The sequence below is a fragment of the Nocardia brasiliensis genome (assembly GCF_011801125.1).
GTDB lineage: Bacteria > Actinomycetota > Actinomycetes > Mycobacteriales > Mycobacteriaceae > Nocardia > Nocardia brasiliensis_C.
In genome coordinates, this window is sequence record NZ_CP046171.1 from 6,757,821 (window position 1) to 6,873,163 (window position 115,343).

Here is a 115,343-nt window from a genome sequence, read left to right on the forward strand (position 1 = left end):
GCCGCTGGATTCGCTCGGCCGCCTGCTCGCTGGACGGAAAGGCGAAGTCGTAGCCGGTCAGGTCCACCGAGGTCGCGATCTGGCGCGAGCCCGCCGAATCAACCTGCGCCCGCAGGCCGTGGCGCGCGAGCACATCGATCACCCGCTGGTCCTGGAACAGCGACATCTTCTCCGAACCGACCACACCGCGCACCACGGCGAGCGGGGCCGCCGGTGCGGCGACCCTCGACGGTGCGCTCGGTTGCCGCACCGCCAGCGCCACCGCGACGACGGTCACCACGACCAGCGCGGCCACCGCCGCCGATACCACCGCGGGCACGAAACGCCTACTCGCCGACCAGGGTTCGCGTACCTCGTCGGTATCGACGGCGGCGCGATACGCGGCGACACCCTTGCGGGTCTTGGCCTGCTCCTGCTCCTGCGGGACGGGCGTCAACTGTCTGCGCGCGAAGCGCTCGACCAGGATGGGCACGAACTGGCGCACCGGATGTCCTTCGAACCGCTTGCGACCCGCGGCGACCACGGCCTCGATGTGCTCGGGCGAGTGTGTGTCACCGAAGTTTTCGATCAACCGCCGCGTCATCTGACGGATCGCCTGTTCCTCCCGAACAGCGTCGGCAACCACCACGTATCTCCTCGGCACGTCCATCGGATCACCTCGCGCGACGGCCCGCCCGACCGATCGCGCCGGCCCACAGTAGCCCTCGGCGAGGTGCGAATACCGCGTCATGACGGCCCGCCCACAGAAGTTCAGGACAACCTCGCCGGGCCGCCATCCGCTGTTGTGCTGGTGTTCGCCGAATCGGCCCGAGCGCGCGGGTGGGGCGAGCGGCTATCGTCGGCAACAGTCGCCGAGCAAGGAGAGAGTCATGGGTCGGACCGCAGTGGTCACCGGCGCTTCGTCCGGAATCGGGAAGGCGACGGCCGCCGCGCTGGTCGCGCGGGGCTATCGGGTGATCGGCACCAGCCGCAAACCGGAGGGGATCGAGGCCGACGCACGGGTGCCCGGCGTCGAGTATCGCGCGCTCGACCTGACCGACAGCGCCTCCATCGAGACGTTCGTCGCGGAGCTCGGTGAGATCGACGTGCTCGTCAACAACGCGGGCGAGAGCCAGGCGGGCCCGCTGGCCGAGCTGCCGTCCGACGCCATCGAGCGGCTGTTCCGGCTGAACGTGCTGGGGCCGGTCGCGCTCACCCAGGCCGTGCTGCCCGGCATGCGCGCGCGCCGCTACGGCCGGGTGGTGATGGTCGGTTCGATGATCGCCAGCTTCCCGATGCCCTACCGCTCCTCATACGGCGCGACCAAAGCGGCGTTGAAGGGTTTCGCGGTGGCGGCGCGGTTCGAGGAGTCCCCGTTCGGCGTGTGGATCACCACCGTCGAGCCGGGACAGATCAACACCGGGCTGCGCGAGCGCCGCACCAAATACCTCGACGAGGGCTCGCCGCACACCGCCGACTTCACCAGCTTCATCGCGAAACTCGATGCGGCGCAGGGGAAAGGGATCACTGCGGCGAAGGTGGCCGACACCATCGTGCTGGCGATCGAGGCCGACCGCCCGCGACCGCTCTATGCCGTGGGCAGCAACGCGCCCGTCATGTTCGCGGTGCGACGGCTGCTGCCGCGCACCGTGCTGGAGCGACTGATCGCCCGCGCGCACGGCCTGTCCCGCTAGGCCGCCGCGCTCAGACCGCCAGCTGCGCCTGCCACATCCAATGCAGCTGCTCGAGCCGGGCGGCGAAGCCGATGAACAGGTCCTGGGTCACCGGGTCGGCCTTCTCGGTCGCCTCGATCCGCTCCCGCAGCCGGGTGATCACCGCCGCGAGATTGGCGACGACCTGGTTGATGACCTCGGTGTCCTGTTGCCAGCCGTCCGGGAAGCCCGCGGCGCCCGACTCCTTGGCGACAGTCTCGGCCCGACCGTCCGGGCTGACGCCGATCGCGGTGGCCCGCTCGGCCGCCGCGTCGGTGAACTCCCGCGCCGCCGTCACCAATTCGTCCAGCGCCAGGTGCACCGACCGGAAGTTCCGCCCGACCACGTTCCAGTGCGCCTGCTTCGCGATCAGGGACAGGTCGATCAGGTCGACCACCGTGGCGCGCAGCGTCTCCCCCGTGATCTTCTGCTGTTCCGGGTCGAGGGTGCTGGTGATGGGCTGAGTCATCGTTCACGCCTTTCTTGTCGGAGCCATGTCACCGACTGCCTACCCGGTTCGACGGCGCTGAATCGCCCGCTCACCAGTGACGCGCGCCATGCGCCTCCAGGCGCGCGGCGTGCTCGGCCAGGATCCCGGCCGCGCCCGCCGGTGGCGTCTGCTTGCGCCAGATCGCCCGGAACTTCCTGCTCAGCACCACCGGCCCGGCCAGGCACACCTCTACCAGCGCCCCGCTGGCCAGATCGCCCGCCGCGATCAACCGGCTCAGCACCGCGGGCGCGACGGCCGAGCGCGCGGCGGCGCAGATCGCGACCGCCGACCCGAGTTCGGCCGCGGGCCGCGCGGGCTGGCACTCGGCCCCGAGAATCTCCCACACCGTGTCCCTGGTCCCTGAGCCCTGCTCGCGCCACAGCAGCGGCGTCGTCGCCAGCTCGCGCAGCGTGACCGGCTTGCGGCGGCGTGCCCACGGGTGCGACTGCCCGACGACCACCACCAGCTCGTCCGCGCCGAGCACCCGGCTGCCGAGGCCCGGCGGCGGGTGCGGCCCCTCCACGAAGCCGATGTCGGCCACTCCGTCGCGGACCAGCGCCTCGACGTGGCGGGTGTTGTCCACCTCCAGCGACACCGCCACATCCGGACAACTGACACGCAAAGCGTTGAGCCACTGCGGAATCCGATGATCCGCGATAGTCTTCGACGCGGCGACGCGCAGCCGGGGCACCTCCGCCGCGTGCAGCGCCGCCACCCCGGCGTTGAACGACCGCGCCGCCTCCAGCACCAGCCGGGCGTGCGCCACCACCGAACGCCCGGCCTCGGTCAGTTCCGACCCGGTAGGTCCCCGATCGAGCAGTTGCAACCGCAACCGCCGCTCGAGGGCGCTCACCCGCATGCTCGCCGCGGGCTGACTGATGCCGTGCTGACGAGCAGCGGCACCGAGACTGCCCAATTCGGCCACGGACACCAGCAGATCGAGCACGTCCAATTCAGGTGTCCCCGGCGGTAGCCTCATAACCATCGATTATGTGTGACCACGGACACGCCGACATCCCCAGAACGACCCACACCCCCATCAGCCGCACTTATCAGTTCCGGTTATGAGGTGCTGCCGGATCGGTGGGTAGTGCCGCCACGCGGCCGACTCGAATGTTGTACGCGTGACTCGCTTTCGACATTTCGGGCCGGGTTTGCTGCTGGCGGCGCTGATCGCGACGGTGGCCACCGTGCTCGGCCGAATGGTGCCCGTGATCGGAGCGCCGGTGCTCGCGCTGGCCATCGGCGCGGTGGTCAGCGCCGTTGGGCGAGGGACGGTTTCGGACACCGGACGATTCGGGCCCGGCTTGGTCGCGACCAGGAAGCGCCTGCTCGGCGCGGCCATCGTGCTGCTCGGCCTCGGGCTGCCGGTCGGATCGGTACTGACGGTCGGGCGCGAGACCGCCGTGGTCCTGCTCGGCACGCTGGTGCTCGGCGCGGCGGCGGCCGTCGTCATCGGCAGAATGCTCGCACTCGAGCGGGAGTCGGCGACCCTGGTTGCGGTCGGCACGACGATCTGCGGCGCCTCGGCGATCGCGGCGGCGACCGCGGTGCTGAAGCCGAACCGGGATCGGGTGGCGTACGCGCTCGGTACCATCTTCGTCTTCAATGTCGTTGCCGTACTGGCCTATCCGCCGCTCGGACACCTGCTCGGCCTGTCCCAGGAAGCCTTCGGACTATGGGCGGGCACCGCGATCAACGACACGTCGTCGGTGCTGGCCGCCGGGGTGATGTTCGGCCCGGCCGCCGCGCATTTCGCGGTGATCGTAAAACTGGTCCGCAGCCTGATGATCGTCCCGATGTGTCTCGGCCTGTATTTCACCAAGCGCCGCGCCGACTCCGAGACGACCGCCAAAAACACCGTTCTGCAGTCCTTTCCACTGTTCGTTGTGCTGTTCCTCGTCGCGTCGGTGATCGCCGGGCTCGACATACTGCCCACCGCGGCGGCGCCCGCGCTCGCCCACCTCAGCGCCTGGCTGATCGCCGCGGTACTCGCCGCGATCGGCACCTCGCTCACCTGGCGGCAACTGCGCAGCGCCGGAGCACGCCCGCTGCTGTTCGGCGGACTGCTCGCGGTGGTCCTCGGCGTCTCCAGCCTCGCACTACAACTGGCCACCGGCTGGTGGTGAACACATAAACCCTGCAAGACTGCCACCTTGAACACCGTTCAAGAAAATACTTGAACGGTGTTCAAGTTCGTTGGTAGGTTGATCGACATGACTGCTGTATTGCTGGATCAACTGGTGGACAAGGCATTCCGACGCGAGGCACCGACGACGGACGAAGCGCTGGCGGTGTTGTCCGAATCCACCGAACTGCTCGACGTGGTGGCGGCCGGCTCCCGCGTGCGGCGCGCGTTCTTCGGACGGCGCGTCAAGCTGAACACCATCGTGAACATGAAAAGCGGCCTGTGCCCGGAGGATTGCGGCTACTGCTCACAGCGCCTCGGTTCAGCGTCCGAGGTGCTGAAGTACTCCTGGATCACGCCGGGCAAGGCCGCCGAGGTCGCGGATCAGGCCGTGCGCGCCGGGGCCAAACGGGTGTGCCTGGTGGCCAGCGGCCGCGGGCCGGGCGAGCGCGATATCCGGCGCATCGAGGACACCATCGCCGCGATCAAGGTGGACAACCCGCAGGTCGAAGTCTGCGTCTGCCTCGGCCTGCTGAGCGAGGGCCAGGCCGAGCGACTCGCCGCCGCCGGTGCGCACGCTTACAGTCACAACCTGAACACCAGCGAGGCGCGCTACGCCGAGATCTGCTCGACGCACACGTTCGACGATCGAGTGGACACCCTGGTCAAGGCGAGCGCCGCCGGTCTGTCGCCCTGCTCCGGAGCCATCTTCGGGATGGGCGAAAACGACACCGACATCATCGATCTCGCCGTCGCCCTGCGCGCGCTGGACCCGGACTCGGTGCCGGTGAACTTTTTGATCCCGTTCGCGGGCACCCCGCTCGGCGATCGCTGGGAGCTCACGCCGCAGCGCTGTCTGCGCATCCTCGCGCTGTTCCGCTTCTACTTCCCCGACGTGGAGGTCCGCCTGGCCGGCGGTCGTGAGATCCACCTGCGCGCACTGCAACCGCTCGCGCTGCACCTGGCCAACTCGATGTTCCTCGGCGACTACCTCACCAGCGAGGGACAACCCGGCACCGACGACCGTCAGATGATCGCCGACGCGGGTTTCACCGTGGAGGGCGCCGAGGAGCAGACGCTGCCCACCGCACGCCACGATCTGGTCGCGATCCGCCGCCGCGGCGCGGGCACCGACCTGCCCGCCAACGCCTAGTCGGCCTTCCGATCACCCGGTGCGGCAATACCTCCGGCCAAGCGGTCGGCGGCGTCGAGGTGATCGCGCAGCCCGAGATACTCCCAACGCTGCAGGGCCAGCGGCACATTCCCTTCGCGCCACAGTCGGTCGTGGAAGGCCTTCATGTCGAAATCGTCGCCGAGCACGCGCACCGCGGTGCTGAGCAGATCGTGGATCTGCAACTTCCCGATCTGGTAGCTGAGCGCCTGGCCGGGGAACCCGGCGAAGAAAACCGCCTCGTCCCATGCCGTCTCGTCATCCAGCGGCACATCGGCCGCCAAACGGGCTGCCGTCTCCTCGATGGACAGTTCGCCCAGCGCGAGGGCGATATCCACCTCGACCCGTAAAGCCCGCAGCCGCATGGCGTTCGCCACGAAGATCGCGCCGGCGGGCGCGCCGTCGAACAGACCGGCCTGCCACATCAGTTCTTCGTAGTAGAACGCGATGCCCTCGTTGGGCACCGAGTCGTAGAACCAGCGCCGCGCGGGATTGTCGTGCCGCCAGCCGAACGCGACCTGCTGCGCGTGCACGCCCTCGTGCACGATCGCGGTGCGACTGTCGAAGGCGGCGGCCTGTTCGAAATACGGCAGGTCCGGCGCCGGGTCGGGGACGTAGCGCAGCGCGTCCTCGTCCCGGCGCGACGGCCCGGTGAGGTCGTCGCAGACGCCGAGCCAGGCGAGCGGGGCCAGATACGGCGGGCACGGCGCGAATCGGTAATGCCGCAACCACTCCGGCTGACCGAGCAGCCCACGCCCGTCGGCGAACTCGCGCACCGCCAGTTCGTCGCGGTGCTGCCGCTCGACGTGCGCACGCGCGTCGGCGGGCAGCGACGGACTCGGCACATCCCGGAACCGGGTGCGCAACACCGTCTCGGCGGCGACCGCACGGTGCCACTCCTGGCGGCCCATCTCGCGCAACTGCCGCGCCGAATACGGCAGCAGCGCGACCTTGTGCAGATAGAAGGCCAGCGCATCCGGGCCGACAGGCTCGGCATCGCCCAGCGACGGCAGCCGCTCGGACAGCCAATCACGGTATGCCGCAACGGCATCGGCGGCGACGCGGGTCGCCGCGGGCAGTTCGGCGGCGTACTCGGCGGGCAGGAACGGGAGCAACGCCGTCATCGCGGCTTCGAGCGATCCCGCCGTCTCGTCCAGCTGTCGCACCGCACTGCGGGCGAAGGGCGCGCTCGCGTGCTCGGCGAGATTCGCCATGGCCTGCTCGAGCACCAGCGGCACATGACGCAGCAGCGCGCTGATCGATGCCGCCCGCACCTCGTCGAAAGGCGGTGGTGCCAGCAGAGTTACATAGACCGCGCCGAGACTCTGCTGCACATAGAAGCCGGGATCGCGTTGCCAGCCCCGGATGAGCTCCAGCTCCCAATGCACCTTCGCCAGCGCCGAACCCAGCAGCCTGCCGTCGACCTGCACCGTGACCGGCTCGTCGGACAGCTCGAGCGCCGCGTGCCTGCCGGTGAGCTCGGCGAGCACGGTCCGGCGTTCCGCGATCGCGGCGGCCGACCAGTCGGGCAGCCAGCCCGCGGGACGTTCGACGCGGGGCAGATCGTCACTCGAATCGGGTGCGGTGGCGAGCCGCCAGTTCCAGAACTCCTCGGCAAGCTTCGCTAGACCCATATCCGCACAATACAATTCGCCCCCGACACGGGATGCCGGATCGAATTCCGCTACTGCGAGCCCTCTTCCGTGTAGCGCCGCCAGCATGCCTCGAGCTCGCCGACCATGTCGATCGACGGGTCGATCAACCAGCGCGCCTGCAGTCCGTCGGCGAGGGCGAAGAACATGGTGGCCGCGGCCTCGGTGTCGATCCGCGCGGACAGCGCGCCTTCCTGCTGCATCGCGCGCAGCGCCGCCGCGAACCCCGCGGTGCCGACACGGTAGCGCTCGAGCATGTAATCGTGCGCCGGATGGCGCGGGTCCGCGGCGGCCGCCTGCATATGCGTGAACAGCTCGATCAGTCCCGGCACCTGGGTATTGCGCCGGATCACCGCGACGAAGGCCTCCGGTGCCGAGCCGCTTATCCGCGCGAGATCGAGCTCGTCGCGTTTGCGCAGCACCGCGACGAAAAGCTCCTCCTTGGAGCCGAAATAGTGCAGCAACCCACCCTGGCTCAGCCCCGCGGCGTCGGCCAGCTCGGCCACCGAGGTGGCCAGGTAGCCGCGCTCGGCGATGGTGCGCAGCGCGGCGTCGAGGATCTGCTCCCGCCGTTCGATGCCTTTGCCGTAGGGGCCCCGTTTCGCCACCGAGCCAGTGTAGTCAGGCCGTGGCGGACCTTGTCATCCAAAACCGAGCACTGTACGGTTTTTGTCACGGATCGTCCGCGACCACCGAAAAGGCCGACGGTCACCTAACGAACGGGAGCACACCGCCGATGCGACTCCGTCTCCGCGACCTCGGCTCGGCCGCCGTCGCCGCCGCAACGCTCGTCCTGGGACTGCCCGCCACGGCCGCCGCGCGACCTGAGCCGCCCGCCCAGGTCGAACCGCTCGGCGCGGACTTCCTGTGGGGCGTGGCCGCCTCCGGCTATCAGTCCGAAGGGCATGCGCCGGACAGCAATTGGCGCCGCTACGTCGAGGCGGGCAAAACCGAGGACCCCTACGGGGATTCGGTCGACTTCTACCACCGCTATGCCTCCGACATCGACCTGGCCGCAGGCCTCGGTGCCCGAGTGTTCCGGATCAGCGTCGAATGGGCACGGGTGCAGCCGGAGCCCGGCGTGTGGTCGGCCGAGGGATTCGGCTTCTACGACGACGTGATCGCGAAGATCAAGGCGGCCGGGATGCGACCGATGATCACCCTCGACCACTGGGTGTTCCCCGGCTGGGCGGTGGACCGGGGCGGCTGGCACAACCCGGGCATGGTCGAGGACTGGCTGGCCAACGCGCGCACGGTGGTCGATCGCTATGCCGCCGCCGACCCGCTCTGGGTCACCTTCAACGAGCCGACCTTCTATGGATTAAACGAATTACGCCATGGCGGGCTCTCCGCCGCCGAGGTGCCCGTCATGCAGAACCGGCTCGCCCAGGCGCACAACACCGTCTACGACTACATCCATCAGGTGCAGCCGGGCGCGCTGGTCACCAGCAACGTCGCGTATATCCCCGGTGGCGAGGACGCGGTCAACAAGCCGTTCGTCGACCAGATCGCCGCGCGACTCGACTACATCGGCATCGACTACTACTACGGCAGTTCTCCCGACACGGTGACATCGATGGTGCAGAACCTCACCAGGCTGTGGCAGAACCCCTTGCAGCCCGAGGGCATCTACTATGCCCTGCAGCATTATTCGCGTGCCTTCCCGGGCAAGCCGCTCTACATCGTGGAGAACGGCATGCCGACCGAGAACGGGCTGCCCCGCCCCGACGGCTACGCCCGCGGCGACGACCTGCGCGACACGATCTACTGGATACAGCGAGCGCGGGCCGACGGCATGAACATCATGGGGTACAACTACTGGAGCCTCACCGACAACTATGAATGGGGCAGCTACACACCGCGGTTCGGCCTCTACACCGTAGACGTGCTGACCGACCCGAGCCTCACCCGTAAACCCACCGACGCCGTCGCCGCCTACACCGCCATCACGCGTGACGGCGGCGTCCCCGCCGACTACCGGCCGACCCGCGCCCCGCAGCCATGTTCACTGGTCGACCCGCCCGCCAGCTGCACCGATCCGGTCACCGTGCCGCGCTGAGCGACCGTACGATTCGCCGACGACGCGGGAAATCCCGCCGCACAGAGGAGCTTTCGATGAACGGCAGATGGCGGCGATTGCTGCTGACGGGCCTCGCGTGCGGCCTCTGCGTGGCAGGCGCGCAGGCGGTTCCGGCCGCGGCCGATCCGGGCGGCACCGGCAGTGCGCTGCCGGGCAAGGACCCGGACGGCAGCATCCCGCCCACCGGTTCGGACGACTGGTCCTGCCGACCCGCGCGGGCCCACCCGCGCCCGGTCGTCCTGGTGCACGGCACCTGGGGTAACCAGAACGATTGGGACGTACTCGCGCCGAGCCTGAAAGTCGAAGGCTACTGCGTCTTTTCGCTCAACTATGGCCGCGATACGTCGAGCGTGCTCGGCGCGCTGCCGGGAATGTACGCCACCGGCGACATTCCCACCTCGGCCGCGGAGCTGGCGGCCTTCGTCGACCAGGTCCTGGCCGCCACCGGTGCGGCGCGAGTCGACCTCGTCGGGCATTCGCAAGGCGCACTGGTGGCTCGCCAGTACCTCCGCTTCGGCGGTGGCGCAGACCATGTCGCGCAGCTGATCTCGCTCGCAGGCACCAATCACGGTTCGTCGATGCGCGGGATCGCGCCGCGGCTGCCACCCGGCGTCGTGGCCGCGTTGCCCACCGTACTGACGCCGGTCGCCGGAATCGCCGCGGCACAGCAGCTCGTCGGCAGCGAGTTCCTGCGCACCTTGAACGCGGACGGCGACACCGTGCCCGGCATCGCCTACACGGTCATCGCCAGCGCCCGCGACGATGCCTCCACCCCACCGGAAGCCACCTTCCTGCAGGCCGGTCCGGGTGCGACGGTCGACAACGTCTGGGTCCAGGAGCTCTGCCCCGCCGACGCGTTCGACCACGCCACGCTGCCGCAGTCGCCGACCGTCGACTTCATCGTCAAGCGGGCACTCGACCCCGGCTACACCGGCGTCGTCGCCTGCGAATAGCCCGGGCGCGACAAAGACGGGCGGTAAGGCCGTGGCCCTACCACCCGTCTTTCGCGATAACGCTAAGCGCGATCGTGCACCAGCCGAGGATCCGGATCCTCGTCCGAGGCGGCCGCCGCCTGCTCGCTCGACACCGTCTCCTCCAGCACCGCCTCGCCGCGGGCGACCATGCCCGCCTCGTCGGAGAGCTTCAACTGCGGAATGAACAGGGCAAGCAGGAGAATCACCACCGCGCCCGGGATGAGGTACCAGAAGCCCGGCACCAGCGCGTTCACGTAAGCGCCGACGATCGCGTCGTGCAGTTCGGCGGGCAGATTCTTCACCACCGAGGGCACCAGCGCGCTCGGGTCGAGTTTCGCCGCCAGCACCTCCGGACCGTGCGACATGAACGCGTCGGTGAGCCCGTCGGTCAGTCGGCTGGTGAAGATCGACCCGAAGATGGCGACACCGATCGCGCCACCCATCTCCCGGAAGTAGTTGTTGGCACTGGTCGCGGTCCCGATCTGGTCGGGCGCCACCGCGTTCTGCACGACGAGCACGATGATCTGCATGATCAGGCCGAGCCCCGCGCCGATCACGAACAGCATCGCCGAGACGAGCCACATCGCGGTGTTCGCGTCCAGCCTGGTCAGCCACAGCAGGCCGAGCAGCATGGTCAGCGCGCCCAGCGGCGGATACGCCCGGTAGTTGCCGGTTTTGGTGATCGCGGTCATCGACCCCATGAGGGTGATCATCATGCCCGCCATCATCGGGATCAGCAGCAGACCCGAGACCGAGGCCGAGGCGCCGGTGGCCATCTGCAGGTAGGTCGGGATGAAGCCGATCGCGGCGAACATGACCAGGCCGACCAGCATGCCGATCGCGGAGGTCAGCACGAAGGTGCGGTTGCGGAACAACCACAGCGGCAGCATGGGTTCCTCGGCCCGTGCCTCCACCATGACGAACGCCGACACCACGATCACCAGCGCGGCGATCATCGATACGATCGTCGTCGAGCCCCACGCGTACTGCTTGCCGCCCCAGTCGGTGATCAGGATCAGCAAGGTGGTCGCCGCCGACATCAGCAGCACACCGAGGTAGTCCGGCTTGGTCTTGGGCCGATGGCTGGGCACGCTGAGGTAGCGGAAGGCGATGACCAGCGCCGCGATACCGATCGGCACGTTGATCCAGAAGCACCAGCGCCAGCCGAGGGTATCGGCGAAGAAGCCGCCGAGCAGCGGACCGGCCACCGAGGTGATGCCGAAGACCGCACCCATCGGCGCCATGTACTTGCCGCGATCCTTCGCGGGCACCACGTCGGCGATGATGGCCTGCGCCAGGATCATCAGACCGCCACCGCCGACACCCTGCAGGCCGCGGAAGACGATGAACTCCCAGAAGCTGGTCGATGCGGCGGCGCCGACGGACGCGGCGGTGAAGGCGGTCACCGCGAACAGGAAAAGCCAACGCCTGCCGAACATGTCGCCGAACTTTCCGTAGATCGGCATCACGATGGTGGTGGCGAGCAGATACGAGGTGGCGGTCCAGGCCATGTGCGAGACACCGCCGAGCTCGCCAACGATGGTCGGCATCGCGGTGCCGACGATCATCTGATCGAGGCTGGCCAGGAACATGCCCGCGATGAGCGCGGAGAAGATGAGCCAGATTCTCTTCTGGGTCAGGACAATCGGGGTTGGCGGCGAATCGGCCGTCGAGGTCATCGGTCGCGTCTCCTTGTTTTCTCATCAGGCAGGTCGAACAGCCAGGCGGCCATCGCACAGTGCTCTGCCACGGCCGCTTTGAACGACCGGGAGGTATCGGCGGCAGCGGACAACACCGCCCTGGTGGTGATGGTGGTCATGACTCCCGCTGCGAGCGCGGCGAATTCGGGCGCGACCGGCGCGCCGGATCGGGCGGTCAGCAGCTCGGCGACCATGGCCTCCTGCTGCACGCCCGCGGCCATGAAGGACGCGACCACCCGCGGCTCGGCCTTGATGATCGCGATGACCAGCGAGATCGCTTCGCGCACTTCCTCTTCCGGCTCGATCGCGGAGGCGAACAGCCAGGTCAGGTCGGCCATGAGCACGCCGGTCGGGCCGCCAGCGACGAATTCGGCGCGCGCGGCGGGCGTGCCGATCTCCTCCACGGGACCGACGATCGCGTCGAGCTTGGTGTCGTAGTAGTTGAAGAACGTGCGCGGCGAGACCCCGACGGCCCTCGCGATGTCCTCCACGGTCGTCGCGTCCACCCCGCGCTCGACGGCAAGGCGCCGGGCGGCCATGCAGAGATCGAGCCTGGTCTTGCGCTTCTTCTGGGCGCGCAGACCGATCGGCGGTTCCGTGCTCGCGGGGGACGACATGGCCGAAAATTTAACACAAACTGCAAAATTTCAGAAAGTGCAATATTAAGTGACCTCGCTCACCTCCGCCCGCGATGCGTCGCCCGAATCCATGCGATCTACGGCCAAGATGCGTATCTGATCACAGTGTTCCTCCCCACAGGCGCAATCGCCCTGGCCATAAGCTTGTTCTCAGCTTCTTTACCTACTGTTTAACTTAGTAGATCAGCAGAGAGGCAACGACGCCATGCAGCGACTCCCCCAGCGGTCGACCAGTTCCGGGCACCCCCGCCGACGTGCCACCGCACTCGCCCTGATCGTCGGATTCTTCGGCGCCGCAACGGTGCTCACGTCCGGCAGCGCCGCGGCCGCCTTAGACGACAGGCCGGGCCGCGACACTTCAGGCGCGCACCACGTCGACCCCGAAGGCATCCACCACACCGACAACAACCCGTTGCGCCAGAACGAGCACCAGCAGGCGCAGCGCGAGTACTGGGCCAAGCAGCAGTCCGCACCGACGCCGGGCAGGGGCGGCGGGGGCGAATCGACGACCTGGACCGCGGTGCCGCGTCCGGACGGCGAAGGCTGGGTCGTCTGCAAACCCACCGCCGCCCGGTGCTGACATCCGAGCCCGAAAAGCACTGTCACGCTTGCTTTATCGACCGAATTTCGCGGATCTCGCGACCGGTCGGCGAGGGAGAGAGAAGCCGATGAACACCACCGCACGCACCAGTACCGCCGCCGCACTCGGCCGCGGGGCGCTCGCACTGCTCGCGACAGTCGCCCTCGCGGGCGGGCTCACCGCGGGCGCAGGCACCGCCGCGGCGAGCACGGCCGGTGCCGGGACGCACTGCCTCTGGGCGGGCACCAGCCATCCGCAGGGTGCGACCGTGGTCGCCGGCGGCCAGAGCTTCCGGTGCGAGACCGACCGCGGCGCGCCGTCGTGGTCCCGAGGTCCCGCCGACAACAGGCCGAGCACGGTCCCCAACCCGGGCGCGTACACCCGGCCCGCGGGCCTCTTCAGCGCGGGCGCGCGCCAGCCGGGCACCGAGTACACCGACTACTGCGTCGGCAGCCAGCTCATCGAGGGCAACGAGGACGTCTACCAGGTCGTCGCCGCCCGCGACGGCTCGCTGCGCTGGCAGGCCGTCGCCCCGGTCGCGCAGTGGAAGTTCGACCCGGACACCCCGCGTCCCGGACCGTCGACCCGGTCGGCGAGCCTCTGTATCGACGGCAATCTGACCTGATCCGGCGCACGCGCCGTCACAGACTGGTCGCCGCGTCGCCGATCGCCTCGTCGAGGATGGATAGACCGAGGCTCAGCTCCTCCTCGGTGGCGGTCAGCGGCGGGGCGATCCGGAAGACGCCGCCCATGCCGGGCAGCTGCACGATGTTCATGTGCAGGCCGAGTTCGAGGCAGCGCCGGGTGACCAGCGCGCCGAGCTCGTCCGAGCCCTGCTTGGTCTCGCGATCGACGACGAGCTCCAGCCCGGCGAGCAGTCCCCGGCCGCGGATATCGCCGACCACGCTGTGCCGCTCGGCAATTCGCGCCAGGCCGCGGCGCAGGAACCCGCCGAGTTCGGCGGCGCGTTCGTCGAGCCGGTCCCGGATGAGCACGTCGAGCACGGTGTTGCCGACCGCAGCCACCAGCGGGTCGCCGACATGGGTGGTGAAGAACAGGAACCCGCGCTCGTGCGCGGCCTGTTCGATCTCGGCTCCGGTGAGCACCGCGGCCAGCGGCAGCCCGGCACCGAGCGTCTTGGACAACGTGAGGATGTCGGGCACCACCCCGTCCCGCTCGAACGCGTACCAGTTGCCCGTGCGGCACAGACCGGTCTGCGCCTCGTCGAGGATCAGCAGCATGCCGCGTTCCCGGCACAGCTCGCGCAGTCGCGCGAAGTAGCCCGGCGGCGGCTCGATCACCCCGCCCGAGCTGAGAATCGGCTCGACGAGGCAGGCGGCCAGGCTGCCCACCGATTGCGCGTCGATCAGGTCGAAGGCGAAGTCGAGTTGCCTGCGCCAGTCGAGTTCGCCTTCGGCCGTGGTGAAGTCGGGCCGGTAGGCGTGCGGCACGGGGATGGCGAAGTTGCCCGGTGCGGCCGGACCATAACCTTTGCGCCCGGCGCTGTAGGTCGCGCCCGCCGCGGCCTGGGTCATGCCGTGCCAGGAACGGGCGAACGAGACGATCTCATGTTTTCCGGTGACCAGCTTGGCCATTCGGATCGCCGCCTCGTTGGCTTCGGCGCCCGTGGTGAGCAGCAACGCCTTGCTGAGCGAATCGGGCAGCGTCGCCGCCAGCCTGCGCGCCAGCTCGACCACCGGACGACTGAGCATGCCGCTGAACAGATGGTCGAGTTCACCCACCTGCCGCCGGACCGTCGCGACGATCTCCGGATGCGCGTGCCCCAGAATCGCACTCATCTGACCGGACGTGAAATCCAGTATCTCCCTGCCGCTTTCGGTGTAGACGAAGCTGCCCGCGGCGCGGGCGATGATCTCCGGACAGAACGTGCCCGCGCCCGAATAGCGCACGAGATGGCGATCGGCATCGCGCCAGAATTCGGTGGCCGACAGCGGTGCGACGGTAGAAGAAGCCATGCACCGACGGTAAGTCGGCCGCGAGCGACGCGTCCAGCTCACAATTCCGGCCGTGCTGTACGGCAGAACCGAACAATAATGCAGGCATGCTCAACCCGTGGCGCCTGCGCCTGCTCAGCCAGTTGGACACCCTCGGCACCGTCCGCGCGGTCGCCCAGGCCGCGAGTATGAGCCCGTCCAGCGTCTCCCAGCAGCTCGCGGTGCTCGAGTCCGAGACGCGCACCCGGTTGCTGGAACGCACCGGCCGGCGCGTCCGGCTCACCCCGGCGGGACTGCTGCTCGCCCGCCGCGCCCGCGCGCTGCTAGACCACATGGACACCGTCGAGGCCGAACTGCGCGGCCTCGGCGACGAGCCGGTCGGGTTGATCCGGCTCGGCGCCTTTCAGAGCGCGATCCATTCCGTGTGCGTGCCCGCGGTGCGGCAGCTCGCGGTCTCGCACCCGCACATCGACGTGGAGCTGCACGAGCTGGAGCCGCACGAGAGCATGCGCGCGCTGCGCGTCGGCGACGCCGACATCATCATCACGACAACGGATTTCGTCGAGCAGCCGCTCGGTCCGGACATCGATATCGTGCCGCTGGCCGCCGATCCGATCGTGCTCGTGCTGCCGCCAGGCCGATCCGCGCGCGGGCCCGCCGATCTGGCCGCCTACGCCGACGAGCCGTGGGCATTCGATATGCCGAAGTCGTACATGGCGAATCTGGCGACCCGGCTCTGCCGCGAATCCGGCTTCGAACCACGCATTGTGTGCCGCTTCAGCAACTATCTGATGACGCTGCAACATGTCGAAGCCGGGTTATCGATCACGCTGCTGCCCGGTCTCGCGATCGACCCGCGTTTCCAGGTCACCACCAGGGAATTGAGCACCCCGGTCACCCGCACGATCACCGCCGTCGTCCGGCGTGGCGCGCCGCCGCGCGCCGCGGTGCACACCGTGCTCGCGGCCCTGCGCCGAACCGGAGAACTGCCGGTCAGCGGCACTATTACCAAGTAAAAGACCATTAGTTTGTCGAATATCTAATACTTAGTTATCGTTTCGTTATTGTTTATATGTGTGTTCCGATTTGCTTCAGCGGATTTATGCCGAATGATGACAACTCGGATCCGCTTGGACATAGATCACCGTGATGTTCTCGAATGTATTCGAAGACTGTGGTGTGGTCCGATTTCGCCATCAGACGCGGCGTCGCGTGACCCGCCGGAGCCTTCGAGACGACCATCGGAGGACCTGATCATGGCATCGAAGACCGACGACGTCCGAACTACCCGCTTCCTGCGCCGAGTGCTCTGGTGGGCACTCGCCGCAGGCGTGACCCTCGCAGGCGCGCTCGCCGCCCTGCTGGTCACCTCCGGCAGCGCGGCGGCGCAGCCGATCACCGTGCCCGGCATCGGCACCGTCCAGATTCCGGACGAATCCGCCCTCCCCCCAGGCCTTTCCGGAACGGCGGCACCGCAGCCGGAGAGCGCGCCGATCGCGGCTCCCCTGCCGACCGAGTTCTCCGCGTTCGGCCATACCTTCACGCTTCCGACCATCCCCGGCTTCGAATTCCCCGGCCGCACCGGAACTCCCGGCAGCAGCACGCCGAATCAACCGCTGCTGCACGAGGCTCCGTCGCAGTCGCCCGGCGAGGTCGCGGTCGAGGCCGCGCGCACCAAGCTCGGCGCGAGCTACGGCCCGGCCGCAGGGCCGGACTCGTTCGACTGCTCAGGGCTGGTCCAATGGTCCTACGGCCAGGCCGGCGTCGACCTGCCGCGCACCAGCCACGACCAGCTCGCCGCCGGAACCCCGGTCACCCGTGCGGATTTGCGCCCCGGCGATCTGGTGTCGTTCTACGGCGGCGGCCACTCCACCCTGTACGCGGGCGACGGCAAGGTCATCCACGCCTCGACCTACGGCGCCAGCGTCACCGAATCCTCGATCGACGCAATGCCGTTCGCCGGCGCATGCCGCTTCCGCGACTGACCGGCGACCCGCTCAGGCGTCCTCGGCCGCGTCAGCCACGGGGCGCGCGGGCGGTCCGGACAACCGGACCACGCCTGCCTCGAGATCCACGTCGAGGCGCGGGCGGTGGCCTTGACCGGAGCTGTCCTCGCTGCCCTCGTCAGCCAGTTTCTGGCCCGAAAACAGTTCTCCCATGACACCCACGAATCCACGATAGCGCGGTCTCGCGAAACCACGGGCCGATGCTCGCCGGTCCGGTCGATTACGGAGCGACCCGGGTGTCAACCGCGACCGGGGCGGTCTGGGCCGGTGCTGTCGCGGTCGCACTACGACGCAGCGCCAAGGCGATCGCCGCGAACAGCGCGACGGTGAGCCAGATGTAGGCGTTGCGATAGAACAGCACCGGATGTCCGCGCGTGGCGTAGTCGAACACGCTCACCAGCGTCGGATCGAGAAAGGCAAGCACCCCGCCGGAGACGAGCAGCGCGGTCGCCACGAAGGCGAGCGGGATGACCAGCCCGCCGCGGCGCAACGCGAGATCACCCAGGTAGATGAGCAACGGCGCGAGCCAAACCCAGTGGTGCACCCAGCTGAACGGCGAGACCGCCGTCATCGTGACGCCGACGCACACCACCGCGGGCAGTTCGCGCCCGGACAGCGACAACCGCCGCGCCAGATACAGACAGATTCCCGCCATCACCGCCGCGCCTGCCAGCCACAGCAGCTGATGCGCGCCCGCCACACCGGCCGAACGCGCGATCATGCCGCGCAAGGACTCGTTCGACAGATTCCCCGGCTCACCGACGCGCGCCGGATCGATGAACGCGCCGCCCCAGAAAGTCATCGAATCCTTCGGCAGCACAACGAAACCCAGCGCAACCGTGGCGGCGAACGCGCCGCCCGCCGCCGCGGCCGCCCGGTAGCGCCGGGTGAGCAGCAGGTACAGCACGAAGAAGGCGGGTGTCAGCTTGATGCCTGCCGCGATGCCGGTCAGCACACCCTTGCACCGCGACGAATCGGGCAGTGCCAGATCGGCGATGACGAGCAACAGCAGCACGATGTTGATCTGTCCGAAGGCCATGGATTGCCGAATCGGCTCGCACCACAGCAGCAGGCCGCCGATAGAGCAGGCCGCGACGACGAGGCGCGGGTCGCGACGGTAGCCGAGCAACGACAACGCCGCCAGGCACGAGCCGACCAGCATCGCGAAGTTCCCGAAACCACCGGCGAGGGTGTACAAGTCGCCGTGCAGCCAGCGCAGCGGAACGAACAGCAGCGCGGCGAACGGCGTATAGACGAATTCCCAGACACCGCGGGTATTGCCGAGCAATGGACTGTCGTAGACCGAAACACCGCGGCCCACCCGGTCACCGGCGATCTGATAGACGCTCAGATCCATCAGATGCAGCATCACCTGCCGGTGCTCGAGCACCTCCACCAGGTAGTAGCCACCGGCGGTGGTCCCGGCGAGCAAGAGCGCCCACCACACCACCGGTGCGATCGTGCGCTGCTCCGGCCCGGACGACGTCTCGATGTTCTCGATCGTCGAAGACGACAAACCCACTCCCAGCAATCGGACTCCGTTTGCGCCACCCCACGGTAGCGGCATCGCCGCGCGTGTTCCACCGCGGCCGTGCCGAACTTATGGCCGTGGCACCGGATATCTCCGTATTCGCTCTCGTTGCCGTCGCCGCCGACCGGCGACGGCAGGTCAGACGCCCGCGGCGCCACCCTGCATGGCGATGACGAAGCCGCCCTCGCCGTTGGCGTCGGTGCCCGTGTCGAGGACCTTGTCGTCCAGGAAGGCCGCGGCCTGCTGGTCGAGGAAGATTCGGGAGCCGTCGGCGTCGAGGACCTGATCCTGCGCGCTCGGCGCCGCGGCGACCTCGAGTTGCAAGGTCTCGGCGCCGTCGGTGGTGGAGATGCGCAGGCCCGCCTCCTGCGGCGTGCCGTCGGCGGAGGTGATGGTGCGGACAACCTCGATGGCGGTGGGGGTGAGCATCAACATATGTCTGGTTCCTTCCCGCTGTCGTGCGAGTCAGCCAGTGGCGGCGGACTCCGGAAACGCAGGCCGACCGTCGACATGCCACAGCGGCGGCCGGCACCGGCGTTCTCTGAGGGGTAGCCACGAGCCGTGCCGCGAAACTCCCCATCCCGAACCGATTGGCATTCCCCCTGCTCGGTGCGGCACTGTGACCCTCGCCGCACACCACCGGCCAGCGGTCAGCGACCCGATGCGGCCGACGCTCAGTTGACCCGCGGCTGGCTGATCGCGCACAGCCAGGTGCCGTCGGGCTGCTTACGCAGCACGTCCACGGTGATCTCGCCGGTGGGCCATTCGTGCGCGCTCAATGCGATATCGCCCGCCACGAGCGGATCCTGCCGCTTGCCGATCTCGAAAGCCGGTGCGGTAGAGAGGAATTGCGCGTACGCCTCGCGGATCGCCCGCAGCCCGTTGACGACGGGACCGCCGGGCACGGCGAGCACCGCGTCCGGTTCGTACAGCGCGGCCAGCCCGTCCGCGTCGCGGGCCGCGACCAACTCGACGAACACATCGATCACGTCCTCCGGTCGCGAGATCCCCGCCCGGCGCTTGCTCTCGTTCATGCTCGCCAGCGTCGCAGACCCATGCCATTCCGCGCGAAAATCCGCGCAGCCCTTGTCAACTCGAAATCCGAGCGCATTGCGCGCGAGCCGTGGCACGAACGGTTCATATTCTGAATCTGATGAGTTTTCGTATTTGATAGCATTCGGGGATGACCGCGCCGCCCGGACGTCGTGAGCGGAAAAAGGCCGCGACTCGTCAGAAAATCGCCGATACCGCGTTGCGCCTGTTTCTGGAGCGCGGATACGACGCGGTGGGCATCCGGGAGGTGGCCGACGCCGCCGATGTGGCCGTCACGACGCTCTTCGCCCACTTCCCCACGAAGGAAGCCCTGGTATTCGAGCGGGGCGACGACTTCGAGCAGCGGCTCATCCAGGCGGCCACCGGCCGAGCCGCCGACGAGCCGCTCATCCCCGCGCTGCGTCGCGAGATCCGCGCCCAGGTGCGGCATTGCACGAGGGCCGACGTCGCACCGCTGTGGCAGATGATCGACGCCTCGCCCGACCTGCGGGACTACGACCAGACGATGCGGCTGCGGCACGCGCAGTCGCTGGCCACCGCCATCGCCGGCGATCTGGGCCTGTCCTCGACGCCGACAGCCTGCCGGGCCCTCGCGCGTTTCGCGATCGACGCCTACTTCCTCGCGCGCGAGGCTCCCGATCCGGACGTCGCGGTGGACGAGGTCTTCACGATGATCGAGACCGCCTGGGCCGCTACCGAATTCAACTGACCCGGCGCCAGTCCGCCAGGTCGGCGTGTAGCTCGCGCAGGGCCGCGTGCACCGAGCGGTAGCCCTCGTACAGACCGCGCAGCCGCCCGACCGGCGCGGCCGGGACGAACGACCGGTCCACCACGACCGCCGCGCGTGCCGCCGTGGCCACGTCCGGGTAGAGACCCGCGCCGACGGCGCCGAGCAGGGCCGCGCCCAATGCCGCACTGTCGAACACCCGCAATCCCTCGACCGGGCGTTCCAGCACGTCGGCGTGGATCTGTCCCCACAGCGTGCTACGTGCCCCGCCACCGGAGAACGTCACGCTCGCCAACGCGAATCCGCAAGCCGTCTCGACCGATTCGAGAACATGCCGCCCCGACATGGCCACCCCCTGCAGTACCGCGAGCGACATGTCCGCCGTCGTTGTCGCCGAACTCAATCCGAGGAAGCTCGCGCGAACGTCGGCGTCCCACAACGGTGCTCGTTCACCCGACAGATACGGCGTGAAGAGCACACCGGGTGCGCCCGCCGCGGCCGACTCGAAGACCTCCGCCAGACTCAGGCCGGACACCTGGCTCCACCAGCGCACCGCGTCCCCACCCGCCTGGGTCGGTCCGGCATGCACATACAGCCCGCCGCGCGGCGGGAAGGTGACGATCCCGCCCGCCGGGTGCGCCTGTTCGGCGGCGCCCGCGACCACCAAAGATGTTCCGCACGAGATCATTCCGCGGCCCGCCTCGGTGGTGCCGGTACCGAATACCGCGCTGTAGGCATCCATCGTGCCCACCACCACCTCGGCGCCGTCGACCCGGCCGACCAGCGCCTCCGGTGCCAGGATCTCCGGCAGCCGCGCGTCGAGGCCGTCGACCAGCGCCACCGCCTCCGGCAGATACCCGTCCGGCCCGGCCACCCGCACCGCGGCCAGCAGATCCGTCGCCACCCTGCCCGTCAGCTTGGCGGCCACGAAGTCCTTGGGCCCCAGCACCCATCGCGTCTTCGCCCACAGCGCCGGGTCGGTGCGGGCGAACCAGGCCGCGCGCGCCCCGACGAAGGAGGCGTCGAGCGTGATCTGCGACCCCCAGATCCGCACCTTCTCCGCGGGGTCGAACCGGCTGTCGAATTCCCTGGCGATCTCGACGCAGCGCTGGTCCTGCCAGATGATCGCGGGCGCCAGCGGCTCCAGCCGATCGTCCACGCACACATGGGTATTGACCTGACTGGTCAGCCCGATCGCCCGCACCGCCCCCGCGGGCACCGCGGCCAGCACCGCGCGCATCCCGGCGACACACCCGTGCCACCAGTCCATCGGATCCTGCTCGGCCCATCCGGGTTTCGGCCGACTGATCGGGTACGGCGTCACATGCGCCGCCACCTGCGCCCCCGTCGCGCTGAACGCGACCACCTTCACGGCGGTGGTGCCGATGTCGATGCCGAGCAGGAGTTCACCCGAATTGCCACCAGACGCAGTGCTCATGCGGGCAGTTTTCCAGAGGGGCGAGCAGCGTCCGCGCCGGCCGTGGTGACCTCGGCCGGTCCAGGTCGGAGCTGCTGAACGCCGAACGCCGGATCGACACCGCGGGAATGCGGAGTCGACCCGGCGTCCGGGTGGGGCTGACTACGGGCTCGCCCTCTCGGCGATCACCGCGAATTGCCGAGCGTCAGGGCAGGACCTGCGGGATGACCGCCGGGGCGACCGCACCCAGGATCGCGCCGATCACCGCGGCGAACAGCACGTAGCTGATGCCGCTCGCCACGAGGCAGGCGAAGTAGCCGACGACGAAGACCAGGATGGCCGGGATGCACAGGATCGCGGCGACGCCGAGACCGACGGCGGCACCGGCCGCGAGGCCGTTGGCCACCGGATCGTGGTTCTGCGCGTCCGGATTGGTCGCGATGGGCTTCAGCTCGCCCGCGGCGACCGTGTTCAGCTCACCCTCGACCTCCTTGGTCACCTGCGGGGTGACGACCAGGGTCTTCCCGTCCTGGGAAATCTGCGGCGCCAGCGCGATCGTATTGCCCGCCGCCGTCTTCATCGACATCGGGAACTCGGTGACCTTCGCGCCCGACGCCGATTCCACCTGCACCGCGGTGGCATCCGCGGTCAGGGTGAACTTGCCGTTGTGCAGCTCGGTGGAGATGGACTTCAGGTCGGGCGCGGTGGTCGTCTTGAATTCGACGCCCTGCTCGTTACCCGTCGCCGTCAGGCTCTCGGCCCAACGCTGCTGCTGCGTGGTGTAATCGGTCGCCGACGCGGTGCCCGCGCTGGCGAGCGTCGCCACCACCGCGAACGGCAAGATCACCGTGCTCAGGACCTGACGTCCCGCGCGCGTGACATTCTTATGGAACATTTCGTTTCTCTCCCGCCCCTGAATCCCCATGGAACGCCTTGTCCCCCAGTCGAATCGAAGCGTTGATATCGGTCGAACGAAATATTCATATCCGACGATCCACGTAAAACCGAAAAATGTGACGAGCGCCACTCTCACCCTTCGTGTGATCCCCCGAATTCTTGGGGCAGCAGGCGTGAACCACTGAGCGCCACCCGCTATCGCCGCCAAAAGAAATGGTGCACAACCCCGCTCGGGCTGGGCACCCGTTCCAGGTGGAACCGGTCGGTCAGCTCGTCCGGGGTCTGCCACAGGCGCAGGCCGGTGCCGAGTTCATATGGGGCGACGGCGATGTGCATCTCGTCGATCAGATCGGCGGCGAGGAACTCGCGGACAGTGGTGACCCCGCCGCCGATGCGGACATCACGGCCATCGGCGGCGGCCTTCGCCTGCCGCAGCGCCTCCTCCGGGGTGGCGTCGAGGAAGTGAAAGGTGGTCTCGCCCCGCGTGAACGACGGCCGAGCATGATGGGTGAGCACGAACACCGGCGTATGGAACGGCGGCTCGTCGCCCCACCAGCCGCGCCAGTCCTCGTTGGGCCAGGGACCACGGATCGGACCGAACTTGTTGCGACCCATGATCTCCGCGCCGATGCCGCGGGCGAAGTCGCGCACGATGTAGTCGTCGAGGCCGCGACCGCCGCCCGGGTCGGTGCGGTTGACCCAACTGGCGCAGGCGCCGGCCCAGGCGAACAGGGCACCCGGGTCCGCGTGACCGAACGGATGCTCGAGGCTCTGCTGCTCCCCTGCCGCGATGCCGTCCCGGGTGACGGTGAAGCAGTGGACTCGTACACGCTGCGTCATGGCTGAACCTTTCTCTGATGCTCTGTGGACTGACCCGTGGTCGTCACCGATGCGCGTGATACGACAGCGGCGGCGAAAAAACTTCTCGGAAATTCCCGGCCGCCTAGTGTCGTGTCTGCCAGTTCGGTGACGACCTCTGATGAACCCCCACTCCGGATGGTTCACCCCGACGAGGAGGAACAGTGAAGTACTTGATCCTGATGCAGGTCGATCCGGCCGTACTCGAGCAGCTCACCGAGGAGCAGCAACGGCAGATCCAAGAAGGTCACGCCGCGTTCATGGCGACCACCAAGGAGCGCGGAGAGTTCATCGCGACCCAGGCGCTCGCCGACCCCAGCCGGTCGAAGGTCGTGCGCAGTGTCGCCGGGCAGCCGGAGGTGACCGACGGTCCGTTCGTGGAGAGCAAGGAGTTCATGGGCGGGTTCTACCTCCTCGATGTCGAGGACGAGGCCCGCGCGGTAGAGCTGGCCAAGCAGATCCCCGACGCGCGCATTCCCGGTCTCGCGCTCGAGCTGCGGCCGGTGATGTTCGCCGACATGGGAGACCAGTGAGCACTGCGGCTCCGACGGGCGAGGGTTCTTGGCGCGAGCTCGCGCGCCAGGCCCTCGCCCGGCTGCTGCGTACGTACGGCAGCGCCCAATTCGACCTGTGCGAGGACGCGGTGCAGGAAGCGCTGCTGCAGGCGCACCGGCAGTGGCCGACACAGTTCCCGGACGACCCGCTCGGCTGGCTCACCGCGACCGCCCGTCGCCGCTACACCGACCGGGTGCGCAGCGAGGCCCGCCGCCGCGAGCGCGAGACCCGCGCGGCGCTGTTGCATCCGCCGGTAACGCCGGAGGCCGTCCAGCAGGACGACTCGCTGCTGGTGCTGCAGCTGTGCTGCCATCCCGACCTGCCGCGGTCCGGGCAGATCGCGCTGACGCTACGCGCGGTCGCCGGACTGAGCACCGCGCAGATCGCCAATGTCTATCAGATACCGGAAACTACTGTCGCGCAACGGATCACGCGCGCCAAGCGGCGCGTCGCCGAGCTCAGTCAACCGCTGCCACCACCCGGGCACGCCGACGAGCGGATCACCGCCGTGCTCGGGGTGCTCTACGTGATGTTCACCGAGGCGCACCACACCACCACCGGCGCGCCGACCCGGGACGCGGATCTCGCCGCCGAGGCGATCCACCTGACCCGGCTCCTGCGCCGGAGCACGCCCGGGTCCACCGAGGTCACCGGCCTGCTCGCGCTGATGCTGCTCACCGAGGCCAGGCATCCGGCCCGCGTCGGTCAGGACGGACAGCTCACCCCGCTCGACGAGCAGGACCGCACGTTGTGGGATCGAGAGCTCATCGCGGAAGGACTGGAGCTGGTCGCGCGGGCCGCGCCGGGCGCCCAGCCGGGCCCCTATCTGCTGCAGGCCTGCATCGCCGCCCTGCACGCCGAGGCCACCGACACCGAGGCGACGGACTGGGCCGAGATCCTCGCGCTCTACCGATTGCTCGAGATCGTGACCGAGCATCGCAATCCCACGATCGCACTGAATCGCGTTGTCGCCCAAGCCATGGTCGATGGCACCGCCGTCGCACTCACCGAACTCGACGCACTCGCCGCCGCCCACCCCGATCTCCCGCGCCTGCACACCGTGCGGGCGCACCTGCTGGAACGAGCCGACCGCATCGACGACGCGACCCACGCCTACCGCCGCGCCATCGCCGCCACCGTCAATCTCGCGGAGCAACAACACCTCCGGCACCGCCTACGCCGCCTCGTCGAGAGGCAGACCCGCTAGGCCGTATCCAGATCGACTTTCAGGCCGGGATCCTTTCGCGCCTGGATCGGGTCTGCCCGCAAGACAGGGACCAGCGGTCGGCGGTTCGGCACGGTCGGATGTGTACACATTGGTGTACGTTTTCGGGGTGCTTATGGAGACGATGTCGGTCCGTGAGGCGCGTGCGCAGCTGACGAAGATTCTTGCGCGATTTCGGGGCGGCGATCGCACGCCGGTGCGGTTGGGGTCGCATCGCAAGACCGAGGCCGTCCTGGTTCCGGTCGGCGTCTTCGAGGAATTGGCCTCCGGGCATGCCGGGAATCTCGCCGAACCCGTTCCGGCGGAGGAGCCCGCGGCCGACGCGGCGAGTGCGCCCGCTCCCCGTAGCTACGCGGGTCGAGGGGTGGACGCGCGGCGGGCGGAGCGGCGGGCGCGCTTCATCGATGCCGCGCTGACCGTCTACGCGGACAAAGGCTTCGCGAACACCGCGCTGACCGATGTGTGCGCGGCGGCGAAGTTGTCCCGCAGGCAGTTCTACGAATTGTTCGACAGCACAGAGGAACTGCTGGTCGCCGCGTATGACGACTGTCAGCAGTTCTTTCGCACGGCCGCCCTCCAGGCGCTGGCCGGCGCGTCGACCGCGGATCCGGCGTCGATGATGCGCACCGCGATCGACGCGCTCTTCGCCGCGGCGGAGGCGGATCGGCGCCGCATGCGGGTGACCTACGTCGAGATCGTGGGTGCGAGCCGCCAGGTAGAACATCACCGCGAGCAGGTGCGCGAACAGTGGGCAGTGTTCCTCAACGGATTACGCACCCAAATGCTCGGGGTCGCCCCGCTCCCCGAAGACGCGGTGATGTTCGCGACCTCCGCTCTGGTGGGTGCGATGAACGGCCTGATGGCCCGCTGGTGTCTGCACGAACCGGATTATCCGAGAACGGAATTGGTCGACATCACCACCGCGATCATGACGACGCTCCTGTCCGGCGACCCGCCGCGCTGGCGCGCGGGTGCGCCCTCGGCGTGACGCCGACGGTCAACGGGGAGTGTTACCGAGCGCCAGTACCGCTCCCGCGACCTGCCCGCCGACATCGATGATCAATCGGAACACATCGAGCGGAACGGGTTTGCCGTTGCACCACAGGATGTTGCACGCGGTGGAGGCGTAGGGTCCGACGCCGAGCAGGATGCTTGCGGCGTTGACCGGGTCGACCACCTTGGCGAGGTCGTCGAGGCTCTTGATCGGCAGTGGCGGGTGGCCGAGGCCGTAGGGGTCGACATAAGGTTCGGCGGGCACATCCGCGACCGCCGCGGCGATGCGCTGGTAGAGCTCCTTGTTGTCGGGATTGCCGCTGCCGGTGAGCATTCCGACCGGGTTGCTCAGGTCGATGCGCAACGGGATGCCCATGCGGATGACGACCATGTCGCGGCTGGGGATGACGGTGACGAACTGGCCGAGCGCGCCCTCGAAAGAATACATATCGCGCGGCGCGCCGGGAAACTGCGGACGATCGTAGGCAATCGCGGTGGGAACCTCGGTGCCCTTGTAGGTGTCACCGGAGTTGAGCCAGGTGAGGAACCCGTAGCCGGGATTGGCGGCGGTGCCCGTGGTGGCCTGGGCAATGTAGTCAGCGTCGATCAGCTGGTGCGCTGCCCACCGTCCCTGCTGCAGCATGAGCCGGCCAAGTCGCGCCAGATCGTCGGGGCGCATGGCGAGTCCGCCGTTGACCGCCGTATTGCCGCTGCGGTCGCGCAGCCAGATCCAATTACCGCGCTCGATACCCAAGGGCTGGAACAGCTCTCGTTGCGCGTAGTCCTGAAAGTCACTGCCCGTCGTGCGCTTGATGATCTCGGACAGCAGCGCGATGACATTCTGCGCGTATTGAAACGTCGAGTCCGGCGCGTGCTCGGCCGGTGCGGCGAGCGTCTGCAACACCGAATCGGTCTGCAGCCCAGCGAGATCCGCGGGCCAGCTGAAGTGCAGGCCCGTGGTCTGCGTCAGCACCTGTCGCACGGTGAGATCCGCGTGCGCGGCGTCGGCTTGGGGGAAGAACCTCGACAGTGGGTCGTCCACGCCGAAATAGCCCTGCGTGACCGCGCGGCCGACGATCATCGCGGTGACGCCCTTGGTGGCACTGGCCAGCGGCAGCGGCACATTGCCGGTCGGGGTACGGTCGCCGATCAGGCAACCGTGCCGGTAGACCTGCACCGCGACGCCACCCGCGCGAGTGCCGAAGTCGATGGCATCGGTCAGCTTGACCGGATCCATCCGCACGTCTTCCGGGGTCGCCCGCGGAATCGTTTGTCCCGGAGCCGGTTCAGCGCACGTGCTCGCACCGGGCGACTCGGCGTAGGCCGCCGGCGTGCCGAGTGACGCCGCGGCGAGTATGACCGCGGCACACCAGGCCGCGCGGCGCGGCACGGTGAGTCCCCGTGCCGCTGTGCGGGCTTCGGTCATCGGGCGAGTCCGTCCGCGAGGGCGTTGCGTTCGACGCTGAAGAAACTCTTGTCGTCCTTCAACTTCCAGTCGGGGCCGACGAAGAACTGCTTGGCGGTGTCGTCGCCGAAGGCCAGATACTTCAGCCAGGCCAGTGCCACACCGGAGGCCCGGAATCCCTCGGGTCCGTCGACCGGACCGAAGTGCGTCACGCCGCGAGCATTCGCGATCCAGGCCGGCGCGGTGAACTGGGTGTTGTACTCCCACCAGCGAACCCACGCGAAGTCGGGCACGACGAAGTCGTTGTAGCCGGTCAGGTAGAAGGTGGGGACGTGCACCAGCGCACCGATGCTCAGCGGCCCCGGCTGTAGCGCGAGGACGCCGGCGACCCGCAGCTTCGGATCGATCAGCCCCGCGATCGGCGGAAACACCGTCGCGGCCTGTAACGAGGCCTGGCCGCCGCCGGAGTGCCCAGCGAAGACGGTCCGTGACAGATCGACCTTGCCGAACAGCGGGGAATTCGCGTCCCGATTCTGGGCGATTGCCGCCGCCAACCCCAGAGTCGGCATTTCGGGCAGCGAATTGTAGAAGTCGTAGGGCAGCGTCACGACGAAGCCGTGGCTGGCGAAGTACCGCGCCATCGCGTCGTAATTGCCCGGGTTGGACAGGGTTCCGCCGGTGAGCACGATCAGTGGTGCCGTATCCATGGTCGCGATATCGGCCGGGAAGTAGGAGTGCACACCGACCGGCATATCCAGCCCATACGGGAAGGCCGCCGTGCATTGCAGCGTGTCCCTGTTTCCGGCGAGCAGCACGACCATGTGCGCGATCAGCCCCGCCACCGACTGCTGACAGGGGCCGACCCTGGCGCCCGTGACGACCTCGTGCGGCCCCATCGATTCGAAAACACTCTGCACCGTGGTGCCGGGAGCGATCTCCTCCGCGGTCCCGGGCGCGGCCGCCAGCACCGAACCCACCGCTACCGCGATCGCCACCGCGACGGATGCGGCCACGCGCCGCCAAGTATGTACCCCGGCCACGAGTTCCCCTTTCGGGCCGACAAGTCCCACTCAGGCATACCGAACCAGGGGCGACGTCGACCGTTTCAACAGACACGAGTGTGAGACCAGTCCGTCTCACTAATGGGATTACTATTACACACTGTGATGCCGGTCGCAATAGGCGAAGGAGTCGCCGATCACATCGATCAGTGAGAATGACTTGCCGAGCTGCGCATAACCGGCTGCATCCCCTTCTACCAAGCGGCAAAAACAGACCACCCGGCGAATCAGCAACCCGCTATGTGTACACATTCGGGTACACGTCGGCGGCGAGCACCGCCCGGCCGCTGTTTTCGTCGCCGCGACGGACGCACCGACTCCGACATCGAGATTCACTATGTTCTCGGACACCGCGTTTACCACGGCGCACTCAACGACCGGCTACGTGGTTCCTGCCGCAGCGCGCGGTCGGCTACGTCCTGAGCTGGCACGGGCTCGGCTTCTCGGCAACCAGGTCCGCCGCCTGGCGTTCCCCGAAGTGCTCGGCCCACGCCACCACGGCCCCGAACAGGAATCTGGGCCATCGAATTCCACGTACGCGCCGACGGATTCGGCGCCAAGTTCGAAGAACTACTCGTGGTCGACCACGACAAGGCGTACTGGCTCGACGACATCAGCCAAGAACACATCACGATAGACCCCGAGAGCCCCTGAACAATTCACCCGATCGGCACCGAACCAACCCGCCGCGCACCCGCGGCTTCAGACCCGAAGGACTACACAGTGGCCGAAACCAGCAATGCCCACGAGGAAGAGCCCGACCGGCTCGCCGATCTCGAAGAGCCCGACATCGACGGCCCTATACCGCACTCCGCCAAAGATTTCGTCGAAGACTCCAAACCAGGCCAGGGCACGGGCCCCGAGGAACTCACCCCCTTAGGACCCGCCGTAACGCAACAGGACGGGGGATGGAGCGCGACCGCATCCGAGACGTAGCCGTGCGGTGCTGCTCTAGTCAGTCCCAGCCGGCCCGTCTTCATCACTGGAAAAGATCGATATCAGTAGCCAGATGGCGCCGATCGGCCCGGCAATGCACAGTATCCAGTCGTACCACCGCGGACCACCGGTGATGACCACCCAACACGATGGCAAACTCAGAACAAGGTACAAGGTCGGCAAGATGAACTGCTGCCAGACCGGCCACGCCCGCGGTCTGTACATACAGCTCCTTCCGTCGCCGCCCGGAACCAGACCGAGTAGCCAGTTCCAGCTACCAAGCAAGGTGCATATTTACTCTGCGATTTCCAATCCCCTCTATAAGTTTGGCAATAGTACAGCTATCGATCCCGTATTCCAGCTTGACGTTCAAGACAGGCACCGCTGCTATCGAGGCCATTCCGAACGCCCAGACGGCCGCACAGCCACCCCTGCGTGAGCAATCCCTGCGTCGGCCGCCGCGGAACGCAGGGCTCGCCGAACTTGTGGGCAACCGGCGGCGCTATCGAGTTGCCGGTGGTGCGGCAGCGCGATGAAGGATTCGACACGGCCCCACACGGGCCAATGCGCTGCCGTCGCCGCTTCGCCCGGCTTCGGCCAGTGCGATGCTGCCCATTCGCTGAGGCTCGTGCGCTGACCATTCGTCCGGACCACGTCGGTTGCGACCAGTAGGTACGGACTCGGATGGCTGGCTGGATGCTGGGCGCTGTGGTGCGCCACGCGGACAGCTCGACCGAGGTAGCTCACCGAAGCGCATCGCATCGCAAGTCGCCTTCGAGCATTCGGAAGTGTTGAACAGAACCGAGAATTGTTCTGCTGCAGTCATTTTGCATGAGAGTCGATATGGTCGAGGAGTTCGACAAGTCGGATCGGGATACCTGAATCCACCTGCGCCGTAATCGATCTCGACCATTACGGGAAGGACCGCGGCACGTGATCGACATACCGACGCGAGACAGAGCCCAAGACCGCAGACGAGTTGCATGGGGTTTGCTCACGCCAGCGGCACGACCGTGATCTGCACGAACAGAAATAGGTGGCTTTAACTGTGAACGACGCTCGGGCCGTTGACGGTTCGGAAATGGCCAGGGCGGGCCGAGGTCACGGCTAAAGTAGGATGTTGATGGACAACAGGCCTCAACGATTCAGCTCGCTTATCGCCATACGCCAAGGAGCCCGGTGCGGACGATCGGAGAAGTCGGAGCCGCGACCGGCTTGCCGAGAGGCGCGAGGAAATCGTTGCCCGACACGCTGATCCAGGAGTTGGCTATGTCCGACCCGTTCGGAAAGATCGCTTCTCGTAGCTGGGGCGTCCAGGGGTATCGACCGGTGTCGCGCCACCGACAGGCGGTGATGCATGGCGACGGTCGCGATGTGGTGGTAACGGAGACCGTCGCCGTGATAGAACAAGCAGGAGTACATGGTTTGCCGGTACGAGCGCTGTTGCTCCGGTGCCCGCCGGCGAGGTCTTGAACAACTCGGGTACATGCCCTCGACCGTGGCGGGATCGCCGCGGTCGAGGTGGTGATCCGACCACCCGAAGTCTCTGGCCTCGAACGTGCCGATAGAAAGGCAACACGCAGTGGATCTTCATGACGTCCCGCGCGGGCCCGGGCGTTTGCCGGTACTCGGCCACAGTTGGAAAATGTCGCGTGATCCAGTTCAGTTCATGGTCGATCTGGCCGACATCGGAAAAATCGTACGTGTCGATATCGGCAGTCTCGCTGTCTATGTCATCACCGATTTCGAATTGCTCCACCGAATGCTGGTGGAGAACCCCGATGCCTATGAGCGAGGGCTCCTCTTCGAGCGGATCCGGCTCATCTTCGGAGAATCGCTGATCGTCGCGGACGGTCAGCAGCACAGGGATCTTCGCCGCATGCTGCAACCGGCGTTCCACCGGCCGAAGCTGGAAAACTACGCGCCTATCATCAAGCGTAATGCGGACGCACTGGCGAATTCGTGGCAGCCGGGCCAGATTGTCGAGGCCCGTGCCGCACTGCTGGAATTGGTGATCACCAATCTGCTCGAGTCCATGTTCTCGCACAAACCCGATGCCGCGGAGCTACAACTCATCTCGAGCCTGATCTCGGACATAGGCGCGGGCGCCATAGTAGGCAGCATACTGCCCAAGAAACTGGCGAGTCTGCCCTTGCGGGTGAACCGCAAATTCCTGTCGGCCGGAACGCAACTACGCGGCTACTGTCAGGAACTGATCGTCGCGCGCCGGGCCAGCGGTGACCGCCGGGACGACCTAATCGATACCCTGCTGTATTCGCCCGAGAACGAACACCACAGCGACAAGTTCTTGGCGGAACAGGCCGTGACCATTCTCTTCGGCGGAATCGACGCCACGACGGCCACGCTGACCTGGGTTCTGTACGAGGTGTCGCAGCGTCCTGCGGTGGCTTCGACGCTGCGGCAAGAGATCTTCGCCGCAGGCGAACTCGGCCCGCAGAGCCTCGATCAACTCGATTTCCTGAACCGATTCCTCAACGAGGTCACCCGAATCCATTCGCCGCTGTTGCAGACGAGACGAAGCACCACCGCGGTCGAACTCGGCGGTTTCACATTCCCCGAGGGGACCAATATCGGCTACAGCATCGCGGCTATTCACCGCAACCCGCACCTCTTCACCGAGCCGGACACCTTCGACCCTGATCGGTGGTCGCCGACCGGCTCCGCGGCGAAATGCAAGAGCTTCGCCCCGTTCAGCATCGGCAATCAGAAGTGCATCGGTCACAATTATGCCTGGATAGCGTTGCAAACGACGGTGCACAGTCTGCTGTCGAAGTGGGAGTTCCAACCGGTCGCCACCGAGAAGCTGCGGCGGGTCATGGGCCCGATCCCCGCGATGGGGAGGCTTCCGCTCGAGGTTCGACCGGTCTCGGTGTTATCCCCCCGACAAAAACTCTGACGGCCCCTGCTCGGTCAGGGTGCGCCTGATTTGGTGAGCGTTGTTCTGCGGAGTCCGGACACCCGGCGGATGAGGATCGGCAGCACGGCTGTCGCGACGAAAACGGCGACTGCCACGAGGACGAAGTACAGCAGCGAACCGTTGCGGCCGAAGCGCGGGAGGAAGGCGACTTCCTGCCCGGTCGCGGCGACGGCGTTGAGGAACGGCGCGTAGGCCTGCAGCGCGGATCCATGGGGTAGCAGATTGATGGAGTTCTCGACTACATACACCCAGAACAGCAGCACGGCGACGGCGGCGGATGGGGTGCGAATCAGCGACCCGACCGCGACACCGACGCCGCACGCGGCGAACGCATAGCACGGGACGGTCCAGAGGAACCGGATACCGGCGGAGTCGGTGATGTCGACATTCCCATAGATCTGGGGGAACTGGTGCGGCAGCGTGACCATGACGACGACGAGCAGCACCACCGTCGATATCGCCGTGATGGCGCCGTAGTAGATCCACCGGGCCAGCGCGACCGTCCAGGACCGGGGAAACAGAAAGGCGTTGAGATCGCTTGTCTGACCGCGCCATTGGGTGGCGTGGGCGTAGGCGGTGGTGACCATCATGACCGACACGGACATGGTGATCACCCAGTACACCGAGTTGGTGGTGGAGACCGTGGCCAGATAGCTCTGTCCGGGGAGGGTCGCGAGCCTTTCCGCGACGGCGGCGATGCCGAACGTGACGATCAGCGGCAGCGCGAAGGTGAGGGGGACGGCGACTGCCCACAGGAAGCTGCGTCCGGCGGTGCGGGTCCATTCGGCGGCGACGCCGCGGCGAATCAGGGCGGCTGCACCGGGTTTTCTCATGAGGCAACGCCGAACGCGACGTCGGTGGTCAGGCCTGCGATGCGCAGATAGGCGTCCTCCAGGCTGGTCTCGCCCGGCCCCAGGGTGTTCATGAGGTGGGTGAACGGCTGGTCAGCCAGAATGCGCTGACTCCCGATGACGACGATGTGGTCGGCGTTGCGTTCGACCTCATCGAGCAGGTGGGTGGCGACCAGGACACAGGTCCCGGCATCGGCCAGGCGGCGCAGCAGTCCGCGTATCCAGCGGATGCCCGCGATGTCCAGACCATTGAGCGGCTCGTCGAGCAACAGGGTGCGCGGCTCGGAGAGCAGTGCGGCGGCGATGCCGACGCGCTGGAGCATGCCGAGCGAATAGTGCCCCAGCCGACGATCGGCCACCCGGACGAGGTCGACGAGTTCGAGGACCTCGCCGACCCGATCGGTGGAAAGTCCACGGGCACGGGCGATCCAGCGCAGGTGCCGACGCGCGGTGTGGCGGGGGTCGAAGGCTCGGTAGTTGAGATGCATGCCGAGCGTCTCCGGTGTGGCCTGGTGAGCCCGGACGAGAGCACCGTCGACCTCGACGGTGCCGGCGGTAGGCGAGATGACGCCGCAGATACACCGCAGCAGCGTGGTCTTGCCGGTGCCGTTGAGACCGATCAGGTAGGTCAGCGCCCCGTCCGCCACGGTCAGTTCGGGGACTTCGAGGACGGTGACGCCTGGATAGCTCAGGGTGAGGTCACGGATATCGATCACGGTGCTCGGCGGCCGGTCAGAAGTCGCAGCCCATAGCCAGCCCCACGGCCTTGACGCCCTCGCACACGGAGCTGTTGGACAGCTTCCAGACGCCGTCGAGACGCTTCCAGACCACGCGCGCAACCAGATCCGGCTGTCCCGCCGACTTGCTGCGCAGCATGGCGGTGTGCACGTTGCCGTCGTGGGTCTCCGGACCGGAGACCTCATTCGACCCGCGCGGCGCGCGGTACCAGCCGATGTTGTAAAGGGTGCGCGCGACCACAACCGCACGCATGCCGCCTTCCATATGGGCGGCCTTGGCCTCGTCGGAGCCGGGCAATTCAATCAGAAAAGCGAGTTGGTCATCGAGTTCCTGGAGGGTGGGGACATCCGAGGTAATGAGATCTCCGGGAGCGGCGGCCGCGATAGGGGCATTGACAATAGATACGCCGGACGTGACTACGGTAACCGAAACAATAGTTGACACGATACCAGCGACAGTTTTGAGGGTCTTCATCAATTCATCCTCTGATCGACTGGGACAGCAATCTGATGCACGCTCGAATGTGTGGGCGTCCAACAACAATTGGCATGTCAGAGATTACTCCGATCCGTCCCGGATACTCAGGGTTTGCGCCCGATTCCACCGAGCATGACCATTCGGGTATCCGGCAAGTCCGGACGCAACCACTGCTGCACCGGCACCACACCGGGTTCGAACAACTCGAAGCCGGCGAGGAATGCCTCGGTCTGCGCGGTGGAGCGGAAGGCGACCTGCGCGGAAGTCTCCTTGTTGGCGGCGAGCACCTCGAGTATCTCCGGGGCGGAATCGAGCGAGCCGTGGGTGAGCGCCACGTAGCTGCCCGGCGCCATGTGATCACGGAAGGTGGCCATGATATCGGCGGGACGCTCGTCGTCCATGACGTAATGCAGGACGCTGATGAGCGTGATGGCCACCGGCTCGTCGAAGTCGATCAGACTCTCGCTCTTCAGCTTATCGAGGATGTCGTGGGGATGGCGAACATCGCCCAGCAGAGCCGAGACGCCCTGCGGGCCCGCCAGCAGCGCGTCGCAATGGACCTGCACGACCGGGTCGTAGTCGACGTACACCACCCGTGCCGACGGCTCGATCTCCCGCGCCACCTCGTGCACGTTGGGCGAATTCGGGATACCGGAGCCCAGATCGACGAACTGACGGATACCGGCCCGCGCGGCCATCTCGACCGCTTTGAGCATGAAGCTCCGGGTGAACCAGGCCAAGGTCTTGAGTTCGGGTGCGCGAGAGAGCATTTGGTTGGCTACATCGCGGTCGGTGTCTTGATTGTCCTTCCCGCCCAACAGGTAGTCGTATACCCGGGCAGAATTCGGCTGCCCGACGTCGAACGGGTGTGGGGTTCGGCTGCTCTCCAACGTAGGCCCTTCAGTTCCATCGACCACAGGCATAACCGTAGCCGATCGGCACCTCAGACGGGTGCTCCTCTAGAGATCTGTCGTCCGGATGTGGTGGAAATACGCATTACTCGCACGAGGCGCAGGCCCTGCCTGGCCGATCCGGCCGCCCGATCCAAGCCATCACGAACCATGCTCCGACACAACACAATCCAATACTCTACGCCGAAGCGACCAGCATCTACTCCCCAGTTCTGGCGCCGGCCAGGCTCGCCGTGCGCCCGGCGCGACGAAGAGTTCGCCGCTACCGGCGTTCGTGTGCCACTGTCGACAGCCCTGTTGACGACGCTTACCACGCGATGATCGAGCGGGAGTGCCGCTGCCGGGTACGGTGCCGACCGCAGTTTCGCGCGTTCGCCTCGGTTGCGCCGCTCACGAGTCCGTTTCGGCCAGGGCGACCGCGTGCGCTACCGCGGACCGCGCGGCTTCGATGGTTGTATAGCGGCCTAGACCGCAGGGGGCCGCGACGTCCAACGTACCGCCGTAGGCCGCCTCCGCCGCCGCCAGACTCTGTCGCGCTTGCGCGAGCGGCTGCGTCGGATGTGCGAGCCCGGCGATAACACGCGTGGTGGCAGGCAATTCGAGGCGCGCCATGGGTGCGTAGTACCGCGACCGAACCGGCGCCTGCTTGCCGTCGCCGATGGGCATGTGGATGAAATCGAGATGCCTGCCCGCGGGCCAGTATCGCGCTATCGCGTTGGCCAGCGCGACGACCGCGGCCGCGGACCTCGGCGCCACGACCGGCTTGCCCTCGAGGCTCCCGAAGCACAGGTGCACACCGAAATGGGAATCATGCGGTGCCCGTGCGACGAGACGTCCGATCGCCCGTCCCACCGCGTTGGCCAAGCGGCGCCGCAGAAAGGGGGGCGCCCCCGCACAGAGGAGCGTCTCCGCCGCCAGTTCCAATTGGAATACGACGTTGTCCCGCAACGCCGCATCGATGCGGACGATCTCCCGGACAGTGGCGTCGAAGATCGGGCGATAATAGGGGAAGGCTCGGTCCCCACGGCTGCCGGAGCGGCGGCGCGGCGTGAGCATCCGCGCCTCGAAGGCGATGAAGCCGATGACAAAGGGCGTCGGAATGCCTACTTGCAACCGAAGTCCGGGATCGGTTCGACGCATGTCGGCCAACGCTTCCCCGGCACGCACCGCCTCCTGCGCGTATCCGAGCGCGGCGTCGAGATCAGCCTCGGCAAGCGCCCGGCCCTCCCGCAGCCGGAACGTGTCCCTGGACCGCAGCGTCGACCAATCACCGCGACGCACGGGTGCCAGCGCCGGGAACTTGCCGAGCCGATCGATGATGGGTCTGACATACCATTGGGCGCGATATGGATCCGCTTCACCGCCCGGGACCATGCCGTCCAGGAATTCGCCTGCGGTATCGACAGCGAACGCCATCGCCTTCTCTGGACTGTCCAACTGAGTGGGCAAGCTGCCCACGAAGTGAATCCTACGCTTAGGCTGCACAGCGCCAGTGTCGCATATCACCCGCCCCGGTATGTAAACGTTCGCCGTGTCACCGGCTCGCGCCCGCGAACCGAGTCCGCGGTCGATCGCGCCCGACTAACCCGTTCGCCACAGTACGCTCCGCGGATTCCATGTAATACAAAGCGACGGAACACTTTTACCCGCTCCCGGCCGGATCGGCGCGTTCATCGGAGGCTTGCGCGTTTCGCGAAATCGAGCAACAAGAATCGGTGTCACGACACAACTGATGGGTTACTTTTCCTCGCTGAGGCAGCGACGAATCCGCCCACCGCACGCGGCCGGATTCGGCACGCCCAGACGATCAGCGCCAACTCGGCCGCCGATTCCTGTTCTCTTGCCGGGGATTTGGCCAGGCCGCAGTTGTGCGAACCCCCACTCTTCAGCAACGCGAAACTCCGGCGCTAAGGTATCGCCGCGTACCCCACGGCGACCCGACCCGTTGCCATGAACCAGCACACGGTCGCGTCCGGCAACTCCGGCGAATAGGAACGGCCGCCTTCCGCGACGGACTGCCGAGCTGAGCTGAATTCGAAGGGCACGGTCGCATAGTCATTGTGCGGGTGCGCCGATTTCCGCGCCCCCTGGGCCACGATGAATATCCCACTGTCGGCCCGACCACGGCCTCGGTTCGGACCTGTACCACGGCAGCGGTCCGGCACCTCGACGAGCAGGACTACCGACAGCTCATTCATACTCCTATGGGCCCACCACAGACGCTGGCACCAGAATCAGCCTGTCGCGGACTCAGTGCGAACCCGATAACCGCGCTGACCAGGCCGACGACGCAGAAGAAGGCTCTTCACCTGCGGGTTCGTGGTGCCCCCAGTCGGACTCGAACCGACACTTGGCGGATTTTAAGTCCGCTGCCTCTGCCAATTGGGCTATGGGGGCCGTCCGGGACAGACTACCGAGTCGTACGGTTGTACCGGAATTCTGAGGGTTGAAGATGGGCAATGTGTCGTATATGGGAGTGGGGAAGTCGGGCAGTTGACCAATGTCGTGCCGACCGGTTGCTCTGAAATCGCATGGTCGCGAACCGGTTTGGGCGGGGTGGCGGCCGAGCGGCGAGTGGGGACGGCGGCGGGGGCGCTGTCCAGTGGGCTTATCGCCGCGGGGGTAAGGGGATGCGGGTGAGATCGGTGGCGATGTGGATCGGGCCGGTGAAGTGGGCGCGGGCTTCAGCGAGATGGACCGACAGGTCGCGGTAGCGCTGGGAAAAGTGGGTGAGCACGAGAGTGTGCGTGCCTGCCGCGGCGGCGACGCGCGCGGCTTGGCCCGCGGTGAGGTGACCGTATTCGGCGGCGAGCCGCGCCTCGGCGTCGAGGAAGGTGGCCTCGATGACGAGCAGGTCGGTGTCGGCCGCGAGTTCGTGGACGCCGTCGCAGAGCCCGGTGTCCATCACGAAGGCGAAGCGCTGACCGCGCCGCGGCTCGCTGACCTCGTCGAGAGTGATGGTGCGGTCGGACAATTCGATGCTGCCCCGCTGCTGCAACTGAGCGATGACCGGACCGCGCAGGCCGAAGTGGAGCAGCCGATCGGGCAGGATGCGACGGCCGTCCGGTTCGGTGAGCCGGTAGCCGAAGGTGTCGACGGGGTGGGCGAGCGGCACGGCCGAGACGGTGAACGGCGCGTCGGGAAAGTCCACGGCGCCGGCGCGCTCGATCGGACGCGGGCGCAGTTCGGCCCGGTGAAAGTAGGAGGTGGCGTTGACCAGGCGGTCGTAATAGTCGAGGCCGGAGGCCGGGAAGCACACGTCCACCGGGTGCGGCACCTTGTCGAGATTGATCCGCTGCACCACCCCGGCCAGCCCGAGGCTGTGGTCCCCGTGGAAATGGGTGATCGCGATCCTGGTGATGTCGGTGGCCGAGACGCCGGCGTAGGTCATCTGCCGCTGCGTGCCCTCGCCCGGATCGAACAGCACGCCTTCGTCGTCCCAGCGCAGCAGATATCCGTTGTGGTTGCGCTGCTTCGTCGGTACCTGGCTGGCGGTACCGAGCACTACGAGCTCCCGCTGCGACACCCGTGCCACGCTACTGGTTTCGAGTCGTGCGGGTGGCACGGGCGCGAGGCGTCCGTGCCACCACACGAACTACTCGACCGGTTCCTTGCCGAGCAGGGAGTGCCTGCGGCTGTAGGCGAAGTAGATGACGAAGCCCAATGCCATCCAGATGACGAACCGCAACCAGGTCTCCACGGACAGGTTCAGCATCAGCCAGAAGCAGGCCAGCACGGCGAGCACCGGGATCACCGGAACCAGCGGAACGCGGAAACCACGCGGCAGGTCGGGCCGGGTGCGACGCAGCACGAGCACGCCGATGGAGACCAGCACGAAGGCGAACAGCGTGCCGATGTTGACCATTTCCTCCAGCGTGCCGAAGTCGACGAACCCGGCGAGCACCGCGCAGACAACGCCGACGATCGCGGTGATCCGCACCGGCGTGCCCTTGCCGCCGGTGTGCGCCAGCTTGCGCGGCATCAGCCCGTCGCGCGACATCGCGAACAGCACTCGGGTCTGGCCGAGGAACATCACCATCACCACGGTGGTGAGGCCGGCCAGCGCGCCGATCGAGATGATGTTCTTCACCCAGGTATCGCCGTGGATCGCGAAAGCCGTTGCCAGCGTGGCGTTGTCACCGGCGAGCTCGGTGTAGGGCACCATGCCGGTGAGCACAAGCGAGACCGCGACGTAGAGGATGGTGACGATCAGCAGCGAGCCGAGGATGCCGCGCGGCACCGCCTTCTGCGGGTTCTTGGTCTCTTCCGCGGTCGTGGCGACCACGTCGAAGCCGATGAACGCGAAGAACACCAGGCTGGCCGCGGCGAGCAGGCCGTACCAGCCGAACGTGCTGTGCCCGGCGCCGGTCAGGTAGGAGAACAGCGACTGGCGCAGGCCCTCGCCCTCCGCACCCGGCTGCGACGGCGGCACGTACGGCGTCAGGTTCTCCGACTTGAAGTAGGTGATACCGACGATCAGCACCAGCGCGATCACGCTCAGCTTGATCGCCACCGCCACCGCCGAGACCCGCGAGGACACCTTGGTCCCGGTGGCGAGCAGCACGCCGAGCACCGCGATCAGCAGCACCGCGCCCCAGTCGAACGACACCGAGCCGATGTGCAGGATCGGCGTCGTGCCCATCACCTCGCCGAGGTACTGCGACCAGCCCTTGGCCACCACGGAGGTGGCGAGCGCGAACTCCAGGATCAGGTCCCAGCCGATGATCCAGGCGACGAGCTCACCAAAAGTGGCGTAGGAGAACGTGTACGCGCTGCCCGCCACCGGAACCGTCGAGGCGAACTCCGCGTAGCAGAGCGCGGTGAGCCCGCAGGCGATCGCCGCGAAGACGAACGCCAGCGACACCGACGGCCCGGCGACATTGCCCGCGGTGCGCGCGGTGAGCGTGAAGATGCCCGCGCCGATCACCACCGCGACGCCGAAGACCGTCAGGTCCCATGCGGTCAGGTCCTTGCGGAGCTTGGAGTCGGGCTCGTCGGTGTCCCTGATCGACTGTTCGACGGATTTCGTCCGGAACAGACCGCCCCATCTGGTCTGCTGTCCGATTGCGTCGTCCGGCTCGCGGATCGCCACACGTTCTCCTCACTCTGGTCTTACGGTCTAGCTGGTTCTATGGCCGGTCGGGGTTAGTGCACGCCTGCCATGTGCTTGCTGATCCTCGGTGCGATCGCGGCCACGACCACTCCGGCGCACACCGCTACGGCGCCGATGATGCCGAAGTAGGCGATTTCGTGGTCTTGGTCATAGAACCGAGCCAAAGTACCCGACATCGAGGTACCGATGCCAACCGAGAAAAAGTACAGCGCCATCATCTGTGCCCGGAAAGCTTCCGGCGCAAGCTGGGTGGTGACTGCAAGACCGATCGGCGAGAGCAGCAGCTCCGAGACGGCGAAACCGCCCATCACGACGAGCACGAGCAGCGCGGGCACCGTCGCGCCGCTGAAGCCGGCCAGCGGCACGAACAACAGGAACGCCAGGCCCATGCCGATCACGCCGAACGCGAACTTGCGCGGCGTGCTCGGGGCGCGCGAACCGAGCTTGGTCCACAGGATGGCGAACAGCGGCGACAGGGTGATGACCCAGACCGGCTCGACCGAACCGATCCAGTTGGACGGGGCGGTCCAGCCGAAGATGTTCCAGTTCATCCGTTCGTCGGAGTACACCGCGAGCACCGTGAAGATCTGCTGGAACAGCGACCAGAACACCGCGTTGGCGATGAACAGCGGGATGAACGCGCGCACCCGGCTGCGTTCGATCGGCGTCACCTTGGCGTTGGTCAGCATGACCACGAAGTAGATGACCGAGGCAACGGCGATCACGATGGTGGTCGCGTCCGGCAGGTTGTCCAGGGTCACCAGGCCGATCGCCCACGCGACGGCGACGAGCGCCCCGGCCGCCGCGACCAGGCCGAGCACCGGACCGATCGCGGTGCGCGGCAACGGGTTCGGCACCTCGCGCCCGTGCGTGCCGAGATTGCGCCGGAAGACCACGTACTGGGCCAGGCCAAGGGTCATGCCGATCGCGGCGGCACCGAATCCGTAGTGGAAGCCCAGCCGCGTCTGCAGCAGGCCGGTGAGCAGCGGGCCGATGAACGCACCGAGATTGATGCCGAGGTAGAACAGCGTGAATCCACCGTCGGCCCGCGCGTCGCCCTTCGGATACAGGGTGCCGAGCAGGGACGAGGCGTTGGCTTTCAGCGCGCCGCTACCCAGCGCGACCAGTACCAGGCCGACCCCGACGCCGGTCAGTCCCGGCAGCACCGCCAGGGCGAGGTGCCCCGCCACCACCACGACGCCGCCGTAGAAGACCGTGCGCTCCATACCGAGGACCCGGTCTGCGATCCAGCCACCGAGCACCGTGGACAGGTAGACGAGGCCGCCGTAGGCGCCGACGATGCCTACTCCGGTGCTTTTCTCGAGTCCGAGTCCGCCCTCTGTCGTGGAGTAGTACAGGTAATAGCCGAGGATGGTGACCATCCCGTAGTAGGAGAATCGCTCCCAGAGCTCCACGCCGAACAAGTTCGTCAAGCCGATCGGGTGACCGAAGACTGTTCGTCCCGGGGTCACCTGTTCGGCGGTTGTTGCTTCCGACATCCTCCGACCATCCCATGTTTGCGGCGAATTGTGGGCATCCACACACGAAATTAACCTTCCCCAGTCGAACATCGAGGTGTCGTCGCCGTGTTATGCCGAATTTGTATCGCCGAATCCTGCAATGATCAGAATCGCAGCACATTCTGATAGTAGATCCCCTGAAGTCGCGGGCCCGGCCCGCCGCCGTTTTCGGCCTCAGACACTGGGCATGCCGGAACCAGCGGGGCACGATGGCGAGCAGCGCCCGGCCCGCCCGACGACGAAAGTGACGTTGCGATGGATCCTGTCGAGATCACGGTGTCCGCCTCTGCCGAGGACACGTTCGCGGTACTGGCCGACGGTTGGCTGTACCCACTCTGGGTGGTCGGCGCCTCGCATATTCGCGATGTCGATCCGGGCTGGCCGAAGGTCGGCACCCGGATCCATCACAGCGTCGGTCCGTGGCCGCTGAACCTGTCCGACACCACAAAGGTTCGCGAGGTCGATCCGCCGCGGATGATCGAGCTGGAGGCCAGGCTGTGGCCGGCCGGCTCGGCCTGGATCCGGTTGGAGCTCACCGAGATCGGTGCGCGGCGCACCCGGATCACCATGGCCGAACGAGCGATCAGCGGCCCGGCCGCGTTGATCCCCGCCACGGTGCAGGAACTGGCACTGGCCATGCGCAACAAGGAGTCACTGTCGCGCCTCGCCGATCTGGTGGCCGGCCGGGCGCGCGAGAGCGACCGAAAGACCTAGGCGCATTCGCGATCGGAACGGTCAGGCGATCGAGAGGGCGATCCCGTCGAGGATGTCGTGCTCGCTGACCACGAGCTCGGAAATGCCCGCGCGGCGGGACAGTTCGTCGGCGAGCACCTCGGCGATGACGGCGCCGCCGCCGATCACGTCGACCCGGCCCGGGTGCATGGGGCCGAGGGCGGCGCGCTCGTCGTGCGTCATGGCGATCAGCCGATCGCACACCGCGCGCAGGTCGCTCGCACCGAGGCGGGTGAGATGCACTCGCTCCGAGTCGTATTCGGGCAGATCGAGCGCGACGGCGGCAATGGTGGTCATGGTGCCCGCGACCCCGACCCAGGTGTGCGCGCCATCGACCGGCACCCGCGCGAAGGCCTCGGTCAGCCGTTCGGTGGCGAATTCCCTTGCCGCGGCGACCTGTTCGGCGGTGGGCGGGTTGCCGGGCAGGCAGCGTTCGGTGATCCGCACGCAGCCGATATCAGCCGAGAACGCCGCCCGCACGCCCGTGCTGTCGCCGAACACCAGCTCGGTCGAACCGCCGCCGAGATCGACAACCACGAAAGGCCCTGCGGCGCTGTCGAGTTCACCGATGGCGCCGCGGAACGACAACCGCGCCTCCTCGTCGCCGGTGATCACCTCGGCCTGCGCACCCGGCACCACGGTGCCGAGTTCGGCCCGCGCCATCGCGAAGAAGTCTTCCCGGTTCGCCGCGTCCCTGGTCGCGGAGGTGGCCACCATGCGAACCCGGCCGACACCCGCCTCGCGCATCAGCGTCGCATAGTCGGCCAGCGCGACCCTGGTGCGTTCGATCGCCTCCGGCGCGAGCGAACCGGTCGCGTCGACGCCCTGCCCGAGCCGCACGATGCGCATCTCGCGATGCACGTCGGCCAGCCGTCCGTCGCCGAGCACATCGGCGATCAACAGCCGGATGGAGTTGGTGCCGCAATCGACAGCGGCTACCCGATCGCTCATGCTCGCGCCCCGTCTTCCTGGCTGCCGGCACGCTCGTACTTCGGCCAGTCGGCCGGAATCGCGGTGCCGCGCAATCCATTGTCGGCGGCCAGCGCCACCGCCTCGTCGCCGAACGGGTTCACGCCCGGCCCCTTGGCCAGCGCGTGCGCGATCAGCACGTGCAGGCATTTCACTCGCTCCGGCATGCCGCCGCCGGTGAAATCGGTGCCGAGCGACTCGATCTCGTCGCGCTCGGCCAGATAGCTTTCGTGCGCGGCGCGGTAGGCGGCGGCCAAAGCCGGGTCGCTGCCGAGGCGTTCGGTCATCTCGCGCATCACGCCCGCCGACTCCTGCCTGCTCGCCTCTGCGGTGAGCCGCGGATCGGTCAGGTAGTACAGGGTGGGAAAGGGCGTGCCGTCGGGCAGCCGCGGCGCGGTTTTCACGACGGCCGGGATCCCGTCCGGGGTGCGATAGGCCACCGCGAGCACGCCGCGCGGTTCGCGGCCCAACTGCTTGGCGATGATCGCGAGATCCTGGTCGTTCGGTGTCACCTGGGTCCTTCCGGTCCTGGCGGGGGCGCGGCGGGTGGTTCCGGCACGGGCGTGGTGGTCGCGTCGGGAGTGGGTTGTGGTTCGGAAATGCTGTGCCACAGTTCGGTGTACCAGGGATCGGGTTCCCTGGACTTGGTCACCGCGGTCGGCGGTGCGGCGGCCTCCATGCCGGGCACCTGCACGATGTAGGGGGTCTCGCCGGGCATCACCAGGCGCAGCCGGTCGCGGGCCTCGGACCGGATATAGGCCGGATCCTGCTGCTGGGCCCGGCGATCGCGCAGCCGCGCCAGGTCGGCCTCCAATTCCCTGCGCTGCTGCGCCAATTGGGCGGCCTCGGCCCGCTGGGTGAAGTACGTGCGCATCGGCACGGCCAGGGTCAGCGCCAGCGCGCACACCACGATGGCCAGCACCACCGCCTTGCCGGTGGACAGGCCGAGTATGGTGCGCTCGTGTTTGTCCGAGCCGTGCTCGGCGCCGCGGGCGGCCACCTTTTTCGGCGTGGCCTTCTTGTCCTCGGACCGCCTGCGGGCAGCCCGCTTGGCCGCGGCGGGCCGGGCCGCCGTCTCGGTGTCGGACCCGGCCTTGGGCCGCGAGCGGGCGGCACGCGACGTGCGGCGGTCCCCACGCCCGGCTGGACTGGTTCCACGCGCACGTCGCTCCGTCATAGCGAACCCCTGTGTGACTAACCCTCGAAGGCGAAACGCGGGAACGCGGCGTCCCCGGCGTAGCGGGCCGAATCGCCCAGCGCATCCTCGATACGCAACAGCTGGTTGTACTTGGCGACCCGCTCGCTGCGCGCGGGCGCACCGGTCTTGATCTGACCGCTGCCGACCGCGACGGCGAGATCGGCGATCGTGGTGTCCTCGGTCTCGCCGGAACGGTGGCTCATCATGGTCTTGTAGTTGTTGCGGTGCGCGAGCTCCACCGCGTCCAACGTCTCGGTGAGCGTGCCGATCTGGTTCACCTTGACCAGCAGCGCGTTCGCGGCGCCGCGGGCGATGCCCTCCTCGAGGCGCTCGGGGTTGGTGACGAACAGGTCGTCGCCGACGATCTGGATCTTGTCGCCGATCTCGTCGGTGAGCGCGACCCAGCCGTCCCAATCGTCTTCCGAGAGCGGGTCTTCGATGGAGACCAGCGGGTAGGCGCCGAGCAGTTCCGCGTAGAAGGCGGTCATCTCGGCGGCGGTGCGCACGCCGCCCTCGAACTTGTAACCGCTACCCGCGGTGTAGAACTCGGTGGCGGCGACGTCGAGCGCCAGCGCCACGTCGGTGCCGAGCTTGAGGCCGGTCTTGCCGATCGCGGAGCTGATCAGGTCGAGCGCCTCCCTGGTGCCCGCCACGTCGGGGGCGAAACCGCCCTCGTCGCCGAGACCGGTGGACAGGCCCTTCGCCTTCAGCTCGGCCTTGAGCGCGTGGTACACCTCGGCACCCCAGCGCAGCGCCTCCTTGAAGGTGGGCGCGCCGATCGGGGCGACCATGAATTCCTGCACATCGACACTGGTGTCGGCGTGCGCGCCACCGTTGAGGATGTTCATCATCGGCACCGGGAGCACATGCGCGTTCGGGCCACCGAGGTAGCGGAACAGCTCCAGCCCCGAGGACTCGGCGGCGGCACGGGCCACCGCGAGCGAGACCCCGAGCAGCGCGTTCGCGCCGAGGCGGGACTTGTCCGGGGTGCCGTCCAGGTCCAGCAGGACCTGATCCACGGTGCGCTGCTCGACCGCGTCCAAGCCGATCACCGCGGGCGCGATCTCGTCGAGCACACCCTCGACGGCCTTGCGCACGCCCTTGCCGCCGTAGCGATCGCCGCCGTCACGCAGCTCTACGGCCTCGTGCTCGCCGGTGGACGCGCCGGAGGGGACCGCCGCCCTGGTCAAGGTGCCGTCGTCGAGGGCGATCTCGACCTCGACAGTGGGGTTTCCGCGAGAATCGAGGATCTCACGAGCTCCGACCTGTTCGATGATGGCCACGAAAACGACACTCCTTCGGCTGCAGGCACGGTAGGTCTCACGGGAATTGCCGTGCGCTGCGAGCCTAGCGCCCAGCGCGCGGGGCGGGTAACCGGCACTCCGATGGGCGAGGTCACACCCGTCGGCCGACGCTGTAGGCCGCGGCCCGGTCGCGCACGGTGTGCAGATAGCTGGTGGACTGGTTGTAGGTGAGCAGCGCCTGCTGCCAGCCGTGCTCGGAGGTGAGATCGCCGCCGCTGACGCAGAGATAGCGGGCAGCGGTGAGCGCCGCGTCGTCGATGTTCTGCGGGTCGGCCACCCCGTCGCCGTTGGCGTCGACACCCCAGCGCTGCCAGGTCTCCGGGATGAACTGCAGCGGGCCGATCGCGCGATCGAACTCCGGATCACCGTCCATCTTGCCGCCGTCGGTGTCCTTGACCAGGGCGACACCGGGTTTGCCGTCCAGCGGGATGCCGATGATCGGCGGCCGCACCACGCCATCGGCGTCGATGTGCGAACCGCGATAGGTGCCGTGCTTGCTCTCCACGCTCGCGATGCCTGCCAGTGTGGTCCAGGCGATGCCGCACTCCGGCTTCGACCGCGCGAGCACCGCCGCCGCGTAACCGTAGGCCTCCAGCGCGACCGGCGGAATCGACATCCGGTCGGCCTGGTCCTCGGCCCACCCGCGCAATTGCAGTGCGGTGCGGCCGGGACCGTCGAGATCGATCACGGGTAGCGGGGTGCCGGGGCCGGGCGGGATGCCCTCGGGGATCGGGGGGAGATCACGATCGATCCCACAACCGGCGAGCACGAGGGTCACCATGGCGGCGACCACAGCGCCGGTTTTCTTCAGGAGCACCCCATCCATCATCCAGATCCGGCCGCGCAAGTCGAGGAATTGCCTGGTCGTCACGCTTCGGCACGGATACCTCCGTGCGTTGCGCACGCAAGCCGCTCAGCGCAGCAGGTCTCGTGTCGCGGGATGGTCCGGCGCGGCCAGGACGATGTCCGTCGCGCCGGACTCGACGATTCGCCCGTGGTCGAGCACCACCAGGCGCGGGCAGTGCGCGGCGACCAAGGCCATGTCGTGGCTGATGACCAGGAGCCCCATGGCGCGCTCGGCACGGAGGCGATCCAGCAGCGCCATGAGCGAGGCCGCGGTCGCGTGATCCAGCGCCGAGGTGACCTCGTCACAGATCAGCACCGCGGGCTCGGCCGCAAGGGCGCGGGCGACCGCGACACGTTGGCGCTGGCCACCGGAGAGCTGATGGGGGTAGCGACTCGCCAGTTCCGGCGCCAATTCCACCGCGGCCAGCAATACCGTGACATGCTGTGCCACCTGACGTCTCGGCACACCGCCGATGCGGCGCAGCGGCCTGCCCAGGGTCTGCGCGACCGTGCGCCGCGGATTCAGCGCCGAGCGCGGATTCTGGGTCACGAGCTGAATACCCTTGCTACCAAGTGATTTGCGCGCGCCCTGCGCGAGCGGCAGCGCCGCACCGCGCAGCTCGAGCGTCCCCGTCGCGCTACGGTGCAGCCCCGCGATCACCCGCGCCAGCGTGGTCTTCCCGGCGCCCGAGGCCCCCACCACGGCGAGCGCCGACCCGGCCGCCAACTCCACCTCGATCCCCGCCAGCACCTCCCGCCCCGCTATCGAGGCCGCGATCCCGTTGCCACGCAGCAACAACGGTGTGCCCTCCGGCTGCTCGTGTTCCGGCAGAGCGCCCGCGCGGACCTCGACCAGAGCACCCGCACCCGGCGAATGATCCTCGGCGACAACATGTTCGGGGCCATCGCTGATCACGTCGACCGGCGCTTGCTTCGGCCCCGCGTACCCGATCTGTTCCGCAGCGCCGCCGGCGCGCTGCTCGGCACTACGTCCCGGCGGTTCGGCCTCGGTGTCCGCGGCCGCGGCGTCGCCACCGCCCAAAGCGCGCCGGGCAAAGGCGTCCTCGAGGTCGGTGACCGCCGACGCATTCGCGAGATCGCCATCGGCAAGGTCGTCCGCGGCCTGGCCGACGGTTGTTCGGGCAGGGAGCAGGGGTGCGACGGTGAAGGTGCCGAGTTCGATCGATTGGTCGGCTATCGCGTGAATGGTGGCGGTGTCGTGGCCGGAGAGGAGGATGGCGGTGCGATGGGTGGTGGCGACCTCGGTCAGTAGGCGGGCGATGTCGGTGCGCAGGGCTCCGTGCAGGCCGGCGAGCGGTTCGTCGAGGACGAGCACGCCGGTGCGGCGGATCAGGGCGCGGGCCAGTGCGATTCGGCGCTGTTGGCCGCCGGAGAGCTCGGCGGGCCTGCGGCGCAGGTGGGCCGCCGACAGGCCGACCAGTTCCAGCGTTTGGACAAGGGTGTCCCTGGTGGCGTGCGCGGCCACCTCGCGCAGCAGGGCGTGCACGCGCATCAGCGGATTGAGCGCGGAGCCCGGATCCTGGCCGACGTAGGCCACGTGCGTCCGCCGGAACCGTTGCAGCGCGGCGTTGTCCAACGCGAACACGTCATGATCGGCGACGACCACCGAGCCCGACCGGGTGGCGCCGCGCGGCAGATCGCCGAGCAGCGCCCGCATCAAGGTGGTCTTTCCGGCACCGGACGGCCCGGTCAGCGCCGTGACGGTGCCCGCAGCGATACGAAAATCAAGCGGCCCGAACAACTCCTGCCCGTTCGAACCCCGCACCGCAAGGGCGTCGACCACCACCGGCGGACGCCGCACCGCGGTCGGTTCCGCCGACACCACCACCGCGTTACCGTGCCGCGCTTCGACGTTCATGCGTCCTGCCCCTTACCGAAGGCCGACACGGCCAGGTTGACGCTCACCGCGACGATCGCGATCGCGAGGCTCGGCGCGAGCACGGACCAGGGATTCAGCAGCATGCCGCCGGCGTTCTCGCGCACCATCACCGACCAGTTGCTCGCGCCGAGGGTGGTGGGCAGCTGCAGGAACGAGGCGGTGCTGACGAGGTAGACGGCCTCGACGAAGCGCAGCCCGAGCTGCGCGGCGAGCACCTCGCGCAGGTTCGGCACGACCTCACGGAACACCAAGTGCCACAGCGTCTCCCCGCTGGCCCGCGCGGCCTCGACATAGCCGGACGCGGCGACACCGGCGGCCGCGGCGGCGAAAACCCGTGCGCAGTAGGGGGTGCCGAACAGCAGCGCGACGACGAGCAGCCCGTAGGCGCCCGCGTCCGGCCACGAGGTCAATACGAGCAGGATGCCGAGCACAGCGGGCAGCAGCATGACGAAATCGGTGGCGCGTTCGATCAGCGTGCCGATCCGGGGGCGCAGGGCGGCCACCGTGCCGAGCACGCACGACAATCCGGTCACGGCGACCGCGATCACGGTGGCGAGCAGCAGCAGACCCCAACCGCCGTACAGCAATTGGCTCAGCACATCGCGGCCGATCCGATCGGTGCCGAGCCAGGCGTCGGCGCTCGGATCGCCGAACGGGATGCCCACGGGAGCCTGCGCGGCGTGCGGCGCGAAGCTCGGTCCCAGCACCGCGAGCACCGACACCAGCACCGCGGGCAGCACGGCGAGCAACCGCGGCAGGTTCACCCGGCGCGGGCGCGTGGCGACCGGTTCGGCGGCTCGGTCGCCGGAAATGTTCGCCGCGATCGTCCTTTTCATCGACTCCCCCGCAACGACCAGGCGCGGATCGCGTCGGCGACCGCGAGCACGCACATGATGACCACCCCGGACAACGCGACCACCGCGGCCACCACCGACACATCGCGGTCGGCGACCGAGCCGGCCAGCACGGCGCCGAGGCCCGGATAGTTGAAAATGGTCTCGACCACGAGCGCACCGCCGAGCACCATGCCGACGGTGGTCGCGAAGCTCGCCACGATCGTCGGCAGGGCGAACGGCAGTACATGCCGCAGCAGCACCGCTCTGGTGCCGATCCCGTCCAGCACAGCACTTTCCACGTGCGGTGCGCGCGCCGCGTCGACCAGCGCGGCCCGCACCACCCTGGTGTTCCAGCCGATCTGGGGAATGGCCAGCGCGAGCACCGGCAGCACCAGCATGTCGGCCCGCACCGGAAACCCGGAGCGCCCGGTGACGGTCACCGCGGGCAGCCAGCCGAGGGCCAGCGCGAAGAGCAGGATCAACAGTGTCGCCAGGACGAATTCCGGTATCGCGGCGGCGATGGTTGTCGCCGGTTGCAGTGACCGCGCACCGGCGCGGCGCAACAGCGCTGCACCGCGCCGCGACACGCCCGGCCCGTGCTTCGACCCGGCCGCCCTCGACCGCAACGGATTGCGCGCCGCCTCCTGCCGCACCGCCCACCACGCGCCGAGCAGCAGCGACACCACCACCGTCACCGCCAGCGCGAGTCCGCCGAGCAGCAGCGTCGGCGGGAACTTGTCGGCGAGTAACTCGTTGATCGAGCGCCCGCGCGCGGTGTGCCCGAAGTCGCCGGTCGCCACGCCCGCGATCCAGTCCCAGAAGCGTTGCGGCAGCGGCCGATCCAGGCCGAGCTCGTGTTCCTTCGCCGCGATCCGCTCCGGTGTCGCTTCCCGCCCGAGCACCGCGCGCGCCGTGTTGCCCGGCAGTAGGTCGACGACCACGAAAACCGTTGCGAGCAGCGCGATCAGCAGCACGACCCGGCGCGCGAACAGGCGGGCGAACAGGCTGGCGAACGCCATCACCCGGCCAACCAGGCCCGTTCCAGCTGCACCCGGGCGAAGCCGCCGAGCGTCGGCAGACCGTTGACCCGGGCGGCGGCGATATCGATGCCGTCGGCCATACCCCAGACCAGGTAGCCGCCACGATCGTGCTCGATCTGCTGGAGTTCCCGGCAGGCCTGGGTGTATTCCGAGTCACTCGGCGCGGAAAGGGCTTTCGCGGTGGCGGCGTCGAACGCGGCGTCCTTGAAGTCGGTCTCGTTGCGATTGGAACCGCTGGACATCAACTGCTTGGCGAAGAACAACGCCGAGTCGTTGGTGCCCCAGGAAACGGTGTACAGCGGCGCCTTCAGCCAGGTCTGGTCGTAGAAGGCGTTGGACTCCTGCGTGACCACGTCGAGGCGCACGCCGATCTCGGCCAGCTGGGTCGCGATGACCTTCGCCGACTCGACCTCGCCGGGCGCCTCCGCCTTGGTCACCAGCGGATAGGTGCGCCCGGTGTCGAACGCGGCCTCCCGCAGCAGGGTCTTCGCCCGTTCGAGGTCGCGCCCGCGCTGCGCGATGGACCTGTCGTAGACCGGGTCGGCGGTGCCGAGAATGTCGTTGGCCACCGTGCCGTACCCCGAGTGCACCTGCGACACCAGAGCGTCGCGGTCCACCCCGAGCCGCAGTGCGGTGCGCACCCGAGGATCGGCGAAGGGACCGTCCGAGCAGCGCATCGCCACACCGAGCATGGTGTCGTTCGCGCGCCGCACCACCTTCAGGTCGCCGCGCCCCTCGGCGGTCCGGCCCGCGATGGCACCGACATTGGACGCGAGGTCGATCTGGCCGCCGAGCACCGCGTTGCCCAGCGCCGTCACGCTCTCGAACATGCTGACCTCGATAGCGTCGAGCAGCGGCGCGGGGCCGTGCCAGCGCTCGTTGCGCACCAGCCTGGCATTGCCGTTGTCGTAGGACTCGAGCCGGAACGGCCCGGTACCAATGCCTTTGGTGAAGTCGGTGGTGTCCTTTTTGACCGTGAAGGTCATCAACCGGACCAGCAGCGGCAACTGAGTGTTCGGCTCGGGTACGGCCAGCACCACCCGATTCGGGCCGTCGGACACGATATCGGCCACGTCGGCAGGCATTTTCGAGGCGCCGCCGACTGTGCGCAGCCGTTGCAGCGACCACACCACGTCCTCGGCGGTGACCGGTGTGCCGTCGTGGAAGGTGGCGCCGTCGGCCAGGGTGAACGTCCAGCGACGGCGCTGCGCGTCCGGCTCCCACGCGGTGGCCAACCGCGGCAACACATTCGGATCGCCGCCGGGAACGGTCAGCGCGTCGTACACCAGGGAGGTGATGAGGAAATCGCTGTCGTTGCTGAGGTTGGCGTGCGGGTCGCGTTCGATCCGCGCCGCGGTACCGAGGGCGCCGACCCGCAGGGTGCCGCCACGCTGCGCCGATCCGGTGCCGTCGCGATCGTCGGAGCACGCGGCGACGAAGAGTACCGCGCCTACGCCGAGCCCGGACCTGATCAGCTGCCTACGGTTCAATCCCATTGCGCTGCCTTCTTCCTCGTGATCCCCGCGCCCTAGCACAAAATGCGGACACGGGCGAGGACAGGCTAGCCTAAACCTTGCCACCCCTCATCGATACCCGGCCGCAGTGGCAGTGAATCGGCCGATCGATCCCCAGTTCCGAACCAGCAACCGAAGTTCACCCCGGCGGCCATAGACTTCTGCTATCTTTCGACAACTCGCTTAGGTAAGCCTTGCTTAACGGAGTGCGAGCGGCTAGCTTCGCAGGGCGACGTCAATTCTGCTCTTTTCAACGATGCGAAGAAGGGATTCCCTCGGTGAAAGGCGTTCTCTCCGAACGTAAAACGCTTCACCCGCAGGATATCGAACGCCGCGAGTTCCCCGCCGCCGCCGGACGCGCGGTGCGTGAGCTTGCGCGAGAGATATCTACCACACTCGACGCGACACTCCCCAACCCTGCCGAGACGGCGCGAACGCTGACCGATCCGGTGCTCATCGCGCAGATCGACGCACGAGTCGGCGCGTTGCCCGCCGAGGTCCGACAGGTCATGCGCCCACCCGCGACCGCGGCGGGCGCGACCATCGTGAGCAAGCTGCCGCTGACCGACGACGAACTCGGCCCCACCCCGCCCAGCTGGCGCGAGGCCGCGCAGTGGAGCGGCTCGCCCGCGCGCCGCGCGCGTTCGTTCGAACTCGATCTCGTCATGCTGTTGCTGGCCCGCGCGGCGGGCGAGCCGTTCGGCTGGCAAGGTCAGCAGGGCGGTCGACTGGTCAACAACATCCTGCCCTCCCCCGGCCACGAGCACGAGCAGTCGGGCGCGAGCAGCAAGACCCTGCTCAGCCCGCACTCCGAGGATGCCTTCCATCCCGCGCGGGCCAACCTGCTGATGCTCGGCTGCCTGCGCAATCCGGACCTGGTCGGCACCACGGTGTCCTCGGTGCGCCGGGTCGAGCTGAACGCCGAGCAGCGGCGCGTGCTCAGCACGCCGGTGCTGCCGATCCTGCCGGATGTCTCCTACGGCACCGGGCACGAACGGTATTCGGCGCCGCCGCTGCCGACGCTGTGGAGTTCGGCGGGTCCGGACGAGACCACGCTGCGCTACGACCCTGCCTACACCCCGCTCGACGACGCCGACGCGACGTTCCGCGCGGCCTACGCCAGGCTCACCGCGGAACTGGAACGGGTCTGCGTCACCGCCGCGCTCTGCCCGGGTGAGCTGCTGCTGGTCGACAACGACGTCGCGGTGCACGGCCGAGTGCCGTTCACCGCGCGCTACGACGGCACCGACCGGTGGCTCAAGCGGGTGAACGTCCGCCTGCCGGAACGACCGCGCCGGGCCGAAGAGACCGACGAGAATGGTTACGGGCAACGGATCGTCGCCCCGTTCCGAGCAGCAGGCAGTTCCGCGTTCGTGTCCGGTGGCCGCGGACCGTCCCGAACGGACGGAAGCCGGGCGGACCGCCCGGCGGGCACAGAGCGGGATGAAGCACATGATCGAGGATCCGTTGAACACACGTGACCGCAGCACGCCCTTACGGGTGCTGAGCCGCAGCGACCTGGCCGGCGTGCCGATCACGCCCGGCGAGGTGGTGCGCGCGGTGGAGGACGCGTATCTCGCGTTCGCCGCGGGAGATTCGGACAATCCACGCAAGCTGAGCGTGGCGAACCCCGACGGCTGGTCGGTGTCCTACGCGATGCTCGGGCGCGACGGACGCCGCCGGGTGGTCGCGATGAAGACGTCGTACAAGTTCGATCCTGGACACGACCGCAGCACCAAGCGCTACTACACCACCATCACGCTCTACGACGACAGCACCGGCGCGCCGATCGCGCTGATGGACTGCGCCAGGGTCGGCGCGCTGCGCACCCCGGCGGTCTCGGCGCTGCTGGTGCGCGAGACCGTGCGCCGCGGCGCGGAGAGCGTATTGCTGATCGGCACCGGAACCCAGGGGCGCAACGCCCTGCCGCACCTGCTCGCCGCGAACCCGCAGCTGCGCAAGCTGATGCTCTACGGAACGCATCCGGAAGGCCTCGACGCGGTGCGTCGGCACCTCGCCGAGTACTACCCGCACGCCCTGCTGGAAACGGTCGAGGACCCGCAGGCCGCCGCGGCCACCGCCGACGTCGTGCTGGCCACCGCGGGCCCCGGCACCGAGGTCGCGCTCGAATCCGCCGACCTCGCACCGGGTTCGACGGTGGTCCTGGTCGGCTACGGGCTGGCGCCCTCGGCCCTGGTCGACGCCGATCGGGTGGTCGCCACCAGCGCCGAGCAGATGGCACTGACCGGCACCGACATGGCCGGGCCGGACGGCAAGCTGCGCGCGGTGGACGCCGAACTGCCGCAGATCCTCAGCCGCCGCGCGGTCGGACGCCGCACCGACGAGGAGCGCATCTTCGTCTACAACAGCGGCCTCGTGCTCACCGATATCGCGGTCGCGCACGCCCTCGCCGAGCGCGCCATCGAGGAAGGGCGGGGCACGGAGGTTCCGCTGTGGGACTGACGGCCCAGCCGACGCACAGCGCGACGCCGCTGCCAGCGCACGCCGACACTTGGGAGCGGCGAGCGTTCGACGATGCGAACCTGCTCGGCGATATCGCCTTTGCCGTCGGCGGTCCGTTCCACCTCATGTATCCGCCGCGGGTCGCCCGCAATATCGCGAGCTTCTACGCGGCCTTCGCCGAGGCCGGAGTCGACGGTGTCGTCTTCTACGGCAAGAAGGCGAACAAGTCCGCCGCGGTGGTCCGCGCCTGCGCCGAACACGGCGCGGGCGTGGACGTGGCGAGCGTCGGTGAGCTGACCGCCGCACTGGCACAGGGCGTTCGCGGCGACGAGCTGATGGTGACCGGTCCCGCGAAGTCCGACGAGCTGCTCTGGCTGGCCGCCCGGCACGGCGCGCTGATCGCCGTCGACGATCTCGACGAGCTCGAACGACTTGTCGCACTCGGCACTTCGGCACGCCGGGCCCGGATCCTGCTGCGGGTGCTGCCGCCCGCGTCGACCAGCCGCTTCGGCATGACCGATGCCGAGATCACCGCCGCGCTTGCCGTTCTCGACGGCGGCGACTCGGTTCGACTGGAGGGCTTCAGCTTTCACCTGTCCGGCTACGACGCGACCGCGCGGGCGGAGCTGGCGGCGACGACGATCGAGCGCTGTCTGCACGCGCGCACGCTCGGCCATCCCGCCACGACGCTGTCGATCGGCGGCGGATTCGGCGTCGACTACGTGCCCGCTGCGGCATGGTCCGCGTTCACCGACCAGGTCGATCGCTCGTGGTTCCACGCGGGTAAGTCGTTCGACTCGTACTACCCCTATCACTTCCCCGTGCCCGGCGCCGCGATGCTCACCGCGATCCTGGCGCACGACGGGCTCGCACAACGACTGCGCGACAACGCCGTTCGCCTCGCGATCGAACCGGGCCGGGCACTGCTCGCCCAGGCAGGCTGCACCGTCTTTCGAGTGCAGGGCAGCAAGATCCGCTACGCCGACGACGCGCCGTATCGGCTGCTCACCGTCGACGGCACCAGCCTCAGCCTGTCCGAGCAGTGGTTCGACAGCGAATACCTGCCCGACCCGCTGCTGTGGCCGCCTCGGCCCGGCACGCCGACCCCGACCAGCGTCGGCGCCGCCACCTGCCTCGACTCGGACATGCTCAGCTGGCGGCGGATTCCGCTGCCGCGGGCCGCCGACGTCGGCGATCTGCTGATCTACCCGAACACCGCCGGTTACCAAATGGATTCGAACGAGTCCGCCTTCCACGATCTGCCGATACCGCCCAAGATCGTGTTGCACGACGCGACGGGCGATCGGTTCCGCTGGACGCTCGACGGCTGAACCCCACCCACCACCCCGACCCGAACGAGGAGATCTCCCATGCCGCTCGTCACGCGTGTGACGGACCTGATCGGCCGCACGCCGCTGTTCGAACTGGCGGCGACCTCGACCGGCACCCGGCTGCTGCTCAAACTCGAACAGTTCAATCCGACCGGCGCGGCGAAGATCAGGATGGCGCGCGAGATGGTGCTCGATGCCGAGCGTCGCGGGTTGCTGGCCAGTGGCGGGCATATCATCGAGTCGACATCCGGGAATACCGGGCTCGGTCTCGCGGTAGTTGCTGCCGAACGTGGGTATCGCTTCACCGCGGTGGTCGATCATCACGCATGTAAGGACAAGCTGCGCGCTATGCGAGCAATGGGTGCGGAACTGGTATATGTCGCCGACGACGGCGACGACAATCTGGCCACTTCGGCGCGAGAGGACCTCGCCGAGGCGATGGCGGCCGAGCGGCCGGACGCGTACTTCACCGAGCAGCACAACAACGATGCCAACGCGGTCGGCTACTACGCGGTCGCCGAGGAGTTGCTGGAGGACGTGGAGCGGGTCGACATCCTGCTGTCCTCGGTGGGCACCGGCGGGTCGCTGTTCGGCACGGCGACGCGGCTGCGCCAACTCGGCAGGCCCGCCCGCGTGATCGGCGTCGAGCCGGTCGGCTCGATCGCCTTCGGCGGCGAGGGCGGCCCGTACTGGCAGTCCGGCACCGGAACCCCGCCCGGTGCCACCATCGGTACCGCCGTGGACTATTCGCAGTTGGACGAGGGCGTCAAGGTCACCGACGTGGCGGCCTTCGCGACCGCCCGCGCCGTCGCGGCCGAGCTGGGCCTGATGATCGGCGGCTCGGCGGGCGGCTCGGTGCACGCCGCGCTCACGCGCCTCGAGGAGTTCCCCGCGGGCTCGACCGTGGTCACCATCGTGTGCGACGGCGGCGAGAAGTACCTGGACACCGTGTTCGACGACGGCTGGATGGCCGAGCGCGAGCTGCTCGACCCCGCCGCCGAGGCACAGGTGCGCGAACTGCTGCACCGCTACACCCCCGCCGCCCGGCGCACCGAACTGGTCGAGGCGCGATGAACCGGCCGCCCGAGCATCGAACCCAGGCCGACGGCCGCACGTGCGCAGCGGAGGCGGTGCGGTGATAGCACTGTCGGGCTACCGGGCCGACAGCCGTCGGCTCACCGCGCTCGCCACGCCGATCGCGATGACGCAGTTGGCGCAGATCGCGGTGTCCACCACCAATATCGCGCTGATGGGCACGCTCGGCGTGCAGGCCGTCGCCGCGGGCGGGCTGGCGTTCGCGCTGTTCAACCAGATCCGCACCATGTGCGTCGGGCTGATCACCGCCAGCGGCAACCAGATCGCGACCGCGGTCAGCGCGGCGGGCAAGCGTGGCGAATCACCGGATGACGAGATCAAGGACGTGCTGCGATCGAGCTTCCTGATCGCCACCGTCGCTGGCATCGTCGGCGGCGCGGTGCTGATCGGGCTCGGCTGGGCGCTGCAGTGGCTCGGGCAGGACGCGGGCGTGCTCGCCGACGCCCGGCCGCTGATGGTGGCGCTGGCGCCGGGTCTGTTGCCGTGTCTGTGGTTCCAGGTGCTGCGGCAATACACCGTCGGCATGCAGCGCCCGCAGGCGCTGCTGCTGGTGACCCTCGGGTCGGTGGTGTTGAACCTGATCCTCGCGCTCGGCTTCATCCACGGCCGCGCCGGGCTGCCGCGGCTGGGCATCACCGGCATCGGCGTGGCCACCTCGCTGGTCTTCCTGATCACCTTCGGGGTGTTCTGGGTGATGGTGCGCCGCGACGCCAAACTCGGTGCCACGCTGCCACTTCGGCCCTGGCCGGTGCGGCGCTCGACCGTGCTGGCCGAGCTGCGGCTCGGTGCGCCGATCGCGCTCACCTACGGCTCGGAAGCGGGCATGTTCTCCGTGCTCGCCCTGGTGATGGGCAGCATCGGACCGGCGGCGTTGGCCGCGCACAACGTGGTGTACCAGATCATCTACATCGTGTTCCAGGTCGCCATCGGTGTGTCACACGGCGCGTCGATCCTGGTCAGCCACGCCGTGACCCGGGACGAGTTCCCGCACGCGCGCGCACTGGCCTGGCTCGCGCTGCGCCACGTCGCGGTCGTCGCGATGCTCACCGGAGCGGTCTACGTGATCGCGCCGAACCTGGTGTTGCGGCCCTTCCTGAGTTCGCAGGACACCGCCACCGTGCAGATCGCGCACACGCTGCTGCTGATCGGCATCGTGCTGCAATTCTTCGACGCCGCGCAGAACATCGGCACCGGGCTGTTGCGCGGGCTCAAGGAGACCAACGCGGGCTTCCGGCTCTCGCTGATCGGCTACTGGGGCGTCGGGCTTCCGGTCGCTCTGCTGCTGGCCTACCCGGCCGGCCTCGGCGCCGCCGGCGTCTGGTGGGGACTCACCGCAGGCCTGGCCACGACCGCGGTCCTGATGCTGCGGCGCTACTTCGCACTGCTGGACGAACGCGAGCGGGACCGCCGCCGGGTGGTGCCGGAAGTCTCCGAACACCTCGCCAGCCCGAGCTGATCCCTCGTGCGGGCCCTCGGTGATCGCGGCGGATCGCGGCGCGATCACCGGGCCCGAGCGTCGATCATCGGCTCAGATGTTGACGCCGTAGTCGCGGGCGATACCCGCCAGGCCCGAGGCGTACCCCTGGCCGATGGCACGGAACTTCCACTCGTTGCTGTGCCGGTACAGCTCGCCGAACACCATCGCGGTCTCGGTCGAGGCGTCCTCGGTCAGGTCGTAACGCGCGAGTTCGATGCCGGTCGCCGCGTCCACCACCCGGATGAACGCATTGCGGATCTGGCCGAACGACTGTCCCCGCGCGTCCGCGTCGTGGATCGACACGGGGAAGAAGATGTTCGTGATCGACGGTGGAGTCGCGCTCAGGTCGACGTTGATCACCTCGTCATCGCCCTCGCCCTCACCGGTGAGGTTGTCGCCGGTGTGCTCGATCGAGCCGTCGGGCGAGCGCAGGTTGTTGTAGAACACGAAGTGCTGATCCGACAGCACTTTCAGATTGGGACCGGTGGCCAGCGCACTCGCGTCCAGGTCGTAGTCCGCACCGGTGGTGGTGCGCACGTCCCAACCCAGACCCACCGCGACCTTACTGAGGTTGGCTGCCTGCTTGGACAGTGAAACATTGCCGCCCTTGGCGAGTGTGACGCTCATGATCTCCTTCCATGCGGCCGGTTCAACCGCCGTGGTTCTCGATGGTGCTATCCCGAAACCGGTTGAGCCGGTTCAGTTCTGGTTGTCCGCCCAGGAGCGCAACGTGGCCACCCTGCCCTCCAGGGCCTGCAATTCGGCCGAGTCGAGCACGGTGCGCTGGATGCCCTTGTCGACCTCGAAGGCCGACTGCCGGTGGTCGTCGATCGTGTCGACGTCGATTTGCACCGCCGCATAGTCCGCGGCATCGGGCATCTGCTCCGCGATCACCTTCGCGGCGCCCCTGGCACACAGCGCGACATTGCCGCCGCCGAGGATCAGCAGCGCCACCTGCGGGCGTTCCCGCAAACGGGCCAGTGATCCGCGATCGAACTTGAGGCTGAGCAGAATGCGCCGATCGCCCGCCCGGACCGGCCAGGACACCGGGATCGCGTGCGGTGCGGGATCGGTGGTCACCAGCACCGCGATGGTCTCTCTCGGCCACTGGGGTAGCACGTCCAGCACGGGATGATCAGCGTGATCTGTCGAGTGGTCTTGACGTTGCGCAGGGCTCGCTCCGGCCGCCATCTTGGTCACCTCATGGATCGTCACGCGCGACGGGCTGTGCCGCGCTTGCCTAACCAGTCTAAAGTGCTGGGCCACTTGCCCGCTGGCGCTGCCCCCGATGTCCCGCGGATCTCAGCGGACTATCAGGCCGAGGTGAGGGTAGGTATCGCTAACCGGGACGCCCAGGCACGCGCCATGTCCCTGGCCCGGATATCGGTGGACGCGTCGTGGCGCGCGTGCTCGCCGAACTGCGCCGCGCCGCACGCGATCAACCGCGTGGCGGCGATCTCGCCGCCGCGGTTGAAGGTGTCGCCGTAGACGCTGTCGCCGAGGCCGAATACCGCGAACCGCAAGCCGGTCAGGTCCGGCGCGCTCGCGTCGAGCTGGTCGAAGAACGGTTCGGCGCCCGTCGGCAGATCACCGTCGCCGTAGGTGGAGCACACGATGATGTGCACATCGCGCACGTCGAGATCGTCGACGGCGAACTCGGCCATATCGTAGATCGACACGTCATGCGCCGAGAGCTCGTCGGCGACGCAGTCCGCGACGGCCTCGGCCGTGCCCATCTCGGATCCGAACAGTATGACGACGCGCACCGAACGTGCTCCCTTCTCACCGGCTCCAAGGTTGGTGAGGCTAGCCTAATTTAGCACGCCTACAGTTGCCAGCCCTTCGTCGCGGACCGGCCCGGACATGACGACGATCACGACGCCCGCCGCCCGGCCGACCACTCACATTCGAGCGGGCCGGACGAAATCGGAGCTACGCGGGAACGTTGCGGGCGCACGCGCGGCGAGTGGCAGCGGAACGGCAGCAGGTGGGACGGGATGTCCCGATTGACGAAATGTCACCTTGGATGCATCATTCGTACAGCTCCCATTGTTGTCTGGGACATCTTCCTTCGCCGGCCGATGACTGTCCGGCCCAGCCTGCTGTATCTCGTGCGCATGCTCGGTCGTTCGCGCCACGACGCACGGATCCGGCACGACCATCTGTGACGCTTTGCGTTCTGCCGTGAGTGAGGTGAAAACGAAATGGTTTACCGCTCGTCTACATACCGCGTGATCAATTCGTCCCTGCGCTACGGCCTGGTCCCCCACTTCTGAATGCGACCGCGCCGGGCGCGGCGCTGTCCCAGCCGAAGTCGACGATTTCGGCGGGGTCGCCGCTCGGCTCCGGCGCGGTGCCTAGATCTCGTACTCAGGCAATGCATTTCGAGAAGTGGAGAAACCGATGATGGACATGGGGGCAGTGAATTCCGGCGCGATCGAGATGGCGACCCCGCCGTTGGCAGGCAATCTCGCGGTATCCGAGGCGATGATCGCCGATCTGGGCTACCTGCGCTCCGAACTCGCGGCGGCGGAGGTGCCGTTCCTGCTGGTGCGCGACCGCGACCACCGGCTGGTCCTGGCCGCCGACGCGGCACATCACTCGATGGTGCGGCGGGTCACGGCGGCCGCGCTGACCGCCGGGTTCACCTGCGTGGAGTTACAGCGCAATGTGTTCCGGCTCGGCCGCGACCACGACCCGGCCCATCACGTCGAGCTGGAGCTGTGGGAGTACCACGGTGACACGGTCGAGTGCCCGCGCCCGAACGCGCTGACCCGCAACGTCTTCGACCTCGCCGACATCGAGTACACCCAGGTGCTGCTGTTCGACCGGGCATGGCCGACCCTGGTGGACATGTTCGCCGCGCAGACCAGCGACGTGAACTTCGACATCGACCTGGTGTTCTCCTGGGTGGACGGCTCCGACCCGGAGTTCCGCGCCCGGCGCGCGGGCATGCTCGCACAGGTCGTGGTCGGCGAGGGGGACGACGCGGACGCGCGCATCCGCCAGATCGACGAGCTGAAATACGCGCTGCGGTCGGTATACAAGAACGCGCCATGGATCCGGCGGATCTTCATCGCCACCGATTCCACCGTGCCGCAATGGTTGACCACGCATCCGAAGGTGACGATTGTCCGTGCGCTGGACCACTTCTCGGATACCAGCGGGCTGCCCGTCTTCAATTCCCACGCGGTGGAATGCCAGTTGCAGCACATCGAGGGGCTCAGCGAGCACTTCCTGTACTCCAACGACGACATGTTCTTCGCGCGTCCGGTGCGGCCGTCGATGTTCTTCACCGCGGGTGGCGTGAGCCGTTTCATCGAGGCGGACACCCGAATCGGTCCCGGCCGGAACAACGAGCGGCGCAGCGGTTTCGAGAATGCCGCGCGGGTGAACCGGGAACTGCTCGCGAACCGTTTCGGCCACGTCATCACCCGGCATCTGGAACACACCCCGGTTCCGTTGCGCCGCAGCGTATTACTGGAAATGGAAGCGGAGTTCGCCGACGACTTCGCGCGCACCAGGACGAGCAGGTTCCGCGCGGCCACCGATATCTCGGTGACCAACTCGCTCTACCACTACTACGCGCTGCTCACCGGTCGCGCGGTGCCGCAGGAAGCGGCGCGGATGCGCTATGTCGACACCACGAGCCACAAGGGCCTCGCGCTGCTCGACGGGATCGAACGTCGTCGCGATGTGGATTTCTTCTGCCTCAACGACGGCAGCTTCCCCGAGATCAGCGAGGCCGAGCGGGTGCGCGCGGTATCGGAGTTCCTGAACCGCTACTTCCCGGACCCCGCGCCGTGGGAGCGGCTCAGCGCACCGTCTCGTCTGATTCCGGAGTCGTCGCCCGGCGCCGCATGACGTGGGGGATGCGCGCGGCGGGCGGGATCACGATGCCCTCGGCCGCCAGCGTGTCCCTGGCCTCGTCCGCGCTCGACGGTGACCCCACCGTCGGGCCGCGGTCGATCGGCACCACCGAGTGCACCACGGTGTCCGGGTAGACGTGCACGTAGTTGAATGCCTGGGCGCCGTCGCGCCCGCGCAGGCCGCCCGTGGCCACGCCGAGATCCTGGCTGTAGCAGGTCGAGGAGGCCACCGAGACCGGGATGCCCGCGAAGGTGGCGCTGGTGGAGAAGTGCAGGTGCCCCGCCAGGATGGCGCGCACGTCGCTGCCGTCCAGCACGTCGACCAGCCTGCGCTGCTCGCGCAATTCCACGGTGACGGCGAGGTCGAGCACGCACGGGATGGGTGGGTGATGCATGGCGAGGATGGTGCCGAAGGGAGCGGGCTCGGCCAGCACCGAGCGCAGCCAGGCCAGCTGATCGTCGGTGATCTCGCCGTAGTGGTGCCCGGGGACCGAGGTGTCCAGCGCGATGATGCGCAGGCCGTCGATCAGGTGCACCCGGTCCAGCGGAGCGGTCGAGGCGCGCTCGCCCAGCAGCTTGCGGCGCAGGGTACCCCGGTCGTCGTGGTTTCCGGTCACCCACACGATGGGCGCGGGCAAACTGCGCGCGAACGGCTCGACCATCGCCTTGAGCTTGTCGTAGGCACCGGGCTCGCCGCGATCGGTGAGATCGCCGGTGAACACCAGGGCGGTGGGCTTGATCCCGCTCGACGCCGCCTGCTCGAGCAGCTGGCGTAACCGCACGTCGGCATCGACGTCGCCGTACAGATCGCCGTCGCCGGAGATCAAATGGGTGTCGCTGAAATGGAACAACACATGGTCGGGTCGCGGGTGCTCCGCGACTCTGCTGATGTGCACCGGACCGAACGTCCTCCCCGGCGGTTTGCCCGCCATTGGCTTCGGATTCCACCGCCACAATAGCGAAGGACTACCGACTGGTTTCCCGCCGGACGGTGACGACATGCTTGCGGGAAGGTGAGAATTTCATGTCGAATCCCGTGCCGGACACCTATCAACCATTCGCGAACAAGGGTGCGTGTGTTATCGCCTGCCGAGCGCGTCGGCGGCACGCATCGCGTCCAGGACCATCCCGGCGTCGACCTCGAACGGCTCGTTGTGCATCGTTTCGCCCGGCGCGGTGGCCCGGGTCGCGATCGCGGCCAGCGTGCTCGCCCCGGCGTCGGCCAGGCCGAGCGCGGCGAGGGTGGTCGGCAGGCCGACGGCGGCGCAGAAGTCGAGCACCGTGTCGATCTCGGCGCTCGGCGCGCCCTCCAGCACCAGCTGGGTGAGCACGCCGAAGGCGACTTTCTCACCGTGCAGATACGCGTGGGTCTGCGGGGCCGCGGTCAGCCCGTTGTGCACGGCGTGCGCCGCGGCCAGCCCCGAGGATTCGAACCCCAGACCGGACAGCAGCGTATTGGCCTCGACGATCCGTTCCAGCGCGGGCGTCACGGCCTGCTCGCGCACCGCGGCCAAGGCCTGGCGGCCGTCGGCGAGCAGCGTGCGGTAGCAGAGCTCGGCCAATGCCGTGGCGCTGCGGGTCGACGCGCCGCCGCGCATGTTGCGCACCCGCGCCGCGGTACAGGTCCTGGCCTCGAACCAGGTGGCGAGCGCGTCACCCATGCCCGCGGCGAGCAGCCGGGCCGGGGCCTGCGCGATGACCGAGGTGTCCACCAGCACCAGCGCGGGATTGCGGTGCACCAGCTGATAGGTCTCGACTTCGCCTGCGGCGGTGTAGATCACCGACAGCGCGCTGCACGGCGCGTCGCTGGAGGCGGTGGTCGGGCAGCTGACCATCGGCAGACCCAGGTCATCGGCCACGGCGCGAGCTGAATCGAGCACCTTGCCGCCGCCGGCGCCGAGCACGGCGGTGCAGCCGCTCTCGCGCACCGCCTCGGTGATCTGGGCGATCTCCGTCCTGGTGCAGTCGCCACTCGAAACATGCACGGAATAGGCGATTTTCGCATCCGTCAGCGAGCGTTCCCAGGTGTCGGCCAGCAGGCGCCGCGCGCTGCCGCCCGCCACGATCAGCACCGGGCCGTCGAGCCCGAGCCTGCTCAGCTGCTCCCCGAGCGCGGCGGTGGCGTCGCGCCCCTGCACGTAGTGTCCCGGTGACGAAAACACGCTCAGCATCCGGTCTCGACCTCCCGTTCCACTCGACTCCGCCCTCCTGCGGACTCCGTCGCAACGCTACGCCCGCGCCCAAGCCATCGTCAGCGAACAACCGGACGGCCGAGCCACAGTGCACCGGCGACCACGCGGTCGGCGGGCGTCCCGGATCGCCGAGAAACGTGCCGAAGTCCCTGGACAGAGCCTACGTCCAGTACTTGCGCCACTCGGCGGCCGTGAGCGGAGCGCGCTCACCGCGGGCGAGTTCGGCCGCGTCCTCGGTGGCGCGGATGGCGGCGGCGAACTCGACGGTGGCTTTGCGCAGCCGTTCCTCGGCACTGTCGGGGCCACCCAAATGCACGACAGTGAGTTCGGCCGGGATGAGGTCGTCGGGCAGGCCTGCCTTGGAGCTGCGCTCGCGCACCTTCTCGGCGAGCGCGAGGGCGGGCTGAGCCATCGCGATGCCGTCCAGGCAGGAGCGCCGGGCCTTCTCCGCGGATTTGCGTTCCTCCCAGGCGGATTCCTGGGCGGCGATCTTCTCCTCGAGCGTGGTATCGGCGGCGAACTCGGTGTCGCGCAGCGAGGGACTGCGGTTGACGAGCTTGGCGACCAGCGCGGCGGCCACGTCGTCGACCGTGAATTCGCCTGCGGCCTCGGCGATTCGGGAGTGGAACAGAACCTGCAGCAGCAGATCGCCCAACTCCTCCTTGATGGTCTCGGCATCGCTGTGCTGGATCGCGTCGAGCAGCTCGTAGGTCTCCTCGAGCAGGTACGGACGCAGCGAATCGTGGGTCTGGGTGACCTCCCAGCCACCGAACTGCCAGAGCCGGTCCATCACCTCGACCGCGCCGGCCAAGCCAGCGGCGATCACGGCGGTACCGGATCGGGCCGCGCCCTCCGACTCGGCGCCGGTGGACCTGCTGGCGGCGGCATGCCGGGCGGCGCGCAGGATGGCCTCGTCGCGGTCGGTCATCGGGCGACCGTCACCTCGGTCGCGGTGGTGAGATCCACTGCGCCCTGAGCCTTTCCGTCCAGGGCCAGCAGCAGGTCGGCGACGTACTGGAGCAGCACGACGTCGCGGACCCGCTCGGCGCCGACGCTGTCCTCGACCCGCGGCAGCGGCAGCGAGATCACCCCGCTGGCCGCGCGATATCCGGCGCTTGGGTAGATCCGCTTGAGCCGCATCTGTTTGGAGTCGGGCAGATGCAGCGGCGAGATCTTCAGCGTGGTCCCGGTGACCGCGATCTCGGTGACCTCGTATTCGCGGGCCAGCAGCCGCAGCTTCGCCACCGAGACCAGGCGGCCGACCTCCACCGGCAGCGGGCCGTACCGGTCGACGAGCTCCTCGACGACCGAGGCGAGGGTCGAATCATCCTGTGCGGAGGCGAGTTTGCGATACGCCTCGAGCCGCAGCCGATCGCTGGCGATGTAGTCGGGCGGGATGTGCGCGTCGACCGGGAGATCGATGCGCACCTCCTTCGGTTCCTCGGTGACGATCGGCTTACCGTCGGCGGCGGCCCGGTAGGCCTCGACGGCCTCGCCGACCAGCCGGACGTACAGGTCGAAACCGACGCCCGCGACATGCCCGGACTGCTCGGCGCCGAGCACGTTGCCCGCGCCACGGATCTCGAGGTCCTTCATCGCGACCGCCATGCCCGCGCCCAGGTCGGAGTTCTGCGCGATGGTGGCCAACCGGTCGTAGGCGGTCTCGGTGAGCGGCTTCTCCGGCGGATACAGGAAATAGGCGTAACCGCGCTCCCGGCTGCGCCCGACCCGGCCGCGCAGCTGGTGCAGCTGCGAAAGGCCGAGTGCGTCGGCCCGTTCCACGATCAGGGTGTTGGCGTTGGAGATGTCGAGGCCGGTCTCGATGATGGTGGTGCAGATGAGCACGTCGAACTCGCGCTCCCAGAAACCGGCGACGGTGGACTCGAGCGCGTCCTCGTTCATCTGGCCGTGCGCGACCGCGACCCGCGCCTCGGGCACCAGGTCGCGAATTCGCTTGGCCGCCTTGTCGATCGAGGACACCCGGTTGTGCACGTAGAAGACCTGGCCGTCGCGCAGCAGCTCGCGCCGGATCGCGGCGGTGACCTGCTTGTCGTTGTACGCGCCGACATAGGTGAGCACCGGGTGCCGCTCCTCGGGCGGGGTGAGGATGGTCGACATCTCGCGAATACCGGCCAGGCTCATCTCCAAGGTGCGCGGAATCGGTGTCGCCGACATGGTGAGCACGTCGACGTGGGTGCGCAGGGCCTTGATGTGCTCCTTGTGCTCGACGCCGAAGCGCTGTTCCTCGTCGACCACCACCAGCCCCAGGTCCTTCCAACGCACGCCGGTCTGCAGCAGACGGTGCGTGCCGACCACGATGTCGACGCTGCCGTCGGCCATGCCCTCCAGGACCGCGCGCGCGTCGGCCGGGTCGGTGAACCGGGACAGGCCCTTCACGGTGATCGGGAAACCCGCGACGCGCTCGGTGAAGGTTTGCAGATGTTGTTGCGCCAGTAGCGTTGTCGGCACCAGCACGACCACCTGCTTGCCGTCCTGCACCGCCTTGAAGGCCGCGCGCACCGCGATCTCGGTCTTGCCGTAGCCGACGTCGCCGCACACCACCCGGTCCATCGGAACCGGCTTCTCCATATCCGACTTGACCTCGGCGATGGCGGTCATCTGGTCGACGGTCTCGGTGAACGCGAACGCGTCCTCCATCTCCTGCTGCCACGGGGTGTCCGGCCCGAAGGCGTGTCCGGGCGCGGCTTGCCGGGCCGCGTACAGCTGCACCAGCTCACCGGCGATCTCGCGAACCGCCTTGCGCGCCTTGCGTTTCGTGTTCGCCCAGTCCGAGCCGCCCAGCTTGGACAGGCTCGGTAGCTCACCGCCGACATAGCGCGAGAGCTGATCGAGCGACTCCATCGGCACGAACAGCCGGTCACCCGGCTGGCCGCGCTTGCCGGGCGCGTACTCGATGACGAGGTACTCACGCCGGGCGCCGCCGACAGTGCGTTCGATCATCTCGACGAACCGGCCGATGCCGTGCTGATCGTGCACCACCATGTCCCCCGCGCTCAACGCCAGCGGGTCGACCTGGTTGCGCCGCTTGGCAGGCAGCCGCTTGCCCTCGCCGGGTGCGGTGACCCGGTTGCCGGTGAGATCGGACTCGGCGACGACGACCAGCCCGGCATCATCGAAGATCAGGCCGTCGTGCAGCGAGCCGCACAGCACACCGACCAGGCCCGGCGCGGGTTCGGCGCCCGGTTCCATGGCCGCGGCGGGCACCTCGGCGTCGGCGAGACGTTCCAGAACGCGTTGGGCCGTACCGTGTCCGGCCACGACGACCACGGCGCGACCGCCGGTGGTCACGTGGGCGCGCAGCGAGGCGAAGATGGTCGCGACGAGTTCGTCGGAGCCGCGCGCGGCGGGCCCGGCCTGCACCGGCAGCACCACCTCCGCGGGCGCACCTGAGGTGAGCGGGGTCAGCGTCCACCACGGCAGGCCCTGCTGATCGGCGCTCTCGTGCACGGTGGACAGCGGACGGTAGCCGGAGGCGGCCAGATCGAGGCCGTGCGCGCCGAGCGGCGCGGCCGCGCCGAACGACGCCGCGGTCCACGACGCCTCCAGGAACTCCTCGCCGGTGCGCACCAGATCGGCGGCGCGGGTCCGGATCTTCTCCGGATCACACAGCAGGACATGGGTTCCCGCGGGCAGCACCTCGGTGAGCAGGCACAGCTCGCCGGGTTGCAGCACGGGCAGCAGGGCCTCCATGCCGTCCACCGGGACGCCCTGGGCCAGCTTCTCCAGCATCTCGGCCAGGGCGGCGTCGGCCGCGTTGTCGACCGCGACCTGCGCCGCGCGCGCCCGCACCGCGTCGGTGAGCAACAGCTCGCGACACGGCGGCGCGACGACGACCTCGACCGACACCTCGCTCAGCGAGCGCTGGTCGGCGACCGAGAACGGGCGCAGCTCGGTGATCTCGTCGCCCCAGAACTCCACGCGCACCGGATGATCCGCGGTCGGCGGGAAGAGGTCGAGGATGCCGCCGCGCACCGCGAACTCACCGCGCTTGCCGACCATGTCGACCCTGCTGTAGGCGAATTCGACCAGGCGCGTGAGTAATTCGTCGAAATCCAGTTCGGCGCCGACGCGCAGCACCACCGGCTCGATATCGCCGAGGCCGACGGCCATCGGCTGCATCAGCGAACGCACGGTGGTCACCACCACGCGCAGCGGTTCGGCGAAGACCGGGTCGTGCGGGTGGGCCAGCCTGCGCAGCACCTCGAGCCTGCGCCCGACCGTGTCCGCGCCCGGCGAGAGCCGCTCGTGCGGCAGGGTCTCCCAGGAGGGGAACTGCGCGACCGTATCGCCGAGCATCTCCGCCAGTTCGACGGTCAGATCATCGGCCTCGCGTCCGTTCGCGGTGACCACCACCAGCGGCCGCTGCGCCGCGATCGTCGCGGCGACGAACGGGCGCACCGCGGACGGGGCGACCAGCTCGACCGAGGACTTGCCGACCAGCTCGGCGACGGTCTGCAACGCGGCATCCGCACCGGCGACCGCCGCCAGTCCGGCCAGCGGTGGACGATGGGTCGACATGTACAACTCCTGAGCTCAAGCTGCGGTTTCGAGCGGCCAGCCAAAGTTTAGCTGCCCGCCCCGAGGCGAATACCTGCCCGTCTCCCCGCGAATTCGGGCCGGGCCTGGACGTCTCGACCGTAGCGCCGGCATACGACAATTCGCCGTGGCGCGCTCGTCCCGTGCCCGCTGAGCTACCCGTGTACCGACCGAGCCAGAACCTCAGGGCACGTAGCGGCGCAGGCGCCTGGCGGCGAACTCGCGGAAGTAGGCGAGCTTTTCGGCGGGCACGATCGAGGGCAGCAGGAAGTACCAGACGCGCTCCATGCGGGTCGCCATCTGGTCGATCGACTCGGTGCCGACGGCGATGATGTGCACGCCCGCGGTCATCTCCTGCAGCAGCATGCCGATCACCTCGGCGTCGAGCTCCGGCTGCAAATCGCCCTGGGCGATGGCTCTTTCGGAGAGGACGCGGTAGGTGTCGCCCCAGGTCTTGGCGATGTTGTCGCCCTGGGCGCCGCGGTAGTCGCCGATCTGATGGGTCAGCTTGAGCATCGCGCCGACCATCGGATCGTTCATGGACAGATCGGCGACCACGTAGGTGATCCCGATGCACGCCTCCAGCGCGGGCACCCGGGGATCGAAGAAGCCCTGGCACGAGCTGACCAGGCGCTCGTTGCCCTGATCGACCACCGCGCGCGCCAGCTCTTCCTTCGAGCCGAAGTGAAAGTACAAGGCGCCCTTGGTCACATTGGACTGCGCGATGATCTCGCTCAGACTCGCGTTCGCGTAACCCAAGCGCAGAAAGACATCGGCAGCGCCCGCAAGAACGGAGTCGCGGGTGATCTCCGCGCGCGCTTGCCTAGCCATCAGATCCGCCTGTCATCCTAAAAACCAGCCATCCTGAAGTAGACCGACATCACGAAGTAGACCGACTTACCGCCCGAACAGCACCCAAAGGATGGGTGAACCGTACCACCAGGTGCCCGCCCGGCAGCCAATTCGAGCATTCGACCGGACTCACTGCGCAATTCGCTGGTTAACAACCCGAATCACTCCCCGGTACCGGCGCGCCACTCCGAGCTGAGTTGCGGGTCGGCCTCGAGATGACTCAGCCCGTTCCAGCACAGGTTTACCAAATGCGCGGCGACAACCTCTTTCGAGGGCTTGCGCTCGTCCAGCCACCAGGTCGCCGCGGTGGCCACCTGTCCGACCAGCGCCTGGGCATAGAGGGTGGCCAGGCTGGTGTCGAAACCACGGCGCTCGAAATCCCCGGCGAGGATGTGCGCCACCTGGTTCACCGCCTCGTTGAGCAGGCTCGAGTAGCGGCCCTCGGTGTTGCCCGCGGGCTGATCGCGCACCAGGATCCGGAAGCCGTCGGTGCGTTCCTCGATGTAGGTCAGCAGCGCGAGCGCGACCTGTTCGAGGCGGACCCGCGAACGATTCTGCGTGAGCGAGGACACGATCATGTCCAGCAGCATGGACATCTCACGATCCACGACGACCGCGTACAACCCCTCTTTACCGCCGAAGTGTTCGTACACCACGGGTTTGGAGACCTGCGCGCGCTGCGCGATCTCCTCGATCGACGTTGCGTCGTACCCGCGTTCGGCGAACAGCGCGCGACCGATCTCGATCAGTTGCTGCCGCCGCTGGGTGCCAGTCATCCGCGGACGCGGCGCTCGCTGCGTCTCGCTCCCCGACATCGCCACTCCGCCTCCCTTCGCCTCCGCACATCCGGTGCCCTAACTGTTCCAGACAGCTCGGTGATTCGCCCGCGCTCCCCCGCAACCGCGCGTTTTCCGTGCCGACATGTCGGTGCCCGCCCGCACGGGCCGCGCCCGAATACGCCTGGTGGGTAACCTTGATTTCGAGGACGTCCTCGGTCGCGCCGGATGATCTTCGCGGGCCCGCGGCGTCTCCGTCGAACTCGGCATTCGCCGAGATGCGCAACAATATGCGAGGATCTTCCTCGTGCCGTGGTACAGCGGTGGGTGTTTCCCGATCCGCCGATGTGACAATCCGCCGTGGTGTAATGGCAGCACCTCTGATTTTGGTTCAGATAGTTCAGGTTCGAGTCCTGGCGGCGGAGCTCGGCAAGCACGATGACTATCGTTGGCCCGCACGATGAGCACGTGGCCCGCCACGATGAGCAGAGCCCAGCACGATGACAGGCAGCCGAGGGAGATCCATGCCACAGCAGACCGCCGTCGTCGTTCTCGCAGCCGGTGCCGGGACACGAATGCGGTCGAAGACCCCCAAGGTGCTGCATTCACTGGCCGGTCGAAGCATGCTGGCGCACGCGCTGCATGCGGCGAACGAGATCGACCCCGCATACCTGATCACCGTGGTCGGCCACGACCGGGAACAGGTCGGCGCCGCGGTGACCGCGGTCGCCAACGATCTCGGTCGCGAGATCACCCCCGCTATCCAAGAGGAGCAGCTCGGTACCGGGCACGCGGTGCAGTGCGCGTTGGCCGCGCTGCCCGTCGGCTTCACCGGCGACCTGCTCGTCACCTCGGCCGACGTGCCGCTGCTCGACGGGCACACGCTGTCCGCGCTGCTCGACGAGCACCGCAGCTATGCCGAACGTTCCGCGGTCACGGTGCTGACCTTCGTGCCCGACGATGCGAACGGCTACGGCCGCATCGTGCGCGACGCCGACGGCCAGGTGGTCGAGATCGTCGAGCACGCCGACGCCACCCCCGAGCAGGCCGCGATCACCGAGGTCAACTCGGGCGTCTACGCGTTCGACGCGGCCGTGCTGCGGACCATGATCAGCCGGTTGTCCACCGCGAACGCCCAGCACGAGCTCTACCTGACCGACGTGCTGCGGCTGGCCCGCGAGGCCGGGCATCCGGTGCACGGCGCCCGCCTGGTCGACGCCGCCAAGGTGACCGGCGTCAACGACCGGGTTCAGCTGGCGGGCGCGACCAGCACGCTCAACCGCTACATCCTGGAACGGCACATGCGCGCCGGCGTCACCATCGTCGATCCCAATTCGACGTGGGTGGACGCGAATGTGCGGATCGGCCGCGATGCCATCCTGCGGCCCGGCGTTCAGCTGCTCGGTGACACCGTGATCGGCGAGGACGCCGAGATCGGCCCGGACAGCACCCTCACCGATGTCGTGGTCGGCGACGGCGCAAGGGTCGTGCGCACGCACGGCGAGGGCGCGATGATCGGTCCCGGCGCGGCCATCGGCCCGTTCAGCTACCTGCGGCCGGGCACGGTGGTCGGCAACGCGGGCAAGCTCGGCGCGTTCGTGGAGACCAAGAACGCCTCGATCGGCGCGCACTCGAAGGTGCCGCATCTGACCTACGTCGGGGACGCCACCATCGGCGAACACAGCAACATCGGCGCGTCCAGCGTGTTCGTGAACTACGACGGAGTGAGCAAGCACCACACCACGGTCGGGTCGCATGTGCGAACGGGAAGTGACACGATGTTCGTCGCCCCGGTAACGGTGGGTGACGGGGCGTATACGGCGGCGGGTACTGTACTGCGCAGAAGCGTTCCGCCCGGCGCACTCGCGATATCCGGCGGGCCGCAGAAGAACATCGAGGGCTGGGTGCAGAGGCACCGTCCCGGGACGGCCGCGGCGCGCGCGGCGGCAGAAGCCAACGCCGCCAAAGAGAACTCCGGTCAGGCAATCGAGCAAAAGGATGGCAAACAGCAGTGACCGCGTCATGGATCGACAACCAGAAGAACCTGATGCTCTTCTCGGGACGCGCTCATCCTGAGCTGGCCGAACAGGTCGCCAAGGAACTCGACGTCCACGTCACCCCGCAGACCGCCCGCGACTTCGCCAACGGCGAGATCTTCGTTCGTTTCGAGGAGTCGGTCCGCGGCTCCGACGCGTTCGTGCTGCAGAGCTTCCCCGCGCCGCTCAACCAGTGGCTGATGGAACAGCTCATCATGATCGACGCGCTCAAGCGCGGTTCGGCCAAGCGGATCACCGCGGTGCTGCCGTTCTACCCGTACGCCCGCCAGGACAAGAAGCACCGCGGCCGCGAGCCGATCTCGGCGCGCCTGGTCGCCGACCTGCTCAAAACCGCGGGCGCGGATCGCATCATCACCGTCGACCTGCACACCGACCAGATCCAGGGCTTCTTCGACGGCCCCGTCGATCACATGCACGCGCAGCTGCAGCTCGCCGAGTACGTGCGCACCAACTACTCGCTCGACAACATCACCGTGGTCTCGCCCGACTCCGGTCGCGTGCGCGTCGCGGAGAAGTGGGCCGACTCGCTCGGCGGCTCGCCGCTGGCGTTCATCCACAAGACCCGCGACCCGCTGGTGCCGAACCAGGTGAAGTCGAACCGGGTGGTCGGCGAGGTCGAGGGCCGCACCTGCATCCTGATCGACGACATGATCGACACCGGTGGCACCATCGCAGGCGCGGTCAAGGTGCTCAAGGACGCGGGCGCCGGTGACGTGGTCATCGCCGCGACGCACGGCGTGCTGAGCGACCCGGCCGCCGAGCGCCTCGCCGCCTGCGGCGCCAAGGAGGTCGTGGTCACCAATACGCTGCCGATCACCGAAGAGAAGAAGTTCCCGCAGCTGACCGTGCTCTCGATCGCCCCGCTGCTGGCTCGCACCATCCGCGAGGTCTTCGAGAACGGCTCGGTCACCGGCCTTTTCAACGGCAACGCGTAAGTAGCTCGCCGCGCACTCGAACGGTGCGCGACACAGGCCATGAGGTGGCCCCGGACGAAGTCTCCGGGGCCACCTTTTTGTGCTCCAGGCTCCGGCGGCCACACCGATCCGCGAGGATACTGAGTGGTATGGACCGTGAACCGTTGCATACCGACATGGGTGACGACGACCAGGCCGACGAGATCCGCGAATACACCCGCAACGTCGAGGATCCGCCGGCCGACCTGCGGATTCGTTACCGAGAGAACGACGACGACGGCAGGCTCGGCATCGGCGACGAGCTCGGCCAGGAGTGGACCGCGCGCGGGCAGCGCGCCGCGGACGACGCGGACGACGACCGGCCCGCGGAGGTGGCCGCGATCGAGATCGTGGCCGACGACGAGCTCTGATCGGTGGCGCACCGGGCGGCGCGCCGGGACCGCTCGGCGCAATCGGGTATGACCGCTCGCCGGTCGTGGTACGCATAACGGGAGTATTCGGACCCAATCCGTCCGCTGTCCGCGCGTAGCCGCAGCGAAGACGACCACACGCGAGGGTGGGCGATCGGACGTACGAGGAGGGCGCGATGAGCACGCCAGACGATCCGAAACCGACCGGCGCCGGCGCGGAACCAGCCGATGCACCCTCCGACGCGCCACCGAGCGCGCCGGGACCGGACCCGACCGATGCCGCCCCGCCGCCGTCGTTGTCGAAAGATGTTGGCGCGGCCGATCCTTCGAGCCAGCCGTACACCCCGCCACCCGCGCAGACCGGTGAATGGTGGCAACCGACCGACGCGCCCGCGGGCCCGTTGGGCGGGCAGCCCCGTGGGCCGGGGCCGAGCGATCAGGCCGTGTGGGGGCAGCCGTCCCGGGGCGGCGATCCAGCGGGCAGTCCCGCGCCCTCCGGCGGGCAGCCGTCCTGGGGCACGACACCCGGCCCGTCGAGCGAGCAGCAGTGGGGTGCGCAACAGCCGTATCCGGCGTATCCGAGCAGTGGGCAACCCCAGGACGCGACGGATGGTCCACCGCAGTACCCGCAGGGCGGCATCTACAACTACCCGCCGCCCGGTGGACCACAGCCCGGCGGCTACCCGCAGCAGGCCTACCAGCCCTACGGCACCCCGCCGCCGTCCGGGTCGCAGGTGTACTCCATCGTCGGGCTGGTCTGCGCCGTCATCTCGGTGTTGTTCTGCCCCATCCTGTTCGGGCCCGCGGGCATCATCCTCGGCATCGTCGGTCACACGAAGGGCGAACCGCTCGGCAAATGGGCCGCGATCGCCGCGGGTGCCGGCATGGTCATCGGCCTGCTGGTGGGGTTCCTCGTCTTCAACGGAGACCTCACCACGTAAATTGCTCGGTATGAGCGAGGCGCAGTCGTGAGTGGGTTCAGCGGATTCCCGCTGGCGGGCTTGGACTTCTACGAGGACCTGGAGGCCGACAATTCCAAGGCCTTCTGGAACACGCACAAGGAGGTCTACGAGACCGCGGTGAAGGCGCCGATGCTGGCGCTGACCGCCGAGCTGGAGCCGGATTTCGGTGCGGCCAAGATCTTCCGGCCGTACCGGGACGTGCGCTTCGCCAAGGACAAGTCGCCGTACAAGAACCACCAGGGCGCGTATGTGTCCGTCGCGCCGAGCACCGGCTGGTACGTGCAGATCGGCGCGGCGGGGCTGTACGTCGCGGGCGGCTTCTACGGCGGCTCCGCCGAACAGCTCGCCCAGCTGCGCACCACCATCGATCACGAGGTCCGCGGCCCGGAGCTGGAGAAGATCCTGGCGAAGCTGAAGAAGACCGGTTTCGCGATCGGCGGCGAGCAGCTCAAGACCAAGCCCAAGGGCTACGACGCCGACCATCCCCGCATCGGCCTGCTCCGGCACAAAGCGCTGATCTGCCAGAAGGAATTCGGCGCGCCGCCGTGGCTGGACCAACCGCGCGCGGCCAAGGAGATCCGCACCGCCTGGACGGCGATGCGGCCCCTGGTCGATTGGCTCGGCGCGGTGGTGTCCGGCGCGACTACCCGGTCGCCGCTGCTGTCCTGATCACGCGCGGGCCGATCACGCGCGGGCCGCGAGGAAGAGCGCGAAGCGATCGTCCTGGTCGGTCCACACCTGTTCGGTGCGGAAACCGGCGCGATCCAGTTCCGCGGTGAGCCCGTCGATACGGAACTTCGCCGAGATCTCGGTCCGCAGCTGCTCGCCCGCGGCGAACCGCACGGTGAGATCCAGGTCGCGGACCGTGACCGTCATGTCCTCGGTCGCGGTCAACCGCATTTCGATCCACCCCCGCTCGGCGTCCCACAGTGCGACGTGCTCGAACTTGTCCGGCGCGAAGTCGGCGCCGAGGCGGGCGTTCAAGACGTGCAACACATTTCGATTGAACTCGGCGGTGACCCCGGCCGCGTCGTCGTAGGCGGGCACCAGCACGGCAGGATCGATGACCAGCCCCGCGCCGAGCAGCAGCTGCTCCCCCGGCTCGAGCACCTCGTAGATGCCTGCCAGGAATTCGGCCCGCTCGGCCGGGACCAGGTTGCCGATCGTGCCGCCGAGGAAGGCGATCATCCGGCGGCCGCCGCCCGGCAGGTTGTGCAGGGTGTCGGTGAAATCGCTGACCACACCGTGCACCGCGAGGCCGGGGAACTCCGCCGCGATCTCATCGGCGGCGGCGCGCAGCGCGGCGGACGAGACATCCTGGGGCACATAAGTTTTCAGTGGCCCCCCGGCGGTCAACGCCGACAGCAGCAGTCGCGTCTTGGCGGCCGAGCCCGCGCCCAGTTCGACGAGCACCTCGGCCTGCGCCAGCCTGGCGATCTCGCCGACCACCCGTTCCAGCAGCGCGCGCTCGGTCCGGGTCGGGTAGTACTCCGGCAGCTCGGTGATCCGCTCGAACAGTTCGCTGCCGCGCGCGTCATAGAACCACTTGGGCGGCAACCACTTCGGGTCGGCGGTGAGACCGAGCCGGGCATCGGTGCGCAGTGCCGTGGTGAGGTCGTCGTCGGATAGGTGGATCTCCAGCGTGGGTGCGGTCATCGCGAAAGGCCTTTCGTGCCGTCGGGCATGGAGGTGATGGACAGGTGGCCCGGGCGCGCGGTCACCAGGCTGCGGTCGGGGATCGATTGCCAGTTCGGGTCGTCGTCGTAGGGTTCGGAGGACAGCACCGCCGCGGTGTCGGTCACCAGGGCGGACAGGGAGTGGTAAACCGTGCTGGCCCACAGCGTCTCGCCGTCGCAGAGCAGCAGGTTGAGCCGGGCGTCCGGCGCGTGCCGCAGGACCGCGGCCACCAGCAGGCCGAGCGCCGCCGCCGGTGTCTCGACGAAGCCGCCGGGCTGTGCCCCGGCGAGCAACTGCCGCATCAACACCCAGAGCGTCGCCGCGTCGGTGGGCGCCTCCGCGTCGAGCAGCTGGGCGGTCTCGAGCAGCCGCGTCGCGCCGAATCGGGTAGCGGCGACGTCCAGATCCGAGGATGCCGCGGTGAGTACGCGCCGCCAGTCCGCCACCTTGCCGTTGTGGCTGAACGCCCAGCGCTCCGCGGTGAACGGCGCGCAGGCCGCCCGCTCGATCGGCATGCCGACCGTCGCGGACCGGATCGCGCCGAGGACCGCGGTCGAACGCAGCTGCGGCAGTACCTCTTCCACCGCGGGGTCGGTCCAGATCGGCGCGGCATTGCGATATCGGCTGACGATCGGTTCGGCGCCGCCCGCCCCGGTCGCCGCGGAGCGCCACCACGCGACGCCGAAGCCGTCGGCGTTGATCGTGCCGCCGCCGCGCATGTCCCGGGGCGCCCACGCCTGTGTCCGTAGGGAATGGCTACCGCGCGTGAGCATTTCGCCGACACCGACGGCGGGACCGAGGTACCCGAGGTGCCTGCACATCAGCGGCGCCTCCTGGCGCGCGTTGACACGGTTTGCTCACTCACACGCACCCTCCCCTTCGCGCAGATCGCGGGCCAGCCGGAAGCCGGAGAAGATCTGCCGCCGGATCGGATGATCCCAGTTGCGGAAGGTGCTGCGGCAGGCCACCGGGTCGGTGCCGAAGGAACCACCGCGCAGCACGCGGTAGTCGCCACCGAAGAAGACCTCGGAGTACTCCCGGTAGGGGAACGCACGGAACCCCGGGTAGGGATCGAAGCCGGAGGACGTCCACTCCCAGACATCGCCGATCAGCTGGTGCACGCCCGCCGGCGTCGCGCCCGCCGGATAGGCGCCGACATCGGCCGGTTCCAGGTGGCGCTGACCGAGATTCGCGGTGTGCTCGTCGGGTTCGGTGTCGCCCCAGGGGAATCGGCGCTCGGTCGCGGTGGCCGGGTCGTAGCGCGCGGCCTTCTCCCATTCGGCCTCGGTCGGCAGGCGCTTGCCCGCCCAGTTCGCGTACGCCTCGGCCTCGAACCAGCAGACGTGCACCACCGGCTGATGCGGGCGCAGCGGCGTCATCACGCCGAACACCCGCCGCCACCAGTGCCCGGCCGGGTCGCGCTCCCAGAACCGCGGCGCGGACAGCTGAGCCTCCTGCCGGTGCGCCCAGCCCCGCTCGGACCAGAGCTCGGGCCGGTCGTAGCCGCCGTCGTCGAGGAAGGCCAGGTACTGCTCGTTGGTCACCGGTGCCGCGTCGATCGCGAAGCCGGGCAGCCGGACGCGATGCGCGGGACGCTCGTTGTCCAGCGCCCACGGGTCGGTGTCGGTGCCCATGGTGAATTCGCCCGCGGCCACGATGATCTCACCGCCGACCGGGGCGGCGACGGTCGGCACCGCGCGCGCCCGCAGCACCGGCGCTCCGGCGCGCAGCTGGTGGGTGGCCAGCATGGTCTCGTCGTGCTGCTGCTCGTGCTGGGCGATCATGCCGAACGCGAAGCCGCCGTCGACCAGCGGCGAGCCGCGTAAATCGCTGCTGTCCAACACATCCCACACCTTGTCGCGCACGGTGCCGACATAGTCGCGGGCCTCGGACGGATCGAGCAGCGGCAACGCGGGACGGGTCGCCCTGGCATGTTTGAACGCGTCGTAGAGCTCGTCGATATCGGAGCGGACGGCCTCGCGCCCGCCCACGTCACGGACCAGCCACAGTTCTTCCTGGTTGCCGATGTGCGCGAGGTCCCACACCAGCGGGCTCATCAGCCGCGAATGCTGCGCTACCAGCTCGGCTTCGTCGATGCAGTCGGTCAGGGTCAGGGTGCGGCGGCGGGCGCGAGCGAGCACATCGGCGATGCGGTCGCGTAGTCGCTCGGTGCCGGAGTTGTCGGCGAAGGGGAGGTAATGCACGGTCACGGTAGGTCTCCGGGGTTGGTTGCGGTCGGCGCCGGGCCGGGCGCGCGGCAGCCGGACGCGGGCCCGCGTGTATGCGCGCGGGCCCGCTCGGGTCGGGAGTGGGGTACGTGGTGCCGGTGGCCGGACGGCTCCGGGCCGCCCGCTGGGTCACCGTGTCGCGGACACGTCCGGATCACCGAGGTGCTCCTCGACCGCCTACCTCTGTGCGAACCGCGGCGTCCGCGGCGGTGGGTGGGCGGCCGCTACGACATCGTTCGGCGGCGAGTTCGATCACGCGGGCGGCCTCGGCGTCGCGCGCGTGCGCGGCGGCGAGGCCGAGCAGTTCGACCGCCACCGACCGAATATCGGTGTCCGCCAAGCCATATCGGGCGGCGTCGAGCCAGTGCCCGGCCAGTGGCGCGGCGACCGCGGTCGCCGCCGCCACCACGGACTCGGCCGACATCAGCGCGTCGAGCACGTGGATCGGCACCGCCCAGCCCTCGCCGGGCTGCGCGTCGAGGTAGCGGACCTCCAGATAGCCGGAGGCACGGACCGGTGGGAACAGGGTGGTGAGGTGATAGTCGAGATCGTTGCGGTCGGGCCTGCGGCCCACCTCGTCGTCCAACGCGCCGGAGAGCCAGTCGGCGAAGGTCGCGCCTGGCGGCGGCAACCATCCGGTATCGGCACGATGGCCGTTGGCCGCTGGCGCGTCGTCATCGGGTCTTCGCACACACAGCAGCGGCACGTCGAGCGCCCATCGGCTGTAGCCGCGGATCGGGTCGGCCCAGTCCATCAGCGGGGGCCGGGTCCTGGTGTTGTCCAGGCGCAGCCACGCCCGCATGCGCTGCGAGGCCCACGCGCCCGCCGGAGCGCCGTGCAACGTCGGCGAGCAGGCGAAGGCGGCGAGCAGGGCGGGGCCGATGGCGTAGAGGGCGGTCCAGCGCGCGGTGATCTCAGCGCGATCGGCGCCCGCGTCCACGGCGACCTGGGTCGCCGCGGTATTGCACATCATGAGTTTGCCGTAGGGCCCGATCCCGCCGAAGGTCTGCTCCATGGCGCGATAGCGCGGCAGCTGTAGCAGGCGTTTGGGTCTGCGGTGCGCGTCGGCGGCGGCGGAAACGGTCCGGATGGACCGGGATTCGAGAAGTTCCCGCAAGCGGCGGGCATCGTCGCGGAGCGAAAGACACAGCTGCGCGGCATCAGCGAACGGTGCGCTGGATAATTCGATCTGACCACCGGGTTCGATGGTGACCCGGCTGCCCCCCGGCAACGCCAGAGCGGGTGAATCGGGGGCGATGGACCGTGGTGCGTGCGGTCCGAGGGCATCCGCGAGAGCAGTCAGCGGCGGACGCGGGGCGGCCGAGCGGCCTGACGTCGAACACCCACCCTGCACGGTGAGCCATTCCAGTTCGGCGCCGATCAGCGTAGGTGGTCCCTGCTTGAAGCAGACACCGCCGATATACGCCTCCGCGGCGGCGCGCGAATTGAGCTCCGGATTGTGGTTTACGCGGCTGACCAGCTCCGAGTGTTCCAGCGTGACCGCCATACCAACCTCCACTATGGGTCCGAAAGCTGTGGTTTCGTGTCCGCCGTGATTCCGTTATCGCGACGTTGTGGTGTCGTGCCCCGCGCGTTGCGATCTCTCCAGAGTAGCGAGGGGCACCGACAAGAATCTGACGGAAATCTGAATACGGTGCCCACCAGAGCGGCCGCGCACGCGCACTACTGTCGCAAGCATGCTGGATAACGCACGCGTCCGAGCCGATACTCCCGGCTGCGCCGACGGCGCCGAGCCGGGTCAGGTCTTTCTCGACAGCGCCGGGTCCTCGCTGCCGCCGCGGGTCGTCCTGGACACCGTGATCGCCCACCTGCGGCGCGAGTCCGAGATCGGCGGCTATCGCGCGGCGAACGAACGGCTCGACGATCTCGCCGACGTGAAGACCGCGATCGGCGCGCTCATCAACGCCGCACCGGACAGTATCGCGCTGAGCGACAGCGCAACTCGGTCCTGGGCCGACTTCTTCTACTCGATCCCGCTGGCCGCGGGCGACCGCATCCTGATCTCCGAGGCCGACTACGCGAGCAATGCCATCGCGGCCCTGCAGCGCGCCCGCGCGACCGGCGCCACGGTCGAGCGGATTCCGAGCGATCACACCGGACAGATCGATCTCGACGCGTTGAGCGCGCTGGTGGACGAACGGGTCCGGCTGGTCTCGCTGCTGCATGTGCCGACCAACGGCGGCCTGGTCAACCCGGCCGCCGAGGCCACCAGGATCGCGCGTTCGGTGGGTGCGCTGGTGCTGCTGGACGCCTGCCAGTCGACCGGGCAGCTGCCGATCGACGTCGCCGAGCTGGACGTCGACGCGCTCTCGGCCACCGGGCGCAAGTGGCTGCGCGGGCCGCGCGGGACCGGATTCCTTTATGTCCGACCGGAATTGGCGACATCCATGGAGCCACAGCGACTCGATCTGCACAGCGCCGAATGGACCGGGCCCACCGAATACCGGCTCGCGCCCGACGCGAGCCGCTTCGAGTTCTGGGAGTGCGATGTCGCCGGGCGGCTCGGCCTCGGCGCCGCCGTGCGCTACCTGCTCGAGCTCGGCCCCGAGAACGTGTACGCGGCCATCGCCGAGCGCTCGGCGTATCTGCGCAAGGCGCTACCGGAGATCACCGGAGTCACGGTGCGCGACATCGGTATTCGGCACAGCGGCACGGTGTCGTTCACCGTCGACGGGCGCGAGCCGATCGCCGTGCGCGACCGGCTCGCCGAGCGCGGCATCACCGTGACCGTCAGCCACGCCGGGTCGACGCTGCTGGACATGACCGCGCGCGGACTGAAATCCGTTGTCCGCGCATCTCCGCACTGCTTCGTCAGCTTCGCGGAGCTGGACCGGTTCGTCGCCGCGGTCGCCGAACTGTAGCCGGTGCTGCGGCGCGAGCCCGGCCACCGGGCTTGCGCCACAACGCCGTTCAGGCCAGATGCAGATCGAGGGCGCGTTCGACCAGTGCACGCACGTCGACCGTCGGACCGACCAGCGCCAGGCTGCGGTTGGCGCGCAGGGCGGCGATGCCGTGCAGGTTGGTCCACAGCGCGATCGCCCGCCGCGCCGGCTCGGCCCGATCGGGTGCGGCCGCGCCGACCAGCGCCTCGAACCGCGCGTACAGCGGCAGCGTGGTGCCGCGCAGGTTCTCCCCCGAGCCCTCGAGCAGGTCGTGCCGGAACATCAGGGTGAACATCTCCGGCCGCGCGCCGGCGAACTCGACATACTCGACGCTCATCCGCGCCAGCCGCTCGCGCGGCGGCGCCGCGGCCACGTCCACCGCCGCGAACCGGTCGATGAGATCGCCGAAGCCCCGCGCGGCGACGGCGGCCAGCAACGCGCGATGCGTCGGAAAGTGCCGCCGTGGCGCCCCGTGTGAGACACCGGCGGCGCGCGTGATCGCCCGGAGGCCCAATTGCGCCGCGCCCACCTCTTCGAGCAACTCGACGCCCGCGTCGACCAGGCGTTCGCGCAGCGGTTGCGTCTCGACCATGCAGACATTGTCTACCGAACCCATCAATTCTCCTCACGCCGGGTGTAGACACTGTCTACTATCGTGCGGTAGACAATGTCTACACATTCTTTCAGGAGGTCTACGTGTGGTACTGGCTCTTCAAATACGTGCTGCTCGGCCCCGTACTGCGGGTGCTGGGCAGGCCCGAAGTCGAAGGGCTTGACCAGGTTCCGCGCACCGGACCGGTGATCATCGCGGCCAACCACCTCGCGATGATCGACTCGCTGTATCTGGCTCTTGTCCTGCCCCGCCGCGCCACGTTCCTGGCCAAACAGGAGTACTTCACCGGCACCGGCCTGCGCGGACGCTTCCAGCGCTGGTTCTTCTCGGTGTCCGGGCAGGTGCCGGTGAACCGGACCGGCGGCAGCGCCGCGGCCGACGCACTGGCCGCCGCGACCCGGATCCTGGAATCCGGCGGCGTCTGGGCGATCCATCCCGAGGGGACCCGATCCCCGGACGGGCGGATCTACCGGGGGCGCACCGGAACCCTGCGCGTCGCGATGGCGACCGGAGCGCCGGTGATCCCGGTCGTGCTCAGCGGCACCGATCGGGTCAACCCCCGCGGCAAACGACTCCCCCGCTTCGCCAAGGTGCGCATCGGCTTCGGTGCGCCGCGCTACTACCTGCCCGCCGACCAGCAGCGCGCCGCCCGCACCGCCACCGACGAGCTGATGCGCGAGATCGCCGCGCGCTCCGGCAGGCACTACGTCGACCGGTACGCCGCGACCTTCCGCTGAGCTCGCGCGCCGACCCGCGACACTCCAGCAACCGCCGACACGCTGAAAAAGGGTTAACGCCACGCGGTAATGGCGGGATAGTTGAGTGCGGGCCGGCAGGCGGCCGGAGCCGGTGATGAGGGAGTAGACGTTGAGCAGGTTCACCGACGAGATGTATGCGACGGCGCAGGCGTCGAGCCGGGGGCTGGTGACCGGTGAACCGGACGCACCACTGCGCCGGAGCTGGGGTGAGATCCATCGGATCGCCAGGAGGATGGCGGGCGGCCTCGCGGCGGCGGGCATCGGGCACGGGGACGCCGTCGGCGTGCTCGCCGGCCTGCCGGTCGACATCGCGCCCGCCTGCCAGGCGATCTGGATGCGCGGCGCGTCCATCACCATGCTGCATCAGCCGACCCCGCGCACCGATCTGATGATCTGGGCCCGCGACACCGAGACCGTGCTGACCATGATCGAGGCGCGGGCGGTGGTGCTCGGCGCACCGTTCGAGGCGGCCGAGCCGCTGCTGCGCGAGCGCGGCATCACCGTGGTGCGCATCGACCAGCTGCACGAGGGCGCCGACACCGACCCGGTGCCGACCACCGAGGACGATATCGCGTTGCAGCAGTTGACCTCCGGTTCCACCGGATCGCCCAAGGCGGTGCGGATCACGCACGGCAACTTCTTCGTCAACGCCTACGCCATGTTCGACCGGGTGAAGTTCCAGCTCGACGACGATGTGATGATCAGCTGGCTGCCGCTGTTCCACGACATGGGCATGGTCGGATTCCTCAGCGTCCCTATGCAAATCGGCGCCGAGGTGGTCTGCGTGACCCCGATCGACTTCCTCAAGCGCCCGCTGCTGTGGGCGGAGCTAATCGCCAAGTACCGCGGAACAGTCACGGCCGCACCGAATTTCGCCTACTCACTGTTGGCGCGTCGACTCGAACAGGCCGACGACGGCGCGTTCGATCTGAGCAGTGTGCGCTACATGTGGAACGGGGCCGAGCCGGTCGACCCGGACACGATGGACGCCCTGGCCGCCTCCGGTAAACGCTTCGGGCTCAACCCGATGGCGCTCACCCCGGTGTACGGCATGGCGGAAACAACACTGGCCGTGTCGATTCCGGACCCCGGGCTGGGGCAGGTCGTCGACGTCATCGACGCCGATCTGCTGGAGGCGCTCGGCAAGGCCGTCCCGGTGGCCGACGAGCATTCCCATCACGGCAATGTGCGCCGACTGCCGACGCTGGGCTACCTGGTCGACCATCTGGAGGGCCGGGTGGTCGACGCGGAACGCCAGCCGCTGCCGTCACGTTCGGTCGGCGTGATCGAATTACGTGGCCCGGCAGTCACTTCCGGGTACGTCACGGTGAACGGATTCCAGCCCGCGCAGGACGACGCCGGTTGGCTCGACACCGGCGACATCGGCTATTTCACCGACGAGGGCCTGATCGTGGTGTGCGGCCGGATCAAGGACGTCGTCATCATGGGCGGGCGCAACATCTATCCCACCGATATCGAACGCGCCGCAACCCGGGTGGCGGGGGTCCGTCCCGGCAACGCGGTGGCGGTGCGGCTCGACGCCGGGCAGAAGCGGGAAAGCTTCGCCGTCGTGGTCGAGAGCAACGACTACCAGAACGCCGAAGAGGTCAAACGGATCGAACGCGAGATCGTGCACGCGGTGTTCTCCGAGGTCGGCGCCCGCCCGCGCACCGTCGCGGTGCTCGGCCCCGGCGCACTGCCGAAGACCTCGTCGGGCAAACTCCGGCGCGCCGCCACCGCCGTCCATCTGCGCTGAGGCGGCGAACAGCCGGCAAGTCGATCACGTCGGCGGCGCGGTGGACTCGCGCCGCCGATGCTCAGTGCACCCGGTTCTGCGCGGCTTCCAGCCCGACCCGCAGCAACAGCTCGACGGCGTCGGCGGCCTGCTCGACGATCACCGGAATCTCTTTGCGCTCGGCGGTCGCGAACGGCTTGAGCACGAAATCGGCGGGATCCTGGCGGCCCGGCGGGCGGCCGATGCCGATGCGGGTGCGCAGGTAGTCCTTGGTGGTCAGGGCGCTGGACACGGAGCGAAGGCCGTTGTGGCCGCCCTCGCCGCCCCCGCGCTTGAGCCGGATCTCGCCGAACGGGAGGTCGAGTTCGTCGTGCACGACGATCACCTCGGTGGGCGGCACGGAGAAGAACTTCGCCAGCGCCGCGACCGGCCGACCGGACAGGTTCATGAAGGTCCGCGGCTTGGCGATGAGCACCTGGCGGCCGTCGAGGCGGGCCTGCAGCAGGTCGGCGCCGGACTTCTTGTGCACCCCGAAACGGCCGCCGACGCGCTGCGCGAGCACGTCGGCGACCAGGAACCCCACGTTGTGCCGGGTGCGCTCGTAGTCGGCCCCTGGATTACCCAGTCCGACCACGAGCGCGGGCCCGGTCACGGATTCGGTCATCTACTGACCTGATTTCCCAGTACTTACTCGGCGCTCGCGGCTTCGCCTTCGGCGGCCTCGTCGCCTTCGGCGGCCTCGGCCTGCGGGGCGGCGATGACGTTCACGATGAGGGTCTCGGCGTCCACGTTCAGGGTGACGCCCTTGGGCAGGGTGAGCTCGCCCGCGTTGATCTGCGTGCCGGCCTCGACACCCTCGACCGAGACCTCGATGGACTCGGGGATGTTCAGCGCGTCGGCCTCGATGGAGATGGTGGTGGCGTCCTGGGTGACCAGGGTGCCCGCGGCGGCCTCGCCGGTGATGACGACGTTCACATCGGCGCTGACCTTCTCGCCCTTCTTGACGATGAGCAGGTCGGCGTGCTCGATGTAGCGGCGGATCGGGTGCACCACAACGGATTTGGTCAGCGCGAGTTGCTTCTTGCCGTCGATGACGAGGTTCAGCACCGCGTTGGTGCCGTGCTCGCGCAGGATCGCGGAGAAGGCCTGGGCGTTGACCGACAGGTGCTGCGGGTCGGCCTGGTGGCCGTACAGGACGGCGGGAACATTGCCGGCCCGGCGGGTACGGCGGGCGGCGCCCTTGCCGAACTCGGTGCGGACGGCGGCTTCGAGAAGGTTGGCGTCGGACATGACTGGATCTACTCCCTACGGCGGTTCCGGGCTGTCAACAGTGCGCCAGGGACTGTGTGCGCCCTGGCTCGATTGGTCTACTCGTCGGGGCAAGAGGATGCGAACGAGGACGGCCGGAAGCCGCGCCGCGTCGATCACGGTGAACGCAAAATCAGGTCTGCGGTCACCCTCGCCGAGACAACCCGAACACCATACCGCAAGGGTTGTACACACCAGGAATCGGGTGACCCCGCCGGTTGCGGGACGCGGGTCGAGTCGCGATCGGGCCGATCGCGTAGATTGGACCGGTTGCCGATCAGGTCGTCTGTGAAAGGTTGTTGCGTTGACCGCCTCCCCCGAGGGTCTGCCTGCCGAGGTTTCCCGACGGCGCACATTCGCGGTGATCTCCCACCCCGACGCCGGTAAGTCGACGCTCACCGAAGCGCTCGCGCTGCACGCCAGGATGATCTCCGAGGCGGGCGCGATCCACGGCAAGGCAGGCCGCCGCTCCACCGTCTCGGACTGGATGGAGATGGAGAAGGCGCGCGGCATCTCGGTCAGTTCGACCGCGCTGCAGTTCAACTATCGCGCCGAGGGCGCCGACGAGGACAGCGTGATCAACCTCGTCGACACCCCCGGCCACTCCGATTTCTCCGAGGACACCTACCGGGTGCTCACCGCCGTCGACGCCGCGGTGATGCTGATCGACGCCGCCAAGGGCTTGGAACCGCAGACGCTCAAGCTGTTCCAGGTGTGCAGGCACCGCGGCATCCCGGTCATCACCGTGATCAACAAGTGGGACCGGCCCGGCCAGGCGCCACTGGAACTGCTCGACGAGATCAGCGAACGGATCGGGCTCACCCCGACGCCCCTGTTCCTCCCGGTCGGCATCGCGGGCGACTTCCGCGGCCTGCTGCGCCGCGGCGCGGAGGGCGCTCCGCTCGAATACATCCACTTCACCCGCACCGCGGGTGGCGCGACCATCGCGCCGGAGGAGTCGCTGACCCCGGCCGAGGCCGAGGCGCGCGAGGGCGAGGCGTGGACCACTGCGGCCGAGGAGAGCGAGCTGCTCTCGGCCACCGGCCAGGACCACGATCAGGAACTGTTCCTGGCCGGCCAGACCTCCCCGGTCATCTACGCCTCGGCGATGCTGAATTTCGGTGTGCGCCAACTGCTGGAGACCCTGGTCGCGCTGGCGCCCGCGCCCGGCCCACGCGCCGATGTGCACGGCAAGGCCCGCGAGACCACCGAGCCGTTCAGCGCCGTCGTGTTCAAGGTGCAGGCGGGCATGGACGCCGCGCACCGCGACCGGCTCGCGTTCATGCGCATCGTCTCCGGCGAGTTCGAGCGCGGCATGGTCGTGACGCACGCGCAGACCGGCCGTCCGTTCGCCACCAAGTACGCGTTGACCGTGTTCGGCCGGGAACGCACCACGGTCGACACCGCCTACCCCGGCGACGTGGTCGGCCTGGTGAACGCGACCGCGCTGGCCCCGGGCCACACGCTGTTCGTGGACAAGAAGGTGGAGTTCCCGCCGATCCCGTCCTTCGCGCCGGAACACTTCGCGGTGCTGCGGGCCGAGAGCGCGGGCAAGTACAAGCAGTTCCGCAAGGCCATCGACCAGCTCGACTCCGAGGGCGTGGTGCAGGTGCTGCGCAACGATATTCGCGGCGACGCCGCGCCGGTGCTCGCCGCGGTCGGCCCGATGCAGTTCGAGGTGGTCACCGCGCGGATGACCACCGAGTTCAGTGTCGAGACCCGGATGGAGAACCTGCCATACACGCTGGCCCGGCGCACCGACGCCGCGTCGGCGGACGAACTCGACCGCCAGCGCGGGGTCGAGGTGTTCACCCGCAGCGACGGCGCGCTGCTCGCCCTGTTCAGCGACAAGTGGCGGCTGCAGTACATCGAGAAGGAATTCCCGAGCCTGACCCTCGAGCCCCTGGTCGCGACCGCGGACTGAGTTCTCGCCCGCCGCCGGGCCTCAGCCCGCTTCCGGCTCCGACGTGGCGCCGGGGTCGCGCTCGACCGAGGAGATGACGCCCTCTTCGCGCGAGATGAGACCCCATCTGCTCGAGGTGAGCCGCAGGCTCGGCAGATCGCTCAGCGACAGCACCACCTCGTAGGTGCGCTCGTACCCGGTGTGCGAGATGCGCCAGTGGCCGTCGGCGCAGCGCACGTATTCATCGGAGTAGAACGCCGCACCGCGCAGCAGCATGTTGTGGCCGGGGATGAGCACGGTGTCGGCCAGATACCAGGTCCCGGTGGCGGTGTCGCCCTCGACATCGATCTCGGGGTGATCGCAGCGATGCTCGGTGATCACGTGCGGGCCGAGGGTGTTGCGCATGAAGGCCAGAAACGCGTCACGCGACTCGAATTGCAGATACTCGCTGTAGGTGGCGGTCGCCTCGGGGATCATGGTGTCGGCGAACTCGTCCCAGGACTTGGTGTCCAGGGTGCGCAGATAGCGGAACTTCAATCTACTGATGGCGGCGACGTCGTCTCTTGCCGTACCGCCCGCTCCAGGGGCGCTCGGCTCCTGTCCGTCGGCGACACCCGCCCCCGGGTCGCCGCGGCCCTGCCCGTCGGTTCCCTGATCCATCCATCAACAATCCCATCCGAAGCCGCCGAGCTGCGCGAATTACCGGATTTGGCTCGCGCGCGTCTCGGTTTCGGCCTGCTGGGCGGCCCGGAAAGAGTCAGTTGCCGATGGTGAAGCAGGTGCGGCAGAAGTCCTCGCCGAATTCGGTGAGGCGCAAACTCTTGCGCACGATCTTCGGCGCGCGGCCCGCCTTCTTCAGCGCGGCCTCCACCACCGGCTGCACCTCGAGCACCATGTAGCGGCTGAGCACCACCGGGTCCTCGGAGATCAGGGTCAGGCCGAGCCGCCTGAGGTTGATCAGGTACGACCGGGCGCGGTCCGGATAGCGCACCCCCGCCTGCTCCGGCACCGAGGTCAGATCGCCCTGCACCAGTTCCGAACCGATGCCGAGTGGACGATTGGTGCGCACATCGACCGAGGGCTGCGGGCCGTTCTGCGCCATGAAGCGCAGGATGCGGGCCTCGTCGGGCGCCAGTTCGTCGAGGATTCGGTCGTAGGCCGGGTGCACGTCCTCGGTGAAGTAGACATCGGCCGACCGGGCGAGCAGCGCGTCGCCGCGCCTGCGGAGTTCCTCTGCGCTCGCCGAGCGCAGATACGAACCGACCGCGAGCGCCTGCGGCGCGCCGCCGTGATTGCCCGGCCCGTTCGGCGTCGGCACGTAGCTGACGATCTCGCGCACCGAACCCTCGGTGACGCCGAGCGCGCTACGGGCTATGGAGCGCAACGCATTTCCGGTTCGCTCGGCGATATCGGCGGAGGACTCACCGTCCAGCGCGGCCTGGGTGATCTCCTTGGTGACCTCGTAGGTGGTGCCGACCGCCCACTGCCCGCCGCGCACGACACTGCCCGCCGCGACCCCCGCGGCACGGAACACCCCGCGAATCAGCCGCGCCTCGTTGCTGATCTGGCGCTGTTCGACGTCGGAGCTGCGCTCCACCGCGCGGGAGCCGGTTCGAGTGATGTCCTGTCCGGCCCTGTCGTTTGCCACGTCTACTCCGATATCGCCAGGTGAACGAATCCGCCCCACAGATTACTGCCCCCTGTGTCGTTGGTCATTGTCGCGGTCGAAGCGAGCAGGCGCGGCATTGCCGACAAACACTGTGACCGATATCTCGGCGTGGTTCACCGCGGAGCCACCCACCGGAGCCGAACCGTTCGGTCTCGCCACAATAGAGTCCCGATGCCGACAGGGTGCTACTTTGATGTTCCGGTGAGGCGGCGGTCACCGGTGTGTCGGCAGGAGGGTGTCGTGTTAGAGAGCGTGTTCGGAATCCACCCGACAATCCTGCTCGAGCTATTGACGATCCCGCTTTTCACCGGGGTCATCGGGTACATAACCAACTGGACCGGCGTGCTGATGCTGTTCCGGCCGATCGCGTTCCACGGGGTGCGCCTGCCCGGGCTTCGCGCGTTGTACCCGTTCCTGCCCAAACGAATTCAGGTGCTGCCCCTACTGAGTTATGACGGGCGATTCGGCTGGCAGGGCATCGTGCCCTCGCGTGCGGACAAGATGGCGAGCATCGCGGTCGACAAGGGTCTGGCCAAACTGGGCAGCGTCGCCGACTTCTACCGCGAACTGGAACCGGACAAGCTCGCCGAACATCTGGCGAGCATCGCCGACGAACAGATCCAGGACATCGTCGAAGAAATTCTCAAACGGGAACATCCACAGCTCTGGTACAATCTGCCGACTCAAGTGCGCGAGATGGTGCACGCGCGGGTCAAGCAGCAACTGCCCGATATTCTGCGCGAGCTGACGGATGAATTGGGCGCGAATATTGATCAACTGCTCGATGTGAAGCAGATGGTGATTCGCTACTTCCAGGCCCGGCCGCAACTGCTCAACACGCTGTTCCAGGTACTCGGCGCGAAAGAGCTGCGGTTCATGATCAACTTCGGCTTTTTCTTCGGCGCGCCGATGGGCGCGATCGTGGTCGCCGTGCTGCACCTGACCGGCTGGTCGACCCTGGTCGTGCTGCCGATCGGCGGCGTGATCATCGGCTGGGTGGTCAACTGGGTTGGCATCAACATGATCTTCGCGCCCGCGTACCCGAAGTGGTGGTGCCCGTGGCGGCAAGGCCTGCTGATCAAGCGCCAGTCCGAGATCACCGACGGCTACGCGGAATTGGTGTCCAGTCAGGTGATGACCGTCGCCAACATCGGCGACGAACTGCTCAACGGACCGCGCTCGGACCGGACGATGCAGATGCTAGAGGACACGCTGCGTCCGGCCGCGGACCGCGCGCTCGGCCCCGCCCGGCCCGCGGTCAAATTCATGCTCGGCAGCCGCGAATACGACGCGCTGCAGGACACATTGACCTCCGAGGCCATGACCATCGCCCCGATCGCGTTCGCCGATCCGGAGTTCAACGTGCGCCAGGGCAGGCACATCAACCAGTACATCGCCAGGCAGATGGCCGCGCTGAAGCCGCCGGACTTCGTCGACATGCTGCGCTCGGCGATCAAACAAGATGAGTGGCTGCTTTTTCTGCATGGCGGCGTGTTGGGTCTGTTCGCCGGATACGCTCATATCCTGATCTTCGGAACAGGAGTGGCGAGCACATGGCTGTAGCGAAATCCGACCCCGGCGACGATGCCGGGGCCGTCGAGCACCACCCCGTGGACGCCGTGCCGTCCACGGAACTCGCGCGACGGCCGGACAGCTCGGTCTTACGCGGCGACGAATCCCCTTCGCGCGTCTCCTATCCCGTGGCCACCGTGCGCGCGGCAACCGGCGTCGCACGGGTCACCTGGAGCGCGGTGACCGGTGTGACCGCGTGGGGTGTCGACACCGCGGTCGGAGTCGGCGCGACCGTCGTGCAGCGCAGCATCCAGGGCGTGCCGCCGCGAGAAGTGCTGGCCGAGGCCGAATCCGAGGTGCGCGATCGGGTGCGCCGGGCACTCGGGCTGCCCGAGACGCCGAACGAGCCTGCCGGACAACCCGTTCCGACGCTGCGCGAGCAGGGCGCGGCGCTGTTGCGCCTGTCGGCGGGCACGCACGGCGAGGACGAGAACCATCCGGCCTTCGCGGGCATGCTCGCCGAGCTGACCCCCGACGAGGCCCGCATCCTGCGCTTCCTGCACATGGACGGCCCGCAGCCCTCGATCGATATCCGCACCGGACGCCAGCGACTCGGCGCGGAACGGGCCGCCTCCATGCTGACGCTGGTCGGCGAGCAGGCCGGACTGCGTTTCCCGAACCGGATCCAGCAGTACCTGACCAACCTGCGCAGGCTCGGACTGGTCGAGCACACCCGCGAGCCGGTCGGCAACCCGAACCGGTATCAGCTGCTGGAAGCGCAGGCGCCGGTGCGAGAACTGTTGAAGCGCTCCGGTTTCGGCACCAAGGTGACCTACCGCAGCGTGGGGCTCACCGGGTTCGGCGCGGACTTCGTCCGCACCTGCATTCCGGTCGTCGTGTCCGACGACCGGGCGGCCGGACACTGACCGGGTACGAACCGGCCGGGACCGCCTAGACGTTCTCGGCCAGTTCCATCCAGCGTTCCTCGGCGGCCTCCTTGTCGGCGACCACCTGCTTGAGTTCGGCGTTGAGGGTGACGAGCTTGTCCGGGTCGGTGGCGGCGTCGGCGAGCGCGGTGTGCAACCGCTGCTCGCGTTCGTCGAACTTCTCGATGGCGCGTTCCAACCGCGCCAGTTCCTTGCGCGCGGCGCGCTGGGCCGCGGCATCGGTCACCGGGGCCGCTGACTTGGCCTCGGCCGTGGCCGACCGCGCGGCGGCCTGCCCCTGTGCCGCACGCTTTTTCAGGTACTCGTCGATGCCGCCGGGCAGGTTGGTGAGCTTGCCGTCGCCGAACAGCGCCCAGGTGGTATCGCAGATGCGCTCGATCAGATAGCGGTCGTGACTGATCACCACCAGGGTGCCCGCCCAGTTGTCGAGCAGGTCCTCGAGCTGTTGCAGGGTATCGATGTCGAGATCGTTGGTCGGCTCGTCGAGCAGCAGCACGTTCGGCTCGGCCATCAGGATGCGGGTCAGCTGCAGCCTGCGCCGCTCGCCGCCGGACAGGTCGCCCACCGGTGTGCGCTGGCGCGCTGGGCTGAAGCCGAGTCGCTCAGCCAGCTGGCCCGCGGAGATCTCCTTGTCGCCGAGCATGATTCGCTGTGCGACCTGCTGCACCGCCTCGAGCACCCGCATCTCGGTCGGCAGATCGTCGAGTTCCTGTCGCAGCCAACCGATCTGCACCGTCTGACCCTGAATACGCTTGCCCGCGGCGGGTTCGGTGTCCCCGGCCAGGGTGCGCAGCAGCGTCGTCTTACCCGAGCCGTTCACCCCGACCAAGCCGACCCGCTCGCCCGGCGCGAGCCGCCAGGTCAGATCGCGCACCAGCTCCCGGCCGTCCGGGGTGGTGAGGGTGGTGTCCTCCAGCTCGATCACGACGCGGCCGAGGCGCTTGCGGGCGAACGCGGCCAGCGAGACGCTGTCGCGCGGCGGCGGCACATCGGCGATCAACGCCTCGGCCGCCTCCACCCGATAGCGCGGCTTGGAGGTGCGGGCCTTCGCGCCGCGGCGCAGCCAGGCCAATTCCTTGCGGGCCAGATTGCTGCGCCGCGCCTCGGCGGCATCGGCCTGCCTGGCGCGTTCGGCGCGCGCGAAAATCCAATCGCCGTAACCACCCTCGTAGCTTTCGACCTTGCCGCCGACCACCTCCCAGGTGGCGGTGGCCACGGTGTCGAGGAACCAGCGATCGTGGGTCACCACGACGAGGGCGCTGCGGCGCTCGAGCAGATGCGCGGCCAGCCACTGCACGCCCTCGACGTCGAGATGGTTGGTCGGCTCGTCGAGCACGAGCAGGTCCAGGTCGCGCACCAGGGCGGCGGCCAGCGCGACGCGGCGCCGTTCCCCGCCGGAGAGGTTGTCGATCGAGGTCTCCAGGCCGAGCCCGGCGATGCCGATCCCCTCCAGCACCGAGCGGATGCGCGGATTGGCGGCCCACTCGTGTTCGGCGACATCCTCTTTCATCGCGTCGTCGGCGAGCCCCGCCAGCACGACGGACCCGACCGTCGCCCCCTCCGGCAGCACGCCGCGCTGGGTGACCACCGCGAGCCGGAGCCCGCCGACCCGGCTGACTCGGCCGCTGTCCGGCGGTTCGAGGCCGGTGAGCACCTCGAGCAGGGTCGTCTTGCCTCCACCGTTGAGACCGACGACCCCGATGCGCTCGCCCGCGTGCACGCCGAGTGACACGTTGTCGAGCAGCGGGGTGATCCCGAAGCTCTTGGAGACTTGCTCGAGGTTGATCAGGTTGGACATGGATCCTTCCGGGCTGCGCGGTGCGGGGAGCGATACTCGCCCTGAGCCAGGGTACTGAGCGCCGCCGCACCGGCCACGACCAGCTGAGCGGTCCGCCGGGTTGCGGAGCGAACAGCGTTCGTCTACATTCACTCTACGAACAAGGTTCGTAACGAACCATGTTCATTCGACGAGGGCTTCCCGGGAACCAGAGCCGCGGGTGGAAGCCCCACCTCGCCGGGCGAGGTGCGTGAGGGCGGCCGATCCCTTCCCCCTTTCTGGAGGTCTCCCATGCATGTCGGTCTCGGCCTGCCCATTTCCGATCCCGTGACGCTGCTCGACTGGGCAAGGCGCGCCGACGCCGGTCCATTCAGCACGCTCGGCCTGCTCGATCGACTCGTCTACGACAACCCCGAACCGCTCGTCGCGCTTGCCGCGCTGGCCGGCGCCACCACCCGCATCAAGCTGCAGACCGAGGTGCTGATCGCGCCGCTGCGCGAGCCCGCGCTGCTGGCCAAGCAGGCCGCCACCCTCGACCGCATGTCCGGCGGCCGCTTCGTGCTCGGCCTCGGCGTCGGCGGTCGCCCCGACGACCACATCGCCTCCGGGACCGACCTGCGCACCCGCGGTCGCCGCCTGGACGAACAGCTCGCCGTGCTGCGCCGGATCTGGGCGGGCAAGCCCTACGCCGCCGACTGCGGCCCGATCGGCCCGGCGCCACTGCGCCCCGAGGGCCCCGAACTCCTCTTCGGCGCCTTCCAACCCGCCGCGATCGATCGGGTGGGGCGCTGGGGCGGTGGGCTGCTCGCCGCCGCGGCGCCCTCGTGGGCGGGCGGCCTCTTCGAGACCGCCCGCCGCTCCTGGACCGAGCACGGCCGCCCCGGCGCGCCACGCATCGTCGCCCAGGTCAATGTCGCACTGGGCGACCCTGATCTGATCACCGCCGCCCGCGCCGCGATGGGCGCCTACTACGCGTTCAGCGGCCGAGCCGACTACATGGTCGACGCCATGCTCACCACTCCCGCCGACATCCGCACGGCGATCACGCAATTCGCCGACCTCGGCGCCGACGAGGTCATGTGCTACTGCTACGGAAGCGATGCCGACCAGGTCCAGCGCCTCGCCGACGTGATCGCCTGATCAGTGCTTTCCGGGTGCCTCACTGTTGAGTACCCGCGCACCCGCGACCGGCCCGCTGGCGGTGCGGACGCTGCGGCACACACCCGCGCCCGCCAACTCGGCCGCCACCGCCACCGCGGATTCCTCACTCGCACAGAGGAATGCGCAGGTGGGTCCGGAGCCGGAGACCAAGCCCGCCAGCGCGCCCGCGTTGACGCCCGCACGCAGGGTGCGCCGCAGCTCCGGCTTCAGCGACAGCGCCGCCGCCTGTAGGTCGTTGCCGAGCAGCGGGGCGAGCTGCACCGGGTCACCGAAGGCCAGGGCCTGCATGAGCTGCTGCGGTTCGCCGAGCCGGGGCGGAGTGCCGTTGGCGCGCAGCCGATCCAGTTCGGCGAACACCGCAGGCGTGGACAGCCCGCCCTTGGCCAGGGCGAGCACCCAGTGAAACGTGTTGCGGGACAGCACAGGGAGCAGCCGCTCGCCGCGTCCGGTGCCGAGCGCGGTGCCACCGTGCAGCGCGAAGGGCACATCGCTGCCGAGTTCGGCGGCGAGGGCGGCGAGTTCGTCCCGGCCGAGCCCGAGATCCCACAGTTCGTTGAGGCCGACCAGCGCCGCGGCGGCGTCGGCGCTTCCGCCGGCCATGCCGCCCGCCACCGGAATCCCCTTGGCGATGGCGATTTCCACCAGGGGTGCCCGCCCCGCCAGGTGCGCGAGCCGCACGGCGGCTTTCCACACCAGATTGGTGCGATCGGTCGGCACCTCCGCGGCGCCCTCACCGGATACCCGCACCGCGAGCGAGGCGGCCGGGGCGATCTCCAGATCGTCGCTGAGCGAGAGCGCTTGGAACACTGTCGTCAGGTCGTGGAAGCCGTCCGCGCGCAGGTCACCGACACCGAGATGGAGGTTCACCTTGGACGGTGCCCGCACGGCGATGGGACTTGGGACAACTGACAGCACGATGCCCTAGCGTAACGGGTGGGCTCGGCGGTTGCTCGCGTCGATATGCGCCTTTCACCCGATGTGAATCTTTCGGTTACGGCAATCCGCCGCCGAGAGCATCGATCCAGCGCCGCACGTCGCGGCAACCATCACCCGAGGCGGCGGACCCGATGATCCGGGTCACGTCGGCAACCCGGCGATCACCACTTGCCAGCCATACCCCTTAGGGGTATGTTCGAATCAGTCGGGGGTACCCCCGGCCCGTATTATCGAAAGAAAGCGAAGGAGTCGGAGATGCCCAGTTCCACCTACACCGTCGCGGGGATGACCTGCGGACACTGCGTGAGCTCCGTCAAGACGGAGATCGGCAAGATCGACGGTGTCACCAGCGTCGACGTCGACCTCGCCTCCGGCGCGGTCACGGTCGCGAGCACCGCCCCGATCGCGGACGCCGCCATCGCCGCCGCCGTGGACGAGGCCGGGTACGAAGTCACCGTCTGACCACCCGACCCGGTCGAAACCGGCCGGTCCCCAGGGTTTTTCGGATACCGGAAGCCGGACGGCACCCCGCCGTCCGGCTTTCGCGTGCGGGCACTAATATGACGTTTTCTGTAGTGTGCCCCACACGAATCATCCACAGGCTCATCCACATCCGGCGATACCGGCGGCCGCGGCGTGGCCACCGCATGGCAGCCCGTCGGCCCTCAGCGAGCCATACCCGCGATGAGCTGGGCTTATTGCGTCACGCGGATCGATAAGGCGGGCAATCGAATCGGCGGCTGGCCCACGCCGCAAATCCGGCTCCGGCCATCCCTTGACCCGAGTTATCCACAATGCGCATCGCCGAAACAGCTGGTCGGGAAACCAGGTCAGGCCTGCGCGGCCAACCGGACGAACGCCGCGGTATCGAGGGTCTCGCCCCGCGCCGTCGGGGCGATGCCCGCGGCGACCAGGCGCCGTTCGGCCTCGGCGGGCGAACCGGCCCAGCCGGAAAGCGCCGCGCGCAGCGTCTTTCGTCGTTGTGCGAACGCGGCGTCGACCACCTCGAACACGCGCCGCCGGTGCTCGGCATCGATCGGCCACGGCGGTTCGGCATACCGTTCGACCCGGACCAGGCCCGAATCGACCCGCGGCACCGGCCAGAAGACCTGGGTACCGACGGCGCCTGCGCGCCGCACCTTGCCGAAGAAGCCCGCCTTCACGCTCGGCACGCCGTAGATGCGGTTGCCCGGCTCGGCGGCGAGCCGATCGGCCACCTCCGCCTGCACCATCACCAAAGAGACCGCGATGCTCGGCAATTCGGCGAGCAGATGCAGCAGCACCGGCACCGCGACGTTGTAGGGCAGGTTCGCCACCAGCGCGGTCGGCGTCGCGGGCAGGTCGGCGGCCGCGACCCGCAGCGCGTCGGCGTGCACCACCGACAGTCGGTCGGCCAGCTCCGGCGCCCGATCGGCGACAGTGACCGGCAGGTGCCGCGCGAGCACCGGATCGATCTCGACGGCGACCACCGAGTCCACCACGTCGAGCAGCGCCAGCGTCAGCGACCCCAGCCCGGGACCGACCTCGAGCACCACGTCGTCGCGACCGACGCCGGCCGCCGCGACGATCCGGCGCACGGTGTTCGCGTCGTGCACGAAGTTCTGCCCGAGCTGCTTGGTCGGCCGGACGCCGAGTCGCTCGGCCAGCACCCGCACCTCGGCGGGCCCCAGCAGGGCGGCACTCCCACGACCAGCAATTTCGGCTTCGGACACCCAGAGAACCTATCAATCCCCGCCCGGCGGGCCTACCGCTCGGCCGGGCTCGCCTTGATGCGGTCCAGGAAGGAGTCGATGGCGGTCTGCATGGACGGACTGATCTCGGTGTGCCGACCGGTGCCGACGACGGTCTGGAAGTCGACCCGGTTGGCGGCGAACTGCGCGACCAGCGCGGCGTGCAGCGGGGAGGGCACGACCGTGTCGGTGGCATTGAGCAGCAACAGGATCGGCGCGTTGTATCCGGCGGTCGGCACGGTCAGGTATTCGTTCAGCGCGGAGCGGATGGGCTCGGTGCCCAGCGACTCGTCGAGCAGGTCACCGACGCCAAGGCCGTGCACCCGCTCCCCGATGCGGTCCAGGCACAGCGTGCCGACGCTGTCCAGCACGGCCCGGCCCTGCGGGGTGAGGTACTGGTCGACACGCACGTCGGGGTGGGCGGCGCGCAACCCGGCCAGGATGCTGACGAAGAAGCTCATCGCGCCGTCGGTGTCGGGCAGCGCGGGCACGAGCGGACCGGCCAGCGGCAGCACCTTCTCCACATCGGACTCGGGATCGATCGATATCGTGCCGCGGAAATCCAGGTCCGGCGCGTAGGTCACCTGCCGATGCGCGGTGGCCAGCGCGGCCTGCCCGCCCTGTGAACCACCGAAAACCGCCCAGGTGCGCGAGAGTTCGGGATGGGCGGCGCGCGCCGCGTGCAGCAGGTCCAGCGTGGCCGTCGCCTCAGTGCTGATCTCGAGATAGGGATGCGGACCGGTGTTGAACCGGCCGAGCCCGAGATAGTCGGGCGCGACCACCGCGAAGCCGCGGGCCAGGAAACTTTGGATCAGCCGTTCCTCCCTGGCCCGGCTCTCCGGGTAGGGCCGGCCGGACGGATCGGACTGCCCGCCGCAACCCATCCCGAGCCCGGTGGTGCCGTGGTCGTAGGCGATGATCGGCCAGCCCGCGGCAGGCGGCGTGCCCCGCGGCACGAACAACGCCCCGCTGGCCGGCCGCGGCGTCCCGTCCGAGCCGCGCATCCAGTACTCGAGCACCGAGCCGCCCGAGGTGCCGCGCCAGCCGTCCGGCCGCGCGGTCTCCGAGATCAGCGACCCGGGGGCCGCCGCGTTGGCGGGTGCGGCGGGGACGAGCAACGCGGCGCTCACCGACAACGCCGTCACCGCGATCGCTCGCTTGCACATCTGGACAACTCGCACCGCACACCTCACAACCCGACCCACACGTCCCAAACCTGGACGAGTGTATAGATCAGCCGGATAGTGCCGGGTCAGCGTGGCGCGGCCCCGAAGCACAGGCGAAATCCCGGTCGCACCACAGTGACCCGGGTCACCCTCAGCTGATGCCGAGCCTGCTGGTGCACGCGGGCCAGGCGCCCCAGCCCTGCCGGGCCCGGGTGATCTCGGCGATGGCGATCTGTTCCTCGCGGGTGGCGAGGTCGGCGCGGGGCGCGTACTTCAAGCCGCCCTGACGTTCCCAGGTGCCCTGATCGAATTGGATGCCGCCGTAGTAGCCGTTGCCGTTGTTGATGCTCCAGTTACCGGTTGACTCGCAGCGGGCCAGCGCGTCCCAGATCGCGCCGTCGCGCACCGGCGGCACCTCGGTGCCCGGCTTGGCGCCCTTGCGAATGGTTTTCGGCTGGGCCGTGACGGTCACCGTCGAGTTGATCGGCTTGCGATCCACCTCGACGCCGTTGACCATCGTGACGGCGAAGGTGACGTCCTGCACCCCGGGCGCGCCCGGGGTCTCCACCACCGAGCGGCTCATGTTCATGGTCGGGTCCTCGATCACGTTCTCCGGCGGATCCAGCGGCAGCGTCTCGGTCCGCTGCTCGATCCGCTTGCGCGTCACCGTGATGCGCTGCCCCTCGACGAGCGGCGTGGACGCCGCCGGCTCGACCGTGTCCTGCTCCAGCAGCGGAACACCCGCCACCGTGAGGAACTCCCCCACCGTCGGCGCCGCGAGCCGGACATCGACGAAGGAACCGTCGCCGTCGCGCAGCGAGACCGAGCGCGGCGTCGCGACCTGGAGCGCGGCGCCTTCCAGCGGAAGCTTCTCCGACCGCGCCGGGGAGACGTACACCTCGGCGGGCAGATCCAGCTGTTCGAGCGCCTCGCCCGCGGTCAGGCCGGTGGTCCACACCTTGCGCGCCTTGCCGTCGACCCGCAGCTCGACCTCACGGGCGCGATTGAGCGTGATGGTCGCACCGTCGCTGATCCGCGCGGCCAGCGCGGGCGCCACTTTGTCCCGCTCGGTGACGGCGAACCCGGCCGCGCGCAGCACGCCGCGCACATCGGTGGACATCGTGGTCTCGAACAGCTTCTCGCCGTCGACGACCACGGTGACCGTCTTGCGGTGCACGATCGCCAGGCCTGCGCCGACGATCAGCGTCATCAGCAGCGCCGCGACCGCCGCGTACAGCAGCGGCGAGCGGGACTGGTTGATCCGCGCCACCGGCCACAGCATCGCGGAGCGATCCCGTGGAGGGCGGTTCTCGGAGGACGGATGGGCCATGGTCACAGCACGATAACGAAGGGGTCGGGGGCCGACAACCTAAAGTCGCTTCAGCTGGGGCTTTCAATATCACGGAGCGATATCGACGCCGCAGGTTAATCACGAAACGGGGCTATGACAGTGACGTAGGACACATTTCGCATGTCCAGGGCCCTTACGGGTATCCGCGCGCGGGCTCGCGGAATTAGACGGATGATCAGATTCCGTAGACGCGCCGCGCGTTCGCGGTACTGATCTTCGCGAGTTCCGCCGGGTCCTGTTCGCGCAATTGTGCGAGTGCGCGCACGGTGTACGGCAGGCAATACGGTTCGTTGGGCGCACCGCGAAATGGATGCGGCGTCAGATAGGGCGCGTCCGTTTCGACCAGAATTTGCGCATCGGGCACGACCTTCGCGGCCTCACGCAACTCGTGCGCATTCTTGAAACTCACCGTGCCGGAGAAACTCAGCACATAGCCCTCGGCCACACACGACAGCGCCATATTCGTGTCCGAGGAAAAGCAGTGGAAGATCACGGTGTCCGGCGCGCCCTCGTCGAGCAGCACGGTCAGCAGATCATGATCGGCCTCGCGATTGTGGATCATCAACGGTTTGCCCAGCCGCTTCGCCAGGTCGATATGCCAGCGGAAGCCCTCGATCTGGGTCTCGATATCGGCGCAGCCGTCGAGCTTGCCCGGCCAGTAGTAGTCCAGGCCGGTCTCGCCGATCGCGACCACCCGAGGATCGGCGCCGAGGCGTTCCAGTTCCGCCTTCGCCGCGTCGTCGAGCGCGTTCGCGCGCGTCGGATGCAGCGCGACCGCGGCGTACACCCGCGAATCCCAGTGCGCCGCTTGCACGGCCCATCGCGCCGCGGCCAGATCGTCGGCGACGGTCACCACCTGGCCGACGCCGACCGAGGCGGCGCGGTCCACGATCGCCGCGGTCGAGGCCGCGTCGGTGGCGCCGCAGGCATCGAGATGGGTGTGCGCGTCGATGATCGGCGCGAGCGGCTCCGGCAGGTCCGGAGCTGGGCGCTTGCCGCTCACCGCGGACCCCCGGCGACGCCGGCGAGCGTGCAGTGGATGTTCACGCGAACGAGGAAGAGCACGCGGATTACAGTAGACCCACCATGAGCGACGTCGACCGCCCCGCCTTCTACATCACAACGGCCATCGCGTACCCCAACGGTGCGCCGCATATCGGGCATGCGTACGAGTACATCTCGGCCGACGCCATCGCCCGGTTCAAACGTCTCGACGGGTACGACGTCTTCTTCATGACGGGTACCGACGAGCACGGCCAGAAGATGCAGCAGACGGCCGCCGCCGAGGGCATCCCGGTGCAGGAGCTCGCGGCGCGCAACTCGGATGTGTTCGAGGCGCTGGACAAGACCCTCGAGATCTCCTTCGACCGCTTCATCCGCACGACCGACGAGGACCATCAGGCGGCGTGCGTCGCGATCTGGGAGCGGATGCTCGCCAACGGCGACATCTACCTCGGCAACTACTCGGGCTGGTACTCGGTGCGCGACGAGGCGTTCTACACCGAGGAAGAGACCACGCTGCTCGACGACGGCACCAGGATCTCCACCGAGTCGAAGACGCCGGTCACCTGGACCGAGGAGTCGAACTACTTCTTCCGCCTCTCCGCCTACCAGGACCGGCTGCTCGCGCTGTACGAGGAACATCCCGAATTCATCGCGCCCGCCACGCGGCGCAACGAGATCGTCAGCTACGTCAAGGCCGGTCTGAAGGATCTGTCCATCTCGCGCACCACCTTCGACTGGGGCGTTCCGGTACCGGGCCACCCCGATCACGTGATGTACGTATGGGTCGACGCGCTGACCAACTACATCACCGGCGTCGGCTTCCCGGATACCGAATCCGCGGCGTTCCAGCGGTTCTGGCCCGCCGACGTGCACATCATCGGCAAGGACATCACCCGGTTCCACACCGTGTACTGGCCCGCGTTCCTGCTCTCGGCCGGCGTGCGGCTGCCGAAACGCGTTTACGTGCACGGGTTCCTGTACAACAAGGGCGAGAAGATGTCCAAGTCGGTCGGCAACGTGGTCGACCCGCTGGAGCTGGTGCAGCACTACGGACTCGACGCGGTGCGCTTCTTCCTGCTCCGCGAGATCTCCTACGGTCAGGACGGCAGCTACAGCCACGAGGCGATCGTCGGCCGGATCAATGCCGACCTGGCCAACGAGTTCGGCAACCTGGTCCAGCGCAGCACCAAACTGGTGGCGCGCGACTGCGGCGGCGCGGTGCCGACCCCCGGCGAGTTCACCGCCGACGACCGCGCGCTGCTCGACCTGGCCAACGGCCTGCTCGATCGGTGCCGCGCCGAATTCGACGCCCAGCAGCTGCATCTCGCGCTGGAGGCGATCTGGCTGACCCTCGGCGAGACCAACCGATACTTCTCCGCGCAGGCGCCGTGGGCGCTGGCCAAGTCCGGCACCCCGGAGGACCTGGCCCGCGAGGCGACCGTGCTGTACGTGACGCTCGAGGTGCTGCGCATCGTGGCGATCCTGGTGCAGCCGGTGATGCCCGGTTCGGCGAGCAAGATCCTCGATCAGCTCGGCCAGTCCGAGCGCACCTTCGCCGATATCGCGACACCGATCGCCGCGGGCATCGCATTGCCCGCGCCGGAACCGGTGTACCCCAAGTACATCGAGCCCAAGGAGTAATCGCGCCCCGGCGAATCAGGCTCTGCCCGCACCACGTGCGCGACGCTGCCGGACAGTGTCGCGCACGCGGTGCGCCGAAACCCCTACCGGTGCGTAATCGCCTGGCGCGCAGCGGGATAATGCGGGGTTACGGTGACTCGTGGTCGGCCGACGAGGGAGGGCAAGTATGCGCCGAGAGTTAGCGACAGAAGGCACGGCACCGACGGCCGGCGGCGCGGAACCGAGTTCCGGCTTCGCCGACCGGCATCGCGCCGCCCGCGACGCCGTCCTGGTCTCCCAGCGCGGACGACTGATCGAGGCGATGGTCGAATGCGTGGACTGCAAGGGGTATCCGGCCACGACGCTCACCGATATCGTCGCCAGGGCCCGGGTCTCGCGCAGCACCTTCTACGAGCATTTCGCCAACAAGGAGCAGTGTTTCGTCGAGGCGGTGCACACCGGCGTCGACATTGTGGCGGGCCGGATCGCCGAGGAGCTCGCGCAGCTGGCACCCGACGCCGACCCCACGGCGCGGATCGCCTCGATCGTCGTCACCTTCTGCGAAACCGTGGCCACCGAACCGGATTTCGCCCGGCTGATCCTCGTCGAGTCGTTCAAGGTGAACCAGCAGGCGGTCGACTACCGCGACCTCGCGGTCGACCGCTTCGCCGAGCTGTACCGGATCTTCTACCATCATGCGCGCCAAGCAGATCCGAGTCTGCCCGAACTCTCCGACGAGTTGATCACACTCATTCCCGACGCCATCGGCGAGCGCACCCGCCGCGTCATCGTCGCCGACGGCCCCGCCCACGTCCCCGCGCTGGCGCCGCTGTTCATCGACTTCGTCACCACCGCCCTCGGGCTCCGAACCCGTTCGGACGCAGCAGGATAGGCCTCAGAACAGCGCCCGGCACCGCGTCCGGAGCGCGGACGCGGCACCGGAACGACTCACTTCCAGCGGGCCAGGAGCCGCTCGATCTCGGCGGTGAGGGCGCGCTGCAGGAACGGGCCGAAGCTGACCCGGGCCACGCCCTGCGCGGCGAGCACCGCCTTGTCGGACTTGTCGGGCAGACCGACCATGCTCACGGGCAACGGCAATTCGCCGGTGAGCCTGCGCACGTCGGCGTCTTCGCGCGCACCCGCGGGGAAGAGCACGTCGGCACCCGCGGCGGCGGCCAGGCGCAGGCGTTCGATCGCCCGGTCCACCCGGTCGGCCTTGTCACCGTCGGCCCGGATGAACAGGTCGGTCCTGGCGTTCACCACCACGTGCACGCCCGCCGCATCGGCGAACTGGCGCAGGCCGTGCACGAAGTCGGCATGCTCCTGCGGCGCGCGCAGCCGCCCGCCCTCGCTGTGCACCGTGTCCTCGATGTTGAGGCCGACGGCACCGGCCTCGAGCAGGCCCTCGATCAGCTGGGCCGGCTCGAGGCCGTACCCGGATTCCAGGTCGACCGACACCGGCACCTCGACCGCCTCGGCGATCTGACGCACCCGGGTGAGCGACTCGGCGAAGGTCATCCCCTCGCCGTCGGCGCGCCCGAGCGAGTCCGCGACCGGGTGGCTGCCCACGGTGAGCGCCGAAAAGCCAGCCGCCACAGCGACTTTCGCGGACCATGCGTCCCAGATGGTCGGCACGACCACGGGCTCGCCAGGACGGTGCAGCGCGAGAAATTCCTTTGCCTTGTTCTCCAGAGAAGTCATAGGACCATCTTCGCTCAGCCCGAGCCTGCGTGGGGGTCCGCACCCGCACCGGCCAGACCATCGACCCGCGCGCGACAGACCGTCAGCCCCACCCCGGGCGGACCCTCAGTCCGTGCCGTCGCGGCGCGCGGTCAGTACGGCGTCGTAGAGCTCGTTGCGAGAGACGTTGTGGTCGGTGGCGATTCGGGCGCAGGCGTCCTTGAGGCGCAGGCCCGCGGCGGCCAGCGACTCGACCTCGGCGACCAGATCGGCGGGATCGGCCGCCTTCGGCTGCGCACCTGCCAGCACCACGGTGATCTCTCCGCGCGCGCCGTCGACGGCCCAGGCGGCGAGCTCGGCGAGGGTGCCGCGCACGACCTCCTCGTAGGTCTTGGTGAGTTCCCGGCAGACGGCGGCGCGCCGGTCGGGGCCGAGCACCTCGACCGCGTCGGCCAGGCAGTCGGCGAGCCGATGCGGCGCCTCGAAGAACACACAGGCCCGCGGCTCGGCGGCCAAGGTGCGCAACCACTCTCGCCGCTGCCCCGACTTGCGCGGCGAGAACCCGTCGAAGCAGAACCGCTCCACCGGCAGCGCGGAAAGGGCAAGCGCCGTCGTGACCGCCGAAGGTCCGGGCAGGCAGGTCACCGGCAGATCCCGCTCCGCGCAGGCGGCGACCAGCCGATAACCGGGGTCGCTGACCGACGGCATGCCTGCGTCGGTGACCAGCAGCACCGTGCGCCCGGACTCGATCTCCGCGAGCAGCGCCGGGATTCGCGCGGTCTCGACGTGGTCGTAGAAGCTCACCACCCGCCCGGTGATCGTCACCTCCAGCGCCTTGGCCAGCGACTTGGTCCGCCGGGTGTCCTCCGCCGCGACGATGTCGGCCGAGCCGAGCGCGTCGCGCAGTCGCTGCGACGCGTCGCCGATCTCGCCCATCGGCGTCGCCGCGAGCACCAGCCTGCCCGCCCCTGTCGCGTCGTCCGCCACCGTTCTCCCGTCTCGTCACTGCCCGCCGAAAACCAGACCTGAGCCTAGCTGTCTCATCAGTCCGGGCCGGATGCCTCCGCGGTTCAGCTCGTCGCCCGGCAAGGCGGAGCAGGAGCCGATACCGGGTTGTCTCGGCGACGACGACACGCGGCCAGGCCGCGAGCCGGACCGCGGCGGCAACTCATGCGACAGGGCCTCATGCCTCGTCCGATGCCGAAGTTCCTGGGAGTGCCTGCCGCGCGCGGGCAGTCCACCGGAAGACCCGTCGCCGGAAGCGTTCCGAACGCCCACCCGCTACCTTCGGTATGTGATCGTGACCACGCGGCGGGCACCCGCGTGCTATGTGATCAACACAGCGGCGGGCTCACCGATGCACGACCGCGCGGGGCGCACAGCATACGATCGGGGCGTGACACAGGTGACCGACCAGCGCGCGACCGCACCATTCGGGGCGGTGCCCTCCTGGTCGAGCCCCGCGCCACGGCGCCCGTCCCCCGATTTCGGGCCGACCGATACGCTGCGCGGCTGGCTGGTCACCGCGTTCCTCACCGCGATCGCCGCGGTCACTCGGTTCACGATGCTGAACTACCCGACCGACGCGGGCACCCCCGTGTTCGACGAGAAGCACTACGCGCCGCAGGGCTGGCAGATGCTGACCGGCGGGTGGGTCGAGGACAACCCCGGTTACGGGCTCGTGGTGCACCCACCGATCGGCAAGCAGCTCATCGCGATCGGCGAGGCGATCTTCGGCTACAACGGCTGGGGCTGGCGCTTCGCGTCCGCGGTGGCGGGCACGCTGCTGGTCCTGCTGGTGATCCGCATCGTACGCAGGATGACCAGATCGACACTGATCGGCGCGATCGCGGGCATCCTGCTGATCGCCGACGGGCTCACCTTCGTCTCCTCCCGCATCGGCATGCTCGACATCTTCCTGGCGCTGTTCGTCACCGCGGCCTTCGGCTGTCTGATCGTCGACCGGGACGAGGTGCGGGCCAGAATGGCGCGTGTCGACGCGGAGGGCCGGATCGGGGTGACCCGCTGGGGACCTCGACTCGGCGTGCGCTGGTGGCGCTTCGGCGCGGGCGTCATGCTCGGCCTCGCCTGCGGGACGAAATGGTCCGGCGTCTATTTCATCGTCGCGTTCGGGCTGCTCAGCGTCTGCTTCGATCTGGCCGCCCGGCGCGCGTACGGCGTGCGAAGTCCCTGGTACGGCACCGCGATCCGGGACATCGGGCCCGCGCTGTACGCGCTGGTGCTGGTGCCGCTGGGGCTGTACGTGGCCAGCTACTGGGCCTGGTTCGCCAGCGAGACCGGCATCGACCGCTACATGGCGGGCAACCCGTCCGCCCCGGCGGACCCGATCGGCACCGGCGGCTTCTGGTCGCACATCGCGCCCGACGCCCTGCGCTCGCTCTGGTACTTCAACGCCAGGGCCCTGGAATTCCATGAGGGCCTGACCAATTCGGCGGGCAATCACCATCCCTGGGAGTCCAAGCCGTGGACCTGGCCGATGGGCCTGCGCCCGATGCTCTACTACTACGCCGACAACGGCGTCAGCGGGTGCGGCCAGACCCAGTGCGTCAAGGCGGTGATGCTCATCGGCACCCCCGCCATCTGGTGGCTCGCGCTGCCCATGATCGCGTGGCTGCTGTGGCGCGGCGTGGTGCGCCGCGACTGGCGCAACGCCGCGGTGCTCGTCGGCTACGGCGCCGCGCTACTGCCCTGGTTCCTCACCCTCGACCGGCAGATGTACTACTTCTACGCCGTCGCCCTCGCACCGTTCCTGGTGATGGGCATGGCGCTGGTGCTCGGCGACGTGCTCGGGCCGTCGCGGCGAATACCCGTGCCGCGCAGCCCCGTCGGCACCTATCTACCGGTGGCGCCGGACGAACGTCACGCCCTCGGGCTGCTCGCCGTCTGTCTGTATCTCGGCCTGGTGATCGCCAACTTCATCTGGCTGTGGCCGATTCTCACCGCGCTGCCGATCACGCCGGGCAATTGGCACGACCACCTGTGGCTGCCCAGCTGGCGCTAGCGGCACCGGCTCAACCGTCCAGCGCGGCCTTCACGTAGCGCAGCGCCGTCGCGTCGTCGAGGCCGAGTCGCCGCACGGTGGCGACGTAGGCCGTCGCCGCCCGACCCGCGACATCACGGGTCGGATCGCCCGAGGAGGCGATGAAAGAGCCCTGCCTGCCCCGGGTTTCGACGACGCCGTCGGCCTCGAGCTCGCGGTACGCGCGGGCCACCGTGTTCGGCGCCAGGCCGAGCTGGGCGGCCAGTGCGCGGACCGTGGGGATCTTCGTGCCCGCGGTCAGCACACCGGAGCGCACCTGCGCGATGATCCCCATGCGTAACTGCTCGTACGGCGCGACCGCCGACTCATGTGACACCGTGATATTGAACATCGCTCACTCACAAGTCATCCCGGGAAAGTGGACAGGACAGACAGCGGGGCCCGCCGCGACCGGAACCCAGTTCGGAGCCGGGGATGCGCAACACCTCGATGCCCGCATCCTCCAACCGCGCGTTGGTCATCTCGTTGCGCTCGTAGGCGGCCACCACGCCGGGCGCCAGCGCGAGCGTATTGTTGCCGTCGTCCCACTGTTCGCGTTCCGCGGTGACGCCGTCGAGCCCGGTGTCGATCACCCGCAGCTTGTCGATGCCCATGGCCTTGGCCGCCGCGACCAGGAACGGGTCGGGTCCGCTCACGCTGACCCGGCCGTCGCCGTTGCGGCCGCTATAGTTTTCGTCACGTTGAATGGTGAACGCGCACAACGAGTCCCGGACCGCTGGATACATCACCATGGCGTCCTGGTCGACCATCGTGCAGACGGTGTCCAGGTGCATGGTCGCCCGGTTCTGCGCGATCGGGACGACCAGCACGGTCTGCGCGAGATCGTCGTCGAACAGGCTGCGCGCCAACGCCTCCGCCCCTGCGGGCGTGGTGCGCTCGCCGACCCCGACCGCCACCACACCCGGCCCGAGCAGCAGCACATCGCCACCCTCGATGGGCGCGGTGTGCGATTCGTAGGCGCGGCGCACCCCGAGGAAGCGCGGATGGAAGGCGTAGATCAGGTCGGTCAGCGAGGTTTCCCGGATCCGGGCGGGCAGCGCCAGCGAGGTGATCGCGACGCGCGGCCCGACCCAGAACGACGAGTCCCTGGTGAACAGCAGGTTGGGCAGCGGGTCGATGACGAAGTCGGCGCCGTGGTGCATCCGCCGGACCAGCGAGGTGGCGTCCGGGCCGAACGGCAGCTCGTCGAAGGTCATGCCCGCCATCAGAATGTTGGCCAAGTCCCTGGCCCGCACACCGCGCAGGAACGCGGCGAGCTGATCGGCCAGCGCGTGGCCGAGCCTGCGCGCGTCCACTGCGGCGGAGATGCCCTGAATGCGGGCCGCGCCGCTGACCGAGAGCGTCTCGGCGAGCAGGTCGGCCAGCAGCAGCACCTCGACCCCGCGCTCGCGCAGCACACCGGTGAACGCGTCGTGTTCCTGCTGCGCGCGCTCCACCCACGGGATGCCGTCGAACAGCAGCTGGTCGTTGTTGCGCGGGGTGAGCCTGCGCAGCTCGTCACCGGGCCGGTGCAGCAGCACCGTGCGCAGCGTGCCGACCTCCGAGGTCACCGTCAACCGCGAACCAGGACCGTCCGGGTCCAGCCCGTCCGCGTCCGCACCCTCTCCGTGCCGCGCGGGCACAGCGTCTGCTCCCATGCTCAGACCGTAGTTCGCCGCGGCCACAAGAGCACGTAATTCGAGCCTTCGTTGCGCTGTTGCCGCGTCGGCAGCTAACCGGGGACGGCGCGCACCGCCGCCGCTTTGGTTGACGCATCCCCCTTATGACCTGGCCAGAAGCCGCGCCGACCAGGCGAACCACCGGACATGCCGTTGTCCCGTTTTCACCCCAGGCCGCCCTAACCTCAAGTATTGTTGAGGCGAATGGAGGAGCGTGAATGTCGACAGCCGATTGGCGTGCGAAGGAGCTGACCCCCGGGCAGCTTTCCGAGCGTAGCGGAGTAGCAGTGTCCGCGTTGCACTTCTACGAACGCGAAGGACTCATCAGCAGCCGCCGGACCAGCGGTAATCAACGCAGATACGCCCGTGAGACATTGCGGCGCGTCGCCTTCATCCGCATCTCCCAGCGCGTCGGCATCCCGCTCAGTGAGATTCGCGACGCCCTCGATCAACTACCGGAAGGCCGCAACCCCACCCGCCGCGACTGGGAAACCCTGTCGACCAACTGGCGCGCCGATCTCGACGACCGGATCACCCAGCTGATTCGGTTGCGCGACAACCTCACCGGCTGCATCGGCTGCGGCTGCCTGTCGCTCGGCAGCTGCAAGCTGGTCAACGAGCACGACCGGCTCGGCACCGAGGGGCCGGGCGCCCGCGTGCTCGACGTGCAGCTCAATTGCGCTGGGCGCCCAGCAACCGGGTGAATCGCGCACTCGCGCGGCGCATCACGAATTCGTAGGGATAGGCGAACTTACGCGCCCACCAGTAGCCGAACCGGATGTCGAAGGACGTGTAGATCAGGAATCGGTTGCGCGCCATGCCGCGCAGGATCGCCTTGGCCACATGCTCGGGCGCGACCGCGTGCTTAGTGAACGACTCGGTGAGGCGCTTGATCCGCGGGGCCTCCCGGTCGACGCCGATCAGTTCGACGCTGTGCACCAGCGGCGTGTCCACCGCGCCCGGCACCACCAGGTGCACCGCGATGCCGTGCTGATCGAGATCGAACCGCAGCACCTCCGAGACGCCGCGGATGCCGTACTTGCCCGCGCTGTAGGCCGCGTGCCAGGGCAGCGCCAGCAGGCCTGCGGCCGAGGACACGTTGACCAGCGCACCGCCCCTGGCCGCCCGCACCATCGGCGGCACGAAGTTCTCGATCACGTGGATCGGGCCCATCAGGTTGACCTCGACCATGCGCCGCCAGTGCTTGTGCTCGAGGTTCTCCACGGTCCCCCATGCCGAGGTGCCCGCGATGTTCATCACGATGTCCAGGCTGCCGTGCTCGGCGTGCACCTGATCGGCGAACGCGGTGACGGCGTCGTAGTCGGTGATGTCGAAGGCCTTCGCGACCAGCACGATCCCGCCGTCGCGGCGGATATCGGCCACCGTCGTGTCAAGCCCGCCTGCATCGATATCGGTGAGCACCAGCTGCGCGCCCGCCGCCGCCGCGGCCTGGGCGGTGGCCCGGCCGATACCGCTGGCAGCACCCGTGATCAGCACTTTCGCGTCGCGCACCGTCCTGCGGCCCGATCGCCCCATACCTCGCACCACTGCATCCCCATCTCGAATTGCTCGAACCGGCTCACCGCAGGGTACTTGGACCGGGCTCATCGGCCCAGTACGGCGAGCATTCCGGCCACCGCGCGGGCCCAGGTGTATTGCTCGGCGCGGGTGCGCGCCGCCCTGCGCCTGCCCGCGGTCGGCAGCGCGAGCACCTCGGTGACCGCCCGCGCGAACGCGGAGCCGCGATCGGCGGCCACCGCGCCGCACTCGGCGGTCACGATGTCGGCCAGTGCCGAGGACCGGCTGGCCACCACCGGCGTGCCCGCCGCCAGCGCCTCCAGCGCGGCGAGACCGAATGTCTCGTGCGGGCCCGGCGCCAGTGAAACATCCGCCGTGGCAAGCAGTTTCGCGACCTCAGCGCGTTCGGAGATGAAGCCGGTGAAATGCACGGCGGGCAACCCGCCGCTCAGCGCGGGCAGTGCCCGCGCCCGGCGCCGCAGGGCGTCGCGGCGCGGCCCGTCGCCCGCCACCACCAGCCGCACCTCGGTGCCGGCCTTACGCAGCGCCGCGACCGCCTCGATGCTGCGCTCCACCCGCTTCTCCACCGACAACCTGCCGCAGTGCACCAGCAGCGGATGCTCCGGCGCACCGAGGTCGGCGCGCAGCCTGCCGTCGTGCCTGCGCGGGCTGAACAACTCGAGATCGACGCCGAGCGGCACCAGTTCGACGTTCGGCGCGCCGATCCGCAGGAACTCCTCGCGGGCGAACTCGGTGGTGCAGACCACGATGTCGTACTCGGCGGCGGTGCGCCCGTTGGCCACATCGGCGCAGCGCCGGGCTGCCGCGCGCGGCAGCACCTGACCGAGCAGCCGGTCGAGCCGTTCGTGCGAGATCATCACTCCCGCAACGTCGCGGCGGCGGGCCCAGCGGCCGAAACCGCGCAGGGTCAACCGGTCCGACACCTCGAGCACGTCGGGCCCCAGCCCGGTCAGCACGTCGGCGACCCGCCGCGGATCGGCCGCGCGATAGCCGCCGGTCCACGGAATCGCCAAGGCGGGCAACGTTATCCGCACCACTCCGGTGGGCAGCAGCTCTTCCGCGCGACGCGCTCCCGGCACGATGAGCACCACCTCGTGGCCCGCCGCGACATACCCCTCACCGAGGTGATGCAACGCAGTGCGCAACCCACCCGAGCGCGGGCCGTAGAAGTTCGCAAGCTGAACTATGCGCACCTCGCTGATGGTGCAGCCAGTCGGGTGATCTTCGGAACCGATGCGCCCAACGCGGCATGAACAGCCGTGAAAGACCCAGCGAACCGGCCAGGGCCTGGCTAATCCGCCGTGTCGTGCCAGACTCGGATCAGCCCGTGCCCGAGGTGCGTCGGGCGCACCGGCCACAGCTCGGCCCGCACCGCGAGCCAGTCGGTGCCGTCGAAGCGCACCCGCAATCGCAGCTCGATGGCGTCCGCGTCGGCCGTGGCCGCGGCCAGCTCGGCGCACACGGCCCGGAACCGCGCCATGTCGTCCGGATGCAGGCTCGGGCGTTCGACCGCCCAACGGTCCAGCGGCGGCGCCGGGGCCGTTGTCCATTCGTAGATCAGGCCCGAGGACAGCGAGACGAAGCCGACGCCGTCGCCTGCCCGCCGCGAGACGGCCCGCAGCATGGTCATGTCGACATCGGCCCGGCCCGGTCCGGCATCGGCGAATTCGAGCATCACCGCGCGGATTCGGCGCGCCACCGGGTCGGCCCTGGTGATCATCTGGAAGCTGCGCACCTGACCGTCGTCGCCGAGCATGTCCACCGCGCTCTGATGCCGTCCGGTGAGCGCACCGACCATCTCGAAGTACTCGATGCGCCCCGCGAAACGCACCATCCGGCCGAAGGCCTCGGGCGGTGTCCGGATCACCCGCACGTCCTCGGGTGCCCGCGCGAAGATCAACTCCTCCAAACCCGGTCCGTGATAGGCCAATTCGGTGTCGGCCTGCCAGTCCCACGCGGCGACGCCCGGCCGTGCCGACGGGTGTAGCTCCTCGGGCGCTGCCCACACCTGCACGCCGTGCACCTCGGCGAACGCGCACCGGATGGGCACACCGAGCACGAGCAGGCCCGCTACAGCGCGGCGCACTTCGGCGGCCGTCTCGACGCACTCCTGCACCACCTCGGTGATCAGCTGTGCCGCGAGGGCATGCGGTTCCCGCCGGATCCGCAGCAGGCTGCCCCAGTCCTTGACCTTCGCGCCGTCGGCCACCAGCGTCGGCACCTCGAGCGCGCCGGTGGGCGTGCGCCCCAGTGTCTCGATCAGCAGCCAATCGTGTTCGAGTCGTCGCTGGCCACAGCCGCCGGTCATATGCCGGCCGCACCCCGGCTCGCTCGCGGCAGATCGAGGTCGAGCGGGATGCGCCCCACCGCGAGGTGCGCCTCCACCTCGTCGGCGGGCATCGGCCGCGCGATCAGAAAGCCTTGCGCCCGATAGCAACCGAGGCCGACCAGGGTGCGCGCGGCGACCGCCGTCTCGACGCCCTCACCGACCACGCCGAGGCCGAACGAACCAGCAAGGCCGATAATGGATTTCACGATGGCCAGATCGTCGGTGCTGGCGCCGAGGCGCTGCACGAAACCGCGGTCGATCTTCACCGCGTCGACCGGGAGCGCCTTCAGGTGCGACAGCGAGCTGTAACCGGTGCCGAAGTCGTCGATGGCGATCTGCACGCCCATGCGCTTGAGCCCGCGCAGCGTCACCTGGGTGCGCGCCAGGTCCTGCACCACCACGTGTTCGGTGATCTCCAGACAGATCGAGCTGCCGTCGATGCCGAACAACCGCAGGATGTCCTCGATCCGCTCCACGAAATCCAGGCTCACCAACTGCACCGGCGAAACATTGATCCGCATCACCACATTCGCCGCGAGGCCACGGCGGCGCCACTCGGCGAACTGCGCACACGCCGACCTGATCACCCAGCGGCCGAGCTCGCCGGCCAGGTTGGTCGCCTCCGCCACGGTGACGAACGCCGCGGGCGGCAACAGTCCTCTGGTCGGATGCATCCAGCGGACCAGCGCCTCGAGCGCGACGACCCGGCCGGTCCGCAGATCGACCTCCGGCTGATAGTGCAGCAGCAGCGAGCCGTCGGACACCGCGCCGCGCAGATTCAGCTCCACGTCGTCCTGCAGCTCGAACTGGGCGCGCATCGCGTCGGTGAACACCGCGACACCGTTACCGCCGCCCGACTTCGCCGAAAGCAGCGCGTGATCGGCGCGGCGCAGCACGTCGGCGACGGTGGTCTCGCCGGGAATCCCGACGGCGACACCGATGCTCGCCGCGCGGCTCACCGACTCCCCGCCCACGGTCACCCGGCGCCCGATGAGCTGCTGGATCCGGGTGCCCTCCTCCTCGGCCGCGACCGCGTCCATCGGCTTGGCGGGCACGATGACGAACTCGTCGCCGCCGAGGCGCGCGATCATGTCGTCGGGATCGAGGTGCTCGCGCAGCCGCGAGGAGAGCGTGCGGATGAAGTTGTCGCCCGCGGTGTGCCCGAGAAAGTCGTTGAGCGCCTTGAGCCGGTCCAGGTCCAGGAAGAACGCCGCCACCGGCCCCGGGCTGCCCGGACGCAGCCGCTCATCCATGTGCTCGAGCAACGCGCGGCGATTCGCCAGGCCTGTCAGGTCGTCGTGCAGTGCGATGTAGCGCAGCCGCTCCTCGGCCACCACCCGCGCCTGCAACTGCGCGAACAACGCGGCGATCGCCTTGAGCACGTTGAGTTCGCGGGTACTCCACTCCCGATCGCCGGTCTTGATGAAACCGAGCACGCCGGTCGACTCGCCGCGGGAGAGCAGCGGGACGGCGGCGGTGGTGACGACCGGGATGCCGGAGGCCCGCCGCATC

105 protein-coding genes and 2 tRNA genes (2 of these 107 cut by a window edge) are annotated in these 115,343 nt (G+C 68.6%); 40 read left to right on the top strand and 67 right to left on the bottom strand.

Features of this window, described 5'->3' with window-relative positions; all coding sequences use genetic code 11:
• Positions 1–649, bottom strand: partial view of a three-helix bundle dimerization domain-containing protein gene (locus tag F5X71_RS30910; RefSeq protein WP_238815566.1) — the 5' portion only. The gene continues 773 nt to the left of window position 1, outside the view; 649 of the gene's 1,422 nt are visible here — the first part of the coding sequence; the start codon lies at positions 647–649; its stop codon lies beyond the left edge, outside the window.
• Positions 650–869: 220 nt separating this feature from the next.
• Here F5X71_RS30910 and F5X71_RS30915 point away from each other — a divergent pair, with 220 nt between their 5' ends.
• Positions 870–1,673: an SDR family oxidoreductase gene (locus F5X71_RS30915; RefSeq protein WP_167465170.1), complete on the top strand. Its 804-nt coding sequence runs from the start codon at positions 870–872 to the stop codon at positions 1,671–1,673.
• Between the two features lie 10 nt (positions 1,674–1,683).
• Here F5X71_RS30915 and F5X71_RS30920 read toward each other — a convergent pair whose 3' ends face one another.
• Positions 1,684–2,160: a Dps family protein gene (locus F5X71_RS30920; protein WP_167465171.1), complete on the bottom strand. Its 477-nt coding sequence runs from the start codon at positions 2,158–2,160 to the stop codon at positions 1,684–1,686.
• A gap of 70 nt (positions 2,161–2,230) precedes the next feature.
• Positions 2,231–3,160: a LysR substrate-binding domain-containing protein gene (locus F5X71_RS30925; protein WP_167465172.1), complete on the bottom strand. Its 930-nt coding sequence runs from the start codon at positions 3,158–3,160 to the stop codon at positions 2,231–2,233.
• A 145-nt stretch (positions 3,161–3,305) separates the two neighbouring features.
• Between F5X71_RS30925 and F5X71_RS30930 the strand changes: the two genes are divergently transcribed.
• Positions 3,306–4,310 (top strand): YeiH family protein, encoded by a 1,005-nt coding sequence (locus tag F5X71_RS30930; RefSeq protein WP_167465173.1) that lies wholly within the window; start codon positions 3,306–3,308, stop codon positions 4,308–4,310.
• 87 nt (positions 4,311–4,397) lie between these two features.
• Entirely contained in the window at positions 4,398–5,462 is a 1,065-nt protein-coding gene (bioB, locus tag F5X71_RS30935) for a biotin synthase BioB (protein ID WP_167465174.1), read from the top strand.
• On the opposite strand, the gene F5X71_RS30940 is transcribed toward bioB, so the two are convergent.
• Positions 5,459–7,114, bottom strand: coding sequence for a DUF885 family protein (locus F5X71_RS30940; RefSeq protein WP_167465175.1), 1,656 nt, complete (start codon positions 7,112–7,114; stop codon positions 5,459–5,461). The two genes, bioB and F5X71_RS30940, sit on opposite strands and share 4 nt — an antisense overlap.
• Before the next feature lie 50 nt (positions 7,115–7,164).
• Complete coding sequence (locus F5X71_RS30945; RefSeq protein WP_167465176.1) at positions 7,165–7,740, bottom strand: TetR/AcrR family transcriptional regulator; 576 nt, start codon at positions 7,738–7,740, stop codon at positions 7,165–7,167.
• A 128-nt stretch (positions 7,741–7,868) separates the two neighbouring features.
• Between F5X71_RS30945 and F5X71_RS30950 the strand changes: the two genes are divergently transcribed.
• Both F5X71_RS30950 and F5X71_RS30955 read left to right on the top strand, forming a co-directional pair.
• On the top strand, positions 7,869–9,191 hold the full coding sequence (locus F5X71_RS30950; RefSeq protein WP_167465177.1) for a family 1 glycosylhydrolase: 1,323 nt from the start codon (positions 7,869–7,871) through the stop codon (positions 9,189–9,191).
• Between the two features lie 56 nt (positions 9,192–9,247).
• The gene (locus F5X71_RS30955; RefSeq protein WP_167465178.1) at positions 9,248–10,165 is read left to right on the top strand and encodes an esterase/lipase family protein; all 918 of its coding nucleotides are present in this window, start codon (positions 9,248–9,250) and stop codon (positions 10,163–10,165) included.
• A 62-nt stretch (positions 10,166–10,227) separates the two neighbouring features.
• On the opposite strand, the gene F5X71_RS30960 is transcribed toward F5X71_RS30955, so the two are convergent.
• Both F5X71_RS30960 and F5X71_RS30965 read right to left on the bottom strand, forming a co-directional pair.
• Positions 10,228–11,865 carry an MDR family MFS transporter gene (locus F5X71_RS30960; RefSeq protein ID WP_167465179.1) on the bottom strand — a complete coding sequence of 546 codons (1,638 nt, stop codon included), beginning with the start codon at positions 11,863–11,865 and terminating at the stop codon, positions 10,228–10,230.
• The gene (locus F5X71_RS30965; protein ID WP_167465180.1) at positions 11,862–12,503 is read right to left on the bottom strand and encodes a TetR/AcrR family transcriptional regulator; all 642 of its coding nucleotides are present in this window, start codon (positions 12,501–12,503) and stop codon (positions 11,862–11,864) included. Before F5X71_RS30965 ends, F5X71_RS30960 begins: the two co-directional genes overlap by 4 nt.
• A gap of 226 nt (positions 12,504–12,729) precedes the next feature.
• On the opposite strand from F5X71_RS30965, the gene F5X71_RS30970 reads away from it, so the two are divergent.
• A complete protein-coding gene (locus tag F5X71_RS30970; protein ID WP_167465181.1) occupies positions 12,730–13,104 on the top strand; it encodes a hypothetical protein in 375 nt (124 codons plus the stop codon).
• Positions 13,105–13,192: 88 nt separating this feature from the next.
• Positions 13,193–13,729 (top strand): hypothetical protein, encoded by a 537-nt coding sequence (locus F5X71_RS30975; RefSeq protein WP_167465182.1) that lies wholly within the window; start codon positions 13,193–13,195, stop codon positions 13,727–13,729.
• Between the two features lie 16 nt (positions 13,730–13,745).
• Here the strand turns inward: F5X71_RS30975 and F5X71_RS30980 are convergent, their stop codons facing one another.
• Complete coding sequence (locus F5X71_RS30980) at positions 13,746–15,080, bottom strand: aspartate aminotransferase family protein (protein WP_167465183.1); 1,335 nt, start codon at positions 15,078–15,080, stop codon at positions 13,746–13,748.
• 86 nt (positions 15,081–15,166) lie between these two features.
• On the opposite strand from F5X71_RS30980, the gene F5X71_RS30985 reads away from it, so the two are divergent.
• Positions 15,167–16,075, top strand: a complete 909-nt coding sequence (locus tag F5X71_RS30985) for a LysR family transcriptional regulator (protein WP_167465184.1) — start codon at positions 15,167–15,169, stop codon at positions 16,073–16,075.
• A gap of 240 nt (positions 16,076–16,315) precedes the next feature.
• Positions 16,316–17,044, top strand: a complete 729-nt coding sequence (locus tag F5X71_RS30990; protein WP_167465185.1) for a C40 family peptidase — start codon at positions 16,316–16,318, stop codon at positions 17,042–17,044.
• Positions 17,045–17,056: 12 nt separating this feature from the next.
• On the opposite strand, the gene F5X71_RS30995 is transcribed toward F5X71_RS30990, so the two are convergent.
• From F5X71_RS30995 to F5X71_RS31010, 4 genes are all read right to left on the bottom strand, one after another.
• Complete coding sequence (locus tag F5X71_RS30995) at positions 17,057–17,227, bottom strand: hypothetical protein (protein ID WP_167460078.1); 171 nt, start codon at positions 17,225–17,227, stop codon at positions 17,057–17,059.
• Between the two features lie 58 nt (positions 17,228–17,285).
• Positions 17,286–18,581 (bottom strand): glycosyltransferase 87 family protein, encoded by a 1,296-nt coding sequence (locus F5X71_RS31000; protein ID WP_238815567.1) that lies wholly within the window; start codon positions 18,579–18,581, stop codon positions 17,286–17,288.
• Positions 18,582–18,734: 153 nt separating this feature from the next.
• On the bottom strand, positions 18,735–19,031 hold the full coding sequence (locus F5X71_RS31005) for a hypothetical protein (protein ID WP_167465187.1): 297 nt from the start codon (positions 19,029–19,031) through the stop codon (positions 18,735–18,737).
• 239 nt (positions 19,032–19,270) lie between these two features.
• On the bottom strand, positions 19,271–19,630 hold the full coding sequence (locus tag F5X71_RS31010) for a YybH family protein (protein WP_167465188.1): 360 nt from the start codon (positions 19,628–19,630) through the stop codon (positions 19,271–19,273).
• A 149-nt stretch (positions 19,631–19,779) separates the two neighbouring features.
• Between F5X71_RS31010 and F5X71_RS31015 the strand changes: the two genes are divergently transcribed.
• Positions 19,780–20,358 (top strand): TetR/AcrR family transcriptional regulator, encoded by a 579-nt coding sequence (locus F5X71_RS31015; RefSeq protein ID WP_167465189.1) that lies wholly within the window; start codon positions 19,780–19,782, stop codon positions 20,356–20,358.
• Here the strand turns inward: F5X71_RS31015 and F5X71_RS31020 are convergent.
• From F5X71_RS31020 to F5X71_RS31030, 3 genes are all read right to left on the bottom strand, one after another.
• On the bottom strand, positions 20,351–21,814 hold the full coding sequence (locus tag F5X71_RS31020; RefSeq protein WP_167465190.1) for a xylulokinase: 1,464 nt from the start codon (positions 21,812–21,814) through the stop codon (positions 20,351–20,353). The two genes, F5X71_RS31015 and F5X71_RS31020, sit on opposite strands and share 8 nt — an antisense overlap.
• 184 nt (positions 21,815–21,998) lie before the next feature.
• Positions 21,999–22,688: a hypothetical protein gene (locus F5X71_RS31025; protein WP_167465191.1), complete on the bottom strand. Its 690-nt coding sequence runs from the start codon at positions 22,686–22,688 to the stop codon at positions 21,999–22,001.
• 197 nt (positions 22,689–22,885) lie between these two features.
• Entirely contained in the window at positions 22,886–23,530 is a 645-nt protein-coding gene (locus F5X71_RS31030) for a dihydrofolate reductase family protein (RefSeq protein WP_167465192.1), read from the bottom strand.
• Positions 23,531–23,712: 182 nt separating this feature from the next.
• Here F5X71_RS31030 and F5X71_RS31035 point away from each other — a divergent pair, with 182 nt between their 5' ends.
• The 3 genes from F5X71_RS31035 (at position 23,713) to F5X71_RS31045 (ending at position 26,316) form a co-directional block, all read left to right on the top strand.
• Positions 23,713–24,081 carry a YciI family protein gene (locus F5X71_RS31035; protein ID WP_167465193.1) on the top strand — a complete coding sequence of 123 codons (369 nt, stop codon included), beginning with the start codon at positions 23,713–23,715 and terminating at the stop codon, positions 24,079–24,081.
• The gene (locus F5X71_RS31040) at positions 24,078–25,310 is read left to right on the top strand and encodes an RNA polymerase sigma factor (protein ID WP_167465194.1); all 1,233 of its coding nucleotides are present in this window, start codon (positions 24,078–24,080) and stop codon (positions 25,308–25,310) included. The genes F5X71_RS31035 and F5X71_RS31040 overlap by 4 nt, the downstream gene beginning before the upstream one ends.
• A gap of 133 nt (positions 25,311–25,443) precedes the next feature.
• Positions 25,444–26,316 (top strand): TetR family transcriptional regulator, encoded by an 873-nt coding sequence (locus F5X71_RS31045; protein WP_238816059.1) that lies wholly within the window; start codon positions 25,444–25,446, stop codon positions 26,314–26,316.
• Positions 26,317–26,325: 9 nt separating this feature from the next.
• Here F5X71_RS31045 and F5X71_RS31050 read toward each other — a convergent pair whose 3' ends face one another.
• Together F5X71_RS31050 and F5X71_RS31055 are read right to left on the bottom strand one after the other, a co-directional pair.
• The gene (locus tag F5X71_RS31050) at positions 26,326–27,747 is read right to left on the bottom strand and encodes a serine hydrolase domain-containing protein (RefSeq protein WP_167465196.1); all 1,422 of its coding nucleotides are present in this window, start codon (positions 27,745–27,747) and stop codon (positions 26,326–26,328) included.
• Positions 27,744–28,739 carry an alpha/beta hydrolase gene (locus F5X71_RS31055; protein ID WP_167465197.1) on the bottom strand — a complete coding sequence of 332 codons (996 nt, stop codon included), beginning with the start codon at positions 28,737–28,739 and terminating at the stop codon, positions 27,744–27,746. The genes F5X71_RS31050 and F5X71_RS31055 overlap by 4 nt, the downstream gene beginning before the upstream one ends.
• A 771-nt stretch (positions 28,740–29,510) precedes the next feature.
• On the opposite strand from F5X71_RS31055, the gene F5X71_RS31060 reads away from it, so the two are divergent.
• Positions 29,511–29,723 (top strand): hypothetical protein, encoded by a 213-nt coding sequence (locus tag F5X71_RS31060; protein ID WP_167465198.1) that lies wholly within the window; start codon positions 29,511–29,513, stop codon positions 29,721–29,723.
• 1,582 nt (positions 29,724–31,305) lie between these two features.
• Positions 31,306–32,640 carry a cytochrome P450 gene (locus tag F5X71_RS31065; protein ID WP_167465199.1) on the top strand — a complete coding sequence of 445 codons (1,335 nt, stop codon included), beginning with the start codon at positions 31,306–31,308 and terminating at the stop codon, positions 32,638–32,640.
• Between the two features lie 14 nt (positions 32,641–32,654).
• On the opposite strand, the gene F5X71_RS31070 is transcribed toward F5X71_RS31065, so the two are convergent.
• The 9 genes from F5X71_RS31070 to F5X71_RS31110 all read right to left on the bottom strand — a co-directional run bounded on the left by F5X71_RS31070 (position 32,655) and on the right by F5X71_RS31110 (position 42,250).
• The gene (locus tag F5X71_RS31070) at positions 32,655–33,494 is read right to left on the bottom strand and encodes an ABC transporter permease (RefSeq protein WP_167465200.1); all 840 of its coding nucleotides are present in this window, start codon (positions 33,492–33,494) and stop codon (positions 32,655–32,657) included.
• Complete coding sequence (locus F5X71_RS31075) at positions 33,491–34,228, bottom strand: ABC transporter ATP-binding protein (protein WP_167465201.1); 738 nt, start codon at positions 34,226–34,228, stop codon at positions 33,491–33,493. Before F5X71_RS31075 ends, F5X71_RS31070 begins: the two co-directional genes overlap by 4 nt.
• Before the next feature lie 16 nt (positions 34,229–34,244).
• Positions 34,245–34,724: a hypothetical protein gene (locus F5X71_RS31080; protein WP_167465202.1), complete on the bottom strand. Its 480-nt coding sequence runs from the start codon at positions 34,722–34,724 to the stop codon at positions 34,245–34,247.
• 107 nt (positions 34,725–34,831) lie between these two features.
• Positions 34,832–35,650: an SAM-dependent methyltransferase gene (locus F5X71_RS31085; RefSeq protein WP_167465203.1), complete on the bottom strand. Its 819-nt coding sequence runs from the start codon at positions 35,648–35,650 to the stop codon at positions 34,832–34,834.
• Positions 35,651–36,028: 378 nt separating this feature from the next.
• Positions 36,029–37,096, bottom strand: a complete 1,068-nt coding sequence (locus F5X71_RS31090; protein WP_167465204.1) for a hypothetical protein — start codon at positions 37,094–37,096, stop codon at positions 36,029–36,031.
• Positions 37,097–37,958: 862 nt separating this feature from the next.
• A tRNA-Leu gene (locus F5X71_RS31095) sits at positions 37,959–38,035 on the bottom strand.
• 211 nt (positions 38,036–38,246) lie between these two features.
• On the bottom strand, positions 38,247–39,164 hold the full coding sequence (locus F5X71_RS31100; protein ID WP_167465205.1) for a ribonuclease Z: 918 nt from the start codon (positions 39,162–39,164) through the stop codon (positions 38,247–38,249).
• Positions 39,165–39,233: 69 nt separating this feature from the next.
• Positions 39,234–40,730: an amino acid permease gene (locus tag F5X71_RS31105; protein ID WP_174817167.1), complete on the bottom strand. Its 1,497-nt coding sequence runs from the start codon at positions 40,728–40,730 to the stop codon at positions 39,234–39,236.
• Between the two features lie 53 nt (positions 40,731–40,783).
• Positions 40,784–42,250: a peptide MFS transporter gene (locus tag F5X71_RS31110; protein WP_167465206.1), complete on the bottom strand. Its 1,467-nt coding sequence runs from the start codon at positions 42,248–42,250 to the stop codon at positions 40,784–40,786.
• Positions 42,251–42,526: 276 nt separating this feature from the next.
• Here F5X71_RS31110 and F5X71_RS31115 point away from each other — a divergent pair, with 276 nt between their 5' ends.
• Complete coding sequence (locus F5X71_RS31115) at positions 42,527–42,985, top strand: SRPBCC family protein (RefSeq protein WP_167465207.1); 459 nt, start codon at positions 42,527–42,529, stop codon at positions 42,983–42,985.
• A 21-nt stretch (positions 42,986–43,006) separates the two neighbouring features.
• Here the strand turns inward: F5X71_RS31115 and F5X71_RS31120 are convergent, their stop codons facing one another.
• The 9 genes from F5X71_RS31120 to F5X71_RS31165 all read right to left on the bottom strand — a co-directional run bounded on the left by F5X71_RS31120 (position 43,007) and on the right by F5X71_RS31165 (position 52,592).
• Positions 43,007–43,954 carry a Ppx/GppA phosphatase family protein gene (locus F5X71_RS31120; RefSeq protein ID WP_167465208.1) on the bottom strand — a complete coding sequence of 316 codons (948 nt, stop codon included), beginning with the start codon at positions 43,952–43,954 and terminating at the stop codon, positions 43,007–43,009.
• Complete coding sequence (locus F5X71_RS31125) at positions 43,951–44,484, bottom strand: DUF501 domain-containing protein (protein WP_167465209.1); 534 nt, start codon at positions 44,482–44,484, stop codon at positions 43,951–43,953. The genes F5X71_RS31120 and F5X71_RS31125 overlap by 4 nt, the downstream gene beginning before the upstream one ends.
• Entirely contained in the window at positions 44,481–45,149 is a 669-nt protein-coding gene (locus tag F5X71_RS31130; RefSeq protein WP_167465210.1) for an FtsB family cell division protein, read from the bottom strand. Before F5X71_RS31130 ends, F5X71_RS31125 begins: the two co-directional genes overlap by 4 nt.
• Positions 45,150–45,166: 17 nt before the next feature.
• The gene (gene eno, locus F5X71_RS31135) at positions 45,167–46,453 is read right to left on the bottom strand and encodes a phosphopyruvate hydratase (RefSeq protein ID WP_167465211.1); all 1,287 of its coding nucleotides are present in this window, start codon (positions 46,451–46,453) and stop codon (positions 45,167–45,169) included.
• Between the two features lie 112 nt (positions 46,454–46,565).
• Complete coding sequence (locus F5X71_RS31140; RefSeq protein ID WP_167466879.1) at positions 46,566–47,300, bottom strand: lytic murein transglycosylase; 735 nt, start codon at positions 47,298–47,300, stop codon at positions 46,566–46,568.
• An 87-nt stretch (positions 47,301–47,387) separates the two neighbouring features.
• A complete protein-coding gene (locus F5X71_RS37300) occupies positions 47,388–49,199 on the bottom strand; it encodes an ABC transporter ATP-binding protein (protein WP_238815568.1) in 1,812 nt (603 codons plus the stop codon).
• Positions 49,196–50,056 (bottom strand): ABC transporter permease, encoded by an 861-nt coding sequence (locus F5X71_RS31155; protein ID WP_167465212.1) that lies wholly within the window; start codon positions 50,054–50,056, stop codon positions 49,196–49,198. Before F5X71_RS31155 ends, F5X71_RS37300 begins: the two co-directional genes overlap by 4 nt.
• A complete protein-coding gene (locus F5X71_RS31160) occupies positions 50,053–51,075 on the bottom strand; it encodes an ABC transporter permease (protein WP_167465213.1) in 1,023 nt (340 codons plus the stop codon). The genes F5X71_RS31155 and F5X71_RS31160 overlap by 4 nt, the downstream gene beginning before the upstream one ends.
• Entirely contained in the window at positions 51,075–52,592 is a 1,518-nt protein-coding gene (locus F5X71_RS31165) for an ABC transporter substrate-binding protein (protein WP_167465214.1), read from the bottom strand. The genes F5X71_RS31160 and F5X71_RS31165 overlap by 1 nt, the downstream gene beginning before the upstream one ends.
• A gap of 296 nt (positions 52,593–52,888) precedes the next feature.
• Here F5X71_RS31165 and F5X71_RS31170 point away from each other — a divergent pair, with 296 nt between their 5' ends.
• From F5X71_RS31170 to F5X71_RS31190, 5 genes are all read left to right on the top strand, one after another.
• Positions 52,889–54,091 carry a TauD/TfdA family dioxygenase gene (locus tag F5X71_RS31170; RefSeq protein ID WP_167465215.1) on the top strand — a complete coding sequence of 401 codons (1,203 nt, stop codon included), beginning with the start codon at positions 52,889–52,891 and terminating at the stop codon, positions 54,089–54,091.
• The gene (locus F5X71_RS31175) at positions 54,063–55,073 is read left to right on the top strand and encodes an ornithine cyclodeaminase family protein (RefSeq protein WP_174817168.1); all 1,011 of its coding nucleotides are present in this window, start codon (positions 54,063–54,065) and stop codon (positions 55,071–55,073) included. The genes F5X71_RS31170 and F5X71_RS31175 overlap by 29 nt, the downstream gene beginning before the upstream one ends.
• Positions 55,064–56,404, top strand: coding sequence for an alanine racemase (locus tag F5X71_RS31180; RefSeq protein ID WP_167465216.1), 1,341 nt, complete (start codon positions 55,064–55,066; stop codon positions 56,402–56,404). Before F5X71_RS31175 ends, F5X71_RS31180 begins: the two co-directional genes overlap by 10 nt.
• Before the next feature lie 39 nt (positions 56,405–56,443).
• Positions 56,444–57,478 carry a PLP-dependent cysteine synthase family protein gene (locus tag F5X71_RS31185; RefSeq protein WP_167465217.1) on the top strand — a complete coding sequence of 345 codons (1,035 nt, stop codon included), beginning with the start codon at positions 56,444–56,446 and terminating at the stop codon, positions 57,476–57,478.
• Positions 57,479–57,542: 64 nt separating this feature from the next.
• Positions 57,543–58,955 carry an MATE family efflux transporter gene (locus F5X71_RS31190; RefSeq protein ID WP_167466881.1) on the top strand — a complete coding sequence of 471 codons (1,413 nt, stop codon included), beginning with the start codon at positions 57,543–57,545 and terminating at the stop codon, positions 58,953–58,955.
• 72 nt (positions 58,956–59,027) lie between these two features.
• On the opposite strand, the gene F5X71_RS31195 is transcribed toward F5X71_RS31190, so the two are convergent.
• The 3 genes from F5X71_RS31195 to F5X71_RS31205 form a co-directional block, all read right to left on the bottom strand.
• Complete coding sequence (locus F5X71_RS31195; RefSeq protein ID WP_167465218.1) at positions 59,028–59,603, bottom strand: TerD family protein; 576 nt, start codon at positions 59,601–59,603, stop codon at positions 59,028–59,030.
• A gap of 72 nt (positions 59,604–59,675) precedes the next feature.
• Positions 59,676–60,191, bottom strand: a complete 516-nt coding sequence (locus tag F5X71_RS31200; protein WP_238815569.1) for a hypothetical protein — start codon at positions 60,189–60,191, stop codon at positions 59,676–59,678.
• Between the two features lie 98 nt (positions 60,192–60,289).
• Positions 60,290–60,742 carry a flavodoxin domain-containing protein gene (locus F5X71_RS31205; RefSeq protein WP_167465219.1) on the bottom strand — a complete coding sequence of 151 codons (453 nt, stop codon included), beginning with the start codon at positions 60,740–60,742 and terminating at the stop codon, positions 60,290–60,292.
• A 646-nt stretch (positions 60,743–61,388) separates the two neighbouring features.
• Between F5X71_RS31205 and F5X71_RS31210 the strand changes: the two genes are divergently transcribed.
• Positions 61,389–62,840, top strand: a complete 1,452-nt coding sequence (locus F5X71_RS31210; RefSeq protein ID WP_428981510.1) for a stealth family protein — start codon at positions 61,389–61,391, stop codon at positions 62,838–62,840.
• On the opposite strand, the gene F5X71_RS31215 is transcribed toward F5X71_RS31210, so the two are convergent.
• The 6 genes from F5X71_RS31215 to F5X71_RS31240 form a co-directional block, all read right to left on the bottom strand.
• Positions 62,791–63,741 carry a phosphodiesterase gene (locus tag F5X71_RS31215; protein WP_174817169.1) on the bottom strand — a complete coding sequence of 317 codons (951 nt, stop codon included), beginning with the start codon at positions 63,739–63,741 and terminating at the stop codon, positions 62,791–62,793. The genes F5X71_RS31210 and F5X71_RS31215 overlap by 50 nt on opposite strands.
• Before the next feature lie 183 nt (positions 63,742–63,924).
• Positions 63,925–65,016 (bottom strand): glycerol dehydrogenase, encoded by a 1,092-nt coding sequence (locus tag F5X71_RS31220; protein ID WP_167465221.1) that lies wholly within the window; start codon positions 65,014–65,016, stop codon positions 63,925–63,927.
• Between the two features lie 181 nt (positions 65,017–65,197).
• Entirely contained in the window at positions 65,198–65,965 is a 768-nt protein-coding gene (locus F5X71_RS31225) for a MazG family protein (protein WP_428981419.1), read from the bottom strand.
• Positions 65,962–69,576: a transcription-repair coupling factor gene (gene mfd, locus F5X71_RS31230; protein ID WP_167465222.1), complete on the bottom strand. Its 3,615-nt coding sequence runs from the start codon at positions 69,574–69,576 to the stop codon at positions 65,962–65,964. The genes F5X71_RS31225 and mfd overlap by 4 nt, the downstream gene beginning before the upstream one ends.
• Positions 69,577–69,777: 201 nt before the next feature.
• Positions 69,778–70,425, bottom strand: a complete 648-nt coding sequence (locus tag F5X71_RS31235) for a TetR/AcrR family transcriptional regulator (RefSeq protein WP_014988187.1) — start codon at positions 70,423–70,425, stop codon at positions 69,778–69,780.
• A 182-nt stretch (positions 70,426–70,607) separates the two neighbouring features.
• A complete protein-coding gene (locus F5X71_RS31240) occupies positions 70,608–71,222 on the bottom strand; it encodes a TetR/AcrR family transcriptional regulator (protein ID WP_174817170.1) in 615 nt (204 codons plus the stop codon).
• A 354-nt stretch (positions 71,223–71,576) separates the two neighbouring features.
• Between F5X71_RS31240 and F5X71_RS31245 the strand changes: the two genes are divergently transcribed.
• From F5X71_RS31245 to F5X71_RS31270, 6 genes are all read left to right on the top strand, one after another.
• Positions 71,577–71,647, top strand: a tRNA-Gln gene (locus tag F5X71_RS31245).
• Between the two features lie 99 nt (positions 71,648–71,746).
• Positions 71,747–73,237, top strand: coding sequence for a bifunctional UDP-N-acetylglucosamine diphosphorylase/glucosamine-1-phosphate N-acetyltransferase GlmU (gene glmU / locus F5X71_RS31250; protein ID WP_167465224.1), 1,491 nt, complete (start codon positions 71,747–71,749; stop codon positions 73,235–73,237).
• Positions 73,234–74,214, top strand: a complete 981-nt coding sequence (locus F5X71_RS31255) for a ribose-phosphate diphosphokinase (RefSeq protein ID WP_167465225.1) — start codon at positions 73,234–73,236, stop codon at positions 74,212–74,214. The genes glmU and F5X71_RS31255 overlap by 4 nt, the downstream gene beginning before the upstream one ends.
• A 128-nt stretch (positions 74,215–74,342) precedes the next feature.
• Positions 74,343–74,603: a hypothetical protein gene (locus F5X71_RS31260; RefSeq protein ID WP_167465226.1), complete on the top strand. Its 261-nt coding sequence runs from the start codon at positions 74,343–74,345 to the stop codon at positions 74,601–74,603.
• Between the two features lie 176 nt (positions 74,604–74,779).
• Complete coding sequence (locus tag F5X71_RS31265; RefSeq protein WP_167465227.1) at positions 74,780–75,544, top strand: DUF4190 domain-containing protein; 765 nt, start codon at positions 74,780–74,782, stop codon at positions 75,542–75,544.
• Positions 75,545–75,571: 27 nt separating this feature from the next.
• Entirely contained in the window at positions 75,572–76,234 is a 663-nt protein-coding gene (locus F5X71_RS31270) for a DUF2461 domain-containing protein (RefSeq protein ID WP_167465228.1), read from the top strand.
• A 15-nt stretch (positions 76,235–76,249) separates the two neighbouring features.
• Here the strand turns inward: F5X71_RS31270 and egtD are convergent, their stop codons facing one another.
• The 4 genes from egtD to egtA all read right to left on the bottom strand — a co-directional run bounded on the left by egtD (position 76,250) and on the right by egtA (position 80,977).
• Entirely contained in the window at positions 76,250–77,221 is a 972-nt protein-coding gene (egtD, locus tag F5X71_RS31275) for an L-histidine N(alpha)-methyltransferase (RefSeq protein WP_167465229.1), read from the bottom strand.
• Positions 77,218–78,063, bottom strand: a complete 846-nt coding sequence (gene egtC / locus F5X71_RS31280) for an ergothioneine biosynthesis protein EgtC (protein ID WP_167465230.1) — start codon at positions 78,061–78,063, stop codon at positions 77,218–77,220. Before egtC ends, egtD begins: the two co-directional genes overlap by 4 nt.
• A 36-nt stretch (positions 78,064–78,099) precedes the next feature.
• Positions 78,100–79,452, bottom strand: a complete 1,353-nt coding sequence (gene egtB / locus F5X71_RS31285; protein ID WP_167465231.1) for an ergothioneine biosynthesis protein EgtB — start codon at positions 79,450–79,452, stop codon at positions 78,100–78,102.
• Positions 79,453–79,624: 172 nt separating this feature from the next.
• Complete coding sequence (gene egtA / locus F5X71_RS31290) at positions 79,625–80,977, bottom strand: ergothioneine biosynthesis glutamate--cysteine ligase EgtA (protein ID WP_167465232.1); 1,353 nt, start codon at positions 80,975–80,977, stop codon at positions 79,625–79,627.
• A 190-nt stretch (positions 80,978–81,167) separates the two neighbouring features.
• Here egtA and F5X71_RS31295 point away from each other — a divergent pair, with 190 nt between their 5' ends.
• Positions 81,168–82,352: an aminotransferase class V-fold PLP-dependent enzyme gene (locus F5X71_RS31295; protein WP_167465233.1), complete on the top strand. Its 1,185-nt coding sequence runs from the start codon at positions 81,168–81,170 to the stop codon at positions 82,350–82,352.
• A gap of 49 nt (positions 82,353–82,401) precedes the next feature.
• Here F5X71_RS31295 and F5X71_RS31300 read toward each other — a convergent pair whose 3' ends face one another.
• Complete coding sequence (locus tag F5X71_RS31300; protein ID WP_238815570.1) at positions 82,402–82,989, bottom strand: TetR/AcrR family transcriptional regulator; 588 nt, start codon at positions 82,987–82,989, stop codon at positions 82,402–82,404.
• A gap of 80 nt (positions 82,990–83,069) precedes the next feature.
• Here F5X71_RS31300 and F5X71_RS31305 point away from each other — a divergent pair, with 80 nt between their 5' ends.
• Complete coding sequence (locus F5X71_RS31305; RefSeq protein ID WP_167465234.1) at positions 83,070–83,723, top strand: lysophospholipid acyltransferase family protein; 654 nt, start codon at positions 83,070–83,072, stop codon at positions 83,721–83,723.
• Between the two features lie 130 nt (positions 83,724–83,853).
• On the top strand, positions 83,854–85,500 hold the full coding sequence (locus F5X71_RS31310; protein ID WP_167465235.1) for a fatty acyl-AMP ligase: 1,647 nt from the start codon (positions 83,854–83,856) through the stop codon (positions 85,498–85,500).
• Positions 85,501–85,561: 61 nt separating this feature from the next.
• On the opposite strand, the gene pth is transcribed toward F5X71_RS31310, so the two are convergent.
• Both pth and F5X71_RS31320 read right to left on the bottom strand, forming a co-directional pair.
• The gene (gene pth / locus F5X71_RS31315) at positions 85,562–86,143 is read right to left on the bottom strand and encodes an aminoacyl-tRNA hydrolase (RefSeq protein ID WP_167465236.1); all 582 of its coding nucleotides are present in this window, start codon (positions 86,141–86,143) and stop codon (positions 85,562–85,564) included.
• A 23-nt stretch (positions 86,144–86,166) separates the two neighbouring features.
• Positions 86,167–86,769 (bottom strand): 50S ribosomal protein L25/general stress protein Ctc, encoded by a 603-nt coding sequence (locus F5X71_RS31320; RefSeq protein ID WP_167465237.1) that lies wholly within the window; start codon positions 86,767–86,769, stop codon positions 86,167–86,169.
• Positions 86,770–87,091: 322 nt separating this feature from the next.
• Here F5X71_RS31320 and F5X71_RS31325 point away from each other — a divergent pair, with 322 nt between their 5' ends.
• A complete protein-coding gene (locus tag F5X71_RS31325; RefSeq protein ID WP_167465238.1) occupies positions 87,092–88,711 on the top strand; it encodes a peptide chain release factor 3 in 1,620 nt (539 codons plus the stop codon).
• A 21-nt stretch (positions 88,712–88,732) separates the two neighbouring features.
• Here F5X71_RS31325 and F5X71_RS31330 read toward each other — a convergent pair whose 3' ends face one another.
• Positions 88,733–89,350 (bottom strand): nuclear transport factor 2 family protein, encoded by a 618-nt coding sequence (locus F5X71_RS31330; protein ID WP_238815571.1) that lies wholly within the window; start codon positions 89,348–89,350, stop codon positions 88,733–88,735.
• Positions 89,351–89,447: 97 nt separating this feature from the next.
• Positions 89,448–90,338 (bottom strand): DUF4393 domain-containing protein, encoded by an 891-nt coding sequence (locus tag F5X71_RS31335; RefSeq protein WP_167465239.1) that lies wholly within the window; start codon positions 90,336–90,338, stop codon positions 89,448–89,450.
• 192 nt (positions 90,339–90,530) lie between these two features.
• Here F5X71_RS31335 and F5X71_RS31340 point away from each other — a divergent pair, with 192 nt between their 5' ends.
• The gene (locus F5X71_RS31340; RefSeq protein WP_428981511.1) at positions 90,531–91,922 is read left to right on the top strand and encodes a DUF445 domain-containing protein; all 1,392 of its coding nucleotides are present in this window, start codon (positions 90,531–90,533) and stop codon (positions 91,920–91,922) included.
• A complete protein-coding gene (locus F5X71_RS31345) occupies positions 91,913–92,797 on the top strand; it encodes an Abi-alpha family protein (protein WP_167465240.1) in 885 nt (294 codons plus the stop codon). The genes F5X71_RS31340 and F5X71_RS31345 overlap by 10 nt, the downstream gene beginning before the upstream one ends.
• A 25-nt stretch (positions 92,798–92,822) precedes the next feature.
• On the opposite strand, the gene F5X71_RS31350 is transcribed toward F5X71_RS31345, so the two are convergent.
• The gene (locus F5X71_RS31350; RefSeq protein WP_167465241.1) at positions 92,823–94,616 is read right to left on the bottom strand and encodes an ABC-F family ATP-binding cassette domain-containing protein; all 1,794 of its coding nucleotides are present in this window, start codon (positions 94,614–94,616) and stop codon (positions 92,823–92,825) included.
• A 270-nt stretch (positions 94,617–94,886) separates the two neighbouring features.
• On the opposite strand from F5X71_RS31350, the gene F5X71_RS31355 reads away from it, so the two are divergent.
• Positions 94,887–95,735, top strand: a complete 849-nt coding sequence (locus F5X71_RS31355) for an LLM class flavin-dependent oxidoreductase (RefSeq protein WP_167465242.1) — start codon at positions 94,887–94,889, stop codon at positions 95,733–95,735.
• Here the strand turns inward: F5X71_RS31355 and F5X71_RS31360 are convergent, their stop codons facing one another.
• A complete protein-coding gene (locus F5X71_RS31360) occupies positions 95,736–96,671 on the bottom strand; it encodes a 4-(cytidine 5'-diphospho)-2-C-methyl-D-erythritol kinase (RefSeq protein ID WP_167465243.1) in 936 nt (311 codons plus the stop codon). It abuts the gene before it with no gap.
• Positions 96,672–96,947: 276 nt separating this feature from the next.
• Between F5X71_RS31360 and F5X71_RS31365 the strand changes: the two genes are divergently transcribed.
• The gene (locus tag F5X71_RS31365; protein WP_167465244.1) at positions 96,948–97,154 is read left to right on the top strand and encodes a heavy-metal-associated domain-containing protein; all 207 of its coding nucleotides are present in this window, start codon (positions 96,948–96,950) and stop codon (positions 97,152–97,154) included.
• Positions 97,155–97,522: 368 nt separating this feature from the next.
• On the opposite strand, the gene rsmA is transcribed toward F5X71_RS31365, so the two are convergent.
• The 4 genes from rsmA to F5X71_RS31385 form a co-directional block, all read right to left on the bottom strand.
• Positions 97,523–98,404 carry a 16S rRNA (adenine(1518)-N(6)/adenine(1519)-N(6))-dimethyltransferase RsmA gene (gene rsmA, locus F5X71_RS31370; protein ID WP_167465245.1) on the bottom strand — a complete coding sequence of 294 codons (882 nt, stop codon included), beginning with the start codon at positions 98,402–98,404 and terminating at the stop codon, positions 97,523–97,525.
• Between the two features lie 32 nt (positions 98,405–98,436).
• A complete protein-coding gene (locus F5X71_RS31375) occupies positions 98,437–99,603 on the bottom strand; it encodes a lipase family protein (RefSeq protein ID WP_428981420.1) in 1,167 nt (388 codons plus the stop codon).
• Positions 99,604–99,739: 136 nt separating this feature from the next.
• Complete coding sequence (locus tag F5X71_RS31380; RefSeq protein WP_167466888.1) at positions 99,740–100,867, bottom strand: resuscitation-promoting factor; 1,128 nt, start codon at positions 100,865–100,867, stop codon at positions 99,740–99,742.
• A gap of 247 nt (positions 100,868–101,114) precedes the next feature.
• A complete protein-coding gene (locus F5X71_RS31385) occupies positions 101,115–101,942 on the bottom strand; it encodes a TatD family hydrolase (RefSeq protein WP_167465247.1) in 828 nt (275 codons plus the stop codon).
• Positions 101,943–101,974: 32 nt separating this feature from the next.
• On the opposite strand from F5X71_RS31385, the gene metG reads away from it, so the two are divergent.
• A complete protein-coding gene (gene metG, locus F5X71_RS31390) occupies positions 101,975–103,585 on the top strand; it encodes a methionine--tRNA ligase (RefSeq protein WP_275106755.1) in 1,611 nt (536 codons plus the stop codon).
• 166 nt (positions 103,586–103,751) lie between these two features.
• Positions 103,752–104,456 (top strand): TetR/AcrR family transcriptional regulator, encoded by a 705-nt coding sequence (locus F5X71_RS31395; RefSeq protein ID WP_167465249.1) that lies wholly within the window; start codon positions 103,752–103,754, stop codon positions 104,454–104,456.
• Positions 104,457–104,512: 56 nt separating this feature from the next.
• On the opposite strand, the gene F5X71_RS31400 is transcribed toward F5X71_RS31395, so the two are convergent.
• Positions 104,513–105,265, bottom strand: a complete 753-nt coding sequence (locus F5X71_RS31400; RefSeq protein ID WP_167465250.1) for an isocitrate lyase/PEP mutase family protein — start codon at positions 105,263–105,265, stop codon at positions 104,513–104,515.
• A 105-nt stretch (positions 105,266–105,370) separates the two neighbouring features.
• Positions 105,371–106,231 (bottom strand): 16S rRNA (cytidine(1402)-2'-O)-methyltransferase, encoded by an 861-nt coding sequence (gene rsmI / locus F5X71_RS31405; RefSeq protein WP_167465251.1) that lies wholly within the window; start codon positions 106,229–106,231, stop codon positions 105,371–105,373.
• A 409-nt stretch (positions 106,232–106,640) separates the two neighbouring features.
• Between rsmI and F5X71_RS31410 the strand changes: the two genes are divergently transcribed.
• On the top strand, positions 106,641–108,266 hold the full coding sequence (locus F5X71_RS31410; RefSeq protein WP_167465252.1) for a dolichyl-phosphate-mannose--protein mannosyltransferase: 1,626 nt from the start codon (positions 106,641–106,643) through the stop codon (positions 108,264–108,266).
• 10 nt (positions 108,267–108,276) lie between these two features.
• Here F5X71_RS31410 and F5X71_RS31415 read toward each other — a convergent pair whose 3' ends face one another.
• Positions 108,277–108,636 (bottom strand): GntR family transcriptional regulator, encoded by a 360-nt coding sequence (locus F5X71_RS31415; protein WP_167465253.1) that lies wholly within the window; start codon positions 108,634–108,636, stop codon positions 108,277–108,279.
• 7 nt (positions 108,637–108,643) lie between these two features.
• Positions 108,644–109,942: an arginine deiminase gene (arcA, locus tag F5X71_RS31420; protein ID WP_238815573.1), complete on the bottom strand. Its 1,299-nt coding sequence runs from the start codon at positions 109,940–109,942 to the stop codon at positions 108,644–108,646.
• 239 nt (positions 109,943–110,181) lie between these two features.
• Here arcA and soxR point away from each other — a divergent pair, with 239 nt between their 5' ends.
• Positions 110,182–110,667 (top strand): redox-sensitive transcriptional activator SoxR, encoded by a 486-nt coding sequence (soxR, locus tag F5X71_RS31425; protein WP_167465254.1) that lies wholly within the window; start codon positions 110,182–110,184, stop codon positions 110,665–110,667.
• Here the strand turns inward: soxR and F5X71_RS31430 are convergent.
• The 4 genes from F5X71_RS31430 to F5X71_RS31445 form a co-directional block, all read right to left on the bottom strand.
• Complete coding sequence (locus tag F5X71_RS31430; protein WP_167465255.1) at positions 110,636–111,499, bottom strand: SDR family oxidoreductase; 864 nt, start codon at positions 111,497–111,499, stop codon at positions 110,636–110,638. The genes soxR and F5X71_RS31430 overlap by 32 nt on opposite strands.
• A gap of 68 nt (positions 111,500–111,567) precedes the next feature.
• Positions 111,568–112,695 carry a glycosyltransferase gene (locus F5X71_RS31435; RefSeq protein WP_167465256.1) on the bottom strand — a complete coding sequence of 376 codons (1,128 nt, stop codon included), beginning with the start codon at positions 112,693–112,695 and terminating at the stop codon, positions 111,568–111,570.
• Between the two features lie 98 nt (positions 112,696–112,793).
• Positions 112,794–113,810, bottom strand: a complete 1,017-nt coding sequence (locus F5X71_RS31440; RefSeq protein ID WP_167465257.1) for a GAF domain-containing protein — start codon at positions 113,808–113,810, stop codon at positions 112,794–112,796.
• Positions 113,807–115,343, bottom strand: partial view of a putative bifunctional diguanylate cyclase/phosphodiesterase gene (locus tag F5X71_RS31445; protein ID WP_167466890.1) — the 3' portion only. 281 nt of this gene lie beyond the right edge of the window; 1,537 of the gene's 1,818 nt are visible here — the last part of the coding sequence; its start codon lies off the right edge, out of view — the gene reads right to left on this strand; the stop codon is at positions 113,807–113,809. The genes F5X71_RS31440 and F5X71_RS31445 overlap by 4 nt, the downstream gene beginning before the upstream one ends.

Coding starts and splice junctions, on each gene's coding strand:
- F5X71_RS31220 (WP_167465221.1), bottom strand. CDS start 65,016: ATGCTGAGCGTGTTTTCGTCACCGGGACACTACGTGCAGGGGCGCGAC.
- F5X71_RS30985 (WP_167465184.1), top strand. CDS start 15,167: ATGCTCAACCCGTGGCGCCTGCGCCTGCTCAGCCAGTTGGACACCCTC.
- F5X71_RS31045 (WP_238816059.1), top strand. CDS start 25,444: ATGGAGACGATGTCGGTCCGTGAGGCGCGTGCGCAGCTGACGAAGATT.
- F5X71_RS31260 (WP_167465226.1), top strand. CDS start 74,343: ATGGACCGTGAACCGTTGCATACCGACATGGGTGACGACGACCAGGCC.
- F5X71_RS31265 (WP_167465227.1), top strand. CDS start 74,780: ATGAGCACGCCAGACGATCCGAAACCGACCGGCGCCGGCGCGGAACCA.
- F5X71_RS31165 (WP_167465214.1), bottom strand. CDS start 52,592: ATGGGATTGAACCGTAGGCAGCTGATCAGGTCCGGGCTCGGCGTAGGC.
- F5X71_RS31415 (WP_167465253.1), bottom strand. CDS start 108,636: ATGTTCAATATCACGGTGTCACATGAGTCGGCGGTCGCGCCGTACGAG.
- F5X71_RS31225 (WP_428981419.1), bottom strand. CDS start 65,965: ATGACCGACCGCGACGAGGCCATCCTGCGCGCCGCCCGGCATGCCGCC.
- F5X71_RS31345 (WP_167465240.1), top strand. CDS start 91,913: ATGGCTGTAGCGAAATCCGACCCCGGCGACGATGCCGGGGCCGTCGAG.
- F5X71_RS31350 (WP_167465241.1), bottom strand. CDS start 94,616: ATGTCCAACCTGATCAACCTCGAGCAAGTCTCCAAGAGCTTCGGGATC.
- F5X71_RS31340 (WP_428981511.1), top strand. CDS start 90,531: ATGCCGACAGGGTGCTACTTTGATGTTCCGGTGAGGCGGCGGTCACCG.
- soxR (WP_167465254.1), top strand. CDS start 110,182: ATGTCGACAGCCGATTGGCGTGCGAAGGAGCTGACCCCCGGGCAGCTT.
- F5X71_RS31300 (WP_238815570.1), bottom strand. CDS start 82,989: ATGGGTTCGGTAGACAATGTCTGCATGGTCGAGACGCAACCGCTGCGC.
- F5X71_RS30940 (WP_167465175.1), bottom strand. CDS start 7,114: ATGGGTCTAGCGAAGCTTGCCGAGGAGTTCTGGAACTGGCGGCTCGCC.
- F5X71_RS31240 (WP_174817170.1), bottom strand. CDS start 71,222: ATGACTGGCACCCAGCGGCGGCAGCAACTGATCGAGATCGGTCGCGCG.
- F5X71_RS31050 (WP_167465196.1), bottom strand. CDS start 27,747: ATGACCGAAGCCCGCACAGCGGCACGGGGACTCACCGTGCCGCGCCGC.
- F5X71_RS30970 (WP_167465181.1), top strand. CDS start 12,730: ATGCAGCGACTCCCCCAGCGGTCGACCAGTTCCGGGCACCCCCGCCGA.
- F5X71_RS30980 (WP_167465183.1), bottom strand. CDS start 15,080: ATGGCTTCTTCTACCGTCGCACCGCTGTCGGCCACCGAATTCTGGCGC.
- F5X71_RS31010 (WP_167465188.1), bottom strand. CDS start 19,630: ATGAACGAGAGCAAGCGCCGGGCGGGGATCTCGCGACCGGAGGACGTG.
- F5X71_RS30960 (WP_167465179.1), bottom strand. CDS start 11,865: ATGACCTCGACGGCCGATTCGCCGCCAACCCCGATTGTCCTGACCCAG.
- bioB (WP_167465174.1), top strand. CDS start 4,398: ATGACTGCTGTATTGCTGGATCAACTGGTGGACAAGGCATTCCGACGC.
- F5X71_RS31020 (WP_167465190.1), bottom strand. CDS start 21,814: ATGAGCACTGCGTCTGGTGGCAATTCGGGTGAACTCCTGCTCGGCATC.
- F5X71_RS31130 (WP_167465210.1), bottom strand. CDS start 45,149: ATGACGGAGCGACGTGCGCGTGGAACCAGTCCAGCCGGGCGTGGGGAC.
- F5X71_RS31070 (WP_167465200.1), bottom strand. CDS start 33,494: ATGAGAAAACCCGGTGCAGCCGCCCTGATTCGCCGCGGCGTCGCCGCC.
- F5X71_RS31210 (WP_428981510.1), top strand. CDS start 61,389: ATGGGGGCAGTGAATTCCGGCGCGATCGAGATGGCGACCCCGCCGTTG.
- F5X71_RS31120 (WP_167465208.1), bottom strand. CDS start 43,954: ATGAGCGATCGGGTAGCCGCTGTCGATTGCGGCACCAACTCCATCCGG.
- F5X71_RS31030 (WP_167465192.1), bottom strand. CDS start 23,530: ATGACGCAGCGTGTACGAGTCCACTGCTTCACCGTCACCCGGGACGGC.
- F5X71_RS30950 (WP_167465177.1), top strand. CDS start 7,869: ATGCGACTCCGTCTCCGCGACCTCGGCTCGGCCGCCGTCGCCGCCGCA.
- F5X71_RS31185 (WP_167465217.1), top strand. CDS start 56,444: ATGCCGCTCGTCACGCGTGTGACGGACCTGATCGGCCGCACGCCGCTG.
- F5X71_RS31235 (WP_014988187.1), bottom strand. CDS start 70,425: ATGGCTAGGCAAGCGCGCGCGGAGATCACCCGCGACTCCGTTCTTGCG.
- F5X71_RS31175 (WP_174817168.1), top strand. CDS start 54,063: ATGATCGAGGATCCGTTGAACACACGTGACCGCAGCACGCCCTTACGG.
- glmU (WP_167465224.1), top strand. CDS start 71,747: ATGCCACAGCAGACCGCCGTCGTCGTTCTCGCAGCCGGTGCCGGGACA.
- mfd (WP_167465222.1), bottom strand. CDS start 69,576: ATGTCGACCCATCGTCCACCGCTGGCCGGACTGGCGGCGGTCGCCGGT.
- F5X71_RS31085 (WP_167465203.1), bottom strand. CDS start 35,650: ATGCCTGTGGTCGATGGAACTGAAGGGCCTACGTTGGAGAGCAGCCGA.
- egtC (WP_167465230.1), bottom strand. CDS start 78,063: ATGTGCAGGCACCTCGGGTACCTCGGTCCCGCCGTCGGTGTCGGCGAA.
- F5X71_RS30920 (WP_167465171.1), bottom strand. CDS start 2,160: ATGACTCAGCCCATCACCAGCACCCTCGACCCGGAACAGCAGAAGATC.
- F5X71_RS31400 (WP_167465250.1), bottom strand. CDS start 105,265: ATGACTTCTCTGGAGAACAAGGCAAAGGAATTTCTCGCGCTGCACCGT.
- F5X71_RS31015 (WP_167465189.1), top strand. CDS start 19,780: ATGACCGCGCCGCCCGGACGTCGTGAGCGGAAAAAGGCCGCGACTCGT.
- F5X71_RS31430 (WP_167465255.1), bottom strand. CDS start 111,499: ATGGGGCGATCGGGCCGCAGGACGGTGCGCGACGCGAAAGTGCTGATC.
- arcA (WP_238815573.1), bottom strand. CDS start 109,942: ATGGGAGCAGACGCTGTGCCCGCGCGGCACGGAGAGGGTGCGGACGCG.
- F5X71_RS31355 (WP_167465242.1), top strand. CDS start 94,887: ATGCATGTCGGTCTCGGCCTGCCCATTTCCGATCCCGTGACGCTGCTC.
- F5X71_RS31025 (WP_167465191.1), bottom strand. CDS start 22,688: ATGTTCCATAAGAATGTCACGCGCGCGGGACGTCAGGTCCTGAGCACG.
- F5X71_RS31155 (WP_167465212.1), bottom strand. CDS start 50,056: ATGAAAAGGACGATCGCGGCGAACATTTCCGGCGACCGAGCCGCCGAA.
- F5X71_RS37300 (WP_238815568.1), bottom strand. CDS start 49,199: ATGAACGTCGAAGCGCGGCACGGTAACGCGGTGGTGGTGTCGGCGGAA.
- pth (WP_167465236.1), bottom strand. CDS start 86,143: ATGACCGAATCCGTGACCGGGCCCGCGCTCGTGGTCGGACTGGGTAAT.
- F5X71_RS31320 (WP_167465237.1), bottom strand. CDS start 86,769: ATGTCCGACGCCAACCTTCTCGAAGCCGCCGTCCGCACCGAGTTCGGC.
- F5X71_RS30915 (WP_167465170.1), top strand. CDS start 870: ATGGGTCGGACCGCAGTGGTCACCGGCGCTTCGTCCGGAATCGGGAAG.
- F5X71_RS31115 (WP_167465207.1), top strand. CDS start 42,527: ATGGATCCTGTCGAGATCACGGTGTCCGCCTCTGCCGAGGACACGTTC.
- F5X71_RS30955 (WP_167465178.1), top strand. CDS start 9,248: ATGAACGGCAGATGGCGGCGATTGCTGCTGACGGGCCTCGCGTGCGGC.
- F5X71_RS31080 (WP_167465202.1), bottom strand. CDS start 34,724: ATGAAGACCCTCAAAACTGTCGCTGGTATCGTGTCAACTATTGTTTCG.
- egtA (WP_167465232.1), bottom strand. CDS start 80,977: ATGGCGGTCACGCTGGAACACTCGGAGCTGGTCAGCCGCGTAAACCAC.
- F5X71_RS31295 (WP_167465233.1), top strand. CDS start 81,168: ATGCTGGATAACGCACGCGTCCGAGCCGATACTCCCGGCTGCGCCGAC.
- F5X71_RS30975 (WP_167465182.1), top strand. CDS start 13,193: ATGAACACCACCGCACGCACCAGTACCGCCGCCGCACTCGGCCGCGGG.
- F5X71_RS30990 (WP_167465185.1), top strand. CDS start 16,316: ATGGCATCGAAGACCGACGACGTCCGAACTACCCGCTTCCTGCGCCGA.
- F5X71_RS31110 (WP_167465206.1), bottom strand. CDS start 42,250: ATGTCGGAAGCAACAACCGCCGAACAGGTGACCCCGGGACGAACAGTC.
- F5X71_RS31195 (WP_167465218.1), bottom strand. CDS start 59,603: ATGAGCGTCACACTCGCCAAGGGCGGCAATGTTTCACTGTCCAAGCAG.
- F5X71_RS31140 (WP_167466879.1), bottom strand. CDS start 47,300: ATGGATGGGGTGCTCCTGAAGAAAACCGGCGCTGTGGTCGCCGCCATG.
- F5X71_RS31365 (WP_167465244.1), top strand. CDS start 96,948: ATGCCCAGTTCCACCTACACCGTCGCGGGGATGACCTGCGGACACTGC.
- F5X71_RS31440 (WP_167465257.1), bottom strand. CDS start 113,810: ATGACCGGCGGCTGTGGCCAGCGACGACTCGAACACGATTGGCTGCTG.
- F5X71_RS31330 (WP_238815571.1), bottom strand. CDS start 89,350: ATGGATCAGGGAACCGACGGGCAGGGCCGCGGCGACCCGGGGGCGGGT.
- F5X71_RS31395 (WP_167465249.1), top strand. CDS start 103,752: ATGCGCCGAGAGTTAGCGACAGAAGGCACGGCACCGACGGCCGGCGGC.
- F5X71_RS31005 (WP_167465187.1), bottom strand. CDS start 19,031: ATGTTGATGCTCACCCCCACCGCCATCGAGGTTGTCCGCACCATCACC.
- F5X71_RS30925 (WP_167465172.1), bottom strand. CDS start 3,160: ATGAGGCTACCGCCGGGGACACCTGAATTGGACGTGCTCGATCTGCTG.
- F5X71_RS30965 (WP_167465180.1), bottom strand. CDS start 12,503: ATGTCGTCCCCCGCGAGCACGGAACCGCCGATCGGTCTGCGCGCCCAG.
- F5X71_RS31160 (WP_167465213.1), bottom strand. CDS start 51,075: ATGGCGTTCGCCAGCCTGTTCGCCCGCCTGTTCGCGCGCCGGGTCGTG.
- egtD (WP_167465229.1), bottom strand. CDS start 77,221: ATGACCGCACCCACGCTGGAGATCCACCTATCCGACGACGACCTCACC.